Below are 115,343 nucleotides of genomic sequence, written 5' to 3'. Positions count from 1 at the left end.
ACGCGTTAACTTTCGGGGCTCAGAAGGCTTTGGGAAGGCATTTCAGAATAAAGGCGTTGGGGAATTTGGAAAACAAATAGAAGCCGATATTTCAGCAGCTGTTGCTCAAGTACTAAAAACGAATCAATTCGATAATGTGTGTGCAATAGGCAGTAGTTATGGCGCCTATTCATCTGTCTCACTTGCACTACGTCATCCGGAACTATACAAATGTGTCGTTGCGTCGTATGGGATTTATGATCTTCCGTTATTATTCAATTATAGTAATTTCCGATCTGGTGAAGCTTTCTCCAAAGAAGTTGCAAAAGTCGTAGGTGAAAACAGCGATGAAAAGAAGCTGGTTTCCCCCGTTTATTTAGCAAAATCCTTAAATACTCCAACACTCATTATTGCAGGTAAAAATGATGAAATTGCTGGATTTGAGCAATCCAATAGAATGCGTTTTGTACTGGAAAAGCTCAAAAAGCCGGTCGACTCTTTGTTTTACAACACTGCTGGACATGGACATAGCAATTGGTATGGAGATAGACACGAATATGCTTACATTGTTAGTTTTTTAAGGCAAACACTCGGCTTATCACTTCCTAATCCGGCAACTTTATCTGATAGCAGTAAGCAAGCTTTAGCATACGATTATAAAGTGCTAGGTGATGTGTTTGATTCTGGCTCCTTAACTTCAATAGACAACAAAAAGGCATTTAACTTTTATGAAACGTCGAGCATGTACGGAAGTCCTGAAGCGACATTCAATTTAGCGACCTATTATCAGCGCGGCGATCAAGTTGAAAAAGACATGCAAAAAGCGCTAGAGCTTTACGAGAAATCAGCAGAAATGGGCAATAAATCTGCTTTCTCACGATTAGCATCTATTTATACAGACGACTTCTACATTAAAAGGAATGACGAAAAGGCATTGAAGTACCGATTGAAATCTCTGGAAGATGATGAAGAAAATTTCAATGTGAACAAACACGAACTCGCTTTTTTTTACTGTTCAGCATCCGAAGAGTATCGCTCTGCACAAAAGTGCGAAGATGAATTTAGGACTCAATGGGAAATCATTGAAACTAAATCCGATAAAGATAGTTTTTATTCAACCCTGCGTGAAGCTATTTTTAAAGGAAAATTCACACCTGAAGAGCGAGAAAGTTTTACTCAATTTGCTGTTAAAGCAATTGGTCTGCACCACGCCGAATATGAGTTCGAATTGCTTGAAGAAGGCATCTACGAATTTGAAGAAAGTGATCGTTTTAGTCGGTCTGGCGAATATGTGCTGACAACTGAAAAAAGTCTTTCTAAAGCCGCGGCCAAAGCTGGTAAAAATAAGCTTTATTTTGGCGTAAGATTTACGCCTGACCATCCTGGATTTGCTAGTTTTGGTGAATATACATATGCAATCTTTCATTGGGAAAAATTCGATGCCAGCGGGAAATTAGTTGATTACTCAATTAGAGGCTCTGTTGACACGGCCAAAGGTGATTGGTATTCCCGATTTGTTGAAGATGATTATGTTGACGGCAACGAATACAAACTCACGATTTATGATGTAACTGGCAAAGTGAAATACCAGAATACATTTAAATAAACCGATAGTTTTGACGAGCTCTTAATACTAAATGATTTAGCGCACTAATGTTCTATTTGTTAAGTCATTTAGTAAAGGGTTTGCAAATAAGAATCTGCAATAAACAATTTGTTAAGAGCTCACATTAGAATAAGTTTAACTGGGAAGAATTTACTTTGGTAACTTTCTGAGTAGCTTTGCGTCGCGAGGAAAAACTACGACGCCTTGAACCATGTTTTATAAAGACTTTCTTAGATTCCTCAATGCAGTGCGACGATTTAGAAACTTTGTATAGTGCATCTTTCATGATCCGCGATTCATGCTTGAAGTCTATTATCTGTTTTGTATATTTTGAAGTAGAAAACTCATTTGAAAGGGAAAATATCTCCACTGGTTTTAATGATCTCAACTCAGGGATCATTTTGTAGACAAAACTGCATTTTGGGTCGTGATCCTGCAGTTGCTTTTGAGGTGAATAGACCCTAATCGTGTTTATACCTGTTACGCCAGCCTGCATTTGTACTTGAGATACATGTATTCCAGGCACGTAGTCAATCATCAGTTTTGAAAGTTCATATAAAACTGTTTGCCAAGGTAATCGAAGTGCATTGCATGCAAAACTAGTTATCATTGCTCGAGAGCGAAAATTTAGCCAACCAAACTTTTGATAATAACGCATGGCTGCATCTATAGCAGGAAATCCTGTCTCCCCATAAACCCAAGCTTCTAGCCGTTTCTTGTGCTCTTGAGGATCGATTTCAGAATGAATGTAAGGTAGCCCGCTCCTATAGGCTTTGTTTACCGAGTAAAACTCCATATCCACTTGGTTTTCAAGCTTCTGGACAAAGTGCGAGTGCCAAAAAAGTCGAGATCTGAAATTCCCTATACTTGACCTCCATTGCTTTGACGTCATAGCGCTTTCAGCCTCAATTTCTTGCAATCGAATATCACATTCCTGCAACACAGTTCTTAACGACAAAGAGCCCCAAGCAATTTGGGCTGACAACCTAGAGCAAGCTTCAACTGCCCTATTCATACTGCTAATTCCACCTCGGTATTTTTGGCCTCTATTTTCTAAGAAATCTCTTAGTATTGTATTTCCTGACCGCTCACTCACATTCATATATTCAGAAGCGCAAACCGAAGAGTTGATAGTTGAATCACTAACATGAAAATGTCCCGACAAGATGTTTTTTAATGCTTCGGGAAAACTTACGATAAGTTTATTTTTACTGAACTTTATTCGATCTCGCATCATGTAGTTTATAAAACGGGTTTCCCAATGATTTCGGTTTATCGGCCCCCTTATTACGCCATTGCATGTAAACTCATGCCACTTAATCGCATTACTTTGACACCAACTTTTAAACTCCTTATCCCTTTGAAAAGTATGTGTGAGGCCCGTTTCCTCATGTGAATAAACCTCTTTGACTTCAAAGCCGATCGTATTTATTTTGTGATTTATCTCTTTGATAGCGTCAATTGGAGATGAGTTAAGAATTAGTAGTTTAGAGTTGAAATGATTTAGGTTTTTGCTAAGCGACTCTGCAGCCCCACTTATAGCTTTAGTATGGAAAGCGCCCCAGTCTGGTCCGTTCATTAATAATGGTTCAAATAAAAAGAGCGGCAAAACGATGTCATTCGACGCTAGTGCATTAAATAAAGCCTCATTATCATTAAGCCGAAAATCTCTTTTGACCCACCAGATGGCAACTTTTTTCATTTCCCCGACGCTATTCATAGCTGTGAATTGATACCCTGATTTAAATCCTGAATGATTAAATAGGTGTTATTGGCCAAAAAAGTTCGTTTTTATATTTAGCAACTACATATTTTTAACCGCTTTAAAAAGATTTGTTCTCTCCTGCTCGGGAGGGCATTCAATGAAGCAAGTACTATTCGATTCGATTAACTAGTAAAACCTATATTCATTAAAACCTTGCTTCCAAGGCTTAACGGTCATAATAGAAGCCTGAATTGACCGTCACAGTTGCCCTTTAACGGAATGACCTAATGAGTCAATGGCCGAGCTAGTCAATGACAAATCGTAACTTAATTAATATTTACCCAAACAAACACAAATACCAACAGGACCAACATCACTCAAATTAATAAACGTTATATTTAAGTCATTTAACAACTTAAAGGAAGCTCTTCGCTGGCTAAACCCTCAAAAACTAAAATCATACTAATCAATAACTTAGGAAAGTATATAGAGTCATTTAAAACGCACCTCAAAAACCCACATTCACACCATGAATAGCCGAAATCATTTCCATACTGTTTTTTTATTCATGTTTGCAACATAGGATAGTGTTGTCTTCACCGATGAGCGCAGAGCAAATTATCTTTCAACTTGCGGTCGGCGATATTTAAGAAACGGAACTAGAGGAAACAAAAATGTCACAGTATCAACAAGACTTAGAAAAAATAGCAAATCTAAAAGCAGCTCAAGGCACTCCTTGGAATGCTATCAGCCCTGAATATGCGGTTCGCATGAAAACTCAAAACCGATTCAAGACAGGTTTGGATATTGCAAAATATACTGCAGGCATTATGCGCAAAGATATGGCTGATTACGATGCTGATTCAAGCCAATACACACAATCACTCGGTTGCTGGCACGGTTTCATCGGTCAACAGAAAATGTTGGCTGTTAAGAAACATCAAGGAACAACAGACAAGAGTTACTTATATCTTTCTGGCTGGATGGTAGCAGCGCTTCGTTCAGAGTTTGGCCCTCTTCCAGATCAATCTATGCACGAAAAAACAAGCGTGCCTTCACTCATTGAAGAACTCTATACTTTCCTTCGCCAAGCTGATGCGCGTGAGCTGGGCAAATTGTTTGATGAACTTGATCAAGCCAAAGCGAATGGTCAGGATACAACGGCTATACAAGCACAAATTGACAACTTTGAAACACATGTCGTGCCTATTATTGCAGATATCGACGCAGGCTTTGGTAACGAAGAAGCCACTTATTTACTTGCTAAAAAAATGATTGAAGCTGGTGCATGCTGCATTCAAATCGAAAACCAAGTGTCTGACGCGAAACAATGTGGTCACCAAGATGGCAAAGTAACTGTTCCACATGAAGATTTCCTAGCGAAAATTAATGCTGTTCGATACGCTTTCTTAGAATTAGGCGTAGACGACGGTGTAATCGTTGCTCGTACCGATTCATTAGGTGCTGGTCTAACGCAGAAAATACCTGTATCAAGCAGCGAAGGCGACTTAGCAGCCCAATACAATGCCTTTTTAGAAACAACACCGGTCACTTCAGTTGACGAGCTCAGTAACGGTGACACGGTAATGAAATTAAACGGTGAGCTTGTAAAACCTGTACGTTTACCAAATGGATTATACAAATTTAAAGACAATACTGGCTTTGACCGTGTAGTACTTGATTGCATCACATCACTTCAAAATGGCGCAGATCTACTGTGGATTGAAACCGAAAAACCACACGTTGGCCAAATTGGCGACATGGTAAGAGCGATTCGTGAAGTGACACCATCTGCCAAGCTAGTTTATAACAATAGTCCTTCGTTTAACTGGACCTTAAACTTCCGCCAGCAAGTGTTTGATGCTTGGGCTGAGGCAGGCAAAGATACTAGTGCATATGACCGTGCTGCACTTATGTCGTCGAAGTATGACGATACTGAATTAGGTCAAGAAGCTGATGAAAAAGTACGCACATTCCAGGCGGATGCGGCACGTGAAGCTGGCATATTCCATCACTTGATTACTTTGCCGACTTATCATACTGCAGCGCTTTCAACTGACAATTTAGCCAAGGGCTATTTCGGTGATGAAGGTATGTTGGCTTATGTTAAGGGCGTGCAACGTCAAGAGCTTCGCCAAGGTTTAGCCTGTGTTAAGCACCAAGCAATGGCAGGTTCTGATTTAGGTGATGCACATAAAGAATACTTCTCTGGCGAGCAAGCACTAAAAGCTTCTGGTGAAGATAACACAATGAATCAGTTTGACGTGGTTGCGTGATGGTGTTGCGTGATAGTGCTGCGTGATAGTGCTGCGTGATGTTATTGCAGGTTAGTGCCTACATTTAACGACTCTTGTTCAGCGCCCTTCGGGGCGTTTTTTTTGTCTTGAGCAATTGAGAACTTATGATTTGGATCAAGAGGAACGCTCATGAGATACCAAGGTATTATCAATCTTTCATTGATTGTGCTTATATAATCATCCTAAAATCTATATAAATGATATGAATGGGTGTTATAAACTAATAGCATCCCTGAATTTTCACCCTCATTTTCACTACAAACAATGGAACTAACAACTTGAATATCGCAAAAGTCGATCTGAATCTATTAGTATACTTAGACGTTTTATTAAGAGAAGGCAGCGTAACGAAAGCTGCAAATCAACTAAGCATTACTCAGCCTGCAATGAGTAATGGTTTAAAAAGACTACGCGACCTATTCAAAGACCCACTATTAGTGAGAACTAGCGATGGTATGACACCCACCAAACGCGCCTTAGAACTTCAACCGGTCATTCGTGATGTGTTGAGTAAATTAGAGTCATCCATACAACCAGAAATTGAGTTTACCCCGCTAACCAGTGTGCGCACTTTTAGGATTATGACCAGCGACTATGCTGAATCAACTCTACTATTAGAGCTTATAGGTAGACTCGCAGTTTTAGCACCAAACATTACACTAGACCTAATCACACCAAGCGACGTTACCTTTCATGATGTTGAGCAAGGCAAGGTCGATATGGCAATTAATCGCTTTGAAGAATTACCGCTTTCATTCCATCAAAAGGTCATTTGGTATGATTCTTTTTCATGTGTGATAGGCAGCGATCACCCGATGAAAGATAATTTCGACCTAGCCGCATACTTGAAAGGCCAACATATTTGGGTGAGTAAAACAGGCTTTGGTGTTGGTGTGGGAATTGATCCTAACGAAGTTCAGAAATTAGGCTGGGTAGACGCAGAACTGACTAAAATTGGCAAACAACGAAGTATTCGAGTATTCACTAGGCACTACCACGCTGCCTTACAGTTAGCTAAAACACAAAACCTCATAGCAACATTACCTAGCAAAGCAGCTAAAATATTTAAAGACGACCCAAGTATCACGGTTGTCGAGCCTCCTTTCGACATTCCCCCCATTGCATTAAAGATGGCTTGGAGTGCATTGCTGCACCATGATGCCGGTCATATTTGGCTGCGTAGGCTTATCACAGATGTCGCCAATACGATGAATGCTGAGGCTCAAGCATAAACCTCAGGTAACATTCACGAAATCTATAGCAAACATATTATACATAAACTAAGAAACTGGCTTCATATTTCCTAAACTGTACAAAAGACAACAACGGAGTATGCCAATGTCATCACTAAACTCGAGTACAGAAAAGTATGTGGAAAAAGGCAGATTATCTGTTGCAGCTGAGCTACATGAATTCATAGAATCTAGTGCGCTACCTAATTCAGACACTTCGTCTGTCACTTTTTGGCAAGGCTTTGAACAGTTGATTGCCAATTTAATGCCATTGAATAAGGCATTGCTAAACGAACGCGAGTCATTACAACAACAAATAGATGATTTTCACACGAACGAAGCAGACGCATCTGCGCAAGAATACAAGTCGTTTTTAAAAACTATCTCTTACCTAAAAGAAGCCCCTACGCCTCAAGCCATTGCAACGAAAAATGTTGATCCTGAAATTGCGACGATGGCGGGACCACAATTAGTTGTTCCTATTAATAATGCTAGATATGCACTGAACGCTGTTAATGCGCGTTGGGGTAGCTTGTACGATGCTCTCTACGGCACCGATGTAATTTCAAACGATGACGGTGCTGAAGCCTCAGGGAAATATAATCCTGTTCGTGGCGCTAAAGTGATAGAAAAAGCACGAGAATACCTAGATCTCATTTTACCCTTAGCCGAAGGAAGTCATCTTGGTAGCCAATCTTATCAATTAGATAGCAATGGCTTAACAGTCACACTTGCTGATGGCAGCGAAACAAACCTTGAAGACCCTTCACAACTCATCGGCTTTCAAGGTGCAATTACAAACCCGATTTCTATTTTGGTTTGCCACAATGGCTTGCACGCTGAAATACAGTTTGATAGCTCTCATCCAATTGGCAAAACAGACTCCGCCAAGATAAAAGATATTTATATCGAATCGGCACTCACTACCATCATGGATTGTGAAGATAGCGTTGCCGCCGTTGATGCCGAAGACAAAACTGTCGTTTATCGTAATTGGTTGGGCTTAATGCAAGGCAACTTAAGCGTTCAGTTGAGCAAGGGCGCAGAACTTATTACCCGAAGCATGAATCCCGATCGCAAATACGTGTCAATTAAAAACGAGAACATTACACTTTCAGGCAGAAGCTTAATGTTCATTCGAAATGTTGGCCACTTAATGACAAACAACGCTATTTTGTTTGAAGGTGAAGAAGTGCCCGAAGGCATTATGGACGCAATGATTACGTCACTAATAGCCAAGCATGATCTGCTGAATAACAGTCCATTCAAGAACGCAAAAGAAAATAGTATCTACATTGTGAAACCAAAAATGCATGGTCCTGATGAAGTTGCTTTTACTAACCGACTATTTGGCGATGTGGAGCAGATTCTAAATCTCCCCAAGAATACGATCAAAGTTGGCATCATGGATGAAGAGCGTAGAACGAGCCTAAATTTAGCAGCCTGCATTCACGCTGCGAATGAGCGTGTTGCATTCATAAACACGGGGTTTCTAGACCGCACTGGTGATGAAATTCATACCTCAATGCTAAAAGGTGTTTTTGCTCCTAAGGGCGAATTAAAAGCTCGCCCGTGGCTCAATGCATATGAATTGGCAAACGTAGCGACCGGACTGAACTTTGGCTTATCCGGTAAGGCTCAGATTGGCAAAGGCATGTGGCCGATCCCCGATCAGATGGCCAACATGATGGCTACGAAAACAGGCCACCCAGAATCTGGAGCAAACACAGCATGGGTGCCCTCACCTACCGCTGCAACTTTGCACGCGCTGCATTACCATCAAATTGACGTATTTGAACGTCAAAAACGCATTCAAAGCAAAAACCAAAACTCACATTTAGCTTACATCGATAGCATTTTAGATATTCCTGTCTTGGCTCAAGGCGCACAACTAAGTTCACAAGAAATCACACGGGAGCTTGATAATAATGTTCAAGGGATTTTAGGCTACGTTGTGCGTTGGGTTCACCAGGGCATTGGTTGCTCTAAGGTGCCGGATATCAATGGTGTAGGCCTTATGGAGGATCGTGCCACTTTGCGAATTAGTAGCCAGCATATCGCGAACTGGCTGGAGCATAATATTGTTACTAAAGAGCAAGTAAATGAGTCAATGCAGCGAATGGCCGTATTGGTAGATAGCCAGAACAAAAATGATCCGGAATATATACCGATGATGCCTGATCTTGAGAATTCAATTGGATTTCAAGCAGCACAGGATCTTATCTTTTTAGGCAAGCAACAACCATCGGGATATACCGAACCATTGTTGCATGCGAGACGACGTGAAATGAAGGCAAGACTGAAAAACGCCTAGCATATAAATAGGCTTTTAAAATAACTTAGAAAAAAGTGTAGTTTTTATGCAACTGGACTGTTGACCCAAGTGGTTTAGCGAAGTAAAGTGAAGATATCGAAATGAAATTCACTAAAAAGGGGCAGATATGAAAATTTTATCATCAAAAAATCCAATTTCTTTGATTTCTATTCTGCTGCTATTACTCATGGCTAATTCATTGCACGGGTAAGTTTTATTAAAAACAAACAAAAAAACCCGTGCCACGCACGGGTTTTTTGTTTGTGGCTTTAATTAAATAGAAAGTAAATTCGAGTAAACACGGTGCTTAAACCGCATTAAGAAACAGCAGTCAAATGATTAAAAGGCAAATAACATGACTACAGTTAAGCAAAGCAATCAGCAGGTCATCATTTTTGATACTACTTTGCGCGATGGTGAGCAAGCACTTCCCGCTAGCCTGAACGTTAAAGATAAGCTGCAAATTGCATTGATGCTCGAAAAACTAGGTGTCGATATTATTGAAGCCGGATTCCCAGTGTCATCGCCCGGTGACTTTAAATCGGTGCAGCTAATCGCAAAAGAAATTAAGAATGCAACTGTCTGTGGCCTTTCAAGAGCGCTGGAGAAAGACATTGATGCTTGTGGTCAAGCACTGAGCGTTGCCGATCATTTTCGTATACACACTTTTATCGCAACTTCTGACATTCATGTTGATACGAAGCTGCGTAAGTCTCAAGATGAAGTTGTTGAAATGGCGGTCAAAGCTATAAAGCATGCTCGCAAGTATACAAATGACGTTGAATTTAGTTGCGAAGATGCTGGCCGAACTCATATCGATTATTTATGTAGGATGGTTGAGTCAGCAATTAACGCAGGCGCAACAACAGTAAACATACCCGATACGGTAGGTTACACAACACCGACTGAATTTGGCGGTATTATTCAGAATCTGTATAAGCGCGTGCCAAACATCGACAAGGCTATTATTTCAGTACATTGTCACAATGATTTAGGCCTTGCTGTTGCGAATTCATTAGCCGCCGTTGAGCAAGGCGCACGTCAGATAGAATGCACAATCAATGGCATTGGAGAGAGAGCGGGAAATTGCTCGCTTGAAGAAATCGCGATGATTCTGAAAACGCGCTATGCCATGCTCGGTTTATCTACCAACATCAATTCGCAAGAAATACATAAAGCTTCGAAGCTAGTCAGTAATCTATGCAATATGCCGGTTCAAGCTAACAAGGCAATTGTTGGAGCGAATGCATTTAGCCACTCTTCCGGTATTCACCAAGACGGTGTATTGAAGGGGCAAAATACTTACGAAATTATGACACCTGAAAGTGTCGGTATTAATAAAAACAAACTTAATTTAACCTCTCGTTCGGGTCGACATGTCATTAAGCATCGTTTAGCAGAGCTAGGCTATCAAGCAGACGAGTACGATTTGGATGCTATCTATGATGCATTTTTAAGACTTGCTGACAAGAAAGGACAAGTGTTTGATTATGATTTAGAAGCCTTGCTTTTCTTTGACCAACAAAAACATGATCATGCCCACTATCAACTGGATTACTTACAAGCAAACTCGGGACGAAACATCATCCCAAGTGCGACAGTTCGTTTGATAGTAGGCGACGAAAGTATTACCGAATCATCCACCGGCAATGGTCCTGTTGATGCCGCTTATAATGCTATTATGAAGGTGATCGGCGGACGCAAAATAGACATTGTCGATTTCAAATTGGACTCGAAAGGCGAAGGTGCCGATGCACTAGCACAAGTGAGCGTCGTAGCCGAATATAATGGCAGACGTTTTAACGGTATCGGACTTGCTACTGACATCGTTGAGTCTGGAGTTAAAGCGTTAATATTTGTGCTTAACAACACTCATCTTGCCGATCAAATTGACGAACAAAAACAACAATCCGAAAGAATCACAGGAGTTTAGAATGACCACATACCAAATTGCAGTTTTACCCGGGGATGGTATTGGTCCTGAAGTGATGGAGCAAGCGAATCGCGTTTTAGACGCGGTCTGTAATAAATTTGATATTACCCTTGAACGCACAACGTACCCTGTGGGTGGTTTTGCAATTGATCATCATGGTGAAGCCCTGCCCAAATCAACACTGGAGGGATGCGAACAAGCCGATGCAATTTTGTTTGGATCCATCGGCGGTCCCAAATGGGATAGCCTGCCCTTAGAGCAACGTCCAGAGCGCGCCGCTTTACTTACCTTACGAAGCCATTTTGATTTATTTAGTAATTTGAGACCCGCCAAAATTTATCCGGGACTCGCTCATTTATCACCACTACGCAATGATATTGCTAATTCAGGCGTAGATGTACTTGTTATTCGTGAACTGACTTCAGGCATTTACTTCGGGCAACCGAAAGGTATCGAAGGCGAAGGTGAAGAACAATACGCCTTCGACACAATGCGCTATTCAAAGCGTGAAATCCGACGCATAGCGATCAGTGCATTTGAAGCTGCAATGAAACGCAATAAGAAAGTGACTTCTGTCGATAAAGCGAATGTGCTTGTATGTAGCCGCCTTTGGCGTGAAGTAGTTGAAGAAGTTGCTGAAGACTATCCCGAAGTAACACTTGAGCATATCTACATTGATAACGCTACGATGCAACTTCTTTGCAACCCAGCGCAGTTCGATGTAATGCTTTGTTCAAACTTATTTGGCGACATTATTAGTGACGAATGCGCGATGCTAACGGGCTCGATGGGCCTGCTTCCATCTGCGAGCATAAATGGTGAAAGCTTCGGAATGTTCGAACCTGCTGGCGGCTCAGCCCCAGATATTGCTGGTAAAGGCATTGCTAACCCAATTGCACAAATCTTGTCGGCTTCGATGATGCTTCGATATAGCTTGGGCGAACTTGAAGCTGCAGATGCTATTGACGCTGCCGTTGTCAAAACCTTAGAAAATGGTGTGTTAACAGCAGAGTTATTGCCAAAAGAAAAGCGCGATAACGCAAGCTCAACTGCCGACGTTGGCACTTATATTTTACAACAAATCTCTTAACTTAAAGGGAAGGAATAATCATGGCTCAAACCCTTTATGACAAAGTGTGGAATGCACATATCGTCGAACAATTAGGCGAAGATACTTTATTGTATATTGACCGTCATTTAATCCACGAAGTGACCTCACCTCAGGCTTTTGCTGGTCTGAATGAAAAAAATCGAAAAGTGCGTCGCCCCGATCTTACATTTGGCACGATGGATCACAGCATTTCGACTCGCTCTCTAGCACTCGATGCTTGTGGACCACTTAACAAATTACAATTGCAAACATTGGCAGTCAATTGCGAACAACACGATATACAGCTCTACCCTGTTGGCCATAAAAATCAGGGAATTGTGCATGTTATTGGTCCGCAACTTGGATTAATTCATCCCGGAATGACAGTGGTTTGTGGCGATAGTCACACTGCAACTCATGGTGCTTTTGGCGCCTTAGCATTCGGCATTGGGACATCACAAGTTGAACATGTCCTCGCGACTCAAACACTAAAACAATCCAAAGCAAAAAGTATGAAAGTTGAGGTTGTAGGCAAGCTAGCTTTGGGCGTTACCGCGAAAGATATTATCCTAGCGATTATTGGCGAAATTGGCCATGCAGGTGCCACTGGCTATGTGATTGAATACTGTGGTGAGGCCATCAGTGATTTGTCGATGGAACAACGCATGACCATCTGCAACATGAGCATCGAAGCTGGCGCAAAAGCAGGATTAATAGCTCCTGATGAGAAAACTATCGACTATTTGGAAGGTAGAGAATTTGCTCCTTCTCAAGCACACTGGGATGACGCAGTTGAATACTGGCTCTCTTTAACCAGCGACTCAGGTGCAAGCTTTGATAGCGTCGTCACCTTGCAAGCAAAAGATATTCAGCCACAAATTACTTGGGGAACAAACCCAGGGCAAGTTATCGGCGTGAACCAAACCATACCCTCACCGAATGACTTTTCAGACCCAATTGAAAAAGAATCCGCTATCAAGGCGCTCAAGTACATGGGCTTAGAAGCAGGCCAATCATGGGATCAAGTTAAAATATCTCACGTTTTCATTGGCTCCTGCACCAACAGCCGAATTGAAGATCTGCGCGCTGCAGCCAAAATCGCCGCATCGGGCAAAGTAAAAAGTGATGTAACAGCCATTGTCGTGCCAGGTTCGGTTGCCGTAAAAGAGCAAGCTGAAGCAGAGAAACTAGATCTTATTTTCAAAGAAGCTGGCTTTGAATGGAGACTACCTGGTTGTTCAATGTGTTTAGGAATGAATGATGACATATTGCAAGCCGGTGACCGCTGCGCCTCTACCAGCAATCGCAACTTTGAGGGTAGACAAGGTCGTGGGGCTAGAACACATTTGGTCAGCCCTGAGATGGCGGTTGCAGCTGCGTTAACGGGCAGTTTTGCCGATTCAAGACAGTTTGGAGAATAAGATGACAGGATTTACAACATTATCAGGTAAAGCCGCCCCTTTGGATCAGGCAAACATCGACACCGATCAGATTATTCCAAAACAGTTTTTAACGGGAGTAACTCGCGCTGGATACGGTAAACACTTATTCCATGATTGGCGTTACTTGGACTTGCATGAGCAGGACTTAAACCCAGAGTTCGCACTGAATAAAGCTGAGCACCAAGGTGCTAAAGTGCTCTTATGCCGTGAAAACTTTGGTTGTGGTTCAAGTAGGGAACATGCACCTTGGGCACTCGCTGACTTTGGTTTTGAGTGTATTATTGCGACAAGTTTTGCCGATATTTTTTATGGCAACTGCGTGAACAACCAACTTCTACCCATCGCATTAGCTAGTGATAAAATGGATGAGCTTTTTAAGCAAGTAGCCGCCAATCCAGATACAGTCTTCCATATAGACCTGCCAAAGCAAACCGTGACTGCAGGTGACAAGAGTTTCACATTTGAAGTAGCGGAACATCATAAGCAAAACATGATTAAAGGCCTCGACGCCGTTGGCCAAACTTTGGAGTTCGACAAGCGTATTAGCGAGTTTGAAGAAAAAAGATTGGCTTGGTTGTAGAAGCGACTTCCAAGTCGGCAAGAAACTTTTGGTAGGATTGAAAAAAGCGGTAACGCAAACAACTACTGTGTTTGCCGCTTTGTGTTTTGGGCTTAAAATATTTAGTTAAGCTAGTGCTCACTAACTGGCAAATTCTTTAATTCAATTACTCACGCAATAAGCCAATGAACCGCTACCAGTCTGACAAGGCATTCATGGTGAACACTTCATCTTTAAAAGAGAGTATGACTTTTTGTGGCTCGATATTAACCAGTTGAAGATTCTCGGCAATGTAATCACCTTCAACTAAACGCCGACCATTTACCCTAACCCATCGTCCATCTCTGTTCGAAGAATACATGTGGGCGCTAAAGGTCATTGATGGGATTTGTGTTTGAATAGCAATTGAAAGCTGGTCGACTCTGGGTAAATCATCATAGTTATTTGCTAATGGATCGCTTTGCTCCTCACCAGAATCATTGTCTAAGTTAGCTATGGCCTTATTAATTTTTTCTAACAAAGCAGCCGATACTGCAGGATCTGTCGAACTATTGTTTGAGGCGTTCACTATCTCTTCGGTTTTACTTTGGGCACTTCCGGCAGCAAGCGTATTCTTAAGATTTTGCACACTTTCTGGCTGATAACCTAAAATGAGCGGCTCGGCCTCTGGCTCACTAGCGACGGGCTGAGTGGCTTCAGGAACAGCGGCTTCAGGCTTATTATCAAGCTCAGCATCTTGTTTCGCGATGGTAGCGTTATTGTTCTGGTCACTAGTTGAAGACTCACTCTCAAGTTCAGCGCTACCCGCACTGCGATTAACTGCAATGCTTCTAGGCTGATAATCTACTTGCACATATTCTTTATCCTTGGAAAGCTGCAACCAAGTAGGAATTGAAGCAATGTTCCAACCTACACATATGCCACCAACAACTAAAAGAAACATCAGAATACTGTTCTTTCCATATAGCGTCCACATTGAAGGCAAGCTATCCATTGACGGCATAAATAAGGAACGATTGTAGTGTTGGCCACCATCATTATTTGCCTTCGCAGTTTGTCGTTCGTTCTGCAGAAGTTGTTGAGTAGGTGTAAGTTTAGTAGCCTCTTCCGGCGCTTGATAAGCGGGTTCTAGCTGCTCGTCGTCATCATCCTGCAAACCCAAACTTTGACTTAAATCGACTTCAACTTCAGTCACACCCATTTCAGTTAGACCCTTGATCATTTCAGGGCCACGGATCATACCAACCTTACGAATCTTAACCGGCCCATGCTGACTGACTACCTTACTCACTAGCATCCCAGGGGCGAGTTCATTAACCTTCAGAGTCTTAAGCATATAAGCCTCCAAGCACTAAACCGATAATTATGGAGGTAAGGAAACCACCCACAAAAAATCGTTGCCATAAGTCTTTCTGACGTTGCTGAACAATGTCTTCACCAAGCACTTGATAACTAGCCGCAACGACTAGTTGATGAGTGATGCGAGGCTTTTGCAAGGTATAAGCAAGTGTCATCGCTCGGTCACATAAGAGGTTAATAACGCGAGGAATACCACCGCTAATTTGAAACAAACTGCTTAATGACGTGCCTGTAAATATATTTGGATTGCCGTGGGCAACCTGCAGACGGTGAGCAACATATAGTGCTACCTCGGCTTTGGTAAGTGGAAGCAAATGATATCGTGCCGTCACTCGTTGTGCTAATTGCCTTAACTCATTGCGACGCAAAAGTTGCTGCAATTCAGGTTGGCCAATTAACACTACTTTTAACAGCTTTTCTCGTGTTGTTTCTAAATTAGTCAGTAAACGCAGTTGTTCCAACACTTCTGGCATTAGGTGCTGCGCTTCATCGATGATCAGAACCGTATTGATACCGTTCGCATGATTATCCGCTAATTTATTTAAAATTTTATCAGTGAAGACTTTTAGCGAATTTGTATTTGCTTTGTATTTCACACCAAGTTCATCACAAACAGTGGCGAGCAATTCGATAGCAGAAAGCGTTGGATTTAGAATGACTGCTGTTTGCGTGTCGTCAGATAAATCTTGCAAAAGTTTACGAGAAACGGTGGTTTTTCCTGTCCCCACTTCGCCAGTAAGCATCACAAAGCCCCCTGATTCTTTCAAACCAAAGGTAAGATGAGCCAATGCTTCGCGATGTCGCGGGCTCATGAATAAGTAATCAGGGTTAGGAGCAATTGAAAATGGGTTGTCCGTTAACCCAAAATAGCTTAAATACACGTTATCTGCGCTGTCATAATTATTATGTGCTTAAACTATCGAGTATCGCTATTTAAGTCAATGCCAAAGGGCTGACAATGCATATTGAAAGGCTGTATTTTTGAGAACCCAAAAAATTACCCTGCCTATGAAAAACAAGCATACTCGTTAACGCCATTTTAAGGTAGAATGCGCGAAACGAAAAACGAAACTAAGCTATTCATGTTTGCACAATTAGATTTAGACGACGAACTCTGTAGAGCCGTTGCCGATATGGGTTATGAACGCCCTACCAGTATTCAGTCTTTAGTTATTCCACATGCGATGGAAGGCAAAGACATTCTTGCTGACGCACCAACAGGCACAGGTAAAACCGCAGCGTTTTTACTTCCTGTCTGCCAGTTTCTACTTGATTACCCGCGCAAGGACGATAGTTCAACGCGTGTGCTCATTTTGGTTCCCACCAGAGAGCTAGCAAATCAAGTGTTTGAGCAAGCCCTTGCGATTACGAAATACACTCATTTAACCTGCGGTGTAATTACAGGTGGCATAAACTATGGTACTGACCGCGAGACACTGTCTGGTCGTGTCGATATTTTAGTAGCAACCCCAGGTCGCTTGTTTGAACATATTGAACAAGAAAGCTTCGATTGTCGTGATATAGAATCGCTTATCTTAGATGAAGCTGACCGCATGCTCGACATGGGGTTTTCTTCGATCGTTCACCAAATTGCCGGTGAAGCTAGATGGCGCAGGCAGAGCATGTTGTTTTCAGCGACACTTGAAGGCAAAGGTGTGCGCGATTTCGCTGAAGAGTTACTGAAAGACCCAGTCACGCTTTCTGCTGACCCTTCACGAAAAGAGAAAAATAAGATCCTGCAGTGGTATCACCTCGCTGATAATTTAGAGCACAAAAATGCGATCTTAGTTCATCACTTGCGCAATACCATCGAGTCTTGCATTGTTTTCGTGAAAACTCGTGAACGTTTGCACAAACTCAAAGACTACTTATTTAGTCAGGACTTCAGTGTCACCTATTTGCAAGGTGAGATGCCGCAAGACAAGCGTAACTCTGCTTTGGCAAGTTTCAAATCCGGTGACGTGAAAATTCTAATTGCTACCGATGTAGCAGCTCGAGGAATAGACGTTCAAGATATCAGTCACGTTATAAACTACGATATGCCGAGAGGCGCTGATGTATATGTTCATCGTATTGGTCGCACGGGACGAGCTGGCGCAAAAGGTACGGCAATATCGATTATTGAAGCCCACGATTTTGAAAAAGTTGGCAAAGTAGAACGCTATACTAAAGAAGCATTCAAGGCACGTGTAATTGAAGGTTTGCGCCCAACAAGCAAGCCCCCTAAAGTAGTAAAGAAGAAAAAAGTGAAGTTGTCTGCTAAAGCTAAAAAGAGCAAATTAAAAGCCAAGACTAAGTTTAAGAAAAAGACAACTAGACCATCTTCACCAAAATCGAAAGAGTCTTAACATGAGCTTGAAGCATATTGTTCTCGCTACCGGAAATAAAGGCAAAGTCGCTGAGTTTTCAACGTTGTTTGAAGGCTTCTCAATCAAAGTCTCTCCGCAATCGGAATTCAATGTAGATGAAGTACCTGAAACCGGCACGACTTTTGTTGAAAATGCGATCATTAAAGCTCGACATGCCGCTAAAGTAACAGGGCTACCTGCAATAGCAGACGACAGTGGCTTAGCGGTAGATGCTCTTGGTGGTCAGCCTGGTATTTATTCAGCTCGCTACGCTGGCGCAGATGCCAGCGACAGTGACAATATTGATAAACTTTTAGCTGCTTTAACTGAAGAAGATAACAATCGCAAAGCGAGATTTCTGTGTGTCCTTGTCTTTATGCAGCATGAGCTTGATCCAACACCAATTATTTGCCAAGGCGAATGGCATGGTGAAATTAGCAAAACTCGCCATGGCGACGGTGGCTTTGGCTACGACCCTGTATTTTGGGTACCAGAGCAAAATTGTAGCGCTGCGGAATTGAGTAAAGACGTCAAAAATAGTATCAGTCACCGTGGTAAAGCTTTAGCAGAATTGATGGAGCGTATGAAGGACCTAATAGTCCTTTGAGTCGTTCAGCCAATATCACTGCCAGCCTACCACCATTAAGTTTATACGTGCACATTCCTTGGTGTGTACAGAAATGCCCATATTGCGACTTCAACTCACACAATTTAAAAGGTGGTTTGCCTGAGTCGGAATATATCAGTCATTTGTTAGATGACTTAACTGAAGACCTCCCCTTAGTAACAATTGATGGCAAACTGCGTGAAGTCTCCACTATTTTCATTGGCGGCGGCACGCCAAGCTTGTTGTCAGTTGCAGGCATGAAAAAGCTAATAGACGGTATCGCGGCAAGAATTCCTTTGTCCCCTAATGTTGAAATTACAATGGAGGCTAATCCAGGAACAGTTGAAGCCGAGAAGTTTATTGGTTTTGAAAAAGCGGGAATTAATCGAATCTCAGTAGGCGTTCAGAGCTTTGACGAACAGCACTTGCAAGCGTTGGGACGAATTCACGATTCAGCACAAGCTAGTGCGGCGATCCAATTAGCGAAGCAATTACCCTTACGAAGTTTTAACTTAGACTTGATGCATGGCTTGCCTAATCAAAGTGTTGAAGACGCCATGCTCGATCTGGAAAAAGCGATAGCGTTAGCACCACCACATTTATCTTGGTATCAACTCACCATTGAGCCAAACACTTCGTTTTACTCGAAACCGCCAACGCTACCTGATGACGATATTCTTTGGGATATCCAAGAACAAGGTCATCAATTACTTACTGAAGCAGGTTATGAACAGTATGAGATTTCTGCCTATGCAAAGCCAGGACAGCAATGTCAGCATAATTTAAATTATTGGCGTTTTGGTGATTATCTTGGCATCGGCTGTGGCGCACATGGCAAATTATCTGTTCTACAAAACAATTCGCAAAAAGCCATGAGCAACGCTAGTGAGCTTTCATCAGATGGGTCAGCGAACGGGCTCAAAATATTACGTACGGTGAAAGTAAAACATCCAAAAGGGTATATGGATTTAACCAGAAAATACATGGACAAAGTAAGCGAAGTTGAAAGCGATGACCTAGCCTTCGAATTTTTTATGAATCGTTTTAGGGTTATGGAAATATGCCCAAAAGCAGAATTTGAAAAAACGACCGGTAGGCCACTAACAAATGCAGAGTTACTGAGCTTAGATAAAGCTGAAAAGATGCAACTGATAACGAGCAACGAATACGAATGGCAACTTACCGATACCGGAAAGCGTTATTTAAATAGTCTGTTGGATCTTTTCCTATAACTATTCTCCATCGCGCTCTGCAGGCAAAGCAGTGCGCACAAGCCGTACAAATACCGTTCTATTTTTCTCTTTTATGGAGTTACTGCTATTAAAGAATGCAACGACCCAAGCACGCTCAGGATCACTCATTGATGGCGTTGAGGTCCAAAAGTCGTCAGGGGGAGTTTCAGGAAATAAATCAACATCAACACTCGGTCGAGTGCATGATCGCTCGGTAATTGAGCTCAGTTCTTTGATATTAGGTAAACGCCAGTTGGTAGAGCCATTAAACTCATAACCAACACTTAAATTCAGGGCTTGTTTCCAGGTGTAGGGTTCTGCTTCGCCCGTGCAGGTTTCACCAGTCCACGTTTGCCCAATAGCGCATCGCATCCACATTAGGTTGGTGCTTTTGTGCAGGGCTTGACCACTATCATATCGAATGAAATTTTCCTCTGGCGCACTAACCGGTGCCGTCGCCAAGCAAAACTGTTCGGCACTTACAGAAGCGGCATATCCAAGCAATAATAAAGCTAATAATCCACTTTTCATCTTCCTGCCCTCACTAACTTTACTCGTGCTTCAGTCGACTTATTTATAAAGTTATCGACGCCGGAATTGAAATCAATTGCCCATGCGTTTTGAGCTCCAGTATCACTGACACCATCAACATTCGGCATATAGGTCCAATACCATAAATACGGATCTGCTGTACTGATACCAATATTCGGAAAGTACTCACTTTCAATTAATGGCCCTTGCAGCTTGCCAAAATGCACTAAAGATAATAGTTCGTCATGACTCGGGAGCCGCCAATCAAAGAAGCCACATAAACCTTGCGCGTTGACTGCATCAACGAATGCTTGAGTATTACAATTTCCAGAAGCAAGATCACATGAGGTACTACCGGCATTCAAGTCTCCAGCAAAGCCGCCATTATCGCCCTCGGCATACCAAGTAAAAAGCTGCTCAACATCATGCAGAGTGCCCGGGCTATCAGTCTTATTCTCCCAAATTAGTCCCGTAATATTATCTCGCACGCAGCGCCAATCAGTAGTGTCTTGGTCAATCTCGTCACCATTTTGATTTAAACGAGTAAAGTCAAAACCTTGGTCACCCCTTCCAGCTTTGTCAGATAAGCCACTAGTCGCCATCCTGTCATAGCCATATTGTGCATCTTGACCTGCAAATTCGCCTTGATACCCAGAGAAGTTATCCGTGTTACTCGCATTCAGACTCACACCCGTGTCGTTTAAAGTCGTTTGGGTTTGCGCTTGAACAATCATCGTTTGCGTTTTATTTCGTTGATTCCCGTAACTATCGGTAATCAAAATTTGATAAACAATTTCCGTTTGCTCAGCTACCAAAGGAGCGATGCTATAGGTCTTCATGGAGTTTACATCATCGATAATGGGCGCTAGTAATGAGTCGGAAGACCATACGACTGAAAACGGTTCAGCCCCACGTGCAGCACTGGAGGCTTCGCCACTGAGTGAAAACAACTCCCCAGAGAACACCGTTTGCGCCGGACCTATTGTTAATTCAGGTATAGTTTCAGCTTCACTCAATAGACGTAGGGTTTTATCCACGCTTGCAGTCGCGCCTTCTTGATCGGTCACAGTTAAGCGAATAACGATATCTTCCGCCTGCTGCAATACAGGCGTTCGAAATATCAAACTAGAAGCAGTTAGAATCTGCCCCGAAAGTACGTCTGTTCCGGCAATTTGTTGCCAAAGATAGGCAGAAATTGGAGCCTCAGAGTTTTGAGGATCGGCATCAGAACTGCTGGAGCCGTCTAGTGTAATATCACTTAAAATTGGATACTGATCTGCCTCATATAATTCTAGGTCTGGCGCTACTATAGCGGCGACGGGATTAATATTTACAGGGTTGACGCGCAAAGTAATACTGTCGGAACCTTGAGTCCCATTGCTATCTGTAGCAATCAATGTGAGGGTATATTCAGTGCTTTGACTAAGTTGTGGGGTTGTTACTGACGATGCGGCGGCTGAGAAGTCGTCTTGCGTAAAGCTTAATGCAGGACTTGAGATCCAAGCATACGTAATCCCACCTGCAGTGCTCGTGGCAACACCATCAACAACGATTGTAACTTGTTCATTCACTTCGAGGTTTTGCCCTGCGTTTACCAACACCTGAGGTGTCTTTGGCCTTGGGGCATCGCCACCGCCACAAGCAACCAGTACAAAAGTCGCTATTAGAACAAGCAAATATTTTAAAACTCGATTCATTACTTACTACCAAAAGTCGTTTGTTTGGCAAGCGTCAAATAACGCTTACTCAATAATTTATGATAGGAGAACAGCAAGGATCAGACCAAGATCAACAAACCAGTGCGATAAATAAAGTTACTTACTGCTATGTTCGGTTTCATGCTGTTTAACCTGCAAGGAAAGCAACTGTTTTTTAGCCGCGGCTGCGTCAGTCATGTCATAAACCATCATACAAATGTGGTCAATGGCGCCGGTTGCCGAAGCAAGTGCCGAAAGAGAGATATTTTGATACATGAAAGGTTCAGTGCCTGTAATAGGTCGGAAATTACGAAACTTAAAAAGATACGGACGTTGTTCCCATGTGACAAACGCGCGAGTACGCAGCTCAAACACTGCCTTAGTTTTACGCCTAAACCAGGACTCTGAAATATCTGGATAGAGTGAAAACAAAGTTTTATCTCTCACATCATTAGGCAGCATACCGCTGTGGGCTTCCATAAAGCCATTCCACACTTTTATCTCAAAATTACGGTTGAGTACAACTATGCCAACATCTACAGTTTGTAGCATATCCATCATCCAATGGAACTCTAGTATCTCGTCCAGCGCATTGTTACTCATTGTCTAGTCCTCAAGCAAATGGGCTAATTTTGAATTTAAAGTTTCAAGTGACTCTTCTGTAAATAATAATATTAAATCACACTGCACGTTGTATCCCTCAAGCCCATAGCTTAACTCAATCGCGAGTGTTTTCCGCCAGCTACTTTTGTTTGATTTAATAAGTTCTTCAACGCTTTGGTGCTGACCTAAAACAATCGGATGACCTTGTCTAAACTCCATATCAAGTTGTTTTGCAAAACCTGATAAGCACGTACCGATGAGAATACTGGCAACGTCCATCAGCATTTCTAACTGCATTTCGTCATCAACAGCTTCTTCAATGTTTAATATTTTTGCTACATCACCAAAACTTGAATCACTAAGAATACAGAGTGCTTCGCCGCTGATACCATCGCCTAAGAAGCCTTGGCAAACACCAGAGGTCTGCTCATGCAGCTCAATATCGGAAAGCATCATATGTAATTCAGACACCTCGATTAAATTTACATTTGGAATTGGGAGTTGTACAAATACACCCATTATTTGCGCAAGGTTGTTGCCAGCCTGCCCCATTGCCACATTAGCGACTTCTTGATAGCAATCACGCAATGCCTCATCTAAGCCAGCGGATTCTGAATTTTCTTCCTCTAAAGCCAATACATTGTGCTTTCGAAGTGTTTCGATAAGCACTTCTTGGTTGACTGGCTTTTGAATAAAGTCGATTGCTCCGAGTGTGAGCACTCGCTGTTTAGCCTCTGGTTGAATATCGCCGGAGACAACAATTGTTTTCGTCAATAATTGCTGTTTTTGAATTTCTTTTAAGGTTTCATAACCATCCAAGACCGGCATATTCAGATCGAGTAACAGAACCTGCCCTTTACCTTCTTTCAGAGCAGTTAAAGCCTCTTCACCGTGCTTTGCGAAATGCACGGCAACATCCCAATCTTGGGGTAAGCATTTCGCAACTTGCTTTCGTGCAACAAGTGAATCATCACATATGAGGACTGATATCATGTATTAACCTAGCAAAAATGAAAGTTAAAAGGGTTATTTAGAGCCGACCTAGACGTAGTTTAGCGCTATGTAGTTGTAACGGCTCAACGCTTTATTTCTTTAGAGGAATTCAGACTGACCATAATGCCTTAAGAATACGGGATGTGCATTAAGCAAATAATAGAGGAAGAAGCAGCGCCGTAATGACGCCATTCAAGCACAAACCAAGAGTTGCGAAAGCCCCACATGTTTCACTGATGTTTAACGCTCGAGATGTACCGATTACATGGGCGACCGACCCAAGCGCTAAGCCCTGAGCGTATTCTGAGTCGGCTTTGGTAAGAAGAATCAACCAAGGTGCAAATGTCGCCCCTACAATTCCTGTGATGATAACAATGATTGCCGCTAGTTCTGCTGAGCCACCAATTAGCTCAGCGGTACCCATTGCCAGCGGCGTTGTTATTGATTTAACCAACATCGTCATTTGTAGTTGCAAAGGCGTATCGAGCAGATAAACAGACAACCAAGCTAAAATAGGGGCAACCGTTCCGCCAATAATAATAGGTAAAAGTACTCTAAGTCCGAGTTGTCGCAGCACGCGAAGCTGATTATATAGCGGTACTGCCAACGCGACCGTTGCTGGCCCGAGTAGCAATTCGAACAATGTTATACCTTGTTTGTATTCAGCAACATCTACGTGGAAAAAGTACAACACCATTCCAATGACAAAAGTACTCGTCGTCAATGGATGTAACAAAGTAGATTGATTAAACTTTAAATGCAGCGCTCTACACAGTAAATATATGATGAGCGTAGTGAGTAAACACCCAATCATAAATATTGTGTTTTGCGTCCAAAGAGGCGAGAAAAGTGCAGTTATTTGCTGAAATACTGAAGTCATAAATACGCCCTATTCATCCTTTTCAGAATGTGGTGTCTGCACTTCATTTACTACAGAAATGTTCGCTTTTACACGGGACAAAATCTTTTGGCTAAACCACAGGGTTATTCCTAAGCTCACAACTGTGCTAAAACCAACTGCAACAATTAACGCTAGGTAATGCTTGGTAAATAAATCTACATACAATAAAACAGAGATAAGAGCGGGCAATAAAAACAAGCCCATATAGGCGAGCATTGGACGAGCTGATATATTAATAGAAACTGGTACACTTCGACGCATTATTAGGACAAGCAAAAGCAAAAATATGCCAATCAATGCAGGAGGTAAGGGAATTGCTAAGTAATAAAATAAGAATAAAGAGACTAGATATATTAACGCTAAGCTTGCGAACCCAAGAAATCCGCAAACTAGTTTACTATTCACAATAAAACAATGTAATTGAGTCTAAAAAGTACTGTCTTGATGGACAGTCACAAAAAGGTCAGTTCCCGCTTTACTATAATCAATTTTATATTCTTTATTATTCAAGGTTTGAATAAAGAGCATCGGACGATAGTCACTAAAGTTTTCAGATGATGCGATGTCAATCTTCACCATGTCCATTCTTTTTGCTTCGAGTTTATTCTCAGGAATGGGTCCATCATATATTTCAATATCATTTGGCGTTATGAGTAATACAGGATCACGTCGTCCGTTAATGACTAGCAAATCAAACTTTCTCAATTTATGAATAATCGTGTTGCGCCCACTGATTAAGTACGGAACATCCGCCATTTATAGCTCCTTGCAGATTAAATTTGGCATCTTGAGCAGAAATATACCAAAACATGTATATTTTTGCACGTCAAGATACGCAAGATAGTACATATAACAAGCATTTATGATTAATATCGGCTTTTTATTAAATAATCTTACCTGTTTGATGACAACACCCAAAAAAAAATTTATACTTCACGCCGTTTTTAGGTAGGCAGTCTCGAAATTCAATACAGTTTAGAGTCTACCGAATAAGGACGTTGTAGCAAGAACTAGTTCTAGAATAATAACTAGTATCACAATATGGCCCAATAGCTCAGTTGGTTAGAGCATCCGACTCATAATCGGCAGGTCCCCTGTTCAAGTCAGGGTTGGGCCACCATTTCTTTATACATATCATCAAGTTATCTCACATCAGACCCGCCGATTTATGGATTTGGGTCTTTTCAAATCATCTGAACTACACTTTTTTGTAGATATTCACACGCGCAGGCACAGTGGGCTTTTGTAGGACTGCTCATTGCTGGCTTATTATGACGGTGAGAGTTTGACACAGCGTGGGACTGTGGTGCTAGTGAGGAGTTTTGCTCGGTGTTTGGCGAAACGTTCCGATTTTCGGTGCTTGGGGTGGTGCTGTGGTAATGCTTGCACGTTACAACTTTACTCATGTTGGCTCCGGTAACTTTCCCGTTTATAGCCGAAAATGGGAGCATTTTGGAGGTGAGGTTGAAACTCACCAACGACACCTAACACTAAAGCTCGCTATTGTAATTGCGCACAACCTTCATTACTTGGGCGATTTCACAAATTAAATCACCCCTGCAAACACCATCAAAATCCAAGCTGCGAACTATACCAACGTGCTCTACCTCCCTCTTTTGCTCAATGATTTTGCGAATATCTTTAAAGTAATTGCTCACTCTTTCTTGTATTTCAGGGGTCCACCCGTCACTTAAGTCTTCAGGTAGCCCCCCTGAACCCAACCTTAAAATAATCCCGTCAATCATGCGCAACAATAGTTCATTTTCCATTAGTACTTCACACCTTGTCCAAAATGAAATGAATCCCAATCAGCCAGAAATGATTGTCGAGCACCCGAACTTCCCTTGTGCACGCCCCCTCCGGAACAACGGTTGCTCTTTGTGCGGTGACCGTCTGCATGTATGTTGCTGTCTCCGGGTAGTAAATCCGACCGTTCATGTGATTAATGTTGACATGATCAACATCCTCGTGTTCAGTGAACCCGCGTTCGGTGACTTATCGCGCGGAGGTCTGAAACTAACGTTCATTTTTTAATGCATCTGTTCGTGTCTAATTTTATATTACTATTTCTCTATTTTACATGAGTCGTAATACACTTTGTTGCTATCGTAGTATCTTGAATGTCTTTTCCAAACTTCAGCAAATAGAGAGTGATTCAAATCAGACTTATTTAGTAAATTCAACTCTTCTAGTTTTTTTTCAAAAGAAGCTTTGTCATTGAAGTCAAATACTTGTTCTGAGCTTGAGTTCAAAATAAAATATCCTTTATTATTTTTAATCATAATAGATGCACTTTCACCTTCTTGGCAAACTACGTTGTTAGCCTCCAAACGAAGACCAATAATATTTTCTCCATGTGTTTCTAAATCAATAATTGTCGGAAAAACTACTGTCGAATTACCTTTTTAATAAAAACATCATCTTCTCTTCCCGATATTTACTCATAGTCTTCGCAAGCTCCTTTGTTACCGCAAGATATCAAAGCTAAAAATGCTGTAGAAAACAATAGGTATCGAAATGACTTTTTTAAAAGCATATTATTCAAAGTCCCTATCCTCATACTTATAGTTAATCATAAATGGCGTCCCCTCTCCATGCTCTTTTATTGCTCGAAGGTTGAGTAAATTTCTCATCGCTGTTATCGGGCTGTTTGTAGGATTTTTCATGATTCTTGGGTGAAAATCATACGGACCATCTTTGATTCTTACTTCACCGCTTTCAGTGACATATGTGCTAACATGACCATGTACTTTTAAGTCATCGATATATGGGAATGGGGTAGCTATTTTGCTTCCTCCCACTTCAAGTATATCAAGTACGTTACCGTCAACTGAAATAGCAGTGCCGTTACCATTTTGATAAAGCCACATAGCTTCCTCGTAAGTGAGATGATGATTTTTCCCTGCATGTCCAACTCTGAGCACTTCCTGCATACGGATTTCGAACTCTTCGTCACTTTCGATTTTGTAACTATCTTTGGAGGCCACTTTGGAGGCTTCAGAACCTATCCCAATAACAACCATTAAATCAATTGAGTGACCGCCCGGAAGTATTATTGGCATAGGAGGTGTATCGTAAGAATTATTTTGACTGACACTAGGTGTCTTAGCTTTCTCAGCTGCTTCACCCTCTTCTTGGGCTGCGCCAGAGCTTTCATTACCATCACTGCTTGGCCGTTGGCTCTCCTGCCACTCCCGTATTACTTTTCCGCGCTGCTTAAAAAAGTTTACCCCACCACCCTGCTCTGTAGCCGCCGTATAACCAGTCGGATCTGTGTAGCTTAAGGGATTATTGAAAACATAAGAGTATCTGTTCAGGCTCTGTCCATTTTCAGGTGCCTGCACAATCGGATCTGCTTGCGCAAACCTTGCCGTTTCCGGATCATAAATCCGCCCATTCATATGGATAATGTTGGCATGATCAACATGCTCGTGTCCAGTGAAACCGCGTTCAGTGACTTTTGATATTAATTTCACTGAAGGAGAAGCAAATACGTTTTGTATTGGGCTCCACGTTGCCCCGTCACGCCGTTTACCAAAGGCGTCGAAACTTAATTTATGTTTCAACCTTCCTTCGTCATCTGAAATAAAGTTGATTGAACCTAAATGGTCTTTATGCAGGTAATCAACTGAGTGAGCATTGTTTGAACGCACGGTATGGATAACGTTTTTGCCTACATAGCGCTTATATTCTTTTAGCCCAAGTGAGTGCGTAGCCTCTGTATTTATATTCTGTCATTATTAAAATTCCATATGTAAAAAACCTGGAAATTAGTAATTCAGTTGATTTAATTTTTTATGCGCACTATATTATACGTATAAAACTATACACATGGTGCATTATGGGTTCTGTAAAAGATAAAGTTCGGGTTAACGTATATTTAGATAAAACTCTTACCAACGATGCTAAGCGATTAGGTATTAATCTCAGTAACAGACTTGAGTGCGCGCTAAAATCTGAATTGGCAGAAAAGTGGAGAGAAAAGAATAAAGAAAAAATCTCAACATACAATCAACACATTGCTTCTGAAGGGCTGCCGTTTAATGATGATGATTTATGTATCTAGTTTTGCAGGGGATTAAGTGAATCAGTTCGACATATATGCAAATCCGATAGCGAAAGGCAAAAAGCTATATCCATATGTTTGCCTTTTGCAGAACAAATTATTTGACGATTTATCATCTCAGGTAGTTGCGTTTGTATCCTGCGATGATTCAGTCGCGTTTGATAAAGTAAGTGTTCCAATACAGCTCGGTTCACAAGACTATTTTATATGCATGAACGTATTAGCGACACTCGAAAGCAGCAGACTGAATGAATTTGTTGAAAATGTGTCAGATAGCAGAGAGGATATATTATCGGCATACGATATATTATTTACCGGCATATAATGGCTACAAATTGAGAGCATAGCGGGCATATTGATTGTGACAATGGCTGTCGCCTAGCTACCCTAAGGCGTCATGTACTCACAGCCAATTCTTGCAGCTTTTCAGGTTGTCAGATTTATGCTTCCACACCTACCCCTTGCTAAACTGCTATCGCCAGCTCAATAAAGGTTCAGTGTTCGGTTGAAAAATATAGTTAATTTTCTTTGACTTAGTCTTGTCAGAACCAGAGAAGTTCGGAATAGTTTCGGTCCGCTTTTAGAGCGCATTTTGCCAAGTCTTTTTTGCTTATCTTTCTTCAACTTATAGCCAATCCCCTATCGATTCCCTTGGCCTCATAATCGGCAGGTCCCCTGTTCAAGTCAGGGTTGGGCCACCATTTCTTCATAAATATCATCGAGTTATCTTAACTCAAACCCGCCGATTTATGGATTTGGGTCTATTCAAATCATCTGAGCTACACTTTTTTGTAGATATTCACACGCGCAGGCACTGTGGGCTTTTGTAGGACTGCTCATTGCTGGCTTATTCTGGCGGTGAAAGTTTGGCTGAGGGTGGGTCTGTAGTTCGCTAGCGGGGAGTTTTGGTGACAATTATCAGGAGAACTGACCTATAACTTCTAACTCTACATACCTGAACCCTACCTCTTGACCATCCACTCGGACGACCATTTATTGGGCCCTTCCTTTCTTTCTTTCAATCAGACGCTTTTGCAAAACTCCGCTAGAAAAATAAAAGGTGACTTCGGGCGGTTCATACCAAGAGGGTAGTTCTTCAGGTTCGTCCATTGTATAGAAGCTAAACGAAATCATTGTGCTGCACACTGGACTACTTAGCTTTCCTTCCACATTCATTTTAAGAGGAGCACACCCTTTATCGGCGCTCAAAGATTGCAGGATGGGTTGATACAAATCAGCAAACCAATCATCCGCTACCGTTATCTTCTTATTGTCAATTTGAACATTGAATTCTGAAATCTGTAGGCTCAATGGTGACCGCTTAATATTGACATAAAAGCCGCCCTCGCCAACAAATTCTATAGAATTTATTAGATAAGGCTGCTCTACCGAAGCCTTGAGATTAAAAGCAAAAAGTAGTAATAAAATTGAAATAATTTTGTTGGTCATTTTTTGATTCACCCAGCCCCTCCCCTATTTTCGATGGTCTTGGTTATCGCTCCGATGAGAATCAAACTAAAGATTACAACAGACGTAATTTTCTCGAAGACCATTAAAAGCTTTTTTTCGAACCCGCCTCCAAGTGTCATTCTTTGTTTAACACTTTTTCAATATTCATAGAATCTGTTTTTATATATTGGCAAAAAGTGTAACTCAACGCCGTAGTTATATCTTCATTAGTTACAAAACCGAATTCAATGAATTGCTGTTTTAATGGGTTACCCGATAGCTTGTTTACCCAATTAATCCATATCCATTGTTGGATATTTTGAGTTACCCGAGTCTGATTAACGAAAACAGAGCACTCTTGCTCCCCTCTACTTTTTTTTAACCCAACTTGATACCAATGTGGAAGCATTTTTTTCATTTGTCGCAAAGCATCCTCAATGCTCTGTGGAACCAAAATTTCTTCATTTTCATAGGTTGGTTGAATGGCAATGTAGTACTCTTCATTCAATGGCATATCAGAATCTAACCCGACAAAAATACTTTGAGCAAAAATCTCGGGCGAGTTCCCCATCAATATCTTTTTGATCACTTCTTTGTCAGAAGCGCAAAATCCGGAAGTTACAGTAGCTAATAGCGTAATAGCTAAAAACAATCTTTGCATAACATCTCTCCTTTTATGTATTCTTTTCTGCTAACCCCACGCCCCCTAAACTTAGTTTTCATGCTACTAGTGTCAAATCGTCGAATACTCTTCTCGTCATGAACTACAATATATGAGACAAAGCTAATATCTCTGGCGACATCCAATGTCGACGTTTAGTCGGTGTTTTGTGGAACTTTCCGGCTTGGGGTGTTGCTGTGATGATGTTTTAACTGGTATTCATTAATTACAAATAGTAACTTTAACTACATCATTAGCACCTTTTTGCTCATAAGTCTTACAGACTCCATTCCCCACTTTTATTGTAGGTAAAGAAACTAGCATTAGTATCTCGATGTAATTATTGGTGCTAGCAACCCTTAAAGGTAGGGGGTTTTCTATTAGCATTTTATGAAAATTTTCATTAAACAAATTAAAAACTTTATTTTTGGACATTGCTTCGATTATAGACGCAACTTCCATTTCACAGTCATTTTCACCACTCCCGCTTTCATTCGCCCTTTTTATTAATCTTGCCTGAAGGTTTTTTATAAAAAAATCACGAGCAAACAGAAAAGAATCATGATCAGTTTCTCCTTTGAAGAACCGGTCAGCAGTAATTTTTGATGACTCACGAATAGCCACTCGCGCCCAATGAGGCAGTTTATCGTTAATAAACATCACTACCCCCTCCATAGAGTCAAATATAGTTAAGTTTGACTCTAGTTTCAGTCCTAGCTCAATGCTATCGCAACTCCCCATAAGGTTTACTTGATTTACATCACCATCAGCCATTGACCATGGTGAAACCGACATCAAAAATAGCATGAGCATTGGGATTATTAATTTATCCATCAATTCTTACTCCTTTGCTCAAGAGCCCCTCGGGTCTTGCATTACCTCCGTTACACATCCCGTGGCTACAAATTAGTCTGCTAGAGCAAGCTCAAAGTTATCACCTAATGAAATTTATTCGGAAATGGTATCAATCGATACAATTTCTTAAAATTATTCAGGGCTAACCCAGCTAGACTTTAATATAGACTCAGATGTTGCCTGCGGGCCTTTAGTTGACCTAAAACGAACTTTGTAATCTTGCAAACGAGAGATATCTAGTTTGTAATTCATGCTCAAATTAAAAACACACTCTATTTCCGACTTACTTTCCAATATAACGAATTCGTCCGGCGAATTAACTAATGCCCCCAGATACGGAACTTCCGAACCGTTATCTAAAACATCAAATAAGCTTCGGTGGAGAAACGGGGATTCTCTACATATGTTTTTTCTATTCAAACTTATAGGATTACGTGTGTCATTTTTAAAACTAACAACAGCAAAAACTTCTTGATTGTGAATTTCAATTTTATTAATACTAACATTTATCGCGTGACTGCAGGCGCTACTCAATAAAAAGCAGGATGAAATAAAAAGATTCCGTATATTCATCATATAACTTCTCACTATTGATTATTTCCAATTTGGTAACTTTTTATCTTCTATCGCAATTATTCAAAGGTGATGATTTATGTATCTAGCATTTCAAATTCGGTAACCGAAATCGCCCCCAATATTGTCGGTACTCCCCGTTATTATCGCAGAGGGCGACTCCTTTCGCCCACTTACTATTTAAAGCGTTAGTTTTTAACCAAAGCGACGAAACCCGACTATAACTGCAAGCGAAAGAAGCACGATCACAAAAGGGCTAGGCTCTGTCACATTAGGTGTCGCAGGTGTTGGAGGTGTTGGGGGTGGAGGCAGAGTATAATTATAAGTAAGTGTTAGAGACCCAAATGAACGAGCAAAACCATTTCGGATGTCGATGTAATCATTGTCAGAACTGCCCTCAGTCTCTTGTGCGTATAATTGAGCAAAGTGACGTAAAGTAAAAAGTTTACTACCCGGTGAAATGTACTGACTAAAAAAACTGCTGCTTATCCCTTGGGTAAACGACATCACACCAGTTCTGCTGATTGAAGTATTGCAAGTTGATGCCGAGAAAGTATTTGATCCAGAGTTGCATGAATTTTGCGCACTACTTAATGCTTGCTCTCTTAAAAAGCCAACTCCATTAGCCGCAAGCTTCATGTTTTGGAGCCTAACCAAGCCCTGTGTATTACTAAAAATATTATCATCTTTAAACCATGCCTTGGCGTAAGCATTAAAATTCATACTTACTCTCACTGCAATTGAGTCGAGGGTGCCGAGCGCACTATTAAAACCATTAAACGATAATGTTGTGAAATCATTCATATTTTGTGTAACGGAATTTGGAATATTGGCCGTGTTATTGAATGTATAATTGTTATTGAAAGAAAGCGATTGCGTTATCACTGCTGATTTGGCCGAGAGACTAAACAACAAGCCCGCAACGAGTATAAAAGTAGAGAATGTGACGCGTTTATTAACAGAGTTTTTTATACACCACTTCTTGGAATTTTTCATAATACAATCCTTGCATTGTTATTTATTATTATCTGGTTAAACGTTTTAACTACGATTAAACAGCAGTGCAAAAAAAGTACTAAAGCAAGTTGCTCTCCTTTGCCCCACCTCGATAAATTAAAACCATTGATTTAGAAAAACATTCAGCATCCAGTTGCGAATTCCCCCTAATATTCTGAAACTTGTATGTGAGTCACTTAAAAGCCAAAACAGATGGCAACTCTTTGGCCTCATAAATCGACAGCCCCACGATTCAAGGCAGGATTGACTAACGTTTTCAATTTCATTTAACCCCATAAGAATCCAAAGCCATTCTAAAGATGTATAAAGCCAAACGAAACAATTAGTCGCGCTTCTGATTTATCACTAAATCAATACTCGAATACTGAGAAAATATTTACCACGTTTATACTTTGGTATAATTACTATGAAGCCTCAGCGCTCTCTGCTTTGTAAAGTAAAAAGTCAGCGATAATTCTCATCCATTAACATTCGTTGCCGATTTAGTATATTGAAGTAACGTATTCTTTTGTTTAAAGTGAGGTGTAGGCAATTAGCTAATTAGCAAGTGTTTCTACCTGAAATTGGATTCCTAACCTTAAGGTTCAAGATGTCACAGAGTCTAAATAGAAAAGAGGCAAATAAACGGAACCGTAGCCAAATAAACAGAATCGTTGTAGTACTTGCAATGCTCGCTTTACTCACTGCCGCCTTTACATTTTCTGTCGTTCGCATTCAATCTGGTGTCAGTGTTTATTTGGGTGGTCTCAGTGTCTGGTCACGTGCTCAAGTCGAAGCAGTTAGATACAGTGAATTATATTTGCAGACTGGTGATATTGCGCATTTGAAGCTGGCACAAAAATGGCTCGAAATTCCTATTGGAGATATGAATGGAAGGCTAGCACTCGAAAGCGACCCTATTTCGCTAGAACGCTCTCGAGAAGGGTTTTTGCAAGGACTTAATCACCCTGACGACATATCAACCATGATCCTCATGTTCAGAACAATGAAAAACGCACCATATATGAAAGAAGCTATTGTCGCGTGGCGCAGTAGTGATGACTCTTTGATTGCGTTAATGGAGCTACTTCCAAAAATTGAAAAAGAATGGAGTAAATCGCCTGTTGATATGGGAGTGCTTCAATCATTAGGCACTCAGTTAGTGCGCCTAGATGAACAATTAACTCGAGACGCTGAAGCATTCAGAGACAGGATGAGTACTGCAAGTAGAACCCTTGTCCTCATATTATCTGTTCTTACCGTCGTCATATTCATAGTCCTGTTTTTCATTTCTACCTACCTCATTTTGCGTCTAACGAAGTCACTGCGACACTCAGAACTGAAGTTTAGAAAGACTTTCGAAAACGCAGGCATGGGCATTGCTCAGTTGGATATGGATGGCCAGATCCTCGAAGCTAATGAAGCATTTTGTAAAATACTAAAATTTGATAAAAAAGACATCTACAACAAAAGTTATGAACAATTAATCAAACCAGAGGACAGTCAGCAAAACAGTCCTCATTACAAATTTGTCAAAGATACCAGAGATAGCGTAAACATCGAGAGCCAAATCATTTGCGGCGATGGTAGTGTTGCGAGAGCAAAAATAAACCTATCGATGTTTGAACAGCCAGCGCTAAATAGTACCCAGTATATTTGTATTGTAGAGGATGTATCAGAGCAGCATAGATTATCAGTAGAACTCAATCGGCATGCCCGTCAGGACGATTTAACTGGTTTAATTAATCGAAGAGCATTTAAAAACTATTTACAGGAATCGCTTAACAGTGCCAAAAACGATGGTTTTGTCCATTGCTTGTGCTTTGTAGATCTAGACCGGTTTAAAATAGTTAATGATACATCTGGTCACATTGCGGGTGATCAAATTTTGCGACAAGTTGCGAAAAGGTTGGCTGGTAAAGTTCGCAAAAACGACATACTTTCGCGATTAGGTGGTGATGAATTTGCTTTGATTTTAGACAACTGTGAACCAGAGCGTGCGGTAAAAATCGCAGAGTCTTTGCGCCTGGCATTAACCGAAATTCCTTTTATCTGGCAAAACAAACAATTTAACATTGGTTGCAGTATTGGACTGGCTCCGATTACCTCTAAAACTCAGAATTTAGAAGAACTATTGAAAGCAGCCGACCTTGCTTGTCACCTAGCTAAGGAAAAAGGAAGAGATCGAGTCGTCTTAACCTATGAGGGAGACCAAAACGTTCAAGCAAGGCGAGTGCAATACGAGTGGATTTCAAGAATTCGAACAGCACTTGAAAATAAACAGTTTTACTTAGACGTACAGAAAATCGTTTCAACGTCTGCTCGGGATAAAGTTCGTCTTGAAGTACTGATTCGAATGCTTGGTGATAACGGCGAAGCAATTCTTCCGGGCGACTTTCTCCCTGCTGCCGAAAGATACGGATTAGCGCATTTGATCGACCGTTGGGTAATTAGTGAAGTGTGTCATATTCTTTCAGAGCACAAAGAGCAATGGGATACGTTCCACACATGCAACATAAATATATCTGGTCGCTCATTTGACCACCATGACTTTACTGAGTTTACTTTAAAAACGCTCGAGTCTCACAATATTCCAGGGGAAAAGCTTTGCTTTGAAATTACTGAAACTGCCGCAGTTTCGAATTTATCTGACATTTACGATTTTATGGAAGAGCTTCGCAAAGTAGGTTGTTCCTTCGCGTTAGATGATTTTGGTACAGGCTTAGCATCATTTTCGTATTTGAAACAAATCCCAGTAGAGTGCTTAAAAATAGATGGCACTTTTGTAAAGAATATGGCTCAAGATGAAGTGGACTGTGCAATGGTTAAGGCCATATGCGATATCGGTCATGCTTTAAACAAAACTCTTGTTGCGGAGTTTGTGCAAGACCAACGCTCTCGAGTCCTGTTGGATGCGATGGGAGTGGAATTCGTTCAAGGCTATTTCCTTCATCGCCCTGAACGGTTTGAGTCAGTGTTAGACAGTCTATAAAGCTACATCCAAGAGCGCTTATCGGTAACAAGTCTATCCAAAGTCATATTGATAATTTCCTGCACTTCTTTAGCTGGCATGTAAGGGATGTGCTTTACACCCGAAGCTAAGACTACTTTTAGTGTTGCCAAGCGATAGGGCCTCATAAAACTACTTTGTTTGAACTGCACTTGCTGAACTTTATGTATAGGAAAGCAATAATAATCAACACCCAAAAAACCCTTTCGCACGTAAATATAGTCAGTGTCGTAACTAAACCCCCATCGCTTCCAACTGATACTATAAATAAGCGTTATCAACGCAAAAACGATACTCGCAGCTATCAGCGCTACAATCGGTTTATTTTGATAAATAATTGCAAAGATGATACCGCTTAGTGGCAATCCCAAAAAGAGTATACCGCGCAATATATACCGTTTAGAGATTGCGCTAAACACTTGCTCACTGAGTCTTTGCGTGGGCATAGCATCTTTCATCAATGCTTGTGATTCCGATAGTGTTACTGATGGTACGAGTAATTTATTTGCCATTTGCTCGCTACCTTGATTGTTCCTTACCGCCCCAGATGTGTTTTGTTCAAATAATAAGTTTACTCTTCCTAAAAGCACATCTAGCCAGTCTTGAGCTTGAACCATTATTTGTATCCGGCTTAGTTTCATACTCACTTCGTGCTTGGTAAGTAAGCCAGAGCGACGAATATAGCGGTCATTAGTTTTACTCAAAGTGAAGTTATAGAACATCAAAATGGCACCGGCAACGGATAACGACACCACTACAAGCATCACCACCATTACAACTGACAAAACGTGTAAACCAAATTCCCACCACGCCTGTGTTTCCAAACTAAAATAAGCTTGCGCATCAAAGCCTATAGTTACAAAAAATTCAGAGAGGCCCTCTGATATTGCATTGTAAAAGGGCGCAAGCGCACCAAGAAAAATCCAAATTCTGTTATTAGTTAAACCGTGAATAATAAGATCACGAATGCTCCGACGGTTCAAAACTACTTCATCTGAGCCACTTCCATCGACATGATTCGCATCGGCAGGATCGCCGTCACGACTGCCATTCGCTAAATTCTCTAATATCTTTAGTCGGAATTTCTGAGCAAGTGGCGTCTTCAACGCGATAATCTTCGCTTCTTGTTTCGCACTTCCCGCAGTATCCAATTCAATGCACGAATAATCATTTATTCGATAGTAAATGGGTTGGGATAACTTTACATTTTGAATGCGCTCAAATGGAAGATCGATATGAGACTTCTTGAAAACCCCCTGCTTAATTTCAATTCTCGATTGACCTACCTTAAATCGATAGAACCAGTAATTTAGTGCACCCATAATGACAAATATCAGTAATATGCCTAATACGACAATTAGAGCTATCTGTGGGTTTTCTTTTATTTTAGAAATATTTAATGCAATTGCGGGTATCAGATAAAATAAAGCATTAGCGAAATTAAAAATAGCATGCACTGTAAAATAAACGATGCTGATTGGTGATAAGCGCTGCCATTCATCATTTTGTAATTCTGTAACCCTCATTGGACTTCCGTGAGTATTCAAATCCTTTGGACTATCCATCTTGGCTAACATCCTTGTGATTTAAAATGAACTGACGCAACTCAATCGCTTTTTCATATTCTAATCCTGGAATTTCAAATGTATGACCTGAACCACCTGCGCTATATACTTGTAAGGTAGATAAGCCGGCACTGCGCTCAATAGGCCCCCGCTCAATTTCAATATGTTGAATTCGCATAATTGGTTGACTGACCGTACGAAAGAAGATCAAACCTGATTGATAGTGAACGTCAAACTCTCGCAACGCATATTTCATCTTAGGAAAGGCTAAGACGGTGTATAAAACTGACCAAAGAGTTAAAAGTCCTATGATTAACAGTCCGATATAGTAATTATCAAGAAATCCTTGTGGCATTGAAAAGAAAGGCTGTATTACAAATAACAATAGAATAGTAATAAAGATGGTGCCTATCACAAGGGACATTATGATACTGACACTGCGGTACTTAGGGGAAAGAGAATGCAGTGACATATCCTCTACCTTGAAGTTCCCGTCTAGATTAACCTGCTGGTTTGACACAATATCTGAGCTCATTCTTTTTCCTTTAAAAACGTCTTTTATTAGCGCTATTCATTGGCTTTATTGTTTACCACTTTTCATCACCGCTATATCTCAGCACCATTTATTATCACTCTTCAACAGCACTATTACTCGGCGGCATTAATCACACTGTAAAACGCATCAAAAATTGAGTGCTCCAGAATCATCAGTGTGATGGAATTAAATCACTTTCACAATTGTCGTTCCATTAATTATCCAAAATATGTGTAATTTCGAGACTTTAAAGACAACTAAGTGAAACTAACGCTCAATAGTCGCCAATATTTATACCCTTCTATATGAAGACATACGCTCTAAGTTAATGTAAGTCTTTTAATTTAAAAGTGCATCTCTATAATGATTGCATGATATTCAAAACGATCCGATCGACCCTTACCGCCATCAATAGTTTAGCTATTGCGGTTTTGTGTACGGCCGTTTTAAGTTTTTCTATCTTCGTTCATGAAGACCTTTACAGAGAGGCTGTAACAGGCGATCTTGATGGCCTATCTAACAACATGGCCTATGATTTATTTGGCATTTTGAATGACTCTGAGATCGACAATATATCAATCTCCACTATGCTTCTTCGTTTAGAAGAGTATGAAAACGTAAAGTACGCTGTTGTTTTCGACAAAGACTATAACCAGCTTGAAACATATGTGGGTGAAACACTTCAAGTCGATGACAAACTTCAAATCCAAGTAGATTTGGACCAACTCAGCAATTTCAAACTCGGTATGTCGACCAAAGATGGCGAGCTTATTTCTTATAAGTTAGTTGGCGAAAAAGATATGCCAAGTGGCTACTTACTTATCGTAAATGACCTAGATAAGCCCCTTAATCGAAGCAAGCTTTCATTACTATACACCGTGCTGCCTCTAACCTTTGTGGTTATCGGCATGGGTATTGCTCTGTCATTGTGGTTTAACAGTAGAATGCTATTACCTTTCCAAAAGCTAGCCCGATTAGCGCACAAGATTAAAGAAACCAACGATTACAGTATCGATATCAATGTTGACGGTAAGCAGGAAGTTATCGATTTAAGCAATGAAATCAGTAGTATGATGGATACAATCCACACAGAAGAAATAAAGAACAAACAGTACACTGAACAGTTAATGCAACAGCGCAAGGACATGGAAAGACTGGCTAATTTTGACAGTTTAACAGGCCTACCAAACCGCCAATTCTTTATGGAAACTCTGCGTAAATCATTAAGTGCGGCTCAGAACGATCATGATGATATGGTCTTACTTTACTTTGACTTAGATGGTTTTAAAGGCGTAAACGACACTCACGGTCATGAAGTAGGTGATAAATTACTAATTGAAGCGAGTAAACGTACCCAACGATTCCTGCGCCATGGCGATGTAATAGCGCGCTTAGGTGGTGATGAATTCCTAATTCTACTATACAACGATCCAAACGACTTTGTTGTCACCGATATTGCTGAACGCATTATCAAAGAAATTAGTAAACCTTTCTATATTAATGATTGGGAAATACAGATTAGTGTGAGCTTGGGTATCGCACGAGCTACAGATGCAAACTATAACTTAAGCGATTTTGTTAGTAATGCTGATGTTGCGATGTACAAGTCCAAAGTTCAAGGTAAGAATACTCATACGATATTCGTTGCTGAGATGATGGAAGATAATAAGCGTCGACTCGTAATTGCGAATAGCATTGCCGCAGGCCTACGAAACGATGAATTCCAAGTTTACTATCAGCCAAAAGTAAATTCCAATGAAGACATCGTTGGTTTTGAAGCGCTATTAAGATGGAATAGCCCAGAGCTTGGCTTTGTATCACCCACTGAGTTTATTATTATTGCTGAACAAAGCGGCAAAATAAATCAAATTACTGAATGGTTATTGAAAGAAGTATTGTTCGACTACTCTAAAATATTGAATCATTTTGGCGAAAACACTGTTATTTCCGTGAACTTATCTGCACATGATTTAATGAATAATAAAATTTTGGATCTAATAACTGCTCTTTATGAGCGTTATTTGATTAACCCACAATGTATAGAATTTGAAGTCACTGAATCTACCTACCTTGAAAACTTTGATATGGCGAATAAGTTCTTTGAGAATGTCAGAGGTCTTGGCTCATCAATTGCCCTGGACGATTTTGGTACGGGCTACTCATCACTAAGCTATCTGACACAAATCCAGCTCAACACACTGAAAATTGATAAGCAGTTTGTCGATAACTTAGGAATTTCTAAACGCAGTACACTTGTGACTAAAACTGTTATTGAAATGGCTAAGCAGCTTAACCTGAATATTTGTGCTGAAGGCGTTGAAACTCGTCAACAGATGGAGTTTTTGGTTGCCCATGGATGTCATCAATTACAGGGATATTTATTCGGTAAACCAACAGATTTAGAGTCTCTGCTGGCTAAACCTTATAAGAAAGAAAGTAAAAAGAAACTGCCTTTTAATCTTTAGTAGATTAGAAAATAAGTTAACAATTCCTGTGAGTTCTATTAATAATTAATGATCACAGGAAAAGATGATTAAGTAAGAGTGTTCAGACAAGAACGTTTTATTTAATTTCCAACTTGATACAAAACCACTAAACGCTCATCCAGTTCTACTTCGCTGCTCACATAAGCAACTGTACCCGGATTTTCAAGTAAGTAATCAAGAAGCTGTTGCTCGTTAGCAAACTCTCTTGGCGGTTTTTGACGGCCTGAAAATCTCATTTGTGCCCAATAAGATTGAATTCGAGACTCTGTCATGCCAACCACTTTTGCATTAAATTGCTTACGCGTTTTATTTTCAGGTGGAAGTGCCACGGCTTTTAATTGGTGAGAATTAGCCCCACCCATAAATATTGCTTTCACTTCTGACTTACTTAATGTAATTGGCGGATCGACATTACCAACGACAAGCAGTGATGCGCTTACCACCCCTGGTGCACACATGATGCACAGCAATCCGAGTTTCGTAATTGAGAGAGGAACGCGGAGCTTCATTAAAACACCCATTCCGCAGCGAGTTGAAACAGCGTAGCCTCACGCCCTGGCAGCGAAGTATCGGTGACAATAAAAAATGAACGTTCATTGTCATCCCCTTTTAATACTGTCACTTCAGCTTTGAAGGCAATATTATGCTTCCAATCATAACGAGCACCTAAAGTGAGTGACTTTAAATTATCGATAGGTAGAGATGCGAAAATTTGATTAAACCCATAGTGTAGACCGTCTAATTGAGGATTTACCCCTAGCGGGATTTCATTGACTGGTGCCTGATAGTGTACTTTGCTTTGCGCAATTGTTGCATGCACACTAAATGGCGAGAAATTATAACCCGCCATAAGATACGAAGCATCAACGGCTGGAACGAACGACGAGTTTGCTTTTATCTTAGTAAACTCAGACTCAACAAAAAAATCAAGACTATTATAAGTAAGCCCGACTTTAAAAAAGCTAGCTTTAGCATCAATTCTCAAATCATCTGCACTTTGATTAAAATTGAACAAACGAAGAATGTTTTGAAACTCGTTTAATTCGGGAATATCAGCTTCCGCCTTACCTCTATGGTAAGCCGCGCTAAAAGTAAAGTTATTTAAATTTATTGAGCTAAAAACGCCACCTACGTAGTCCACTTTTGTATCTTTTTCTTCGCCAACAATTTGAATTTCTCCATCAAACTGCCCCAAATAAGCACCTACAGAACCTGACATAGATTTTGTAGTAAAATCGTAACGACTCAGAATGCCGTCAAACTCAGAGAATATATAGGTGGTATAAACTTGTATGGGAGGAGTGATCCAAGAATAAGCAAAGCCAACATCAATCACATCACTGTAGTTAAACAATGGAATACGTTGGCGACCTAATTTTAAAGATAAATTCTGCGTAGGAGCATAATCTAAATATAACCACTGAATACCACTATCTCTTGCATCAGATGTGTGACCAATTGCCTGCGCGACAATTGAAAATGACTCTGACAACGCAAAATCTGCGCGCAAAGCTAATAAGCTTTGCTCACTAAATGAATAGTCATTATCGTAGCCAAGAAAATCGAGGTTTTTTTCATCAAGACTTCCCACCACAGCCCTAGCAAAGCCGGAAAACTCAACTCGAGACTCTTCTGCTTGACCAACACCGTGTAAAAACAACGACGTTGCTAATAAAAAGCTAAATATGTAGTTACGGTATAAGTTTGGGAATATTGTCTTTTTCATTAAGCTTTCATAATTAGAAAATGGATAAAATTGGATTAGTCACGATAGCTCATCTTTGTTGAATTAGTATTCAATGTTAAGCCACGACCACGGATATTAATATTCAAATTCTTTCGCTTCTTTGTTATCGACATTTACATTCATTTCTTTAAAACTAAATATAAGTATTTATACCTAATTATTAGCCCTTATGCTAAACAATAACAATAGTTTGATATTGTACAGTCCCAGATAAACCTTTGAAGAGAATTTGAATTGTTAATATTAAGACAGATTAGATGGCATTTGTTTATCGCATTTGTCGCAACGCTTTATACGCAAACCGTCGAAGCAGATACAATGAAATTTAAGATCGTTGATGTGAATGGTCGCGCAGTTCCAGATGCTGTCATTTCTTTCCCTGAAATACCTGTGGAGAAGCAAACACAGACAGAAATAATGGATCAGGTGAACAAACAGTTTTCGCCCAAGGTTTTAGTAGTACAAAAAGATCAAGCAGTAGACTTTCCAAATAGTGATGATATAAGGCATCATGTTTATAGTTTTTCGAATCCTAACCAATTTGAAATAAAATTATTTAGCGGCAGTGAAGCGCAGCCTTTGGCCTTTAAAAGTGCAGGTGTTGTTGTGCTTGGCTGCAATATCCATGACAACATGATTGGCTATATTTATGTCAATGATAACGAATTAACTGTTATGACCGATAACGAAGGGATAGCGTCTGTAGATTTTGGTGATACTGTAAAGCCAGCTGAGTTTATTGAACTGAACGTTTGGCATCCAGAATTATCGTTAATGCAAACTGAGCGGGTAAAACTAAACTTAAAAAGAAATAAAACGAGTCACGATATAGTATTGCCGCTCACAATTCAGATTGAGGCACCTAAAGATGACAAGGGATTTAAGAAAAAATTTGGTAGCTAATTGAAAATGCAACAGTCTTTAAACCTGCGAATTAATAAACTGATAATAGGTATCGTCGTTGTCACGAGCCTCGTTATTGTTTTGTTTGTGTGGAAATCGACAAGTGAGCAAGCCGCATCTCGATTGAAAAGTGATTTAGAGATCGCCCGCAACGTACTGACACAAGTTTTAGATAATCGAGAGAAGCAGCTGAGTAACTCTGCCACTGTCTTAACGAATGATTTTGGTTTTAAACAAGTTGTTGCAAGCAGAGATAAACTCACGATTGATAGCGCCCTTGCGAACCATGGAAGCCGCATAGAAGCAGACCTAATGGCTCTTTTCTCCCTTGATGCAAAGACTATTACTAGCGTACCTAACCTGATCAGTGAACAATTACCTTTTGCCTATCCAAATCTAATTGAGACCGCTAAACAACAAGGGAACTCAAGTTCTATACTCTCTTTAAACAATAAGCTTTACCAAGTCTTATTTTCAAATGTGAAAGCGCCTCGTTCAATCGCGGTTGCCTTAATCGGTTTTGAAATTGACCAATCTGTTGCCCAGCAACTCAAACAAATTACTCAGCTTGATACGACCATAATCGTAAAAGTCGACGGAGATGAAAGCTATCGAATTAGCACATTAAAGCCAGAACAATATGTGCAAAACGTGCAAATTGAAGGTGTAGATTCCTTGCTGTTGCCGCTGCAAGCATACTCATCTGATAATAAGCTAATCTCCACGTCATTTACTTTGCTAGAAAAAGACGGCCTTAGTATAGATATAATGCTGTCTAATAATGTTAAAAGCGTGTTTTCAGATTTTATCTCCCTGCAAGTAAGTATTGGTTTAATTGCGCTATTCTCAGTCATTATAGCTATATTCTTAGGGCTTTTATTTTCAAGACGATTAGTTAAACCGATTTTATCCCTCACTTCCCATGCAAAAAATATCTCTGCTGGCGAGTATGATGTAAAAATTGATATCGACGGGCATTCCTCGGAATTAAGTACACTATCAAATGCCTTTAATACCATGCAGGACAATATTAAAGACCGCGAAGAGAAGGTGATTTATCAAGCGCAACACGATGTGCTGACAACTCTTTATAACCGCAACCATGCTGAAGTCTTATTGGGTCGCAAATTTGAGGATAATGTAGATTTTCAAGCTATCGGAATTAACATATTCGGCTTTAGAGGGGTCAATGACACCTTCGGATACAACAATGGTGACTTATGTCTGCGAGAGCTAGCTGAACGAGTACGCAACTTAGGTGGTTTGTCAGCGCGTTTAACCGGCGGCGAATTACTTTGGGTTCCTGACAAGATTTTAAGTGAAGATGAGCTTAGAAATATCAAAAGCCAATTGGACGGAAACGTTCAAACTGGTGACATCAGTGTGCCAATGACGGTGGTTATTGGAGTAATAAATTGCCCTTCTGACTCACAAACGCCAAGCGACTTATTTCGAAGAATGAATATCGTCATTGACCAAGCGCAAATAACAAGAGAATTCATACTTCACTTCAGGCCCGATTTAGAAGAAAAATATACAAGACGCTTATCAATTATTAAAAACTTGAAAAAAGAACTATCTAACACTCAAGGCGAGCTTGCACTTTTCTATCAGCCTAAACTTAACCTCGTACATAAAAAAGTCACTGCCGTTGAAGCACTTATTCGATGGAACAATGAAGAGCTCGGTTTTGTTTCTCCTGAAGATTTCATCGCCGTCGCCGAGCATGCAGGCTTTATAGGTGAAGTAACAGCATGGGTTTATCAGCAAGCAATTCAAGACATTCAAAGTTTTAGAGCTGAAGGTATTGATGTGACGGTTGCCATTAACATCTCAGCGCAAGACGTATTGAATATGGACTTGCTAGCGACAATAAATACTATGCTATCGGCATATAACCTGCCACCCGACGTTCTTTCATTTGAAATGACCGAGGGGCATTTGGTTAAAGATTTGAATCAAGCCGTTCAACAACTATCCACTATGCGTGAAGCCGGATTCAAAATTGCGATTGATGACTTCGGAACGGGCTACTCGTCGCTATCCTATCTAAGTAGGTTGCCTGCAGATATTTTGAAAATCGACAAAAGCTTTGTGTTAAAGCTTGATCAACAAGAGTCTGATCAAACGATCGTAAAAAGTGTCGTAGAATTAGGCCATCAATTTGGTATGGAGATAGTCGCAGAAGGCGTTGAGAACCAAGAAACCTTGCTGCTACTTGATAAGTACGGTTGCGAATGGGCACAGGGTTATCACATCTGTCGTCCAATAAACGCGCCAAGTTTTATACAATGGTTTCATGAGTACGAATATTAATTAACATTTCCTAAGATTCTAAAGCAGAGATCCCTATGTCTTTTAAAAAACTGTTTATTTCTTTTAGCCTTTTATCTGCATTGAGCATTAGTGCTGCTGTTGTTGCCGATGAAAGCAAATTGATTGCAACCGCTGGGCTCAGCCAAATTGAAGGTGCGGGCGGCGGAGGTATAGTGCCGTGGGCAACACTATCTGGATACGACACTCAAGATCAAATATCAGTTTCTGCCGCCTTATCTCAAGTAGATTTAGCCGACTACCGACTGAACGTCCAAGCCGTAAGTGCCTCTTTTTACGATCAAATTGAAGTTAGTCTCGCTCACCAACGTCTTGATCTAAAAACGCTTGGCGGCGATATTAGGATGAATATTATAGGTGCTAAATACAAGCTTTATGGTGATGCCGTCTATTCATCCCTACCTCAAGTGAGTGTTGCTATTCAGCATAAATCACTTGAAGATAAAGCGATCGCTAATGCTCTGGGTGCGAATGACACTTCAGGAACTGACTTCTACTTAGCAGCAACGAAAGTGCATCTGGGTGCCATCGCTGGCTATAATGCGGTTTGGAATATTACAGCCAGAGCGAGTAAAGCAAATGAATTAGGTTTACTCGGCTTTGGTGGGCAAAACAACGATAGCTACGAACTCATGTTAGAAGCATCTGCCGGAGTTTTGTTTTCACGACATTTAGCAGTTGGCGTAGAGTATCGTCAAAAACCTAATAACCTAGGCTTAGGTGAAGATGATTGGATGGATTTTTTCGTCACTTATATTCCAAGTAACTCACTGTCATTAACCGCTGCTTACACGAAACTAGGAACGATCGCTGGAGCAAAGGACCAAAACGGTTTATATATTTCAATTAACGGACATTTATAATGCTGACGAATCAAATTAAACTGACAACCAAATTTATTGCAATTGCTATACTCAGTATCGGTTTTTTAAGCGCCTGCAAGAGCACATCTTCATCAACGCTCTACCAAGATCTTGGTGGCGAAGCAAAAATAGAAGAAATAGTGGATAACTTTATCAATGAAATCGCGTTTGATGAAAGTACTTATGCCTTTTTCAAAGACAGCAATATGCAGCGCTTTAAAGAGAAGTTAAGCCAACAGTTGTGTGTAATGGCTGAAGGTCCATGCACCTACACTGGTGACTCGATGGAACAAGTCCATTCAGGTATGGATATCACAGAAGCCGATTTTAATCATGGTGTCGATTTGTTTATTAGCGCGATGGATAAAGCGAACATTCCACATAATCTACAAAACAGACTCTTAAAAGAAATGGCCAAAACAAGAGGTGAAATCATTTATCGCTAGTAATATCCACTTCCAATTAACAGTATTTTGCTTGTATAGTTGAGGTAATATCCAGCGAAGTCTGAAGGTAGACTTCGCCATCATTACTTGTAGAAAAGGTGAGTTAAACGTGTCAGTACCGCAGTTAGTTTTTCACCCTATTTATAGTCAACTCGATTTGCCCGTAAGACACCGTTTTCCCATCCAAAAATATCAAGGCATTCATGATGCTTTGCTAAGCGAAGGTATTTCAGCCAATCGTTTTCATCTTCCTGCCGCTCTCAACATGAATGCCATTTCTCGAGTGTACGATCCAGTGTATGTAGACCAACTCTGCAATGGGCAGCTAGATCAAAAGGCGATGCGCCGAATTGGCTTTCCTTGGTCTAAACAATTGGTGGAACGCACACTAACCGCTGCAGCCGGTACCGTGCTCACTTCAACATTGGCACTTGAACATGGTAAGGCCTTGAATCTAACGGGCGGTTATCATCACGCTTTTGCGAATTTTGGTTCGGGCTTTTGCATGATAAACGACTTATATCTGGCTGCATTGAATATGTTGCAGACAAGAGGAATTGACAGAGTTTTAGTGTTTGATTGTGATGTTCATCAAGGCGACGGCACTGCAAAGCTAGCGGCAAATAACAATGCTGTTTATACAGTTTCCATACATGGCGAGAAAAACTTTCCATATCGCAAGCAGGTATCGGACTTAGATTTTGGTTTAGCGAAAGGTACGGGGGATGATGAGTTTCTTTCCACCGTTGAACAAGCGTGGCAAATGGCGATAAATTACGCCCAGCCTGACGCTGTGATATATGATGCAGGTGTTGATGTGCATATTGATGACGATCTTGGTCATTTGAATATAAGCACTGAAGGAGTACTTGCCCGCGACAATTTTGTATTTGCGCAATGTGAAAAGCTAGGCCTCCCAATTGCAGCAGTAATTGGAGGTGGATATCAACGTGATATCGATGCACTGGTCAATGTTCATATGCAATTATTCAAAGCTGCAGGCGTGTATTGATTCAGAGGTGATTAAAAGAGCAGCCTTTACGTACACCATGTCCAAAAAAGTGTATTAAATCCACCTCTTTCGCCTAAAGAAATATAGCATACCACTGACCATAACGGCTATTACGCACCACACTGCAATGTAACCGTATTCCCAGTTTAATTCAGGCATATTCGCTACACTTGCGTCGGAGTTAAAATTCATTCCATACACGCCAACTAAAAATGTCGGCGGGATAAAAATGGTCGTAAATATCGTTAAAAACTTCATAACGTCATTGAGTTTTAAACTCACACTTGTTAAGTAAAGCTCCATTAAACCAGAAGTCATTTCATGGTAAGTCTCGAGCATTTCCATAATTGAGATTACATGATCATGACAGTCGCGATAATGCATCAATGTCACCTCATTCAATAGTGGATTACCATCCGAACGCAATAATTCGTTAATCACTTCTCTTTGCGGCCAGAGTCGTCTGCGAATTAACAACAGCTCCCTGCGAAGTTCATGGATTGAACCAAGTATTCGTTCGTTCTTAGTTTCCATTAACTCATCTTCTAGCTTCTGAATTTGCTCTGAATAAGTTTCAAGCATAGGAAAACCGAAATCGATAATTGTATCGACCAGTGCGTACATTAAATAATCGGTATGTTGCTTTCGTAACTTTCCTATTTTATTTTCTAATCTTTCAATCACACCTTCGAATGGATTAACCTTGCCTGTTGCGAAAGTTATGAGCGTATTCTTAGTTAAGAACAGGCTAACTTGGTCCACTTGTGCACGACCATTTTCTTTAAACGGTAGGTTTAAAATAAGAAAAATTTGCTCGTCGTTGACTTCTACTTTTGGACGTTGGCCCACATTGATTATATCTTCAACGTAAAGCTCATGAATGCCTAGATCTTTGCCAAGAAGCTTTATCGCTTCAGCGGACGGATCGCCTTGCACATGTATCCAGGTGCAATTATCACTTTGTATGAATGCCTTACATGTTGCAACGTCAGCGTTATGCTCTATTTTTAAATCGTTAGCATTGTAGTCGTAAAGGTCTATGTGAAAAACGGTATTTTCACCCACTTTAACGGTGCCTGGTTTAGTGCCTGGCTTGTGGTATTTCTTATTAAATAACTTCACTTTAATCCCTTTAATTTATTTTAAGACTTTATGAACGTTCATTTTAAAAGCTAATAAAATTTTCTACTCACTACCTAGCCAAATGGATGCCAACGATTACGGCGCTATTAATTCACAGAAACTTACTGAACAATATACACAATTTTTGTGCATGTATTCAAAATTCGCTAATAAGACCATAGTTTATTTTCACCCTAAGCGAAGCAATCATTTTGATTGCACACTGGTCATTTATACACTATTCTATTGACCATCATTTTTCTAGCAAAAATGACTTTACGAATGCGTAGTTAAGGGAGATAGAAAAGAGTGAACACCACCGAAATCATAAACGAAATGCCGCATGCACAAAGAGAACGTTTAGCATTTATCGACTTCTGTTTGCAGTTTTTTGGACACATAACTCGCAATGATTTAGTGAGTCGTTTTCAGACCGGTTTAGCAGCATGTACGCGCGACTTTGCTGCTTACCGAGAGCTAGCGAGTACCAACTTAGTTCTCGACCACTCAACGAAACAGTATTATCGAACGGCTGAGTTTATTCCCTTATTTAAATACCAACCAGACGTTATTCTGCAATCACTGAGTCGTGGGTTCGGTAATGGTATATCACATGCTACTCAACCTTCCGATCAGTGTTTTGACGCAGTCCAACTCATTCACCCAGACAGCAGTATTATAGCCGCCTTAATGCGCGGCATTCACAATCAAAGACTGTGTGAAGTTGGCTATGTTTCGGTAAGTTCAGGGGAGTCTGTTAGAAAATTTATTCCACATACCATGATCAATAATGGTCACCGCTGGCACGTAAGAGGCTACGATTGTAAAAACCAGGGTTTCAGGGACTTTGTTTGTACTCGTTTTACACATATCACTACAACAGATGAAGAAATTCTGCCACATCAAATGGCCAACGCAGATGTTCAATTCAATCAGTTGGTAAATTTGACAATCATTCCTCACCCTAGCATTGAAAACCCTAGAGCAATTGAGATGGACTTTGCGATGCAAGACGGCAAAAAAGTAATGCCGACAAGAGCAGCATTAGCGGCGTATATTTTACGACAGTGGCAGGTTGATTGCTCGCAAGGCCACCGTATTAGAGGGCAAGGTTGTCAGCTCGCATTGGAAAATATTGATGTATTACAAAGGATTGAAAACCCTAGTTTAGCGCCAGGCTACGCCATGCCATCGTTTTAATAAAAGTAGCGCCTTCAAAAACTTAACGAGTTTATTTTAATAACAGCGTACTTTTTTGGAACTTTACTTAGACATCGAAGGTCTTTATAACTTAATGATTGGGTTTTATTGTTGAAAAAGGAAGTAATTATGTCTGAGCTCCATCGATTAGATACAAGGCAACACCAACTCCATAACCAAGCGCTGATAAAGTTAAGTGTTCTGCTTTATCAAATTGACGGTTTGGTGTCGCTAACGGAGCAGGATTACTTCGATGAATTAGTTCAAGGCATGCCATGGCATAGTGGTATTTGTCAGGACGCCTTTGTTAGTGAGGCAATTCATTCAGCCCGAGAAGCCATTGATAGTAGTTCGGCAGCAGACTATATTCGCTCTCTCTCAGAAGAGCTCAATATAGATGCAGCGCGCTCTTTAGAAGTCGCGATGGCCATCACCAAAGTTGACGGCGAACGCAGCGAAAAAGAAGTAGAGTTACTTGCTTTACTTGCCAATCGCGTACTTGCAAAGGGTCTTGTTGCTTAAGCGCTAGCTTGAGCTCTTACATTAAACACACCTTTATATTTTTTGCACAATATTGCCGATGCAATACTTCCAATCACGCCTGGAGCAATCCAAAACAGTAACTGCCAATCACCTAAGTCACTTAGAAGAGTTCTTCCTCCGAACGCTACGAAGGCCGTATATGCGCCAATGCCAGAACCGATTGTTGCAGCGATGTGTTCAACAATCCATTGGCGCGACTTAACTTGCTTCTTAAGGCAATACTTCAACATACTCACACCCACGAACAAGCCCAAAACACTAAATACCATATGCAGCGTGATATTATTAACAAAGCCAATATAAAACAAAATAGGTGCACCTATGATCAAGAGCACTATGGGTGTTAAGTAACTGAACGTGCGCAATTCTGCGCGTTTGTCTTTCACTTTCAACACAGCCACTGCATGTCTTGTGCCGGTAAAACTGAGTATGCTTAAGTAGAACAGAAAGCTCCAAAAAACACGCAAGCGATAAGCTAAATTATCTAAGTCAGTGTTCTCTGATATCATTCCAGCTCTAATGACCAGTGGGGCAGCTAAGACCATAAGAGCCATCAAAGCACCGGAACCTGCTACGGTGTACATCGTATTTTTGTAGTATCTGCCAAACTTAACGTGGTTCAACTTACCCTTCTCAGTAAACAATGGTACCCAAAATAAAATTAATGCCGCAGTACCAAATAAAATGTGTAGGATAAACAATGTAGAATGAAAGAAAGTCATTAGAAAACTCCAGTATGTGCAGGCTGTATGCACCAGCTATTTGTTCAATGGCCTTATCATATAATTTGGACTTGAATAAAAAGAGTGCCACAAGTCACAACATAAAAAGTGACTTTTGACCTATCGCCTTAGAACGCGCTTGCCTGATAAGGTGGACTCACTTAAATAGCTCATTTTCGTTCTGCAAAAATTCAGTTTCTATTTCGATGACCGATCAACGCAGAATGCAAACCTTAAAGATATGGAAGTAACAAAAATGGAAAACAAAGAAAGTCGTCATATTGAGAGGTCGTCCAATAAATGGTCGAAGATAAGTATAGAAAGTGCATCGGCAATTTTGACTTGGTTTTTAGTGAGCGGCAGTGCGCTTTACTTTATGCTCAAGTCAACGCAGATATCCAACACTCAATCGGCTATTGCAGCATGTCTGTTTATTAGTTACTTAGTATTTTGGTTATTGTTATCCAGACAAGCGGAATATAAGAACGAAAGTACGGTCCGCTCGCTGTTGCTGCTAGCCACATTCGTTAATGTCATCGCAATATACTTCACTGTGCCCTTTGTTTATACGGCCATATTTATGATCATATGGAGCGCCGCGCTCCCCTACTTCATCAAAGCGAAAACGGCCTTCTTAATCTCGCCATTGTGGTCATGCGCACTTTATTTTGTATATGCTTACTATTGGGGTTTCAGCGGCATGGCTGTTTCCGCTATGCTCTTCTGGACTTTTAACCTTTTTGCGCTAGTTATGGTGAATACAGCTATAAAAGAGAAGGAAAGCCGCGAAAAAGTGGAAATGATAAATTTAGAGCTTCTTTCTACTCAACAGCTTTTGGAGCAAGCAGCCGAGCAAGCGGAGCGAGTCAGAATTGCCAGGAACATTCACGACCTACTTGGTCACCACCTTACCGCCTTAACTATTAACTTACAGGTTGCAGGCCGTCAAATAGAACAATTAGAAGTACCGTCTTCATCTGAGTCTAGTAAAGAAGCAATTAAAGGCTCGATAGAGCAATGCCATAGTTTATCAAAGTTATTACTTAGCGATGTGAGAGAGGCGGTTTCAGATATCAGAACAAAATCTAGCTTAAACCTAGAGAAAACAATATTGGCTATCACAAGCCGCTTACCTAACATCAAAGTAAGTCTCGATTATCCCGACAATATTGTGATCAATGATGTCAATACAGCCGATGTCCTAACACGATGTATTCAAGAAAGTATCACTAACGCGATAAAACATAGTCAGTCGAAAAGCATACACATTGCATTTGCGCAAACTTCTGAGCAAGTTACACTGTCGATAAAAGCTGATTTATCGAGACCCGTAAAATCCATGAAAACAACAAGTAATCCATCTTTCCAATTAGGTAATGGTCTTTTAGGCATGCAGGAACGTTTGAAACAAATGAACGGAACCGTCACATTCGACCTAAGCAATGAGGCTTTCACTACCGATATTAGCATTCCGGTACTTGATCATGATTAACATCCTATTAGTAGATGATCAAACACTCGTGCGACAAGGTATAAATAGCTTACTTGGTCTTTCAGATAGTGTAGAAGTGGTGGCGCAAGCTAATGACGGTTTGCATGCTATAGAAATACTAATTAAAAAAGAAATCAAAATCGATATTATTTTGATGGATATTAGGATGCCAAACCTTGATGGCATTCAAACACTCATAAAACTCAATGAATTAGGAATTGAAATCCCAGTCATTATGCTAACAACCTTTGACGATCATCAATCAGTTATCAACGCAATTAAAGCTGGGGCAAAAGGCTATTTGCTGAAAGATGTCTCCTTGGAAACCCTCGTTGAGGCTGTTGAAACAGTCCATGCAGGTAAAACCTTAATCCAACCCGCAATTACAGAGCGCCTTATTCAAGGACTACAGGGAATAAAAGGTGAATTTGAAGCAAGCGAAATGCCTGAGCCTTTATCGAATCGTGAAATTGAAATATTACGCTTAATGGCAGCTGGTTGTAGCAATAGAGAGATGGCTCAAAGCCTGTTCAAATCAGAAGGCACGATCAAGAATCAAGTTTCTAGTATACTAGCCAAGTTGGGTGTACGCGATCGCACACGTGCGGTTTTGAAGTCAATCGAGTTAGGCCTTATTTGAGTATTATTAGTTGAACGACACAGTTAAAACCATCTTCTTTTTTGCAGTTTTATTAGCGGCACTTACTTGGCTATTTTCAACGATGTTAGGCCCAGACACAGGTGGCGTCAGGCGGCTCGATAGTGGTGTCATCCAATACTTCGGTCCAATCGACTCAGCACGAGTCGATAAATTCAAAGGATTATATCGTCCTGGAGACCGACTATTGATAAACAGTAATGGCGGTAGTATTTATGCTGGTATCGATATGGGCACCTTTATTCATCAGAAAAAGATGACCGTTGAAGTTGCCGACTTTTGTATTTCAAGTTGTGCTAACTATGTCTTTTTAGCCGGTGAAACCAAGGTACTGAACCGTAACTCACTTGTGATATTTCATGGTGGCCCAAAACAAACAAACTTTTTATCGCTATTAGAGCAAGCCGACCAATCTGATGCAGAGCCTGGCACTACATTTGGACGCGCAGACTATGAAGGCGTAGTCACCATTGAATCAGCGGCAGCCCAACGCATGGCCAGAGCGCAAAATTATGGTAGCCGCTGTGAGGTGGGCGAATACATTGATCAAAGTGGTATCTGCAGAACCATTTCTCCAAAGGAAAGTCTGGCTTATATTGTTGAAATGGAGGAGCGCTTTTACAACACTGTGAATCCAAGTATGAGCAAAGAGATTCCCTACATCGGTCAACGGGGTGAATACGAACCCGTTTATCTTGCATACGAATATTATGGCTTCTTCTACAGTATTGAGAGTTTAAAAAAATTAAATGTCACCAATGTTTATACAAAAGATGGGGATTGGTCGCCCAAGTCTAATTCTATGTATGAGAAAGTTTATGAAGTAGAGATAAATTGAGTGTCATCTTCAAAGTGATCATTTACGTCTAACTCAACATATAAGTACGTATTATCAATTCAATAGACTAGGCAAATAAATGCATCGCGTGGCGTACATTTTAATCATAGTGAGCATAACATTTGTTCCATTCTACTCAGTGGCACTTCAGAATACGACAATGACTAAATTTATCGATTTTACTAATCCAAAAGAAGCCCAAAACTGGGTCATTGTTAACGATACTGTGATGGGCGGGCGCTCTCAAGCGACGGTTGAAGCTCAAGCTGATATGTTGATATTTAGCGGTGACCTATCTTTACAGAACAACGGTGGTTTTGCTTCAACTCGCAGAGTGTACAATGGTGTAACTTGGGACAGTCATAAGCCCTTTGAAATAAAGTTATTAGGTGATGGTAGAAACTATCAGTTTAGATTTCGTACTAATCGAAATGTAGATGGCGTTGCTTATGTTGCCAATTTCAAAACGGAAAAAAATCAAACTCAAACAATGCGATTTAAACTGAGTGAGTTTACACCGCAATTTAGAGGACGGTTGGTTCGAAGCGCTGAGAAACTAGACTTTGCCAACATTGCTCAAATGGGTTTTATGTTAGCTGACAAGCGTGAGGGTGGTTTTATGCTTAAAGTTCTTAGTATATCCCAAGTAGTTGATTCTCAATAAGTTTACAGATTCCGGCTATTTCGTTCCCTTGAAAATTGCTTTGGTGTAACATTAACAGACATTTGAGATTCTTATCAATCTATTAACTTAGAAAAAGTTGAGTTGGCCGGTAAGCCGGGTTCTGTCTTGGACAATCATTCCTCTAGGCCAATAATCGCTTATTGGCTCAAGCAACCTACCCGTTCCCAACGCGGGCCGCGCCGTAAGGGAACCTATTTGGTCTTGCTCCGGGTGGAGTTTACCTTGCCGTCAACTGTTGCCAGCGACGCGGTGCGCTCTTACCGCACCCTTTCACCCTTACCAAGTGTAAACACCTGGCGGTCTCCTCTCTGCTGCACTTGTCGTCGGCTTGCGCCGCCCAGACGTTATCTGGCACCCTGCCCTATGGAGCCCGGACTTTCCTCCCCTTTAAAACATACAAGTATGAATAAAGCGGCGATTGCCTGGCCAACTCAGGGCGGGATTATAAACTAAACGTTAGCGTTGTGATATACGTTTTGCACGTCATCACAATCATTTAGCATGTCCATGAACTTTTCATAGGTTGGCATATCTTCTTCGCTGATATCTTTGGTGTCTTGTGGCACCCAAGTGATTTCTTCAACATCAATTTCTAAATCAGGGAATGCCTCATTCAAAGCTGTTTTACACTTAAAAAACTCAGTGTGAGGAACGAATACAGTTACAACGCCATCATCAACTTCAACATCAGATACGTCAACATCTGCTTCCATGAGTGGCTCTAGCACAACTTCATCGTCATCGCCTTTGAATGAGAAGATCGCTAAGTGATCAAACATAAATGCGACCGAGCCTTGAGGACCAATCTTACAATCTGTTTTTGTGAAACAGTTACGCACATCAGTAATTGTTCTATTGGCATTGTCTGAAAGGCAATCGACAATAACCATGCAACCACCTGGTCCAAACCCTTCATAGCGCATGGGTACGAAATCTTCACCTGCACCACCTGCTGCCTTATCAATTGCTTTTTCAATTACGTGACTTGGCACCTGGTCCTTCTTCGCTTTTTCAATTAAGCGACGCAACTGAAGGTTGGCTTCAGGATCTAAACCACCGTTTTTGGCAACAACGTAAATTTCTTTACCGTAGCGCGAATAAACTTTCGTTTTTGCGCCAGCCGTTTTTGCCATAGACATTTTTCTTACTTCAAACTTTCTACCCATTTTTTCTTCTCTTTTTTATGGATTTTTTAAATACGCCAAAGTTTTGAACTCTAGCGTTTTGAATCTGTGCGCAAGATTGTACTGTTTTTCGCTCGCGCTGTCAGCGCTCAATCTTGTAATGATTTATCACTATTTGCATACGACTGTTATGCGATGTGCTGCATACTCAAGTATTCACGTGATTGCATTTCCTGCAATCGGCTCAGACAACGTTGAAATTCAAAATTTAGTCGCCCTTCAGTGTATAGATTCTCCAACGCCACTTCTGCCGACATAATCAACTTCACCTTTCGCTCATAAAACTCATCCACCATAGCGATAAAACGTCGAGCGACATCATCTATGCTAGCACCCATTTGCTCTACGTTTGCGACCAGAACGGAATGGTAAATCCGGCTTATCTCAATGTAGTCTGATTGGCTTCGAGGGCCGTCGCAGATAGCACGAAACGTAAACATTACAACACCATCAGCCTCTCTTATCGCTGGAATTTCTCGCCCACTTACTTTGATATTGACATCATCTCGTCCTTCCTCAGGTGCCAGTTGTGTAAAGTAAGTCAATAAATTGGTAGTTGCCTCATCATCTAATGGATGATGATACAATTCTGCTTGCTCTAAGGTCCTTAATCGATAATCCACACCACTATCTACATTAACGACACGCGTATTCTGATTGATCAAATCGATAGCTGGTAAGAAGCGACTTCGCTGTAAGCCATTATGATAAAGCTTATCAGGAATGATATTAGAAGTTGCCACTAAAACAATGCCGTGACTGAACAACTCCTCCATTAGGGTCCCTAAAATCATGGCATCCGTAATATCTGAAACAAAAAACTCATCAAAGCAAATGACTTTAGCTTCCTCAGATAATTTCTTTGCAATAATTTTTAAAGGGTCTTCTTTGCCGCCCAGAAGCTTTAGCTCTTCATGAACGCGGTGCATAAATCGATGAAAATGCACGCGTATTTTATTTTCGAAAGGTAAGCACTCATAAAACGTATCAACTAAATAGGTTTTTCCCCTGCCAACGCCGCCCCAAAAATAGATACCCTGAATACTCGGTTTTGCCATTCCTTTACCGAATGCTTGTTTTATTTTAACTCGCCAAGAGGGCTTTCTTTCTGGGTGCGTTAACTCGTCATATAAACGTTGCAATTCCATAACTGCATTTTCTTGTGCCGCATCATATTGAAAATCGATCAGCGACAAATCGTCTTGATATTTTTCCCAAGGGGTCATTAATATTCCAAAAAAATTGTGTCAAATGGGTTGAAAATATAACCAATAGACTACACTAATTGCTTTGTAAGGAAGTAGCTCTTCTTTGTTAAATAAGTTAAGTGCTTTCTTCGCGATTATTCGGCAAGTATACAGCCCTGCGCTCGAGTTGAAAATCGCGACTACAGTCTTAACTCAATTTATTAGTAATAAGCGCTTGCAAGGAATCGATGAATAGCTGATCATTTGTCCTAAGCACTACTCAGTTTGGAGACATAATGGAAACTAGCACATTAATTATTGGCATCGTTATAGGCTTAATAATAGGCGGTATAATTGGTTTTGTTGTATTGAAAACAATGCAATCAAAATCAGACGACAAAGCGAGTCACTCTGAGGGTGAGCTCAAAGCTTTATTAGCTATTCAAGCAAGGCAGCACTTGGATGTTTCAAGAAAAGCATTGGCGGATATTCAGAGTAGAACGGCTGACTTGGTCTCACAATTGAATGATTATGAAGAGTCACTTACTCAGGTTGCGTCAAGCAGCAATGAAACGAAAGATAGCTTTTATGGTGAACATGCTAGCGTGTTTTTACGTAACAGTTTAAAAGCAAGCAAGCATGATATCGCTTTAGCTCAACCTGATGCGCAACCACGTGACTTTGCAAATACGGGTTCTGGCGTATTTGTTGGCGTTGATGTTAAAGCACCAAAAGCGAATAAATCAAAGGACTAGTGAACTAAATTTGTTTTTCACTAGTCTTTGTTAGGTATTCAATTTTAAAGTTTTATTTGGAGTATCAAGATTAATGAAAGCATTTCTTCATAAAGTAGCGGTCTGCTTAGCTGCAGGCTCTATTGTTTTTACTACATTACCAAGTGCAAATGCCGCACTTCCCTTCTTTTCAACCGAAAAAGAAGCCGTTCCCTCTTTAGCACCAATGATAGAAAAAACCTCACCAGCTGTCGTTAGTATTGCAGTGGAAGGGACACAGGTTACTCGTCAACAAATTCCTGAGGCGTTCAAACGATTTTTCGGCACGCCTGATCAACAAGTAAATGAACGTCCATTCCGAGGCATGGGCTCTGGTGTTATTATCGACGCAAAGAAAGGGTATGTTGTTACCAATAACCATGTCGTAGAAAATGCTGATGAAATTACTGTTAAGTTAATTGACGGAAGAGAGTTTGCCGCTAAAAAACTGGGAGCAGATGAGCAAAGTGATGTAGCGCTATTGCAAATTGATGCGAAAGAGCTGACTGAAATCCCTTTAGCGGATTCTGACAAGCTGCGCGTTGGTGACTTTGCTGTTGCTATTGGGAACCCGTTCGGCCTAGGTCAGACTGTCACTTCTGGCATTGTCAGTGCCTTAGGTCGCTCAGGCATAAACAGAAGCGGACTTGAAGACTTTATACAAACTGATGCAGCAATTAACCGTGGTAATTCTGGTGGCGCCTTAGTGAATTTAAACGGCGAACTCATTGGTATTAACACAGCTATATTTGGCCCTAATGGTGGCAATGTCGGTATCGGCTTCGCTATCCCAAGCAACATGATGAAGGGTTTGATTGACCAGATAGTCGAGTTTGGCGAGGTGCGTAGAGGTTTACTTGGTATTCAGGGTGGTAACGTTGATGCTAAATTAGCCGAAGCGATGCGTTCTCCAAGTAACAAAGGTGCGTTTATTAATGAAGTCGTTCCTGATTCAGCTGCCGATAAAGCAGGTCTAAAATCTGGCGACATTATTACTAGTATTAATGGGAACGACCTACACAGTTTTGATGAGCTTCGTGCCAAAGTAGCGACTATGGGTGCTGGTGCCGAGGTTAAACTAACAATAGTGCGAGAAGGTAAACGTCAAGATGTAGACGTGGTGTTAGGTGATGCAGGAATGCCTGTTGCTGAAGCGAAAGACCTACACCCGGCGTTTGAAGGTAGCGAATTGAACAATGGCCAAGACCTTGCCGGTAACGAAGGAGTGGTAGTGACAGCTGTTCAAGCACGCTCGCCAGCAGCTAGAATAGGCCTTAAATCAGATGATGTGATTGTTGGTTTAAATAGACAGCGAGTTAGCAATATCGCTGACCTACGCCGCCTAGTTGAAGAGAGCAAAGACAACGTGATGGCTTTAAATATTAAGCGCGGCAGCTCGACAATCTATGTTGTTATCCGACAGTAGAACGAGAGAATAAATAATGTATCCATGGTGTGGTGAAAACCATGCCATGGATTGTTTATTCAGGATGCTGTAACACTTTGGATTAATTTGTTATTCTTATCAAATAATTACTCGCATCGAACTTACTCAACATGGCTGCACTGCAAAGATTCTTAATCGCTCTACTAAAACCAATTATTCTTGGTTTGACCGTTGCAGCCATTTTACTTATTTTCATCCCCGAATTTCGTCAAGGTAGCGGTCTAAACGTTGACTGGCTACAAAAGCGAGACAAACCACCAGAAAGACTCAGCTATTATGATGCTCTTAGTAGAAGTGCTCCTGCAGTTGTATATATCTATGGTGTAAGTATCGATAACCCCAACCCAAACAGCATATTTAGAGGCCGAACGACTGAACGCACTAATTTAGGCTCTGGTGTTATCATGAATGAAAACGGTTACCTATTGACTTGTTACCACGTAATTAAAGATGCAGACACCATATATATTCGCCTTCAAGACAGTCGCACCTTAGAAGCCCAAATAGTAGGGTTTGATACAGAAACCGATTTAGCTGTTTTGAAAGTTGACGCAGATGATCTTCATGTAATTCCACAAGTGCCCAAAACTGGCCTGCGTGTTGGTGATGTAGTAATGGCTATTGGTAACCCTCTCGATTTAGGTCAAACCATCACTCAAGGCATTGTTAGTCGAATTAGCCGTAATAACTTAGCCAATTATTTCGACTTCATCCAAACAGACGCTGTTTTGCACCCGGGTAATTCAGGTGGTGCTTTAGTAGACAGTAACGGTTATTTAGTAGGGATCACCAACGCTAATTTTACGACTCGAGGCCCCACAGGAAGAGCGTCAACAACAGTCGATGGTATTAACTTTGCGGTTCCTTATGATCTGGCTATAAAAGTGATGGAAGAAATTATCGTATCGGGAACAGTTGTACGCGGGCAATTAGGCTTTGAAGGGAATCCATACCTTGAGCGTAAAGGGCTATTAGTAAGTTCTGTGACTCGTGGCGGCCCTGCTGATATTGGTGGTTTGAGGACGGGCGATATATTAGTTGCAATCAATGGCGTTGAAATTGAACAAAATGACAATGGCCAAGCTTTGAATATGGTAAGTCAGACAACACCTGGTACTAAACTTACTTTAAGTGTTGAACGTAACACGCAGCTCATAACACTAACGGTGGTTGTTGGTTCATCAGCATCGTCTTAACTAGTTGAGACTATGCTAACTAGCTAAGGCGATGAGTTCTTTAAGCGAAAGTCTTATTCCTTAACACGCTTAATATTCGCGCCTAGACCACCCAATTTATGTTCAATGGCTTCGTAGCCTCGGTCTAAGTGATAGATCCTATTAACGATGGTTTCGCCTTCAGCCACTAATCCAGCAATCACTAAACTTGCAGAGGCTCTAAGATCAGTTGCCATCACCTGAGCTCCCTTTAATTTAGAGTTCCCTTTCGACAGCGCACTATTACCTTCTAGTTCAATTTCCGCACCCATTCGTTTTAACTCAGGCACGTGCATGAAACGGTTTTCAAAAATTGTTTCAGTGATGACACCAGCGCCCTCAGCAACCGCATTTAAGGTCATGAATTGCGCTTGCATATCAGTTGGGAATCCAGGGTGAGGAACCGTTCTCAAATTCACTGCTTTCGGCGCTCTGCCTTGCATATCGAGCTCAATCCAATCCTTACCCGTTGTAATTGTCGCTCCCGCTTGCTCAAGCTTACTTAACACAGCATCTAAACTAGAAGGATCTGCTTTCTCACAACGCACGCTGCCGCCAGAGACAGCGGCTGCAACTAAAAATGTACCGGTTTCAATACGATCAGGAAGCACACTATAGTTGCACCCTTTAAGGCTTGTAACGCCTGTTATTTTAATATGATCGCTGCCAGCACCGCTTACTTTTGCACCCATGCTATTTAAGCAATTTGCTAGGTCAACGATTTCAGGCTCTCGTGCGGCATTTTCAAGAATAGTCTCACCGTCAGCTAAGGCCGCCGCCATCATCAAGTTTTCAGTTGCCCCTACGCTTACTACGTCCATAAAGATGCGAGCACCTTTTAAACGTCCATCAACTTCAGCTCGAATATACCCCTCATCCACTTCTATTTTTGCGCCCATTTTCTCAAGGCCCGACAAATGCAGATTAACTGGACGAGCACCAATGGCACAACCTCCTGGTAAAGAAACATTCGCTTTACCATGTTTTGCTAACAATGGGCCGAGTACTAGAATAGAAGCTCGCATTGTACTGACTAAATCGTAAGATGCAGTGACACTGCTTAGATTGCTGGCATCAATTTCAACATGGTTTTTATCAATCTGATTAATTGTTGCACCAAAGTCTTTAAGCAACAGCAATGTTGTGCTGATATCTCTAAGTGCAGGAACGTTTTCAAATGAACAAGTTGAATCAGCTAACAAACTTGAAATAAGGAGTGGGAGGGCGGCATTTTTGGCCCCAGAAATTGTAACTGAGCCAGCTAATGGCTGGCTTTTTGTGATGACCAACTTGTCCACGGATACTCTCTTTTAAATATAATTATTATTATGCTTCGTGCGAATTACGAATGAAACAGCTTCTCACGTTGCCATTGATCAACAGAGAATGTTTTGATAGTGATAGCATGCATAGTGCCATCTGCTATTTTATCTGACAAGGGTCCGTAAATTAGTTGCTGTTTTTTTACGCGAGACATTTCTTCGAAGCAATTATCGACAGCAATTATTTGAAAATGTGAACCTTCACTCTTTACTTTCACATCGCTCAAGTTGAGTTCCGTTTTCAATAAACTCGCTATTTCTTCATTTGTCATTCTTTTCTCTATTCCAGAAAGCTGTCAGCGTTACTTAGCTTAGCTAACTCTATTAATTTTTTAGGTGAATTGTGAATACTAACACTAACATTGTGTTGATTTAAATCACGTTTGAGATTAATTAGCCAAGCTAAGCCTGCACTGTCTGCTCTTTCAACATTATCAAGGCACACTATCAAACTACCAGCAGCCTGAACTTCCTCTTTCTCACTACTATCAATTGAAGTCCAATAATCTTTTTTCAATGATAAAAGATCGAGGTCGCCGTTCACCTTTAACGTGAGTGCGTTGTCTTGTTTGTTGAGCTCAGCTTGCATTTATCTTGAAACCTTAGTTATCCAATTTTTCATTAAGCTTGATTGGCTCAGAGATACTTTTTCTCATAAGCTCAATCACTTTATCGATGCCATCTTGACGTAAAATGGATTCAAATTCAGTACGCTTGTTCGTCAATAGACTAATGCCTTCAGCAACCATATCGTAAACTTGCCATTGATCTGACTGGCGGTCTTTGCGCACTTTAAACGCAACTTTGATGTCAGGACGATCTCCATCCTTAATGACAGCACGAACAGTGACATCAGAACGACCATCAAACTCCATAGCAGGGGCAAATTCAACAAGCTGGTCATCGTAATAACCTAAAGCAACAGCATAACTTGTGATTAGATACTCTCTAAACACAGAAACAAACTCCAACAACTTTTCTCTTGGAACTTTGTTCGCATACTTTCCTAATACCTTAAATGCTGAAAAGCGGTAGTCTATATAAGGCAAAAGCTCTTCTTCCATAACAACACGTAACAGTTCTGGGTTTTCCCTAATTAAGTCTTTCTCTTTTTTCATTCTTTCAAATGTTAAGGACGCAACCTTGTTGATCATTACATAAGGATCATCCTGTTCCTCAGCCGCAAAAGTTGCTGCAGGTACCATCAAAACTACTGCTGTCATTATTGATAAAAACCAACTACGCACGTTCTCAAAATGCTTCTTCAAATTATTCCCCTTCACTAATACTGTCATGGCTATTATTCCGAGCCTTTACCAAATAAGAACTGACCAATAAGGTCTTCTAAAACTAACGCTGATTTAGTATCAACGATATACTTAGTTTCACCCTCTTTATCACCTAAATAAATAGGATCTTCACCTGGGAATACAAAGCCTGGCGTTAAGCCAATATATTGTTCCCCCAACAAGCCCGCAGTTAGTATTGACACTGAACTGGTTTCAGGGAAAGTTTTTGCATAATTCTCCGATATTTCCATTTCGACAACAGGAATTAACTCTTGTTCATCTAAATAAATACGAGATACTCTTCCAATGACGACACCACCTACTTTTACGGATGATCTTGCTTTTAATCCACCGATATTGTCGAATTTAGCACTCACCTTATAAACATCGCCACTGCCACTCATGCCTTGATTGGCAACTTGCAAAGCCAGTAGTAGGGTTGCTGCAATTGCCAACGCAACAAATATACCGACCATTAATTCTGTTTTTTTGCTTGTCATCTTTTTTCCTAATTAATTCCAAACATCAATGCTGTTAGCACGAAATCCACACCTAAAATTGCCAACGATGAAAACACAACGGTTTCAGTTGTTGCCTTACTAATACCTTCTGATGTTGGTAATGCATCGTATCCTTTGTAAAGTGCTATCCAAACCACAATTAACGCGAATACAATACTTTTAATAACACCATTGATGACATCTTTATCCCACTCAACAGTTGCCTGCATAATTGACCAGTAGCTGCCAGAATCGACACCCAACCAGTCAACGCCTACTAAATGCCCGCCTAGTATGCCAACAGCGCTAAATATAACGGCCAGCATCGGCATTGAAATGACACCAGCCCAAAAGCGCGGTGATATCACACGTCTTAGCGGGTCAACTGCCATCATTTCCAAACTACTTAGTTGCTCGGTCGCCTTCATCAAGCCAATTTCGGCTGTTAGAGCGGACCCTGCTCTTCCTGCAAACAGCAACGCAGTAACGACTGGACCAAGCTCACGTAATAAAGACAAGGCAACCATTGGTCCTAAGCTTCCTTCCGCTCCATAGTTCACAAGTATCGTATAACCCTGAAGGGCCATTACCATTCCAATGAACAAACCGGAAACGACAATGATCAGCAGACTCTGCACACCCACGATATAAATTTGATGGATGATCAATGGGATATTCTTAAGTCTTGGGACAGCAAACAGGCTCCCCCACAACATCAATGAAGCGTTGCCTACTGCGCTGAGCTTAGCAAGCGTTCCAGCCCCTAAATTAATAAGCCAATTCACTATTTAGACCCCGCAGTACTTTTTTGCATAAAAGTTTCTTGCATAGTAGGCGCCGGAAAGTGAAATGGAACAGGTCCATCGGCATTACCTTTCAAAAACTGTTGCACGCGCTCTGACGTGGAGTTTCTAATTTCATCTGGCGTGCCTTCACCGATAATCTTTTTGTCCGCAAGTATATAGGCATAATCCGCAATGGTGAGTACTTCTGTTACATCATGCGTTACAACGATACTGGTAAGTCCTAAAGCTGCGTTTAGCTCTTTAATCAGTTTAACTAACACTCCCATAGAAATAGGATCTTGCCCGGCAAAAGGCTCGTCGTACATGATTAAATCAGGATCTAGCGCAATTGCTCTAGCAAGAGCCGCTCGTCTTGCCATACCACCAGATAGTTCGCTTGGCATTAAGTTTGCCGCACCACGCAGGCCGACAGCTTCTAGTTTCAACAAAACGATTGTTTCAATGATCTCTTCTGACAAACTAGTATGTTCTCTGATAGGAAATGCCACATTGTCGAACACTGAAATATTGGTAAACAATGCACCACTTTGAAACAACATACTCATTTTACGACGAACATCGTAAAGCCGCTTTCGAGTCATCTGATGAATATTCTCACCTTGAAATAGTACTTCGCCAGCATCTGGGTATAGCTGCCCGCCGATCAGCTTCAACAGAGTCGTTTTGCCAATGCCACTTGGTCCCATGACTGCAGTGATACCGCCTTTTTTCACCTGCATCGAAATACTGTCATAAATGACACGTCCACCTCGAGCGAAGTGCATTTTGTTGATATCAACTAAAATGTCTGACATTTGGTTTTTTACATTCCTATAAAATGGGTATTCGCGTTAACAACGCTTCCCTGAAAAATTTTCTGAAAGTGCCCCGAGTAATAAAGACGGTTCAGCGCCAATAAAAGTTCACTACATTACCAACTTTTAATGACTGTAAGCTGAACAAGACCCGAATAAATGAGATTTAATTTTGTTTTTTCTGTACTTTCTATACAGACTCAAACAAAACAAGCGCACTTTCTTGCGTATTATAACGTATATTAGCAGGTATGTTGTTATTCATTGAGCTTTTTCAAGCACTAAAAAGGCATAAATCTGTAACAAAAATTATAAATTAAGAATTGACTAGTGGCTGAATTCAATAAAAAAGTGGTTTTGACTAACATTTCATACTTTTTTAGTGTCAAAGCGCTTAGCTTTTTGCGACAATAACGAAACGATTCAGAAGAGATTTAATACTACGTGATTACACAAATCATTATATTTTTAATAGGTTTAGGCGTACTGAGTTGGAGTGCGGACAAATTTGTTTATGGTGCTTCTGCACTAGCCAAAAATTTTGGTGTCTCCCCTATGATGATAGGATTAACCATTGTTGCCATGGGCTCAAGTGCGCCAGAAATTGTTGTTTCAGCAACAGCATCATTTAATGGAAATCCGGATACGGCAGTTGGAAATGCCATTGGATCAAACATTACAAATATTGCATTGGTGCTAGGTCTTACCGCGCTTTTCAAACCTTTATTAGTCTCCTCAACAACGCTAAAACGCGAATTGCCTGTATTACTTATCGTCACGCTTATTGCCGTGTACTTCCTTTCTGATAATGTACTCAGTCAAATTGAAGGTGTCACGTTGATCACACTTTTTGTTCTGGTACTTGCTGTTATGGCATGGTTATCTTTTAGAGTAGATAAGAACGATCCTCTCATTGCCGAAACAGCAGACGAAATACCCAATAACGTACCAACTAAGAATGCAATTTTGTGGGTGATTGTCGGCCTTGTTATGCTGCCCCTAAGTGCCCATTTCTTAGTTGAAAGCGCCGTTTACATAGCAAGATTCTTTGGTGTCAGTGACCTTGTCATTGGATTGACCATTATTGCACTTGGCACAAGCCTACCTGAATTAGCAGCTAGCATTGCCGGAGTTCGCAAAGGTGAAGATGATCTCGCTTTAGGGAATATCATTGGCTCAAACATATTTAACATCTTGGCAGTTTTAGCTATGCCTGGACTCATTATTCCTGGCTTACTCGATGCTAATGCTTCAACTCGTGATTCATATGTAATGCTTGGACTTACTATCCTACTGTTTATCTTTTGCTTCAACTTGCGTGGAACGAGACAAATAAATAGATATGAAGGCGGTATTTTGGTGCTTGCGTTTTTAACGTATCAATACTGGTTATTTAAATAGTAATTGAACAATAAGTTCAGGGGCTATTCAGATAAGATAGTCTACTCTTGATATTACAAGAAACTCAATTAACAAAGGTGACGACTTTTAACATGGTAAAACGCATTAGCTTTTTAGGCACGGCAAAAAACGTCTTTCAAAATGAGATTGAAGCGCTACAAAAGCTTCAAGAAAGCTTGGATGATAGTTTCAATCGTGCTTGTGAATTAATGATGAATTGCACCGGTAAAGTTGTCGTTTGTGGTATGGGTAAATCTGGCCATATCGGAAATAAAATAGCAGCAACTCTTGCAAGTACAGGTACTCCTGCGTTTTTCATGCATCCTGGGGAGGCCAATCATGGTGACTTAGGCATGCTAACAAAAGGTGATGTGCTGATTGGAATTTCGAATTCTGGTGAAACACATGAGCTCACCGGGCTATTGCCGGTTGTGAAAAGACTTGGTGTACCGGTTATTTCCATAAGTAACAACGCTCAAAGTACTCTAGCGAAATTTTCCGATGTCGCGTTAAACATAAGCGTTGAAAAAGAAGCTTGCTCACTCGGTCTTGCCCCAACCACCAGCACAACAGCGACACTCGTGCTTGGAGATGCTCTTGCTGTTGCCCTGCTTGAAGCAAAGGGCTTTACAGCAGATGATTTCGCACTTTCTCATCCTGGCGGTTCATTGGGCAGAAAGTTATTACTGACCGTTGATGAAATAATGGCGGTGGATCATGAACTCCCATTAGTGCCAAGTTCAGCAACTGTCATGCAAGCATTATTAGAGATATCTGAAAAAGGGCTAGGTATGACTGGCGTTGTCGATAAGGTCGGTAATTTACTTGGCGTTTTTACCGATGGCGACTTGCGTAGAGCGCTAGATAAAAGAATAGACATCCATAAGGCATCAGTCGAAGATGTGATGACACCTAAAAGTGTTACTATGATCCAAGGAAAGTTAGCCGTAGACGCCTTGAATCTGATGCAAAAATACAAAATAAGTGCAATGTTCATCGTTGATGAAGAACAAAAACCCGTCGGTGCAATTAAAATGCATACTTTACTAAAAGCAGGAGTCGTCTAATGTCTAAAATAGAGACTCTGTATGAGCCAATTGACGCAGAACTATTTGAGCGTTTTAAGTACATAACAGTGTTAGTATGCGATGTTGACGGCGTATTCTCTGACGGCACGATATTACTCGGTAATCAAGGCGAAGAACTTAAAGCTTTTAATACTAAAGATGGTTATGGCATTAAGGCATTATCGAAAATAGGCGTGAAAGTAGCTGTCATTACTGGACGTCAATCGCAGATTGTCGAAGATCGTATGCAGGCTCTAAACGTCGAACATATTATGCAGAATAGAGAGGACAAACTTGTCGCGATTAACGAGTTAATTGCCCAACATGGATATTCCAAAGAAACAATAGCCAGTGTCGGTGATGACATGCCGGATATCGGGATGTTTAGTGCTAGCAGTGTCGGCATCGCTGTTGCGGATGCTCACCCGTTTGTGAAACAACAAGCCACATTTGTTACTTCTCTTCCTGGTGGTCGAGGCGCTGTGAGAGAAATATGCGATATAATTTTGCAAGCTAAAGGTAAATTGACAGATATACATGGTGCCAGTGTATGAATCGTCTCGCGATTAGTATCATTCTCATTTTCAGCGCAGCTTTCGCGCTTTATTTACCCACGTGGCTGGAAGATGAAAAGCAAGTTATCACTAGTGATAAAGATGCTGCATTGCTGCCTAATTACGAAGCGAAGAATTTACGCAGTAAGTTATACGACAAAGATGGCAATTTAACCCATCAAGTCAGCGCGGAAAAAATGGAGCATTACGATTTGCTTGGATTTGTGAACTTCACACAACCCGAGTACACCATTTACATGCAGAAAGATGGTTCCCGTTGGCAACTAAATGCTGATGAGGGCACCCTTTACGACAATAATCGCATTGAACTTGCTAGTGGCGTTTTAATACGGAACTTACAAGTTGAAGACTATATCCAAACAATATCTACTGAATTTATTGAGATAGATTTATTAAGCAAATTAATTGCTTCGGATCAGCCATTAGTTATCTCGGGTACAAATGTCACTATTAATGGCATTGGCTTCGAGGCTAACTTAGAAACACAAAAATATGAGTTAAAGAACCATGTTCAAACTGAATACTTACCTTCTCGCTAGTCTGCTAATAGTGACTAGTGCGACTACAATAAACGCACAAGAGATTGTCAAAAAAGATGATTTTGAGAAACCGACTATGCTCTCATCCGACACCAGTTATGGAGACGGAAAAGAAAAGGTAGCGGTACATGAAGGCAATGTCAAAATTACGCAAGGCACCTTAGAAATTAAGGCGGAGAAGTTGAAAGTATCCGCAGCACTTGGTAAAGATAAAGAAGTGTTTGAGGCTTTTGGCAATCCGGCAAGCTACACACAACAACTATCCGACGGCACTATGGTTGTGGCTAGAGCAAACCACATTAGATATGAAAAAGCGAATAAGATCATATCACTGAAAGGCAACGCCGAGCTTTATCAAAATGCCTTCAGCATAAAAACAGATTCAATCATTTATGATATTGAGAAAGAACAATGGCAAGCACAAAAGAATACCGACAGCCAACAACAAGTTGTGACGGTGTTTGATGGTGCTACCTTGAAGAAAACGAAAGAAGCGCTTGAAAAGAATAAAAAGGAAACCGATAAGTGAGTGCACTGGTTGCCAAAAACTTAGCTAAATCATACAAATCAAGACAAGTTGTAAGAGACGTAAGCTTAGAAGTTTCTAGAGGTCAGATCGTTGGTCTATTAGGTCCTAACGGTGCCGGTAAAACAACCACGTTTTATATGATCGTGGGTTTAGTGCCACTCGATAAAGGCGAGATTTGTATCGACCAACTCGATATGTCGATACAGCCCATGCATGAGCGCGCTCGTCACGGCATCGGGTATTTACCTCAAGAGGCATCTATTTTTCGTAAATTAACAGTTTATGAAAACTTAATGGCTATTCTACAAACTCGCAAAGAGCTCACAAAAGATCAACGTGAACAACAAGCTGACGATTTAATGGATGAGTTTAATGTCAACCATATTAGAAATAATTTAGGGATGAGTTTATCCGGTGGAGAGCGCCGCCGTGTTGAAATTGCGAGGGCTTTGGCAGCCAATCCAAAATTTATTTTGCTCGATGAACCCTTCGCCGGTGTTGACCCAATTTCTGTTAATGATATAAAGAAGATAATTCAGCAATTAAAAGAACGAAACATAGGTGTATTGATTACAGACCATAATGTAAGAGAAACTTTAGATGTGTGTGAAAAAGCTTATATTGTGAGTCACGGTGAACTGATTGCATCAGGAACTGCTGATGAGGTACTCAGTAACCAAAAAGTAAGAGACGTATATCTCGGCGACCAATTTGTACTATAGGTGTATCATGTTTAGTAATAGGGAAAATTTACCTCTAAAAAGCACTGAAGGAAATCGATGAAACCTTCATTGCAGTTAAAGTTTAGTCAACAACTAACAATGACGCCGCAACTTCAGCAGGCGATTAAATTACTACAACTATCTACTCTTGATTTACAACAAGAAATTCAAGAAGCGCTTGATTCTAATCCTTTATTAGAAATAGATGAATCAGATCGCAACGGTGAAAACTCTAATAATGACTCAGATACTCAAGGTGATCTTGATACGAATAATTTGAGCGCTGATAATTCAGATAATGTTGATAGCCACGATGCTCTCGAAAACAATCAAATACCCGACGACTTACCCATAGATAGCTCATGGGAAGACTACATGAGCTCATCTTCTGCACCAGCGAACATATCTAATGGTCCCGCTGACGATGATTATGTGTTTCAGGGCGAAACGACTGAGAACATTCAAGACCATCTTATTTGGCAAATGGAATTAACCCCCTTCTCAGAAATTGATCGTTCGATCGCAATAGCTATTATCGACTCTATTGATGAATCTGGTTACTTAACTGTTAGCTGCGAAGAAATATTAGATAGTTTACAAAACGAAGAGATCGAACTGGACGAAGTTGAATGTGTATTAAAGCGTATTCAAATGTTTGATCCAATTGGCGCTGGTTCTCGCAGCCCGCAAGAATGTTTAATGGTGCAATTGGCGCAATTCGATTCGAACACACCGTGGTTAGCTGAAGCAAGATTGTTACTTACAGAGCACTGTGATCTTCTGAGCAGCAAAGATTATCGAACATTAATGCGTAAAACGCGTTTGAAAGAAGATCAACTGCGTGAAGCAATGCGTTTGTTGCAAACTCTCAACCCTCGCCCAGGCAGCGCGATCCCCGTTAAAGATTCTGAATACGTCATTCCTGATGTAACGGTTGTGAAAAAAAATGGCCGTTGGACTGTGGAGTTAAACGACGACTCTTTACCGCCCTTAATTGTCAATAAAGAATACGAAGCGCTTAGTAAAAGCACAAAAAATTCGAACGATTCTCAATATATAAAGTCACATCTACAAGAAGCAAAATGGTTTATTAAAAGCTTAGAAAGCCGCAATGAAACTTTACTAAAAGTATCTCATTGTATTGTTCAGCAACAAATGGGATTTTTTGAGCATGGGCCTGAAATGATGCGTCCAATGGTCTTGAATGATGTTGCTGAAATGGTGGACATGCACGAATCAACTATTTCTCGAGTGACCACTCAGAAATATATGCATACACCTAGAGGGATTTTTGAGCTTAAGTACTTCTTCTCTAGTCATGTTTCAACCGAATCAGGCGGAGAGTGTTCATCGACAGCCATTCGAGCATTAATCAAAAAGCTTGTAGCTGCAGAAGTAGCGAGTAAACCACTTAGTGATAGCAAGATTGCGCAGTTGTTGGCCGATCAAGGTATTCAAGTTGCACGGCGAACCATTGCGAAATATCGAGAGTCTCTCTCGATTCCCCCGTCGAACCAACGAAAAAGTCTATTGTAGACTACATAAGAGGACGTAACATTATGCAAATAAATCTAACTGGTCACCACGTTGATATTACCGATTCACTCAGAGCATACGTCGACACCAAATTCGAAAAGTTAGAGCGACATTTCGACCATATAAGCAATGTCCATGTCGTATTGAATGTAGAAAAAATCAAGCAAAAAGCTGAGGCGACACTACACTTAAAAGGTGATGTGGTGCACGCTAATGCTGAACATAATGATATGTATGCCGCCATAGACGGATTAATTGACAAGTTAGATCGCCAAGTGATCAAACATAAGGAAAAATCAAAGCGACATTAGTCGTCAACGTATTATGATTATATCTGATATTATTTCACTGGATCGCACTGAATGTGCGGTTCAGTGCCAAAGCAAAAAAAGAATTTTTGAAGTCATTAGCGAAATTGCGGTCAAAGAAAATCCACAATTAGATATCGGCGACGTCTTGTCTAGCATGTTAGCTCGAGAAAAAATGGGAAGCACTGGTATCGGTAATGGTATAGCTATTCCACATGGTCGCATTGAGGGTATAAGTGATATTGTCGCCATTGTTGTAACGAGTGAAGAAGGGATTGAGTTTGATGCTATAGATGACAAACCCGTGGACATTTTTTTTGCTTTATTAGTCCCTAGCGAACAAACGCAAGAACATCTTCAAACGCTATCGTCCATTGCCCAAAAACTCAGTGAAAATAGTATTGTTAAAGCCATAAGAAGCGCAAAAAGCCGAGATGAAATCATATCCGCTTTAGCCTAAGAAAGCCGACAGCGCGGTTAAATGAAATACCGTTCAGTAACAGTCAACAGATTATAAGGTCCTATATACGTGAAGCTTTTGATTATCAGTGGTCGCTCAGGTTCAGGCAAGTCAATTGCACTCAGAGCTTTAGAAGATTTAGGCTACTATTGCGTTGATAATATTCCAGTCAATCTCCTCCCGACTCTTATCCACACATTAGCTGATGAAAGCGAAAACGTCGCTGTCAGTGTTGATGTGCGAAACATGCCAAAAATGGCACACGAACTCAGTGAGATAGTCGATTTCTTACCTAAAGTGTGGGACGTCACCATTCTTTATCTTGATGCAAGCGACGATGTCTTGATCAAACGTTACAGCGAAACAAGACGCTTACATCCGCTGTTTAAACTAAACAAATCACTCGCCGAATCGATTGAAGCAGAAAGAGAAATACTCGTTCCTGTATCTGAAAAAGCTGATTTGCATATCAACACCGATAATCTTTCACTTCACGAATTATCTGAGTTAATCCGCGAGCGCGTTCTAGGCAAGAAAAGTACAAACTTAGTAATTGTCTTTGAATCGTTTGGCTTTAAATATGGTATTCCAAAAGACGCAGACTACGTCTTCGATGCTCGCTTTCTACCAAACCCGCACTGGGAACCCGACTTAAAGCCGCTCACTGGCTTAGATGGCCCTGTGCAATTGTTTCTTGGTTCTCAACCACTAGTGACAAAATTCATTTGGCAGATTCAAAACTTGATTTCAACTTGGTTACCTCACCTTGAGCGTAACAACCGCAGCTATGTGACTGTTGCAATTGGTTGCACAGGTGGTCAGCATCGCTCAGTATTTGTTGCCGAATCGCTCACTAGTAGTTTTAGAGCGAGCCATGGCGACGTACAAATACGACACCGTGAATTGAAGCATATTAAACAGGAGAGCGCTGATTCAGATAAGGAAAATGAGTCAAAAGCATGATTATCGAAAAACAACTGACCATTGTTAATAAGTTGGGCTTGCACGCACGCGCGGCAACTCAGCTAGCAAAATTAGCCAATCAGTTTGAATCAAAGATCACTATCCACCAAGGCGAAAAAGAAGCATTTGCAAATAGTGTTTTAGCGCTTATGATGCTTGAAAGCAGTCAAGGCAAGCAAGTATTACTGCGTTGCGAAGGAAATGATGCAGAGAGCGCTATAGAAGCAATTGAAAACCTCATTGTTAATAAATTCAACGAAGACGAGTAAGTTTTTACAGCAATAAAATTAGGGTCTCATGGCTGAAACAGTTGAACTAAACAATATACAAAATCAGTTAACCTCGATAAGTGAATCACTTAACGACGGTACTTTTGTGCAAGTTCGAAAACTGTTACACGATTTACCCTCCAGTGATGTTGCCTTACTTTTAGAATCCAGCCCAAGCAAAACACGTAACGAACTTTGGCAGCTTATCGATGCTGACTTCCATGGTGACGTCTTAGAAGAGTTATCTGAAGATGTTCGAAACGGTATCATTTCCAAAATGGTGCCCTCAAGTGTTGTAGATGCACTTGAAGACATGGATACCGATGACTTAGCTGAAACGCTGAGCTCTTTACCAGACGCAGTCCTGCAAAGCATTCTGAAATCGATGGATGCACAAGACCGTTTACGCGCAGAAAAAGCCTTATCTTATGGTGAAGAGACCGCCGGTTTCATAATGAATACCGACACCATCACATTGCGACCGGATGTGACTATCGATGTTGTACTCCGATATTTGCGCCTAAAAGGCGAGCTACCTGAGAACACCGATACACTATATGTGGTGAATCGCCATGATAATTTAATCGGTACTGTGCCCGTTACAAAGCTTCTGACCTCACCTCCTGAAATGAGCGTGAACGAAATTATGAATGAAGAAGCCGAGACCATTCCAGTTGACATGAGTGACAGTGAAGTCGCTAGCATGTTTGAACGTTACGATTGGCTGTCCGCTCCTGTTATTGATAAAAACAAAACATTACTTGGCCGAATTACCATCGATGACGTCGTTGATATTATTCGTGAAGACGCTGAGCATTCCATGATGAGTATGGCGGGTTTGGACGATGAAGAAGATACCTTCGCGCCCGTTGGAAAAAGTACACAACGACGCTCTATTTGGCTAGGTGTTAACTTAGTTACAGCCTTAATGGCGGCAGCGGTGAGTGATCTATTTGAGGCGACACTGAGTCAGCTTGCAGTATTAGCAATACTGAATACCATAGTGCCAAGCATGGGTGGTGTTGCCGGCAACCAAACGCTCACTCTTGTCATTCGTGGTATGGCCTTGGGTCATGTCAGCGCAAGTAACTCAGTATGGTTAGTGAAAAAAGAACTCGCTATCGGCTTCTTAAACGGTGTCATTTGGGCTTCACTTATCGCTTCAGTGATCGCACTTTGGAAGCAAGACTTTATGTTAGGTGTCGTGATTGCTTTTGCGATGATGGTCAATATGATTGCGGCAGGCTTGGCAGGTGCAACGCTCCCCATTATCATGAAAAAGCTAAAAATCGATCCGGCCTTGGCTGGCAGTGTCATACTAACCACAATCACAGACGTCGTGGGCATATTTGCGTTTTTAGGTACGGCAACGCTTTTCTTAATTTAAGATAAAGTTGCCAGAGGCATGTTCTTTACTGTTTTTTCTGATTACTTTTCTTTCTGTTTACTTTTCTGGCTCTTTGTTTTCAATATCAGGACGAGAAACCCTAATATTATTCGAACTCAGATCTATTAAGGCTTGATGTAATTCATCAGCATCACTGGTCGCCACAGCAAAGCGTTGTATAACATTTGACTGATAAGTTGACTGAATATTTTCGACATCATGCGCTTCCAACAATCTCGATATCGCCCCTTGAAAGGTGTAATCATATTCAATCTCAAATTCGGTTCTGCTTACTTTTAATTTCAAGGGTAAATCTTGTAATACAAGCGCAACTGCATCTGAATAGGCGCGTTGTAATCCACCCGTTCCAAGTTTAGTACCGCCAAAATACCTGACCACGGCAACCGCGACATCACCTAAGCCACTATGTTGAAGAATTTTAAGCATCGGCATTCCTGCCGTACCACTGGGTTCGCCATCATCGCTCATTGAGCGCTCTGTGCTATCAGGTGAGCCTGCAATATATGCCCAGCAAACGTGATTGGCTTGCGGGTTATCCGCTTTTAACCGTTTAACAAACGTATCTGCTTGCTGCCTATCGCTCGCGTTAATAACTGTGGTAATAAATTTACTTCGCTTTATTTCGAGCTCTACGGTTTTTTCACTCGCAGGTATTGAGTAACTTTTTATCATTAATATCTAACTACCAAATTATCAGGATAAGCATTCACTTTTTGGGTATTACTTGTCAAAGTTCGGATTACTTTATCTATCTGTGTTGTGAGAGTTTTCGTGCGTGTTCTCATGTTTTTAATTATACCCCATAAAGACAATTGAAAAGCCGCTAGCACTTCATTAACTCTTATTTTAGCCATCTGTTTTCGAACTAAACGCGTATAGGCTTTAAGTAGATATTTATCAAAAGAGCGCACTATGACGGAAAAAGCAAACAATACAGCCATTATCTATGGTATCGCGGGTCTTATCCCATTCGTGGCTTGTACGATTTTGGTTTACTTTTTACCTAAGCCTACAGCATTGCTAGTCGCTAAAGTCTTTGTCTGCTATTCGACCGTCATCTTGTCTTTTCTTAGCGGGATCCTTTGGGGTACAGCACTTCAAAAAGACACAATGACAAATGCCAAAAAACAGCTATTCGCAGTTTCAATCGGTATGAGTTTGCTCGCTTGGGTAACACTTGTCATCGTTATGTTGTCTTCGCAAATGTCGTCATTCTTTATAACCGCAGCTATCGCCATCAATGCCTTGGCCTTCTATACTTTAAGAATTTTTGAGCGCAGGTTATGCGACACAAACTACCCCGAATGGTTTACTCAGCTGCGTAACTGGCTCACCCCTATTGTCGTGATCAGTCATTTTTCTATCGCCGCCTTAGTACTAAATTTATGATGAATAGCTAGCACTAAGTGTCTCAGGTAAAAATACCTACGGATAATTTAAGCCATCAACAAGCATTAAAATACAGTAGAGGACAAGACGAAAGTAAGCGGCTCTTTTTGCGGTTCGCCTCAAAAGACGATAGTTTTGTGAATTGTTATGAATAATATTTAAGGTAATTGCCTTAAATAAGAAAAAGCCCCCTAGTTTCCTAGAGGGCTAAATAAATAGCTGAGTGGAACGTTCTTCAGCTTTCTATTAAAAAACAACGCTCACTTGCGCAGTGCAAGTGCTGGTGCCTTGTTCACATACTTGATAGACATAACTACCCCCACCTTTAGTGTTAAGAGCGTCGGTGTAGCTTCCATCATTGCTTGTTGTACTTATCAACTGTCCATCTCTAAAAATGTCCACTTGTGGAACAGAAGTACCACTCCAAGTAAGATCAACCTTTTGTGAGCCTTTAGATTTATAACCATTAGCTTCTAAAGAAAAATCGCCTGATGGTGGTGGCGGCGGCGGAGGTGGCTCAACCGAACCGTCACAACTGTTAGCATCTAAATATGCACTCGCACTTGCAGCCTGAACGATGCCGTAACCAAAGTTAACATCTTTACCAGAAGCACCTGAATCTAATGCAGTCGCTTTCAATGCGGCTCTAATATCTTCACCAGTACAAGTTGGGTGGTTAGACCAAACTAAGGCAGCGATACCAGAAACGGCTGGCGTCGCCATAGAAGTACCACTTAAGAAACCGTAGTCACTTGCACCAATACTCACACTCATATTCGTGGCTGCTAGCAATGCGTCTCTGTCTTCAAGAGCTGCGCCAACGGCAGGAATAGACGTCGTATTGGTATCACCTAAAGTTCCGTAGAGTACACCACTTTCATTATTAATAATGACTGCGCCAATGCCGCCTGATTGCTCACAATTGTTCACCTTATCAAAGAATGAAACAACACCACGGTCAATCACACAAATCTTACCTGAAGCGCCTCCGTTTGTTCCTTCAGCTGTACCCATGAAAAATGTTGCTGCAGATACATTACCTGTATTTTCCATCGCTGATGATACGAATGCACTACCGTCTGCTGACAAACCTGATGAGGTGGCTAGTCCAGCAGGGAAAGTAGATAGAGTGTCAACACCACCCGCTGTCACTTCAACACAAGTTGTTTCGTCTGTAACAACTCTTCTTCCTTTACCCGTTGTACAAGATGGATACTGTGAGAAGCTAGCTATATTGTTATTCGCGTCATTTGCTCCAATCATCATTACCGCAGAATAACCTGCAGGATATGAACGAACAGAGTTGCCATCGTTACCTGCTGCAGCTAGTACCAAACCACCAGCATCTCTAAAGGATTTAAATGCGTTTTCTTCTGTGCTATTTGCACCGCCACCGCCTAAACTCATATTGATTATGTTAGCGCCAGCATTACTACAAAGCTGCGCTGCTTGAGCTAGATCCGAAGAGTATCCCCAACCTGCGGCATTAAATACTTTGATAATGTGTAAATCAACACCAGGAGCCATGCCTTTAACACCGAAGCTATTGTCAGCAGCACCTATTGTGCCAGCGACATGAGTACCGTGCTCACCACCCGCTTCAAACCAATTGCCAGTTCCTGAATCATTATCGCCAGTTACTCTGTCCCACAAAAAGTCGGGGTTAGATTGATCTAATCCAGAGTCAATAACACAAACTTACATACCAGCGTTTGCATTAAATGCGACTTGGTCAGCTTGCGCTTGATAGAATGCATATGGCGTGATTTGTTGAACCATTGGGTCGCCAAGATCATCGTTGAATAAAGCGGATGCTTTACGTATTTGGTCTTTTTCGATAAGTTTAATATGCGGGTTTTTTAGAACACCTTTGATCTCAGAAAGATCCATTGAACTAAATTCTGCAGCGATAAAACCATCTGCATCAACTTTAATATCACCACCCATCTGTTTCGTGAGTGCTTTAACAATTCCCTTGCCTTTGCTGTCCACTTGAATAATAACTCGTTCTGACGCTGCTGCTGATGTGCCTAATGCCAACATCGTGGCAACAGCTAAAGACTTAACTTGAAAGTTTTTCATTGAGTACTACCTAATTATTAGTTTATTTTCGTAGAGTTTCAGCAAGCGAAGTTAGAAAAGTCATTTAGGATCAAGCAGATGTAAGAGGTAAATAAGACCTAATACTGCGATAATGACAAAATATAATCCGCAAAGCCGTGTAAACAAAGTAACTATTAATTAACAAAATATCAACACATCAATTTAATGAATGTTAAAAAACTAAGTAAAAGAGAAGATTAGGGTAATTTTTAACTATAAAAAACAGTGTGCATGTATAAAAAACCGGCATAAAAAAACCGACATTAATGTCGGTTTTTGAGTTATTGGTATTTTAGATTTCATTAACGCGTTCTGCATGACGCACCTATAACTAGAAAAGCAATCCCCATCAAACCTGCAGTTGCTGGAGTTGGTAAATAAGTAAGGTTCATTGAATAAGTTTCTCCAAGGAAACTGACAAAGTGAAAGTGCTAACTTTAATAGAAATCTCGAGGTATCAATTAGTCATCTATCTTATTAGCATTCACCCATTCTAAAAGGTGCTCAACGTCCTTCTCAATTGCCATGTCTAACTCTTCGACCCAGTCGTGCACATTTTCCCACCAAGCAGGGTGGTCGCCTTGTTGGATCTTATTCGCTGTTTGCTGAACTCGCATTAAACCAACAGATCCTGCAGCACCTTTTATTTTGTGAGCTTGTGAGCATACTTCTGCTTTTTCATCAGCGGCGAGTGATACGTTTAGCAACTCCATATACTCTGGAATTTTTTCTTGGAAGACGCCCAAACTAGTGCGTACCATGTCTTCACCGATTGTATCGATAAGCATTTGCAACATATCAACATCGAGTATTTTATCCACTTTCGGAATACTCACCACTTCGCTCGTAGCTGGTCTTTCTTGCTCATGTTGTTCGCTACCAAAGAGTTCATTAAATACTTCAATGACACGGCTCTTTTTGATTGGTTTAGCAATTATGTCATCCATGCCATTGTCTAAGTATTCTTGCCGTTTTTGAATGACGTTTGCAGTCAACGCTACTATTGGAGTTTGCAATACTAATTCTTCATCATGCAAGGTTTTAGCTACATCGAAGCCACTCATGTCCGGCAATTGAATATCGAGTAGGATGAGGTCGTATTCTGTTTTACGTGCCATTTCTATTGCTTCGGTGCCAGTCATAGCAACTTCCACACGTTGACCTAACTTTTCTAATAAAGCTTTGGCTACCATCACATTCAGTTCAATATCTTCAACTAAAAGAATGTTTAAATTACTGACTTCTAATTCAGCCATTCTCGCTTGCTGTTGACTAATCGCGACCGGTAATACAATTTCAAAACACGTGCCTTGACCAACCACACTATGAACAAGAATTTCACCATTCATCTTATCAACCATTTGCTTACAAATTGCCAAGCCTATTCCAGTTCCGGTGGCTGATTGGTGATCGGGGTGATCTACCTGGTAATACATTGCAAAAATCTTATCTAGTTCTTGCTCTGGAATTCCGACACCTGTATCCGTAATACGGAACGTCACTTTTGCGTTCCCTGCTCCCTCAATCACCGCTTCAACAGTTAACTTCACTTCACCTTTTTGTGTGAATTTAAGGGCATTGAACAAAATATTCCACAGCACTTGGCGCAGCCTCGTTCCGTCGGCTTCAATAGCTGCTGGAATTGGCTCAAGAATTTCAGACTTAAATGATAGATTTTTATCTTGGGCTAATAAGCGAATAATACTGCTTATTTCATTAGTAAAGTCGCGTAGATTGATGGTTTTGAGGTCAATCTCAATTTTGTCGCGATCCAATTTATCTAGATCGATAATATCGTTGAAAATATTTCCGAGCGTAATACCACTCGCATAAATCGTACTCACCCAATCAAATTGTTCCTTGGTTAGTTGAGTATCACGCAACATACGGCTCAAACCAACGATGCCATTTAGGGGCGTTCGAAGCTCGTGGCTAATGGTTGCGATGAATTTCGTTTTATCTTTACTTGCTTGCGCAATGGCACTTTCTGCTTGTTTACGCTCCGTCATATCTCGACCAAAGGCAAGCAAACCTAAGCGCTGACCATCTTGATCAAAAAATGGTACTTTTCGCATTTCAAAATAGCGTCGACGGCCATCAGCAAACTGAAGCCACAACTCTTCGGTCAAGCTAGCATTGGTTTCTAGAACTTCATTGTCACTGGCTGCCACTTGCTTAGCTAATTGTTCGTTGTATACCTGATGTGGCGTTAAGCCTAATAGCTCAGCTTCTGTTTTACCCGTTAACTCTTCGGCAACGCGATTACAGCCGGCAAATCGACCTTCTTCGTTTCGGTAGTAAATTAAATCTGGTGAAGCATCAATAATCGAGCGAGTAAGAGTTGATAAACGTCGCGCCTGCATCTCTTGCTCGGACTTTTCCTTTATTTCACGTTCAAGCTCTTCAAAAACGCTCTCTCTTTCTAATTGTGCATTGCGTCTTTGCTCAATTTCGTAATTCAGTTGTCGAATGTTATTTTGTAACTCACGATTCAAAATAACATCATGCTTGCGCAGTCTCTCTAACTGACTTACCGCTTCTTCCAAATTAATTCGGCTATGTTCAAGTTGTTTAATCAGTTCACTAAAAAAATATAGTACCCAAGGCGCACTCAAGAGTGTCAGTACCACAGCGCTAACAAAATCGTCTGGTTCTATTTGGCTACCTAGACTGACTCTTATAAGGTACGAGCCAGCAAGCGTGAAAAAAAGCGTAAAAACAACAAACAGAATACTGATTTTTAAAGTGCCAAAACGGTCAACAAATTTTGCAAATTTGATAGCCCATGAGTCATTTGGTGATTTTATATGCATGTAAAGAGATCGTCTAAATCTGAAGATAGGCCGCTATGCTACCAAGAATGCAAAATAAGTGACAATAAAGAAGTAAGATACAACTCAGTTATTAGTAAAAGCCCTATTTATTATGCAGTTCAAATTGCATGAAAATGCAAAGCACATCATAATTTAAAACCAAAATAATCTAAGATTAAGCTTCACATTCCGCTAGCCAAGTTTAGTCTGAAAATAGCTAAACACTTGCTTACAGTGACTTTAGCAACCCTTTATATGCAAATTAATAGGTATCTTCAAGCAGTATTCATAAAATAAATGTTCATATTATGACTGTTTATAATTGATTTTATTTGCTGGAGTATGTATTTTATCCACCCGCCTTTTTTGAATAAAAATTCGCGTTTAGTGAATACCAAGGCAGAACAGATTTACAGTCAATTGATATTAGGACATTCAGTCATTAACAATTGAAAGAAATACAGTGGCTTGCCGCTTTTTTAACAAGTATCACGCTTTGTTCAAGGACAACGTGCCTCAATAGTCAATACTGACTGCTGAGGAAGGAGAATTTATGAGTTTGTATCATCAGAAAGATTCAAAAGACAATTGTGGTTTTGGACTAATTGCACATACGACGGGTGAAGCAAGTCACCAATTAGTCAAAACGGCAATTGAAGGTCTAGATCGTATGCAGCACCGAGGTGGTGTCGCTGCAGATGGAAAAACTGGTGATGGCTGTGGGCTCCTTCTACAAAAGCCCGATGCGTTTTACAGGAAAATTGCCGAGAGTAAAGGCTGGAAGCTGAGCAAAGACTACGGCGTAGGAATGGTGTTCTTGAGCCAAAATCCAACCTTAGCCGAACAATCACGCCAAATACTAAATGAAGAAATTGAACGTGAAATGCTCCCTATCTTGGGTTGGAGAGTTGTTCCGGTCGATCGCAAGGTATTGGGTGATTTAGCACTAACTGGTGTTCCACAAATTGAACAGGTTTTTGTTAACTGTCCTTCAGGTTGGAGATCTGAAGATTTAGAGCGCCGCCTATATATGGCAAGACGACGCGCTGAAAAAAGACTAATAGATGATCCAGACTTTTATGTTGCTTGCTTATCGGGCCTCGTTACTGTTTATAAAGGTTTGGTCATGCCAAAGGATTTGCCAGCCTTTTACCATGATCTTGCTGATGAAAACCTTCAATCCAGTATTTGTGTATTCCACCAGCGTTTTTCAACCAACACGCTTCCAATGTGGCCACTTGCTCAGCCTTTTAGATTTTTAGCACATAACGGTGAAATCAACACAATTAAAGGTAACCGCGATTGGGCCGCAGCTCGAATGGGCAAGTTTGCAACACCTTTAATACCGGATCTAATGCAAGCAGCGCCATTCGTAAATACTGAAGGTTCTGACTCTAGCTCTCTCGATAACATGCTTGAACTATTTCTAGCTGGCGGTATGGACTTGTTCCGTGCCATGCGACTACTGGTTCCACCTGCTTATCAAAATAACAAAACCATGGGTGAAAAACTGCGTTCATTTTACGAGTTTAATTCCATGCATATGGAGCCGTGGGATGGCCCTGCAGGTATCGTTCTAACCAATGGACGTCATGTTGCATGTAACTTAGATAGAAATGGCTTACGCCCTGCCCGTTACGTTATTACCAAAGATGGCTTGATCACCTTAGCTTCAGAAATTGGAATTTGGGATTACAAACAAGAGGATGTCATTGAAAAAGGCCGTGTTGGTCCAGGTGAAATGTTAGCTGTCGATACCTACACTGGTAAAATTTGGCGTAGTAACGAAATTGACGAAGATCTGCAATCTCGCCATCCGTATAAAGAATGGTTAGATAGCCACATCAAACACCTTGTTCCTGTTGAATTAGCGGATCATAGTAAAATTGGTCAGCGCGCCTTTGATGACAACAAAATGGCCACTTATCACAAATTGCATGGCTATAGTTATGAAGAGATGCAGCAAATAATCAAAGTCCTTGCAAAGGACGGTCAAGAAGCGGTTGGTTCGATGGGTGATGACACCCCAATGGCTGTTATGTCATCAAACAGTCGCACTTTGTATGATTATTTTAGACAACAGTTTGCACAGGTAACAAACCCTCCTATTGATTCATTGCGTGAAAATCATGTTATGTCATTGGCCACATGTATTGGCCGTGAGCAAAACGTTTTTAACGAAACAAGTGGTTATGCAAACCGTGTGCTTTTTGAATCCCCTATTCTGATGTACACCGACTTAAAGCAACTACGAGAGTTGGATGACGAGCATTATCACAATGAAAAAATTCAATTAAATTATAAGCCTGAAGAAGGTCTTGCCGCTGCAATTACTCGTATTTGTAATGAAGTAGAAGAAGCCGTGAGAGAAAGAAATGCTGTTTTTGTGGTATTAACTGACCGAGACATTAGCCCAGATAAGCTTCCTATCCCTGCAGCGATGGCAGTGGGAGCTGTGCAAAGACGTTTAGTCGATAACGCATTGCGCTGCGATGCAAATATTGTAGTAGAAACCGCATCAGCAAGAGATCCACATCATTTTGCCGTTTTGATTGGCTTGGGCGCTACCGCAATTTATCCCTTCCTTGCTTATGAAACTATTGAGCAGATGGTCGAAAATAAAGAGATAGATCTAACGGCGATGCAAGCGGTGATGAATTATCGCAAAGGCATTAATAAAGGCTTGTACAAAATTATGTCGAAAATGGGCATTAGTACAATTGCTAGCTACCGTAGCTCAAAGTTATTTGAAGCCGTAGGTATTAACAGTGAAGTAATTGCACTTTGTTTTAGAGGAGTCCCCAGCCGTATTCAGGGTGCGTCGTTTAACGATTTCGAACAAGACATAATAAACTTATCAAGGGTCGCTTGGTTAAAACGTAAAACCATTTCTCATGGCGGATTGCTTAAGTATGTGCATGGCGGTGAATACCATGCCTACAACCCTGATGTTGTTACTTCCTTACAGAAAGCCGTTGTTAGTGGCAAATACGAAGACTATAAAGTTTATAGCAGTTTGGTGAACGATAGAGCACCTGCTCACATGCGTGATCTGATGGAAATAAAGAGTTTTAAAGAAGCAATTCATATTGATCAAGTTGAGCCTGCCGAGAGCCTTTTCCCACGTTTCGATACAGCAGCGATGTCTATAGGAGCGCTTAGCCCCGAAGCTCACGAAGCTTTAGCGATTGCCATGAACCGCTTGGGCGGTCAATCGAACTCTGGTGAAGGCGGCGAAGATCCGGCTCGATTCAACACTGAAAAGAACAGTAAAATAAAACAGGTCGCTTCTGGTCGCTTTGGTGTGACTCCTCATTACTTGATGAATGCGAGCGTAATACAAATCAAGGTAGCTCAGGGTGCGAAGCCCGGTGAAGGTGGGCAGTTACCTGGAGACAAAGTGAATAAGTATATCGCCGACTTAAGATTCTCAGTACCCGGCGTAACACTTATTTCTCCTCCTCCTCATCATGATATTTATTCAATTGAAGATTTAGCTCAACTCATTTTTGACTTGAAACAAGTCAACCCTAAAGCGCTGATCTCTGTGAAATTAGTTTCAGAACCCGGCGTTGGTACAATTGCCTCTGGCGTAGCGAAAGCTTATGCCGATCTCATCACGATTTCTGGTTACGATGGTGGTACTGGTGCGAGTCCATTAACTTCAGTTAAGTACGCAGGTAGTCCATTTGAGCTAGGCTTAGCGGAAACCCAACAAGCTTTAGTCGAAAACGGTTTGCGTCACAAAGTACGTGTACAAACAGATGGTGGCTTAAAAACCGGTTTAGACGTTGTGAAAGCAGGTATTCTGGGTGCCGAAAGCTTTGGTTTTGGCACAGGCCCAATGGTTGCACTTGGCTGTAAGTATTTACGTATTTGCCATTTGAACAACTGCGCCACAGGTGTTGCTACTCAGGATAAATCTTTACGAGACAATTATTTTATAGGCCTTCCTGATATGGTCATGAACTACTTCAAGTTTGTTGCTCAGGAAGTACGTGAGATCATGGCCAGTATTGGGGTCACTTCATTTGAGGATCTAGTAGGCCGTACAGAATTATTGAGCTTAATTGAAGGTAAAACTGCAAAGCAACAAGGTCTTGATTTATCGCCTTTATTGGTGAAACCAGAAGCAGGTAAACATACTCGACTATTTTGCTCTGAAACCACCAATGAACCTATCGATAAGGGTGATTTGAACAAACGTATTTTAGCCGATAACCAGCATGCCGTAGATAGCTTAAAAGGGGCTCGTGCGACTTACAATGTTCGTAATACTGACCGCAGTATTGGTGCGACTTTATCTGGTTATATCGCGAGTATTCATGGTAACAAAGGCATGACAGATCATCCTATTAAACTGACACTCACAGGTACAGTTGGTCAGAGCTTCGGCGTTTGGAATGCTGGCGGACTGCACATGCGTTTGATTGGCGACGCGAATGATTACGTAGGTAAAGGTATGACAGGTGGAAGACTCATTATTCACCCACCAAGAAAGATTTCATTTGACGCACACAATAGCGCAATAATGGGCAACACCTGCTTATACGGGGCCACTGGCGGAAAACTATTTGCTGCTGGTCGCGCAGGTGAACGATTTGCCGTAAGAAACTCTGGTGCTGTTGCAGTGATAGAAGGCATGGGCGACAACGGCTGCGAATACATGACCGGTGGAATTGTCGCTTGTCTTGGTAGCATTGGCGTCAACTTTGGTGCAGGAATGACAGGTGGCTTCGCCTACCTTTATGACGAGTTCAACGATATTGAGAAAAGAGTTAATCAAGATTTAGTAGATATCATGAGCGTCGATGACAAAGTGATTCTGTCTGAACATTTACGTGGTCTTATCAATCGCCATTATGAAGAAACCGGCAGTGAGCATTCATTGGCACTGCTAACTAATTTCGCTGAAGAAAGTAAAGTCTTTAGGTTAATAAAGCCTAAGACCAGTGACGTCAAAAACTTGCTTGGCCACATCAGCCGTTCTAGCGCAGAATTGCGCATTCAAGCGCAATAGGAAGGGAGAAAAACAATGGCTAAAAATGTATATCAATTTGTTGACGTTGAACGTATTGACCCTCCAAAGAAACCTATCGTCGTAAGAAGAGAGGATTTTGGTGAAATTTATCAACCTTTATCTCAGTCACAAACTGAAGGTCAAGCCGACCGCTGTTTAGATTGCGGTAACCCCTATTGCGAATGGAAATGCCCAGTGCATAACTTCATTCCACAATGGTTATCACTTGCCAACGAAGGCAAGATAATTGAAGCGGCGGAGCTGTCTCATAAAACTAATAGTTTGCCAGAAGTGTGTGGTCGTGTTTGTCCACAGGATCGGCTTTGTGAAGGAGCCTGCACGCTCAATGATGATTTTGGTGCGGTAACCATTGGTAGTATCGAGAAATATATCACTGATACCGCGTTTAAAATGGGCTGGCGACCAGACATGTCCGATGTTGTTTGGACTGATAAAAAGGTTGCCATCGTTGGGGCAGGACCAGCAGGTTTGGCTTGTGCTGACGTTCTAGTTAGAAATGGCGTGAAGCCTGTTGTATTCGACAAATATGAAGAGATTGGTGGTTTACTTACCTTTGGTATTCCTTCATTTAAGTTAGAAAAAGACGTGATCACACTTCGTCGTCAAATCTTCTCCGACATGGGAATTGAGTTTGTTTTAAACACGGAAATCGGCAAGGATATACAGTTCCAAAACCTCATTGATGACTATGATGCTGTCTTCTTGGGAATGGGTACGTACACATCAATGAAAGGCGGCTTTGAAAATGAAGATTCTCCTGGTGTTTACGAAGCACTTCCTTTTCTTATTGCTAATATAAACAGAGTGATGGGCATCGAAAAATCGAGTGATGATTTCATCGATATGAAGGGTAAAAAAGTCGTGGTTCTTGGCGGTGGCGATACAACAATGGACTGCGTAAGAACGTCTATTCGACAGGATGCTGCATCAGTCACTTGTGCTTATCGCCGTGACGAAGAAAGTATGCCCGGCTCTCGCAGAGAAGTTGTCAATGCCAAAGAGGAAGGCGTCGATTTTCTGTTCAATCTTCAGCCGCTTGATATTGCGCTTGATGAAAATGGTAAAACCATTGGCGTTCGTTTTGTGAAAACGCAAATGGGCGAGCCTGATTCAGCAGGCCGCAGACGACCAGTAGAAATTCCAGATTCTGAACATGTTCTTGAAGCTGATGCCGTGATTATTGCGTTTGGCTTTCAACCTAGTCCAGCGCCGTGGTTTGGCGAATTTGGTATTATGCTGGATGAGAAAGGTAGAGTGAGAGCGCCAGCTAAGGGGCGATTTGCTTTTCAAACCTCCAATCCAAAGATATTCTCTGGCGGCGACATGGTAAGAGGTTCCGATCTAGTCGTAACCGCAATAGATGAAGGTCGCAAAGCAGCCGAAGGTATGCTCGATTATATGGAGGTTTAAGCCACAAACTTCACAATTATAATAATACTATAAGGCGAGTATACACATCGGAGACGCATCTAGTCCTTTGCTTATACTCGCCTTTTTCGTTAGCCACTAATTTATTATTGTAGATTTCAAACATACTAACTGTGCCTCTAGTTTTACTCTAAACCGCTTTCAAAGCCTTCAATAGGTTATTATTAACTATACCTAGCTATTATCTGACAGACTACAATCCTCCAGTACAGCTAGTATCCTGCCGATGATACTTCTATAGTCCGAATAGAAACGACGGCACTTTCGAATGCATATAGGCAGCAGCAAGAACCCTTCTGAAGTCGAAAGTCAGCATTTAAGGCAGGTGAGTAAAATGAAAAATTCAATAAACATGAGCAATTGTCAAATGAAGCCTTTAGCTAAACTGATACCAAGTTTACTGGCGGGTGTTGTTATTGCGACTTTATCTGCTTCTGTAACAGCCAAACCGATGGCGTTGCAGACGAAAACACCGGCTCAAGTTGAGCAAGCCTTAACTGCCTTATTAAATTCACGCGATGCAAATATTCAGTTGGCCTCATACACCTCAACTCAAGCTTCAAATCAGGTTGGAGGATCACTGTCCACGCAGGCGCCAGTTATCAAAGTAGACCACTCCGGCAAATCTGTCTCCGAACTGATTTTAGCTGGCTTAGCAATTACTGGCGAAGCCAAGAAAGAACTAGCATCAACAACTAGTTCGACGCCAAAGCCTGCTCCAAAAGCGCAAGATTATGCCGTTGCAGATATCGTAAATGTTGAAGAGTTGGAAAAAGCGAGCTCAGAAAAGACAGCCTCGTTAGAAGCTACTCTTGCCTCAGCCACCGTTGCAGCAGCGCCCGTTGTCGCAGTTCCAGTTGCCGTAGCAACGACTGAAGAACCAACATCGAGTGCAGAGCCAATTAAAACTGCAGAAGAAGAGCTTCCCGCACTTCCTGCGCACCTTATTGCTAAAGACCAAGAAATCGCTGAAACAGAATCACTAGAATATGAAGTCGACGAAACGAATGTAGATAGTCAAGAGTTTGCCGAGTCAGACGACGACATGGTTGATCCGGTAGAAGAACTCGTTGAGCAACTTGCTACTGCGAGCAACGTTGAAGCAGTCGCTGTCGAAGCGGAAGCAGAAGAATTTGCTGAAACTTACACTGAAGAATCTGTGGTTGATGAAGTTGAAGTAGAAGAAATCGCTGAAACTTACACTGAAGAATCCGTAGTTGATGAAGTTGAAGTAGAAGAAATCGCTGAAACATATACTGAAGAAGCAACTATCAATGAAGTTGAACTAGTCGCTGAAACTTACACTGAAGAAGCAGCTGTCGACGAAGTTGAAATGGAAGAAGTCGCAGCAACTTATACTGAAGAAACAGTTGTCGATGAAGTTGAAGTGGAAGAAGTCGCTGAAACATACACTGAAGAAACAGTTATCGATGAAGTTGAAGAACAAGCCCTTGAAGTTGCAGAGAATCAGTCGTCTAACGAGGAGATGCCAGATTACGCTCAAAGTGAGCCTGTTAGCACCCCTGTCGTCGATGATATCGGCGCTGAAGTTAGCGTAGCGGTTCGAAGTGCGGGCTGCCCTGAGAATTTTAATAAGGTCAGTATTCCGCTTAACGGCAAAATGTGCCAAATTTTTGCCGCCGACTTTCCGGCATCTATGATTTTATTCGTTCCTCAAACTCCGGAAGAAGTTATAAAATACTATTTAGCATCGTCTGATAGCTTTATTGAACCGAAATTAATCAAGCAAAGAACGATGTTAAAAAGTGCAGACAACAATACAACATTGATCATTTCGAAAGATGGTGGCGGTACGCAAGTTGATATTTTAGTGAAGTCACCCGTCACATAAAAATCGATTAACTTCATATAGTTAAGCACCTAAAAAAGCAGAAGGCCAGTTCATATTTTAGTAATGACTGGCCTTTTTTGTATCCAATTTATTCCTAAAACACTTCGCACAAATATCATTAATTGCGAACTTTCAATTCCAACAAGCTCATTTATTTTATAAGTCTACTATCTATTGGCACATCATTTGCTAAATCACGGTATGTAATGGGAATGTTCCCATTCACTTTTTGATTTGGTCTTGATGAGTTTCTTCCTCACTACAAAATTGAAGAAACTAACTTATGTACTAGGAGCTATTATGGAATTCGCAATCGTACTTATTATGGTTTTAATCGTTGTCGCCATTGTTGCAATAAAATTCAGTGTTGATGAGGTTAGTTTTCCCTTTATGAGTAAAACTCAACTTTTCTCCCCCGTTGAACATCAATTCTTAGATATGATCGAAAAGGCCGTTGGCAACGAGTTTCGCGTAATGTGCCGTGTTAAATTAACCGATATTCTTGCCTTACGCAGAAATACCAATAAAAAGATGGCTAAGAGCGCATTGCTGAGAGCGGGCGGAAAACAACTTGATTTCGTTTTAGTCAGCAAAGCAGATATGACACCTGTATTGGCTTTGGACTTAGTCCACTCTTTAGGTAAAGACGGTCATAAAAAAACGAGAGACTTCTTTGTTACCGGTGCATTGGATTCTGCAGGTATTCCACACGCTAGAATTAAAGCCCGCCATGGTTACAAAATTGAAGATATCAGAGCATGCATAGAAGCGAAGCTTGTTCCACTTAGACGCAGACAAGGTAAATTGCCTATGCCGCAGGCTCAAGAAGCTCCAAGCTTGTTCACTCCAACGAAACGCCCTACTCGTCCAATTCGTTCTTCTAGACCGGTCGCTGCGTAATTGAAGTAAATACTTGGTGCTTAACGAAAATTTAAACGCAAGAATTCGCAAGATTTCTTGCGTTTCTGTATATGCTTAGTAAACTTCTGAGCAACTAATAAAAGAGATAACACATGAAAATAGCAATTTTAGGCGCCATGGACGAAGAAGTGAAACTGATCAAAGAGTCACTGAGCGAATTAAGACAAGTCGCTTACTCACATTTAGATTTTTATACTGGTGAGTTGCATGGGCATGAAGTTGTGTTAGTTAAATGCGGCATTGGTAAAGTCGCCTCAGCCGTTGCCACTACGATGATCATTGATAAATTCAATCCTGATTATGTGGTTAATACTGGTTCTGCAGGCGGCTTCGATAAAGACCTCAGTATTGGTGATATCGTGATTAGCGATGTCGTCACTCACCATGATGTAGATTTAACGGTCTTTGGCTACGTGCCAGGTCAATGCGCTGGCATGCCAGAAAATTATGTATGTAATGAGCAGTTAATTGAAGCCGCAGAACAATCTGCAAAACAAATTGATGGTGTAAAAGTTAAGAAAGGCTTAGTTTGCTCTGGTGATAGCTTTGTCGGTAGTGATGAACTCGCTTTGGCGACGCAAAAGAAATTCCCGGCTATGGTCGCGGTTGAAATGGAAGGCGCAGCCATTGCACAAACATCCTATATGATGGGAATCCCCTTCTTAGTGATTAGAAGCTTATCTGACATTGCGGGTAAAACTTCCACAGTTTCATTTCAAACTTATTTAGAAAAAGCCGCCAAAAATAGCGCTCAATTAGTGATGGGTATGGTAAAAGCACTTAATTAAGCATGGATAGCTTGATTAGCTTTGTCACAAGCCCCGCTATACTGCCGTGGTTCATTCTTTGTGCTGTCGTAATTTTTGAACGCTTTTGGTTCTTGCCTACCCGCTTAGACCCAATGACATTCGTGCGCTTACTCGCCCTTAGAATGGCTGAAAGAGTTTGCCCAAAGCCATTCGTAAAAACAAAGTCAGCGTCGCAAAAAACGCCTAAGTCGCAGTTTTGGATTTCAGGTGCGCTAGCAGCGTTTATGATTATTGTTCCAAACCTCATTATTTTGCTTATCTTTCGTGAGTTTGTGTATTACCCAGAGTTGTTTGATGCTGTCATTCTCTATTTGTGCATCCAATTTTCATCGAATATTCAGCGCTTTCAGCATATTAGGCGTGCGCTTATTGCTGGAAAGAAGAAACTTGCGCGGAATCTTTTAGCACCGATGGTCTTGCGAGAAACAGCCATATTATCTGACGTTGGCGTAAGCAAAGCGGCAATTGAATCCGTGATTTTACGTTTTCACTATCAAGCTCTTATTTGCTTTTTCCTATTTATAGTTTTTGGACCCATAACAACATTAGCTTATCGCCTGTGCTACGAACTACATATTGTTTGGAACACAAAAATTGAGACGTATAGCGAGTTTGGTAAGCCGATGGCGAAACTTGTGATGTTGTTTCAATGGTTACCTATACGGCTGAATGCCCTGCTTACAGTTGTTATCAGCAGAGGACTTAAGATCTTTGCTTATGTCCGGCGATATCGGCCAGCGACGAGTTGGAATGAAGGACATGGAGCTATCATTCTGAGAGCAAGTCACTTCGCCCTAGATACAAATTTAAGTGGCGCTGTGTTTTACAACAAGATAAAAGTTCGCCGAACTAAATACATTGGGCAAGGCGAACCCACCGCACTATTTATGCCCAACGCCTTGGCTGTAATTAACCGACTGCTTTTCGTTAATCTATTGCTCTTATTGCTAACTTGCCTAATAATTAATAGCCTCACGATATATTTATAAGTTCGCTCTGTAAAACAGTACCGTAAATAGAAAAATTGCTTAGACGAATAGATTAAGCATTCATCATCCAATTAACGATTGCTTCATTGAGTTTATCAACACAAATGACCATAAAAACAATACTTGCTCGTCTAAACTCCCCTATCGCTATCCTACTTATTGTGATGTTTTATGGTGCTGGCCAAAGCCACGCGCAAGCTCAAGTGGCGAATTCAGAAACGATAAGCAAAGCCACTAGTTATCGTCAAATGCGCATCGTCAGCTTGTCTCCTCATCTCACAGAAATCGTTTTCGCACTCGAAAAGCAGCAGAACTTAGTAGCAGTCAGCGATTATAGTGATTACCCATATCCACAGGGTTGTATCGATCAAACATGCTCAAGAGAACTACCATCAGTTGCGAGCTATCAAGGTGCAGATATTGCCGCAATTGTTAGGCTGAAACCCACAATAATTCTAGCTTGGGAAAGTGGCAACAAAGCGCAGGACATCGCTCGATTAGAACAGTTAGGTTTCACCGTATTTCGCTCTTCACCTAATAATATTCAAGAATTGATGAATGAAATAATAGCTGTTGGTGAACACCTGAATGCTGAAAAGCAAAGCCTAGCCCTGTACAAGGATATGAAAAAGCGAATTCAAGTTATTAGCGAGAATTATAGAGCTTCGAACATCAGTGCTATCTACTATATGAATCAGCACCCCTTGAGCGGCATGGGGAACGATGCTTGGCTTAATTCCTTGCTATCGCTTTGTAATATAAGCAATGTTTACGCACAACTTCCAAGCGCTTATGCCCAATTTTCTGTGGCTGATATTATTAGGAAGCAGCCTCAGCTCGTAATTGCTGCAACGCATCAAACAATCGAGCAAGTTTATAATTTCTGGGCTCCTCATAAACATGTCTTTTCCCCTAGAATAGAGATTGTTAACCCGGATGCTTTACACCGGTTTACACCACGTGTGTTGCCAGAACTTGAAAAATTATGTCAGAACGTGCATCGTTGAAAATAATAGCCGAGATAATAAACATCACTAGGAGCTTATATAAAATGAACAAGATCAAACAGAGCTTATGGTCATCAAGCATCACGCTTGGACTTAAGTCATTAACAAAGCCGATAGCATACGTTTGCTTAGTCTTAATATCATCATTGAGTTTTGCATCTGAGGATATAACTCAAGACGCATTGTTGAAGATGGAAGAGTCGTCTCGCTTACTTTTAGATGTTCGTACCGTTGAGGAATACGCCAGCGGCCACATCCCGACATCAATCAATGTGCCGCTTGACGAAGTAGACACAAGCTTAAAAAGTTTAATGGAGTTTAAAGATGCACCTATTGTCGTATATTGCCGCTCAGGCAGACGAGCGGGTAAAGCAATCAGCATTTTAGAAGAAAATGGCTTTACTAATGTAATGCATCTTGAGGGCGATATGAGCGCTTGGGAAGCTGCGAATAGACCGACTAATCAGGCACCCACTAAGAACTGAGTGCCTGTTCTCAAAGCTGTTAACTAGACGAGTGAAATTCGCGCAAATTTACGTTTGCCTACCTGGTAAACGTTTTCGCCTTTAGCTTGGACAATAAATCGAGTGTCCGTTACTTTTTCACCGTCTATTTTTACCGCACCTTGTTTTATCATGCGCATCGCGTCTGAGGTTGAAGCAACTAAATCGGCTTGCTTCAACAAATTACCAATAGCGATACCTTCGTCACCTAAAGCAATTTCAAGTTCAGGCATTTCATCCGGTATCGCATTCTTTTGAAAGCGTTGAATGAAGTCTTGTAACGCAGCTTCAGCATCAGCTTCAGAGTGAAAACGTGCAATCAGCTCCTGCGCTAAAGCAATTTTAATATCACGCGGATTCTTACCGTTTTGCACGTCTTGATTTAACTGTTCTATTTCTTCAATTGGTTTAAAGCTAAGCAGTTCATAGTAACGCCACATAAGCTCGTCAGAAATTGACATCACTTTACCAAACATCTCTGTAGGTGAGTCCGTAATACCGATGTAATTGTTTAATGACTTAGACATTTTTTGAACGCCGTCTAAGCCTTCTAACAATGGCATCATTAGAACCGTTTGCTGCTTCTGACCTTGGCCTTTCTGTAACTCGCGCCCCATCAATAAGTTAAAGCGTTGGTCCGTACCACCTAGTTCAACATCAGACTCTAAAGCTACTGAGTCCCAACCTTGCACTAATGGGTAAAGGAATTCATGAATAGCGATTGCTTGGCCGTTAGCATAACGCTTTTTAAAATCATCTCGTTCTAACATTCTGGCCACAGTTTGACTTGCAGCAAGTTTGATCATGCCGTCAGCACCCATTTTGTCGAACCATTCAGAATTGAATCGTATGGTAGTCTTGGCTGGGTCTAGGATTTTAAACACTTGTTCTTGATAAGTTTTAGCATTTTCAAGAACTTGCTCTTTAGTAAGCGGCTTACGTGTTACATTTTTGCCGGTTGGATCACCAATTAAGCCAGTGAAGTCTCCAATCAAGAAAATAACTTCGTGGCCGAGTTGTTGAAAAGTACGAAGCTTATTTATTAAAACGGTATGACCCAAGTGCAGGTCGGGCGCAGTTGGATCGAAGCCAGCTTTAATTTTTAGCGGCTTACCGGTTTTTAACCTTTCAATAAGCTCTTCTTCAATTAAAATCTCATCCGATCCGCGTTTTATCTCTGCGAATGCTGTTTGCCAATCTGCCATTACTTATTCCTGTAGTATATTTGGTATAAAGCAAGTCGCGTTTTAACTTACTCAATTTATTAGATTTTAGATGAAGTATTGAATTAGCGTGAGAAATATTCAAAGGATTTCGGCTTTTACAAAGGTTATTTTGAACCTTTACGCTGGATTCGAGACTAAAATCATTATATTCTGATGTTTTGATTTAAGAGCATTTTACGGTCGTATGATTACGAATACAATAAAACAACTACCAAAACCACATCGTTGGACCCTTGCGGGTGTCGCGTTTGTTTTGGTGTCTTTGGTTTTATTCCCTTTTGACTCGGTAAAAGCTTCAAAGAATCTTGAAGTCAAACAACTACTTCCGGGCGTTAAGTACGAATTGCAACTTCCTTCGTTGTCCTATGAACAAGTCGATGCAGAGCTAGAAGATGATATCGATAACTGGCAAACCTATGAAGTGAAAAGTGGCGATACATTGGCCAAAATATTCTCTCAAGCAGGCTTGTCTGCGCGAGATACATACAATGTTAGCAGTGCCGGTGAGCTGGCAAAAAATTTAATCAATATAAAACCTGGCGATATTTTGTATTTGCATGTCGATGATGCAAATCGATTTGTTTCACTTCGTTATCCACTTTCAAAAACTGAAACGCTCTCAATTGCCCAAAACTCGGATGGTAAACTTCATAGTGATGTATCGGTCAAACAAGTAGAAAGCGTCCAAAGCTTTGCACAAGGTGAAATTAGAAGCAGCTTCTGGAATGCGGGTACAGAAGCCGGTTTAACCGACAACCAAATTATGCGTCTAGCGGGTATTTTTGGTTGGGACATCGATTTCGCTCAAGAAATACGCCAAGGTGATACCTTCAACGTTATCTTTGAAAAACAATACATCGACGGTGAGTTTATCGGTTTCGGGGACATCGTAGCAGCAGAATTCAAGAACCAAGGTGAAGTTTTTCAAGCGGTAAAGTATGACGATGGAAACTTTTACACGCCAGACGGTAAAAGCATGCGTAAGAGCTTTTTGCGAGCGCCAGTGTCATTCAAATACATTAGCTCTAGCTTTAAGAAAAGACGCTTCCATCCTGTTCAAAAACGTTGGAAAGCTCATAGAGGTGTCGATTATGCAGGTAAGACTGGCACCCCAGTGATGGCAGCTGGTGACGGTAAAGTCATTAGGTCGTCCTATGACAAGTACAATGGCCACCACGTTTTCATTCAACATGGCGAAAAATATACGACTAAGTACCTACATTTTACAAAGCGAGCAGTGAAAAATGGACAGACGGTAAAACAAGGCCAAACCATTGGGTACTTGGGCTCAACTGGTTTAGCTTCAGGTCCTCACTTGCATTATGAGTTCTTAGTCAATGGCGTTCACCGTAACCCCAGAACCGTAAAGCTACCGCAAGCCGATCCTATCGCCAAAGAGCATGCTGAGAAGTTTAAGTTGATTGCTCAGCAGCGCGTTGAGCAGTTGAATAACAACAAACGAATCATGTTGGCAATGAATTAATAGTGATGCGTCGAGGGGAATAAATAGTATGCTGAGCTATCGGTAGCTCAGCGAGTTTATTGCTAGGCAACCATGGCCTGAGCACGCGTCACTAAGCTTAACTTTTCTAGCGATGCAATCCATCCATATTGCTGATGCAACATGTCTTCTTCTCGTTTAAATCCACTTTGAGTTAATTTTATAGATGTTGTGGTGTCATTATCACAGGTGAACTCGATATCTACTTCAGTAATATCATTTGTATCTTCCCAACGCCATGTAAAACAAAGAGTTTCATTAAGGTTAATGGATTGGTAACTACCAACAATGGTTTGTTGAAAACCATCTGGAGATTGGAGAATAAGGCGATAATTACCACCTTCAATAAAGTTAGACATAAACTGTGACACCATCATGTTGCCTGGTGCAAACCAGCGCACTAGCACACTTGGGTCATGAAACGCAGTGTATACCTCATCAAGTCCCGCGTTGAGTGTACCGTCAATGGTGAAATCATACATATAATCTACTTCGCTTATTGTTATGAACTGTGATAAAAACAGTATCGGCATTAACGCCAATTTCTTCACCCCCAATTTCACTAAATTTGGATTTTTTGCATGCCGAACCTAGCTATCGTCTCTCGAAATTATCGTGCTTACGAAAAAGCGTTTAATGAATTACAGTCACGTAATGAGATTAATGACATAGAATTAGTTTGGGCAAATGAGCATGCAGATGGGGCCCCGCTTGATGATTTTGAATTCGTCCTCGCTAACCCAAACATTATGTCTAGATACATTAATAAATGCTCTCGTCTGCAATGGCTGCAGTCGACATGGGCTGGCATAAACACTTTAGTCACCCAAGATAAACGCGATTACGAGCTGACAGGTTTAAAACACATTTTTGGCGCTCAGATGCGCGAGTACGTATTGGCTTATGTCTTGTATTTTCAACGCAAGATTCCAGAGTTATTAGTCAATCAGCAACAACACATATGGCAGCAGCACCATATTCCTACGCTACAAGAACAAACAATGGGGATCATGGGTTTGGGCAGTATTGGGAAGGAAGTTGCGAATGCAGCAAAAGCATTTGGAATGAATGTGGCTAGCTTAACTTCATCGAGCCTGCCGAGCGAAGCTGATACACACTTCCATTTAGATAAACTACATGACTTTGCGAATAGCGCTGATGTCATTGTTAATTTGTTACCTCACACAGAACGCACTACTGGTATTTGTGATACTGCATTTTTTAAGAGTATGAAAAACAGTGCTATTTTTATAAATGCTGGGCGCGGAAATGTGATTAAAGATGATATCGATTTGGTCAACGCTTTGAACCAGCACCAACTGCGAGCCGCTGTTATCGATGTATTTAAACAAGAGCCATTACCTAAAGAACACCCTTTTTGGGGCACGCCTAATTTAATAATGAGCAATCACACTGCTGCAACTAGTCAGCATGAATTAGTGTTCAGTGTATTTAAAAGTAATTTGTTCAAAAAGCTAAAAGGGGATCCATTAGATTCACGCATTGATTTTAATTTGGGCTATTAAGAGTAATTTTAATAGCCTGACTGATTGCCCAGTAAGTAAAGCGTTCACCTATTTGGCTTGCCATTTATAGCGAATCTCCCTCGATGAGAGAATACTATAAGCATCCTTATAAATTGAGACTTAAGCAGCTTTAACGCTCATATATGAGGATCACTAATCCTTTAAAATCCTAGTCATCCCAAGGTTAAACAAACGCAACCAATAACCACTCAATTTACCTTTGTACACTTTATTAATCTCTATCACAGCGTCTTTTTTAGATTTCTTTTTATCATTTTTTGGATGAATTAAGCCATCATATTTATCTAGTATCGCCAGCAACTTAGCACCATCACAAATATCTTCATTCTTAATTCCCAGAGGATAACCACTGCCATCAATAAATTCTTGATGCTGCATGACTATTTTCCTAGCTTCATCCCAAAGGCTCAAATTTTCGAGTAAGCGGGCACTTTTGTATACGTGGGAACGTATTAGGTTTTGTTCCAATGTGGTGAGCGGAGAGTTTTTATTCACTACATCCACCGGCATAAAGGAGAGCCCAAAGTCATGCACATAACAAGCAACGGCTAACTGTGCTTGATCAATGGGAGTATCGCTTAGTTCATTAATATAGAATGCTAGTTTCGCTAATCTATCTCCTCGCCCTTCCGTGTAACCCACTCTCTTTTCAATGGGCTTCATCAGCTCCCTAAAAAATAGTAAATCTACTTGTTGCTCAGGGCTAAGATCTTTAGGGATACCACTGCGGGTTAACTTAACGGGATGTTGCGACGGTGTCTCATCGTCTTGATGTAATTTTCGTGAAGGCTCAATTAAATTGACCGCTTTTGCCAGTAAACTCTCATGTCGAGTTTGGTTCGACGCATCAATTTCAGCGATGATCTTAATAACGGCTTCATTTAATTCAGCATCGTATTCTGCATATCCATTCTTCATGCAGCTTTCAACGAACACTTTAACCTTATCCATAAGTAAAAGAACCAGATCGCTCATATTACTTGTGTATTCAATTTCGCCTTTACGAAGAAGGTCTAATAAGTCTTCAAGATGCTGAAGCAAACTGATCATTGGGACAAAGGCAACGAGGCCTAAGTCACCTTTTATGGTATGCACTGAGCGGAATAGAGCACGTTGTAAATCATTATCATTCGGCGTCAGTTCTAGCTCAATCAGCGTTTGTTCACTGGCCTCGTATAATTCATTAATTTCTTCCATTAAGTCTTGAAGAATATCGTCTTCTAATTCTTCATGCTTAAAAACCGACATATGAACCCACTTACCTAAGTCAAATAGTTGAGTATAGTATATCGGGACTGAGACAAAATTGATGCACTAATTCGACTGATTAACTATCTTCGAACTAAAATCTCCGTATAATTGTGGTCAATTCAAGCTTTTTGGAATTTTTGTGTTAGCCATAATTCGATTTATCACGTTATTAGTTTATTTTATTGGAATCAATTTCGTACTTTTTTTGATTTATCTAACTCGTCCTTTTCATAGGAACAACGTGTATCTAGCCGGTCAATTTTACTCAACTATGACACGTATCGTTGGCTTAAAAATCAAATTGCGCGTTTCTGATAAAGTCGATCCTCAAAAAAAGTATGTCTTTATCGCAAATCACCAGAACAGCTATGACATTTTGACGATATGCAAAGCTGCCTTACCAGGCGTCGTCACGGTGGGTAAGAAAAGTATCAAGTGGATCCCAATTTTTGGTGTCATTTATTGGTTATCTGCGAACATCATGATTGATCGAAAAGACACCGGGAAGGCCAGAAATACGCTCGATGACACTTTAGATAAAATGAAAGAGAAAAACCTGAGTATTTGGTTTTTCCCTGAAGGAACACGCAGTTATGGTCGTGGCTTACTAAAATTCAAAACAGGTGCATTTCGATTGGCAAAAGCAGCCCAGTCAGAGATTGTGCCAGTTTGTGCAAGTGAAATGCATAACAAAGTTAAGTTAAACCGTTGGAATAACGGTACGGTTATAATTGAAGTGATGGACCCTGTCGAACTGCCAGAGGACTTAAGTGCGCAACAGCAAGCCGCGCATTTCCACGCAATTATGGCTGGTAAGATCTATCAGTTAAATGAAGAAGCTGAAGCACTAGACAAAGCATAAGGTCGCTTGACCAATACAACATCAAAGAGGTTAATATGAGTCAGCATGATGCGGCAGAATGGTACGAATTTAACGAAGAAACAATAGAAGCGCTTACCGAGGATGGCAGTGACGTTAGCTTACCACATACCATCGAACATCACTTCGCAAGCAGCGATTTTGATGCCTTGGAGAAGGCAGCAGTTGATGTTTTTAAAGCTGGCTTTGAAGTTAGTGATGCCGAAGAGATGGTACTTGACGATGGCGGAACCGTTTTTTGTTTTGATGCATCTGTAGAGAAAAAATTAGATGTTAAAGCATTCAATGCAGATACAGATAAGCTTTTAGCTATCGCTGACAAACACAAAGTCTACTATGATGGTTGGGGCACATACTTTATTGGTGAAGGCGCTATTGAAAGAGAAGAAATAGGCGAAGATGGTTTTGAATTCGACGATGAGGATTATTGATTAAGACCTCAAGTGAAAGAATGCAATCAATGCGGAAAGTGCTGCATAAAGTACGGCGATGGAGCACTTAGCGCAACAAAAGAAGAAATTGATTTATGGGAATTATTTAACCCTGAAATATTCAAGTATGTAAAAGATAATGAAATTTGGTTTGACCCTGATACAGGTATTCAACTCACTCGCTGTCCCTTTCTGGACGTTGAGACTCCCAAACATGCTGCTGCCAAAACAAAATATACCTGCAGTATCTATTTAGACCGCCCCGAAGATTGCCGTCATTATCCGAGTCTCATTTCAGAAATGATTCGAGATGAGTGTGAAATGATTGAAATAAGTGATTTAAACAACGTCGATAAAGCACAAACGACGCTCAATATATTGATGAAAGATAGCCGTTCTTAGTTTTATAAATTATCCAATTTAGTCAGCTAACGTTCAGTTTCATTTCAGATACGGTTCAGGTTTCAAATCGCATAATGTGTCTTAAGAATTAAACTTAAGGTGACATATTATGAAAACATCTAACAACAAATTACATTCGGCCAATTTCATCGCTACTAGCACACTTGCCACTATTGTTGCATTGGGCCTGTTTTCGACATCGACATTTGCCCAAGATGAACTACCTCAAAACAACAAAGCAATTGAAGAGCGCGTTGTTAAAGGCACTGAATACCAGCCGAACGTTGTGAAAGAAGATGGTTCTCACTTTAAAGTAAAAAAACAATTGAAAGATGGCAAACCATTAGAGGAAAAGAGTAAGCAAGTTGCACCGTTGAAAACTTCCGAAAAAGGGCCACTATCGAGAGAGTCAGCTCGCTATCATGATGATCCTGACTTTTGGATTTATGATAGCTACGTAAGCCTAAGCTCTGACCTAGATTATGACGGCTACTATTCTTCGTTCAAGCTTGAATTTGACGTAGATACCATTTACCAAACAGCACCTATATATGCGGTCATTTACACTTCAACTACCGACGTCTTTACGCCATTTTATACAACCAATATTTATAATATTCATGGCGATAACACAAACGATTCAATCATTGTTGAAAATGACTTGGTAACTGGCTTCCCGAGTAACGACTATGAAATTATGATCGTGATTTATGATGCTGATACTGATGAAATTGTGGCAGTTGCAGACGGCACAGATGATGCAGATTTAGCCTATCTCAGTCTTGAAAGCGAAAACTACGAATATATTGAGCCTGCTGAAGTTGTGGTAGTTGAACACGGCGGTGCCTTAGGTGGATTATTAATATTAGGATTAGGGTTTGTTATGTTTCGACGCTTTGACTCGTAAGCATTAAAGAGTATGACGAGTCCAGAAAAAGGACCCGATTCCTCAGCATACTGGAAACGAGGCCTTTCAAGTTATATCTTAGAGCGCCCTACATTGGGCGCACTTTGTTTTAAGCCACTTTTTCTTAAAACCACGTGATTATTAAGTCATTAATTTATAGATACTTTATTTATAAAAAAGATTACTTTTTAGCGACGAAATATTAATGAAGAAGCAGTTTATGCTATCTATTTTTTTGCTAAGAACTACTGTGAAATATGATGAGACGCCAACATAAAAGCATACTCTTCAGCATAATCTCGCAGGCGGCCATATCTCCCGCTATTCGAAAAGTGACCAGCACTCATATTAATGCGCATCACTAATAAATTATCATCGCTTTTCAAATCACGCATTTTTGCAGTCCACTTCGCTGGCTCCCAATAGGTCACACGAGGATCATTTAAACCACCCGTAACAAGCATTGGCGGATATTCACGCTGCGTAATGTTGTCATAAGGGGAGTAAGCTTGAATATAATCAAACACAGTTGATTCAGCTATTGGATTGCCCCACTCACTCCACTCTGGCGGTGTAAGCGGTAAGCTCGCATCTAACATAGTATTTAATACATCTACAAAGGGGACGCCTAGTGTGACTGAACACCATAATTCAGGTGCTTGAATAGTTGCTGCACCCATAAGCTCCCCTCCAGCGCTGCGACCTGAAATGCTGATATTACCTGGTGCGACATAGGCTTGAGAAACTAAATGACGTGCCACATCAACAAAGTCGTTAAAGGTATTCATGCGTTTATCAAGCTTGCCGTCCAAATACCACTGGTGGCCCAACATGTCGCTACCTCTAACATGGGCAATCGCATAACAAAAGCCACGGTCCAGAAGGCTTAGCCGCATTGTCGAGAAACTTGGCCTGACTGTGCTCCCATATGCGCCATAAGCGTAAAGGTGCATTGGGTGACTAGCGTTTTTCTTAAAGCCTTTCTTGCACACAAGCGTAACTGGCACAGACACACCATCTCTTGTTGGCGCCATGATACGCTCGCTGATATATTCTGACTTATCGTAGCCCGATGGTATTTCTTGGACCTTTCTGGTGTTCAACTCTTTACTAACAACATTGTAGTCAAATACCGTGCTAGGCGTGATCATCGAATTATAGTTGATGCGGACACAGTCTTGTTTGAATTCAGGATTGTTTCCGATTGATAAGGAGCAAACCGTTTCTGGAAACTCAACATCATGTTGATTGCCGTTATAATCAAAGATTGAAAATCGTTCCAATCCATTCTCTCTTGATACAAGGACCATAAACTCACTGAAGGTCTGCATCTCCATGAGGTAATTTCTATCGGAGCCTTCTAGCACCGTTTCCCATAAATCATAACTTGGATGTTTATCTTGCACTTTTGCTAAACGAAAATTGGAGTGTGAATCATTCGCTAAGATATAAAAATAGCCATTAGCATGGTCGACACTGTTGATAAATTTCTGTTCTCTAGAGACTAGTTTTTTAGGTGCAACACTTAGGTCTGAGACCGGAACAACATAAGTTTCCGTTATTTCACTTTGTCCGCTACTAATCACCAAGTATTCTTTGCTGCTACTCACGCCAAAACCGAGGAAGTAGCCTTCATCATTCTCGGTATAGATAACTTTATCAGTGCTTTGCTTCGTTCCTAGTCGGTGAACGTTAATACTTTCGGTATACCAACGATCGCTTGCTAATGCGCCATAAACCAGTGATTGGCTGTCCGCACTAAACACTAACTCACCATTAGTGTCGCTTAGTTCTTCTGTCAGTAACTCGCCGCTCTTGATGTCTTTTACTACAATCTTGTATCTCTCATCACCATTGGTATTGTATGAATAAGCAATATATTGATTGTTTGGGCTTACTTGCCAATCATCTAAAAGAAAATAATCAAAAGACTCGGCTAAGTCCGTTTCACTTAGAAGTACCTCATGCGCTTGCGTACTATCTAGCTTACGACGGCTATGAGTTTGATATTCTTCACCGGGCTTGTAAAACGATTTATATTCATAGCCATTTTCAACCCAGGGCACAGAAGTATCAGTGTCATTTGTACGCCCTTTAAACTCTTCAAACAAAGTGTCGACTAGCGTTTTTTGTGGTGATAAAAAAGCGTCAAAGTAAGCATTCTCTTCGTTCAAATAATCAATGATTGCTTTCTCTTTTACTTCAGGAAAACTCGGATCACGTAGCCAATGAAAGTGATCACTAATAGTTTTGCCGTGGTGTTGAGCGCTGAAAGGAATTTTATTTGCTTTAGGGGCGGGAATACTGAGTTGTTTCAATCTTTTATTTTCTGGCATTAGAGACTCTTATAGGAGCTGAGTCAGCTAAGATAGCCATGGTCTTTCATGGCTATCTTAGATTTGTCAGGCGGATAACAAAAACTGAAGCCTATATCGCTTCAATTTCTGCTTTTTGGGCTTGGATTTTGCTCAATTGCATTTCCATATCCGCAAGTTTTGCACGCTCTTTATCGATGACCGCTGCCGGTGCTTTACTCACAAAACTCTCATTGCTGAGTTTACCTTTTGTGCGTTGGGCATCTTTCTCGATTTTATCTGCTGCTTTATTCAATCGTGCAAGCTCTGCTTCTTTGTCGATCAAACCTGCCATTGGAATGAGAATTTCCATCTCACCTACCATTGCAGTTGCAGATGCCGGTGCCTTCTCTCCCTGCGCCAGATGCGTAACAGACTCAAGTTTAGCTAACTTAGCAAGATAGCTGCCGCTGTTGTCTAACCTGGTTTGATCGCTGTTGCTGACGTTTTTAAGCAACACTGGTAGAGGCTTCGATGGTGGTATATCCATTTCGCCACGGATATTCCTAATACCAACGATGAATGACTTCACCCACTCAATATCATCAATAGCAGCTTGATCGTGCTTGCTTTCGTCAAACTCAGGGAAGGCATCAACCATGATACTTTCCGCTGTTGTCTTGTTGCTCGACAATGGCTGGATTTTCAGCCAAATCTCTTCCGTTATATATGGCATGAAAGGATGCAACAAACGCATCATATGCTCTAGGACATTGATCAAGGTGTTGCGAGTACCACGTTTTTCAGCTTCAGTACTATGTTCAGAGTTTAAAACAGGTTTAGATAACTCTAAGTACCAGTCGCAGAATTGATTCCACGTAAACTCATACAAGTGCTGAGCTGCAATATCAAAACGATATTGCTCAATGGCCGTTTCGTAAGCTTTCAATGTTTCTTGGAATTGTGACCAAATCCAACGATCAAATACACTTAATGACATCTCGCCGCCATCGCGGCCAGTATCGAACTCTTCGGTATTCATTAAGACGAATCGTGTCGCATTCCAAATTTTGTTGCAGAAGTTGCGGTAGCCTTCAACTCGGCCCATATCAAAATTGATATCACGGCTGGTCGACGCCATTGCAGCAAACGTAAAGCGAAGAGCATCGGTTCCATAAGCATTTATGCCATCAGGGAATTGCTTCTGAGTCGCCTTGCCTATTTTGGCTGCCATTTTCGGCTGCATCATGCCCGACGTACGTTTTTCCATTAATGTATCTAAATCGATTCCGTCAATAAGGTCGATTGGATCCAATACATTACCTTTAGATTTAGACATCTTATCGCCGTTTTCATCACGAATAAGGCCGGTGATATAAATATCTTTGAACGGGACTTTGCCAGTGAACTTTTTCGTCATCATAATCATTCTGGCTACCCAGAAGAAAATAATGTCAAAACCAGTGACTAGTACTGAACTAGGCACGAAGGTTTCTAGTTCTGGCGTCTCTTTTGGCCAGCCCATCGTTGCGAACGGCCATAGTGCAGAAGAGAACCACGTGTCGAGTACGTCATCGTCCTGCTTTAATTTTACTGAATCAGGGATATTGTTCTTTTCTCTAATTTCAGCTTCATTGCGACCAACAAAAATATTGCCTTCTTCGTCAAACCAAGCTGGAATACGATGTCCCCACCATAACTGGCGAGAGATGCACCAATCTTGAATGTTGTGCATCCATTGATAGTAGGTCTTGTTCCAGTTCTCAGGTACGAAACGGATCTCACCACTTTCAACAGCTTCAATGGCTGGTTTTGCAAGTGATTCAACGGCTACATACCATTGATTCGTTAGGTATGGTTCAATCACCACGCCTGTTCTATCGCCTCTTGGTACTTTCAGTTTGTGTTCTTCAACCTTAATCAAAACACCCGTCTCTTGCAGATCGGCGACAATAGACGTGCGCGCATCGAATCGATCCATGCCTTGATACTTAGCAGGAGCTTCGTCGTTAATTTTTGCTTCGTCTGTTAAGATATTGATGATTTCAAGATTATGACGTTTTCCCATGTCGTAATCGTTAAAGTCATGCCCTGGCGTGATTTTCACACAGCCGGTACCGAACTCTTGATCAACATAGTCGTCAGCAATGATTGGGATTTCTCTTCCCGTTAATGGAAGCGTAATCGTTTTCCCCACAAAACCAGCATATCGCTCGTCATCAGGGTGAACCGCAACAGCCGTATCACCTAACATGGTTTCAGGACGTGTTGTTGCGACAACTAAATGACCAGAACCATCTGTTAATGGATACTTCATATGCCACATATGGCCGTTTTCTTCTTCACTCACTACTTCTAAATCGGACACCGCGGTTAATAGAACGGGATCCCAGTTTACGAGGCGTTTACCTCGGTAAATCAAACCTTCTTCATGCAGCTTAATGAAAACTTCTTGAACGGCGTCGGATAGATTATCGTCCATCGTGAAAACTTCACGTTCCCAATCGGGTGATGTACCTAAACGGCGCATTTGCTGAGTAATCGTACCGCCGGATTCTTCTTTCCATTCCCAGATTTTTTTAACAAAATCCTCGCGCCCAAGATCGTGACGAGTTTGGCCTTCAGCGTTTAGTTTACGTTCGACTACCATCTGCGTCGCAATACCTGCGTGATCGGTACCACATTGCCATAGTGTATTGTTGCCTTTCATTCGCTTGTAACGGATCAAAGAATCCATGATCGTATGCTGAAAAGCGTGACCCATGTGCAAGCTGCCGGTTACATTGGGTGGCGGTAACAAAATACAATAAGGCTCGCCTTCACCAGATGCTTTAAAATAACCTTGCTGCTCCCACTTTGCGTAACAGTCTTTTTCAATATTGTGGGGGTCGAATGTCTTATCCATTAATTACTCTCATTTATTTGATTAACGGGTGTAAACTGCGCTTTTTCAAACTGCATGGTACATCCAGCTAACTTATACTGCTTGTATCGATCTCGTGCTTGTTGTTTTTCTGTTTCTTCAACTGGCACAAAGTCAATTATATGTTGATATTGGCGATGATTATCTATCATGCTTTGCGATAGATTAATCATAGTATGGCGGCTGTTTAAAGTCTGACCTAGCCACGTAATCTCTGCTGGCGTGCCTTGCTTCGGACCTTCGCCAATAAGGTTATGTGGAATAAAACTGTCTACCGGATGTTGCCATACGAATTCATCGACCGCTTCTGCTTGTTGTTTGTCAGTGCAAAGTACCGCTGCCCACTTTCGCTTTTTGACAGTTTGTAATAGCAAATGCGAGCAGGCATTTAACATGTCCTGCTCGGCATCTTGACTGCTTTCGTCGAGTTGATAAAAAGTTACAATTGGCATTACTTCTCACATCCAACTTTAAAAAATTGATTTAGACTCAAATCAAGCAATAGCGGCTTATCGTTTAATAAGTGATTCATTAATCTTCGCTTACCAAACCTGCTTTGTTGAATAAGTACTGCGACAACATTGGTACAGGTCTTCCCGTCGCACCTTTGCGAGCACCACCAACCCAGGCCGTGCCAGCAATATCTAAGTGGGCCCAGTTATACTTTTTAGTGAACCGAGACAAGAAACAACCCGCCGTAATTGTGCCAGCAGCTCTGCCACCGACATTGGCCATATCTGCAAATGGGCTTTCAATTAGTTCTTGATACTCATCCCAAAGCGGCAAACGCCAAGCTTTATCAGAAGATTGCTCTGATGCATTGATTAACTCGTGAGATAGAGGGTTATGACTACTTAATACTGCCGTTGCATGCGGACCTAAAGCAACAACACAGGCTCCCGTTAAGGTAGCTATATCGATTACCGCTTCAGGCTCATAACGCTCGACATAAGTAAGAGCATCACATAATACCAAGCGACCTTCCGCATCTGTATTAAGTACTTCAACCGTTTGGCCTGACATAGTTGTAAGTATGTCGCCTGGACGATAAGCATTGGCATCCGGCATATTCTCACAACCGGCAATCACGCCAATGACATTAATCGGTAGATTCAATTTAGCGACGGTATGCATCACACCTAACACTGAGCTTGCACCGCACATGTCATATTTCATTTCGTCCATGTTAGCGCTTGGCTTAATTGAAATACCGCCAGAGTCAAAGGTTAAGCCTTTACCGACTAAAACCACCGGTGCTTGTGAATCATCTGCTCCCTTATGATGAATAATGCTCATAATGGATTCATTCACTGAGCCTCGACCCACCGCTAAATAACTGTCCATCTTCAGTTCAGTCATTTCTTTTTCACCAACGGTTTCAAGCGTTAATGATTCATATTCTTCAACCAACAATACTGCTTGTTCATTCAAATACTTAGGGTTACAAATATTTGGTGGCATATTACTTACGTCTTTCGCTACTAACACACCCTTGCTGACGGCTGAACCATGCTCTATTGCACGCTCACCTGAAGTGAGTTCTTTGCGTGTTGGTACGTTGAAAACCATTTTACGCAATGGGCGACGTGGCTCGCCTTTTTTAGTTTTTAACTGCAAAAACGTATATAGCGAGTCATTCGCCGCTTCAACTGCTTGGCGAACCTTCCAATAAGTATCGCGCCCTTTCACATGTAATTCAGTTAAAAAGCAGACGGCTTCCATTGAACCCGTTTCGTTTAGGGTTTGAATGGTTTTAGCTATAATCTGTTTATATTGTCTTTCATTCAGCTCACGCTCTTTGCCGCAGCCGACTAAAAGAATGCGCTCGCTTAGCACGTTTGGTACATGATGCAGTAGCAACATTTGTCCGGCTTTACCTTCAAGATCACCGCGACGAAGCAAATTACTAATATAACCTTCGCTAATTTGGTCAAGCTGTTCAGCAACATGAGTTAGGCGACGAGGTTCAAATACGCCAACCACAATGCAAGCACTGCGTTGCTTTTCTGGACTACCGCTTTTGACGCTAAATTCCATGATATATCCTCAATGATTATGCTTAGTTTCTCTGCTTAAAACCGAGATTGTGTTGTTTTTCAGGTTCATGCGAATAAAAATCTATTAATCTGTGTTAGCAAAAGAACTCTTTATGCTAAACTTACAGCCGATTTATATATGTTGTGTGCATGAAAACAGTAAGAAACACTAAGTTTACTGAAATATCTGCACCTTTCCACTAAAACCTATGTTTTCATCAGTAACTAAATGCTAATTTTTCGATATTTATTGCGCGAAACATTCAAATCACAAATTGCTGTATTTTTAATACTCATGGCAATTTTCATTACACTTAAATTCGCAAGAGTTTTGGGTGATGCTTCTGATGGTGACGTTCCTGCAGATTTAGTCCTTGGTTTTCTTACACTTTATAGCCCAATTCTGGCGTCACTGGTACTGCCCATAAGCCTATTTTTAGGTGTCATGCTTGCTCACGGCCGGCTTTATGTCGACAGTGAAATGACCGTACTCAAAGCCTGCGGAGTAAGTGAATGGTATGTCACTCGTGTAACACTTCTTTTTGCGGTTTTAGTTGCAATTGTAACCGCCGTCGTCACCCTTTACTTAGCCCCTGCTGCTGCCGAGAAGGAATATCAATTACAAGAACAAGCCGCGGCAAAATCTGGACTTGCTTCTGTTATGCCGGGTCGCTTCCAACAAACGGGAGATAACAATGCCGTTATCTTCATTCACGACGTCGATACAGACAACAATCGCTTCCAGAAAGTGTTCTTATCTCAGCGCAGCCAATTTGATGAAAAAATGCACCTTATTTATTCTAAAACTGGCACCATCGAGAGAAGTGAATTAGGTGATCAGCAACTGGTTTTGTTTGATGGTAATCAGTACGAAGGGTCAAGCACCGAGCAAGCTTTTCAGATAATCAATTTTGATGAATATCGAGTGACTATTGCGCCGAAAGACCAAGAGGAAAGACGTCGCAAGCTCATAGCACTGCCTACTTCAGAATTAATGAAGCTCGACAATATTGAAGCGATAGCTGAATTACAATGGCGTATCGCTATCCCATTGTCATTACCATTCTTAGTATTAATTGCCGTGCCATTAAGTGCAGTCGATCCTAGACAAGGTCGATTTGGCAAAATGTTTCCAGCACTGCTTCTTTACCTCGGCTATTTCCTTTTACTTTTGGCAAGTCGCCGAGTACTTGAAGATGGCAAGCTGCCCCCTGCTTTGGGTTTATGGTGGGTGCATATTGTAATGTTATTGGTCGGCTTCGGCTTAATCGTCAGAGACCGAAAAACCGGCGTTGTTTTACGTCAAATATTTTTAAGGAGAAAAGATGCTCCGTCTCCTTGATCTTTATATCGCTAGAACCCTTTTAGGTACCGTTACTGTTACACTTTCTGTACTAGTGGGCTTGAGTGCACTAATCAAATTCGTAGAGCAATTGCGTCGCGTAGGACAAGGTGACTACGACATGACCCTAGCTGCACTCTACGTCTTATTAAGTTTGCCACGAGATATTGAGCAGTTTTTACCAATGGCTACCTTACTTGGTGGACTGATTGGCATGGGCTTGTTAGCACAAAACAGTGAATTAGTTGTGATGCAAGCGTCTGGCTTGAGTCGCTGGAATATCATCAATTCAGCCATGAAATCGCTCGTCATTCTCATTATCGCCGTCATGATGTTAGGCGAGTGGGTAACGCCTCAGAGTGAAGCCAAAGCAAAAGAAATAAGAACACAAGCATTGTCGGGAGGTAGTCTGATTTTATCAGACGAATTGTTTTGGGCCAAAGACGGCAATGATTTCGTTAGTATTGGGGAAGTTTTAACAAAAGACACTCTAAGAGATATTACCGTATACCAATTCGGGCCCGATCTTGAATTAACCAATGTACTGTCTGCTGATGCCGCACTTTTCAAAAACGAAACGTGGGAACTGAAAAACGTCAATCTGCTTTCGTTTTCCCCCACAAAGATAGACAAATCACAAGCACCAAGCTTGTCGTGGAATAGCACTTTAACACCGGATAAATTAGGGATCGTTGCAATAAAGCCGGAGGCGCTTTCCATTCAAGGCTTGATTGGCTACGTAAAATATCTCAACAATAGTGACCAAGATTCTGCACGCTATGAACTTGCATTCTGGCGTAAAATAACACAGCCGATATCAGTAGCAGTCATGTTATTGATGGCCTTGTCGTTTATATTTGGGCCTTTACGCAGCGTGACAATGGGTGCAAGGACGATAATGGGCGTTATGGTTGGTTTTGCCTTCTTCATAGCGAACCAAGTATTTGGGCAAGTCAGTTTAGTATTCCAACTGCCCGCATATATTGGCGCATTGCTTCCAAGTGTCGTTTTTGCAGGTGTAGCAATGTTGTTACTAAAACGTCAGTAGGCGCTCGTTTAGCTTAAGTTATGCTTACTACCAACTCTTGTGATCGTTCGCTTCTTTCGATAGATATAAGACTTCAGTTTGTGCAATTCTATCTTGTAGTGACTGTTTGTTCTTAAAATCGAGCAATACGAGCAACGTCCCTAAGCCTCCCAGTGCCGTTACTAATCTTAAAACCAGCCTTCCATAACTGATATTTTTTTCATCTTTTAAGTTATAAATCTTTAGGCGCCAAGCTCGCATACCCAGAGTTTGCCCACCGTGTTTCCAAAACCACAAGAAAAAGCCAGCAACCCAAAAGATAACCCAAGCATTAGCGATCATTTTGAGCGATTCGGAGGATTGAAAATAATCCATATAATTCTCGAACCCACGATTATCAATCGTTTGCGTTTGAAACAAAATAAGTGCGAAGACTTGAAATATGAGCCCTGTTAACATACCGACGGCAGTGGCAACCAAAGCATCGTAAACCATAGAAGCCAATCGCCTAAGGAAACCCGCGCGCTGGAACTCTTTGTTTTTTGCTGTTTGTTCAGAATAACTTTCTGAAGTAGTTTTATTTTTTGCCAACGTTTACAGCCTCTGCATCCGTACTAGGAAAATTTAATTACGCATGTTATCACTGATTAGACTACCAGCAACATCGACAAACAAACATTTATTCTTAAATTAGACTATCTTTTGTTCATAAGCGTAAAATAACACTTGATACATGATCTTAGATAGATATAATGCTCATCCATTCGACGGAAGTCGTTTGGCACTCTGTGCCAGAGTGGCGAAATTGGTAGACGCAGCGGATTCAAAATCCGCCGGTAGTAATACTGTGCCGGTTCAAGTCCGGCCTCTGGTACCATCTCTTTTTAGAGACTAAAAGCCTATTGAATTTCAATAGGTTTTTTTGTTTCTAGTCACTACAAACTGTACCTAACAGTATATGCAAACACACAGAGTACTAACACTCCAATGCCAAGCTGTGTATATTAGATCTATATTTTCCAGTTAGTTAAAATCATTGAAGCATGACCCCCTATATACTTATTCTAATCATTTTTGCATTCTTCGCTTTGAAAGAGGCGCGCTATAGCGGGCTATTCAAGAAAGAAACTGAAGTTAAAGCTGACGCATGGGTTGAGCTAGCAAGTACTCTAGTTTTGTTTGCTTTCACGCAACCACTAATCTTATTTAGTGCTGGTTATCTTATGCTCCTTGGGTTTCCAGAATATGAGGGGATTTTAGCCGATAGCTCCATTTTCTTACATATCGCTTTGTTACTTGTCTTTGACGACATGACTCAGTATTGGTGGCACAGAGCTTCACACTCAAGGATTTGGTTGTACAAACTTCATCGAGCTCATCATAATGGCAAGTATATGAGCGTTCGAATTATCTATCGTAATAATTTTTTCTACTACTTAATGATGCCCTCTCTATGGCTCTCAGGTGTACTAATTTATCTAGGACTAGGCTGGACTTACGCAGCTTATCTAGTAGTAAAACTGGCTGTGATTACGGGTGCACATTCCGACTGGAAGTGGGATCAGGCACTATATGTAAATAGGTATACACGCAAACTCATGTGGCTTGTAGAGCGAGTAATATCGACCCCCTCTACGCACAGTTGTCATCATGGCTATGACCCTGAGGATGGCATTACTAGCTATAAAGGAAATTATGGCAACTTATTGTTCTTTTGGGATGTATTGTTTGGGACAGCTAAGATAAATCGTAAGTATCCGTCTCGCTATGGTGTAAAAGGAATGAGAAAAGCTGGGTGGGGCGAACAGTTTTTGTGGCCTCTTATCCCGACGCCTAAAAAAGTAAGTATTGTTGAGGAATCACCCAATGAACATGCTACTAATGATAACTCAAAGACTAATGTAAAATAACATACTGCCGCTTTACTTATTTTTAAAAGCTTTTGTAAATAGAACAGAGAGTTAATCTTTTTATGAATAAACTCTCTTTATGACTTGTCTACTGAATCTCAATATCTAAATGATAGCCCGAATATTTTCGCAAATTAATGACCCTATCACCATCTAATAAAAGGTATTGCCCTTTAATGCCTTGAAGTTTCCCTTCAAATCCTAATTCTTTGTCGAGGTTAATCGATTTAATTTTCGTCGGATAACTTTCTACTGGATAAGCAATATCTATTATGTCTGACTCAATTGATGACATCGACTGTAGGCCATATTCATTCTGAAGAGCATTAAGCTCGGTAGCAGCATTTTTTAATAGTGTTTCTTTTAACGCGATTAAATCGATAGGTTCAGCCTCACCTTGTAACATCTTCCGCCAATTCGTTTTGTCTGCGATTTGAGCTTTCAAAGCTGTTTCAACTAGACCGCTCATAAGCCTATTGTGGACTCTTAGTATGGGGATTGCTTGGGAAGCGCCTTGATCGATCCAACGAGAGGATACTCCGTCAGTTACGAAGCGAGTAATGCCTACCTTTGCATTACCTGTATTAGATAGATACACAAAATGAGATTGTAGGCAGTTTGCTTCACCCCATTCAGGCTCACGACATGTGCCTTGATCATAGTGACATTTTTCTGGTTTTATGATGCATGAATCACACTGTGCCAATTTTGTTAAACACGGATAACAGTAGCCCTGGCTAAAGCTCTTTTTAGTTTTTCTGCCACAATGCACACAATTAATCGTAGATTCATAATTAACAGATATATGCTTACCAATAACATCATTCATGTTTAGCTTATTATCACCAACCTTAAGTTGGTACTGAGCTAAGTTGTCGGCGTTAACATCAACAGCCATTTTTTTTATATTGCCAGAAAATATCGTCATAACACTCTTTTTAGAAACTTCAATTAGGGAATGATAATGTTTAGTTGCATCGCTTACAAATAAGAGTTTGTAAAACTGAAATAAAAGTAGATACACACCGTCATCCTCGCGAAGGCGGGGACCTCCTTGCATATCTAGTAAGCGCACAGGTGCTATGTTTACGTTTACTATGTAATGTGGGGGGTCCTCGCCTGCGCGAGGATGACGGGTGTTTTTACGAGGATGACGTTTTGTAATATTATGCCAAGTGTTCACTGTGAGAGGATGCCGGTTAGTGCACGTCCACTTTCTTACAGGCATAAAAAAACCCGTCGCTAGGACGGGTTCTTCTAATGGGAGCCTGACGGTGTGCTACTCTCACATGGGGAAACCCCACACTACCATTGCCGCTAATACGTTTC

General features: G+C 41.0%; 102 protein-coding genes, 2 tRNA genes, 1 other RNA gene and 1 pseudogene (1 of these 106 running past the window's edge). 61 read left to right on the top strand and 45 right to left on the bottom strand.

Annotated features, from left to right (window positions below; translation table 11 throughout):
* Window positions 1-1,585 carry the 3' portion of a prolyl oligopeptidase family serine peptidase gene (locus ACKLNX_RS11500; RefSeq protein ID WP_412972465.1) on the top strand. It extends 1,316 nt beyond the left edge of the window, so the window shows 1,585 of its 2,901 coding nt (coding positions 1,317-2,901); its start codon lies beyond the left edge, outside the window; the stop codon is at window positions 1,583-1,585.
* 124 nt (window positions 1,586-1,709) lie between these two features.
* Here the strand turns inward: ACKLNX_RS11500 and ACKLNX_RS11495 are convergent, their stop codons facing one another.
* Window positions 1,710-3,287 carry an FAD-binding domain-containing protein gene (locus ACKLNX_RS11495; RefSeq protein WP_412972464.1) on the bottom strand — a complete coding sequence of 526 codons (1,578 nt, stop codon included), beginning with the start codon at window positions 3,285-3,287 and terminating at the stop codon, window positions 1,710-1,712.
* A 677-nt stretch (window positions 3,288-3,964) separates the two neighbouring features.
* Between ACKLNX_RS11495 and ACKLNX_RS11490 the strand changes: the two genes are divergently transcribed.
* The 7 genes from ACKLNX_RS11490 to leuD all read left to right on the top strand — a co-directional run bounded on the left by ACKLNX_RS11490 (window position 3,965) and on the right by leuD (window position 14,178).
* Window positions 3,965-5,566 (top strand): isocitrate lyase, encoded by a 1,602-nt coding sequence (locus ACKLNX_RS11490; protein ID WP_411694988.1) that lies wholly within the window; start codon window positions 3,965-3,967, stop codon window positions 5,564-5,566.
* 299 nt (window positions 5,567-5,865) lie between these two features.
* The gene (locus ACKLNX_RS11485; protein ID WP_411694989.1) at window positions 5,866-6,819 is read left to right on the top strand and encodes a LysR family transcriptional regulator; all 954 of its coding nucleotides are present in this window, start codon (window positions 5,866-5,868) and stop codon (window positions 6,817-6,819) included.
* A 106-nt stretch (window positions 6,820-6,925) separates the two neighbouring features.
* Window positions 6,926-9,133, top strand: coding sequence for a malate synthase G (locus ACKLNX_RS11480; RefSeq protein ID WP_412972463.1), 2,208 nt, complete (start codon window positions 6,926-6,928; stop codon window positions 9,131-9,133).
* A 355-nt stretch (window positions 9,134-9,488) separates the two neighbouring features.
* Complete coding sequence (gene leuA, locus ACKLNX_RS11475; RefSeq protein ID WP_412972462.1) at window positions 9,489-11,066, top strand: 2-isopropylmalate synthase; 1,578 nt, start codon at window positions 9,489-9,491, stop codon at window positions 11,064-11,066.
* Window position 11,067: 1 nt separating this feature from the next.
* Window positions 11,068-12,156, top strand: coding sequence for a 3-isopropylmalate dehydrogenase (gene leuB / locus ACKLNX_RS11470; RefSeq protein WP_412972461.1), 1,089 nt, complete (start codon window positions 11,068-11,070; stop codon window positions 12,154-12,156).
* A 20-nt stretch (window positions 12,157-12,176) separates the two neighbouring features.
* Window positions 12,177-13,577: a 3-isopropylmalate dehydratase large subunit gene (gene leuC, locus ACKLNX_RS11465; RefSeq protein WP_412972460.1), complete on the top strand. Its 1,401-nt coding sequence runs from the start codon at window positions 12,177-12,179 to the stop codon at window positions 13,575-13,577.
* 1 nt (window position 13,578) lies between these two features.
* Entirely contained in the window at window positions 13,579-14,178 is a 600-nt protein-coding gene (leuD, locus tag ACKLNX_RS11460) for a 3-isopropylmalate dehydratase small subunit (RefSeq protein ID WP_412972459.1), read from the top strand.
* A 172-nt stretch (window positions 14,179-14,350) separates the two neighbouring features.
* On the opposite strand, the gene ACKLNX_RS11455 is transcribed toward leuD, so the two are convergent.
* Both ACKLNX_RS11455 and ACKLNX_RS11450 read right to left on the bottom strand, forming a co-directional pair.
* The gene (locus ACKLNX_RS11455; RefSeq protein WP_412972458.1) at window positions 14,351-15,493 is read right to left on the bottom strand and encodes a general secretion pathway protein GspB; all 1,143 of its coding nucleotides are present in this window, start codon (window positions 15,491-15,493) and stop codon (window positions 14,351-14,353) included.
* Window positions 15,486-16,397 carry an ExeA family protein gene (locus tag ACKLNX_RS11450; protein ID WP_412972457.1) on the bottom strand — a complete coding sequence of 304 codons (912 nt, stop codon included), beginning with the start codon at window positions 16,395-16,397 and terminating at the stop codon, window positions 15,486-15,488. The genes ACKLNX_RS11455 and ACKLNX_RS11450 overlap by 8 nt, the downstream gene beginning before the upstream one ends.
* Window positions 16,398-16,598: 201 nt before the next feature.
* Between ACKLNX_RS11450 and srmB the strand changes: the two genes are divergently transcribed.
* Genes srmB through hemW form a run of 3 tightly spaced genes read left to right on the top strand, consistent with a single transcriptional unit; the run spans window position 16,599 to window position 19,703 of the window.
* Complete coding sequence (srmB, locus tag ACKLNX_RS11445) at window positions 16,599-17,864, top strand: ATP-dependent RNA helicase SrmB (protein ID WP_412972520.1); 1,266 nt, start codon at window positions 16,599-16,601, stop codon at window positions 17,862-17,864.
* A gap of 1 nt (window position 17,865) precedes the next feature.
* Complete coding sequence (locus tag ACKLNX_RS11440; RefSeq protein ID WP_412972456.1) at window positions 17,866-18,471, top strand: XTP/dITP diphosphatase; 606 nt, start codon at window positions 17,866-17,868, stop codon at window positions 18,469-18,471.
* The gene (gene hemW / locus ACKLNX_RS11435; protein ID WP_412972455.1) at window positions 18,468-19,703 is read left to right on the top strand and encodes a radical SAM family heme chaperone HemW; all 1,236 of its coding nucleotides are present in this window, start codon (window positions 18,468-18,470) and stop codon (window positions 19,701-19,703) included. The genes ACKLNX_RS11440 and hemW overlap by 4 nt, the downstream gene beginning before the upstream one ends.
* On the opposite strand, the gene ACKLNX_RS11430 is transcribed toward hemW, so the two are convergent.
* The 7 genes from ACKLNX_RS11430 to ACKLNX_RS11400 all read right to left on the bottom strand — a co-directional run bounded on the left by ACKLNX_RS11430 (window position 19,704) and on the right by ACKLNX_RS11400 (window position 25,184).
* Complete coding sequence (locus tag ACKLNX_RS11430) at window positions 19,704-20,234, bottom strand: DUF1566 domain-containing protein (protein WP_412972454.1); 531 nt, start codon at window positions 20,232-20,234, stop codon at window positions 19,704-19,706. It abuts the gene before it with no gap.
* Entirely contained in the window at window positions 20,231-21,931 is a 1,701-nt protein-coding gene (locus tag ACKLNX_RS11425; RefSeq protein ID WP_412972453.1) for a DUF1566 domain-containing protein, read from the bottom strand. Before ACKLNX_RS11425 ends, ACKLNX_RS11430 begins: the two co-directional genes overlap by 4 nt.
* Before the next feature lie 117 nt (window positions 21,932-22,048).
* Window positions 22,049-22,534: a hypothetical protein gene (locus ACKLNX_RS11420; protein WP_411695001.1), complete on the bottom strand. Its 486-nt coding sequence runs from the start codon at window positions 22,532-22,534 to the stop codon at window positions 22,049-22,051.
* A gap of 3 nt (window positions 22,535-22,537) precedes the next feature.
* Complete coding sequence (locus ACKLNX_RS11415; RefSeq protein ID WP_411695002.1) at window positions 22,538-23,527, bottom strand: response regulator; 990 nt, start codon at window positions 23,525-23,527, stop codon at window positions 22,538-22,540.
* Between the two features lie 148 nt (window positions 23,528-23,675).
* Window positions 23,676-24,407, bottom strand: a complete 732-nt coding sequence (locus tag ACKLNX_RS11410) for an LrgB family protein (protein ID WP_411695003.1) — start codon at window positions 24,405-24,407, stop codon at window positions 23,676-23,678.
* A 9-nt stretch (window positions 24,408-24,416) separates the two neighbouring features.
* A complete protein-coding gene (locus tag ACKLNX_RS11405) occupies window positions 24,417-24,833 on the bottom strand; it encodes a CidA/LrgA family protein (protein ID WP_411695004.1) in 417 nt (138 codons plus the stop codon).
* Window positions 24,834-24,854: 21 nt separating this feature from the next.
* Window positions 24,855-25,184 carry a hypothetical protein gene (locus ACKLNX_RS11400; RefSeq protein ID WP_411695005.1) on the bottom strand — a complete coding sequence of 110 codons (330 nt, stop codon included), beginning with the start codon at window positions 25,182-25,184 and terminating at the stop codon, window positions 24,855-24,857.
* Window positions 25,185-25,471: 287 nt separating this feature from the next.
* Here ACKLNX_RS11400 and ACKLNX_RS11395 point away from each other — a divergent pair.
* Window positions 25,472-25,548 (top strand) — tRNA-Ile (locus ACKLNX_RS11395).
* Window positions 25,549-25,918: 370 nt separating this feature from the next.
* On the opposite strand, the gene ACKLNX_RS11390 is transcribed toward ACKLNX_RS11395, so the two are convergent.
* The 3 genes from ACKLNX_RS11390 to ACKLNX_RS11380 form a co-directional block, all read right to left on the bottom strand.
* A complete protein-coding gene (locus tag ACKLNX_RS11390) occupies window positions 25,919-26,197 on the bottom strand; it encodes a hypothetical protein (protein WP_412972452.1) in 279 nt (92 codons plus the stop codon).
* A 294-nt stretch (window positions 26,198-26,491) separates the two neighbouring features.
* Window positions 26,492-26,680 carry a hypothetical protein gene (locus ACKLNX_RS11385; RefSeq protein ID WP_412972451.1) on the bottom strand — a complete coding sequence of 63 codons (189 nt, stop codon included), beginning with the start codon at window positions 26,678-26,680 and terminating at the stop codon, window positions 26,492-26,494.
* Between the two features lie 285 nt (window positions 26,681-26,965).
* Window positions 26,966-28,081 (bottom strand): RHS repeat domain-containing protein, encoded by a 1,116-nt coding sequence (locus ACKLNX_RS11380; protein ID WP_412972450.1) that lies wholly within the window; start codon window positions 28,079-28,081, stop codon window positions 26,966-26,968.
* Window positions 28,082-28,269: 188 nt separating this feature from the next.
* Here ACKLNX_RS11380 and ACKLNX_RS11375 point away from each other — a divergent pair, with 188 nt between their 5' ends.
* Window positions 28,270-28,494 (top strand): type II toxin-antitoxin system CcdA family antitoxin, encoded by a 225-nt coding sequence (locus ACKLNX_RS11375; RefSeq protein ID WP_411695009.1) that lies wholly within the window; start codon window positions 28,270-28,272, stop codon window positions 28,492-28,494.
* 16 nt (window positions 28,495-28,510) lie between these two features.
* Window positions 28,511-28,819: a CcdB family protein gene (locus ACKLNX_RS11370; protein ID WP_411695010.1), complete on the top strand. Its 309-nt coding sequence runs from the start codon at window positions 28,511-28,513 to the stop codon at window positions 28,817-28,819.
* Window positions 28,820-29,487: 668 nt separating this feature from the next.
* Here ACKLNX_RS11370 and ACKLNX_RS11365 read toward each other — a convergent pair.
* From ACKLNX_RS11365 to ACKLNX_RS11350, 4 genes are all read right to left on the bottom strand, one after another.
* A complete protein-coding gene (locus tag ACKLNX_RS11365) occupies window positions 29,488-29,955 on the bottom strand; it encodes a hypothetical protein (RefSeq protein WP_412972449.1) in 468 nt (155 codons plus the stop codon).
* A 124-nt stretch (window positions 29,956-30,079) separates the two neighbouring features.
* Window positions 30,080-30,604, bottom strand: a complete 525-nt coding sequence (locus ACKLNX_RS11360) for a hypothetical protein (protein WP_412972448.1) — start codon at window positions 30,602-30,604, stop codon at window positions 30,080-30,082.
* A 222-nt stretch (window positions 30,605-30,826) separates the two neighbouring features.
* On the bottom strand, window positions 30,827-31,441 hold the full coding sequence (locus tag ACKLNX_RS11355) for a hypothetical protein (RefSeq protein WP_412972447.1): 615 nt from the start codon (window positions 31,439-31,441) through the stop codon (window positions 30,827-30,829).
* Window positions 31,442-32,227: 786 nt separating this feature from the next.
* The gene (locus ACKLNX_RS11350) at window positions 32,228-33,028 is read right to left on the bottom strand and encodes a choice-of-anchor E domain-containing protein (protein ID WP_412972446.1); all 801 of its coding nucleotides are present in this window, start codon (window positions 33,026-33,028) and stop codon (window positions 32,228-32,230) included.
* Between the two features lie 610 nt (window positions 33,029-33,638).
* On the opposite strand from ACKLNX_RS11350, the gene ACKLNX_RS11345 reads away from it, so the two are divergent.
* Window positions 33,639-36,020 carry an EAL domain-containing protein gene (locus ACKLNX_RS11345; protein WP_412972445.1) on the top strand — a complete coding sequence of 794 codons (2,382 nt, stop codon included), beginning with the start codon at window positions 33,639-33,641 and terminating at the stop codon, window positions 36,018-36,020.
* 2 nt (window positions 36,021-36,022) lie between these two features.
* On the opposite strand, the gene ACKLNX_RS11340 is transcribed toward ACKLNX_RS11345, so the two are convergent.
* A complete protein-coding gene (locus tag ACKLNX_RS11340) occupies window positions 36,023-37,603 on the bottom strand; it encodes a PH domain-containing protein (protein ID WP_412972444.1) in 1,581 nt (526 codons plus the stop codon).
* On the bottom strand, window positions 37,596-38,138 hold the full coding sequence (locus ACKLNX_RS11335) for a PH domain-containing protein (RefSeq protein WP_412972443.1): 543 nt from the start codon (window positions 38,136-38,138) through the stop codon (window positions 37,596-37,598). Before ACKLNX_RS11335 ends, ACKLNX_RS11340 begins: the two co-directional genes overlap by 8 nt.
* Before the next feature lie 371 nt (window positions 38,139-38,509).
* Here ACKLNX_RS11335 and ACKLNX_RS11330 point away from each other — a divergent pair, with 371 nt between their 5' ends.
* Window positions 38,510-40,603, top strand: a complete 2,094-nt coding sequence (locus ACKLNX_RS11330; protein WP_412972442.1) for a putative bifunctional diguanylate cyclase/phosphodiesterase — start codon at window positions 38,510-38,512, stop codon at window positions 40,601-40,603.
* A 101-nt stretch (window positions 40,604-40,704) separates the two neighbouring features.
* Here the strand turns inward: ACKLNX_RS11330 and ACKLNX_RS11325 are convergent, their stop codons facing one another.
* Window positions 40,705-41,133: a hypothetical protein gene (locus ACKLNX_RS11325; protein WP_412972441.1), complete on the bottom strand. Its 429-nt coding sequence runs from the start codon at window positions 41,131-41,133 to the stop codon at window positions 40,705-40,707.
* Window positions 41,133-42,350 (bottom strand): porin, encoded by a 1,218-nt coding sequence (locus ACKLNX_RS11320; protein ID WP_412972440.1) that lies wholly within the window; start codon window positions 42,348-42,350, stop codon window positions 41,133-41,135. Before ACKLNX_RS11320 ends, ACKLNX_RS11325 begins: the two co-directional genes overlap by 1 nt.
* A gap of 339 nt (window positions 42,351-42,689) precedes the next feature.
* Here ACKLNX_RS11320 and ACKLNX_RS11315 point away from each other — a divergent pair, with 339 nt between their 5' ends.
* The 5 genes from ACKLNX_RS11315 (at window position 42,690) to ACKLNX_RS11295 (ending at window position 47,929) form a co-directional block, all read left to right on the top strand.
* Window positions 42,690-43,274, top strand: a complete 585-nt coding sequence (locus tag ACKLNX_RS11315) for a hypothetical protein (RefSeq protein ID WP_412972439.1) — start codon at window positions 42,690-42,692, stop codon at window positions 43,272-43,274.
* Between the two features lie 6 nt (window positions 43,275-43,280).
* Window positions 43,281-45,590, top strand: coding sequence for an EAL domain-containing protein (locus ACKLNX_RS11310; RefSeq protein ID WP_411695018.1), 2,310 nt, complete (start codon window positions 43,281-43,283; stop codon window positions 45,588-45,590).
* Window positions 45,591-45,625: 35 nt separating this feature from the next.
* A complete protein-coding gene (locus tag ACKLNX_RS11305) occupies window positions 45,626-46,471 on the top strand; it encodes a DUF3034 family protein (RefSeq protein WP_412972438.1) in 846 nt (281 codons plus the stop codon).
* The gene (locus ACKLNX_RS11300; RefSeq protein ID WP_411695020.1) at window positions 46,471-46,917 is read left to right on the top strand and encodes a group I truncated hemoglobin; all 447 of its coding nucleotides are present in this window, start codon (window positions 46,471-46,473) and stop codon (window positions 46,915-46,917) included. Before ACKLNX_RS11305 ends, ACKLNX_RS11300 begins: the two co-directional genes overlap by 1 nt.
* A gap of 109 nt (window positions 46,918-47,026) precedes the next feature.
* A complete protein-coding gene (locus ACKLNX_RS11295; protein WP_412972437.1) occupies window positions 47,027-47,929 on the top strand; it encodes a histone deacetylase in 903 nt (300 codons plus the stop codon).
* Between the two features lie 54 nt (window positions 47,930-47,983).
* Here the strand turns inward: ACKLNX_RS11295 and corA are convergent, their stop codons facing one another.
* Window positions 47,984-49,051: a magnesium/cobalt transporter CorA gene (corA, locus tag ACKLNX_RS11290; protein ID WP_412972436.1), complete on the bottom strand. Its 1,068-nt coding sequence runs from the start codon at window positions 49,049-49,051 to the stop codon at window positions 47,984-47,986.
* Between the two features lie 309 nt (window positions 49,052-49,360).
* Between corA and ACKLNX_RS11285 the strand changes: the two genes are divergently transcribed.
* Both ACKLNX_RS11285 and ACKLNX_RS11280 read left to right on the top strand, forming a co-directional pair.
* Complete coding sequence (locus tag ACKLNX_RS11285; protein WP_412972435.1) at window positions 49,361-50,251, top strand: WYL domain-containing protein; 891 nt, start codon at window positions 49,361-49,363, stop codon at window positions 50,249-50,251.
* A 129-nt stretch (window positions 50,252-50,380) separates the two neighbouring features.
* Window positions 50,381-50,773 (top strand): TerB family tellurite resistance protein, encoded by a 393-nt coding sequence (locus tag ACKLNX_RS11280; RefSeq protein ID WP_411695024.1) that lies wholly within the window; start codon window positions 50,381-50,383, stop codon window positions 50,771-50,773.
* Here ACKLNX_RS11280 and ACKLNX_RS11275 read toward each other — a convergent pair.
* A complete protein-coding gene (locus tag ACKLNX_RS11275) occupies window positions 50,770-51,516 on the bottom strand; it encodes a hypothetical protein (protein WP_412972434.1) in 747 nt (248 codons plus the stop codon). The two genes, ACKLNX_RS11280 and ACKLNX_RS11275, sit on opposite strands and share 4 nt — an antisense overlap.
* Before the next feature lie 256 nt (window positions 51,517-51,772).
* Between ACKLNX_RS11275 and ACKLNX_RS11270 the strand changes: the two genes are divergently transcribed.
* The 4 genes from ACKLNX_RS11270 (at window position 51,773) to ACKLNX_RS11255 (ending at window position 55,168) form a co-directional block, all read left to right on the top strand.
* Window positions 51,773-53,008 carry a histidine kinase gene (locus tag ACKLNX_RS11270; RefSeq protein WP_412972433.1) on the top strand — a complete coding sequence of 412 codons (1,236 nt, stop codon included), beginning with the start codon at window positions 51,773-51,775 and terminating at the stop codon, window positions 53,006-53,008.
* Window positions 53,001-53,648 carry a response regulator gene (locus ACKLNX_RS11265; protein WP_412972432.1) on the top strand — a complete coding sequence of 216 codons (648 nt, stop codon included), beginning with the start codon at window positions 53,001-53,003 and terminating at the stop codon, window positions 53,646-53,648. The genes ACKLNX_RS11270 and ACKLNX_RS11265 overlap by 8 nt, the downstream gene beginning before the upstream one ends.
* Window positions 53,649-53,658: 10 nt before the next feature.
* A complete protein-coding gene (locus ACKLNX_RS11260; RefSeq protein ID WP_412972431.1) occupies window positions 53,659-54,504 on the top strand; it encodes a hypothetical protein in 846 nt (281 codons plus the stop codon).
* 160 nt (window positions 54,505-54,664) lie between these two features.
* Window positions 54,665-55,168, top strand: a complete 504-nt coding sequence (locus ACKLNX_RS11255) for a CIA30 family protein (RefSeq protein WP_412972430.1) — start codon at window positions 54,665-54,667, stop codon at window positions 55,166-55,168.
* Window positions 55,169-55,262: 94 nt separating this feature from the next.
* On the opposite strand, the gene rnpB is transcribed toward ACKLNX_RS11255, so the two are convergent.
* The 3 genes from rnpB to zapE form a co-directional block, all read right to left on the bottom strand.
* Window positions 55,263-55,623, bottom strand: an RNA gene (rnpB, locus tag ACKLNX_RS11250) — RNase P RNA component class A.
* Between the two features lie 15 nt (window positions 55,624-55,638).
* On the bottom strand, window positions 55,639-56,355 hold the full coding sequence (locus ACKLNX_RS11245) for a YebC/PmpR family DNA-binding transcriptional regulator (RefSeq protein ID WP_411695030.1): 717 nt from the start codon (window positions 56,353-56,355) through the stop codon (window positions 55,639-55,641).
* Between the two features lie 146 nt (window positions 56,356-56,501).
* On the bottom strand, window positions 56,502-57,599 hold the full coding sequence (gene zapE, locus ACKLNX_RS11240; protein WP_411695031.1) for a cell division protein ZapE: 1,098 nt from the start codon (window positions 57,597-57,599) through the stop codon (window positions 56,502-56,504).
* 257 nt (window positions 57,600-57,856) lie between these two features.
* On the opposite strand from zapE, the gene ACKLNX_RS11235 reads away from it, so the two are divergent.
* The 3 genes from ACKLNX_RS11235 (at window position 57,857) to ACKLNX_RS11225 (ending at window position 60,976) form a co-directional block, all read left to right on the top strand.
* Complete coding sequence (locus ACKLNX_RS11235; protein WP_411695032.1) at window positions 57,857-58,315, top strand: ZapG family protein; 459 nt, start codon at window positions 57,857-57,859, stop codon at window positions 58,313-58,315.
* A gap of 73 nt (window positions 58,316-58,388) precedes the next feature.
* A complete protein-coding gene (locus ACKLNX_RS11230; protein WP_412972429.1) occupies window positions 58,389-59,759 on the top strand; it encodes a DegQ family serine endoprotease in 1,371 nt (456 codons plus the stop codon).
* Window positions 59,760-59,890: 131 nt separating this feature from the next.
* Window positions 59,891-60,976, top strand: coding sequence for a S1C family serine protease (locus ACKLNX_RS11225; RefSeq protein ID WP_412972428.1), 1,086 nt, complete (start codon window positions 59,891-59,893; stop codon window positions 60,974-60,976).
* Window positions 60,977-61,029: 53 nt separating this feature from the next.
* Here the strand turns inward: ACKLNX_RS11225 and murA are convergent, their stop codons facing one another.
* The 7 genes from murA to mlaF all read right to left on the bottom strand — a co-directional run bounded on the left by murA (window position 61,030) and on the right by mlaF (window position 65,705).
* Window positions 61,030-62,292 carry a UDP-N-acetylglucosamine 1-carboxyvinyltransferase gene (murA, locus tag ACKLNX_RS11220; RefSeq protein ID WP_411695035.1) on the bottom strand — a complete coding sequence of 421 codons (1,263 nt, stop codon included), beginning with the start codon at window positions 62,290-62,292 and terminating at the stop codon, window positions 61,030-61,032.
* A gap of 44 nt (window positions 62,293-62,336) precedes the next feature.
* Window positions 62,337-62,588: a BolA family protein gene (locus ACKLNX_RS11215; protein ID WP_411695036.1), complete on the bottom strand. Its 252-nt coding sequence runs from the start codon at window positions 62,586-62,588 to the stop codon at window positions 62,337-62,339.
* An 8-nt stretch (window positions 62,589-62,596) separates the two neighbouring features.
* On the bottom strand, window positions 62,597-62,905 hold the full coding sequence (locus ACKLNX_RS11210; protein ID WP_412972427.1) for a lipid asymmetry maintenance protein MlaB: 309 nt from the start codon (window positions 62,903-62,905) through the stop codon (window positions 62,597-62,599).
* A 13-nt stretch (window positions 62,906-62,918) separates the two neighbouring features.
* Window positions 62,919-63,539: a phospholipid-binding protein MlaC gene (locus ACKLNX_RS11205; protein WP_412972519.1), complete on the bottom strand. Its 621-nt coding sequence runs from the start codon at window positions 63,537-63,539 to the stop codon at window positions 62,919-62,921.
* Window positions 63,540-63,616: 77 nt separating this feature from the next.
* Window positions 63,617-64,105 carry an outer membrane lipid asymmetry maintenance protein MlaD gene (gene mlaD / locus ACKLNX_RS11200; RefSeq protein ID WP_412972426.1) on the bottom strand — a complete coding sequence of 163 codons (489 nt, stop codon included), beginning with the start codon at window positions 64,103-64,105 and terminating at the stop codon, window positions 63,617-63,619.
* An 8-nt stretch (window positions 64,106-64,113) separates the two neighbouring features.
* Complete coding sequence (gene mlaE / locus ACKLNX_RS11195; protein WP_411695039.1) at window positions 64,114-64,890, bottom strand: lipid asymmetry maintenance ABC transporter permease subunit MlaE; 777 nt, start codon at window positions 64,888-64,890, stop codon at window positions 64,114-64,116.
* Window positions 64,890-65,705: a phospholipid ABC transporter ATP-binding protein MlaF gene (gene mlaF / locus ACKLNX_RS11190; protein ID WP_412972425.1), complete on the bottom strand. Its 816-nt coding sequence runs from the start codon at window positions 65,703-65,705 to the stop codon at window positions 64,890-64,892. The genes mlaE and mlaF overlap by 1 nt, the downstream gene beginning before the upstream one ends.
* A gap of 444 nt (window positions 65,706-66,149) precedes the next feature.
* On the opposite strand from mlaF, the gene ACKLNX_RS11185 reads away from it, so the two are divergent.
* The 12 genes from ACKLNX_RS11185 to mgtE all read left to right on the top strand — a co-directional run bounded on the left by ACKLNX_RS11185 (window position 66,150) and on the right by mgtE (window position 75,461).
* Window positions 66,150-67,106 (top strand): calcium/sodium antiporter, encoded by a 957-nt coding sequence (locus ACKLNX_RS11185; RefSeq protein WP_411695041.1) that lies wholly within the window; start codon window positions 66,150-66,152, stop codon window positions 67,104-67,106.
* Between the two features lie 92 nt (window positions 67,107-67,198).
* Window positions 67,199-68,173, top strand: a complete 975-nt coding sequence (locus ACKLNX_RS11180) for a KpsF/GutQ family sugar-phosphate isomerase (protein WP_412972424.1) — start codon at window positions 67,199-67,201, stop codon at window positions 68,171-68,173.
* Window positions 68,173-68,727 (top strand): 3-deoxy-manno-octulosonate-8-phosphatase KdsC, encoded by a 555-nt coding sequence (kdsC, locus tag ACKLNX_RS11175; protein ID WP_412972423.1) that lies wholly within the window; start codon window positions 68,173-68,175, stop codon window positions 68,725-68,727. Before ACKLNX_RS11180 ends, kdsC begins: the two co-directional genes overlap by 1 nt.
* Complete coding sequence (gene lptC / locus ACKLNX_RS11170; protein WP_411695044.1) at window positions 68,724-69,287, top strand: LPS export ABC transporter periplasmic protein LptC; 564 nt, start codon at window positions 68,724-68,726, stop codon at window positions 69,285-69,287. The genes kdsC and lptC overlap by 4 nt, the downstream gene beginning before the upstream one ends.
* Window positions 69,256-69,816: a lipopolysaccharide transport periplasmic protein LptA gene (lptA, locus tag ACKLNX_RS11165; RefSeq protein WP_412972422.1), complete on the top strand. Its 561-nt coding sequence runs from the start codon at window positions 69,256-69,258 to the stop codon at window positions 69,814-69,816. The genes lptC and lptA overlap by 32 nt, the downstream gene beginning before the upstream one ends.
* The gene (gene lptB, locus ACKLNX_RS11160; protein WP_412972421.1) at window positions 69,813-70,538 is read left to right on the top strand and encodes an LPS export ABC transporter ATP-binding protein; all 726 of its coding nucleotides are present in this window, start codon (window positions 69,813-69,815) and stop codon (window positions 70,536-70,538) included. Before lptA ends, lptB begins: the two co-directional genes overlap by 4 nt.
* Before the next feature lie 57 nt (window positions 70,539-70,595).
* Window positions 70,596-72,074 carry an RNA polymerase factor sigma-54 gene (locus ACKLNX_RS11155; protein ID WP_411695047.1) on the top strand — a complete coding sequence of 493 codons (1,479 nt, stop codon included), beginning with the start codon at window positions 70,596-70,598 and terminating at the stop codon, window positions 72,072-72,074.
* A gap of 23 nt (window positions 72,075-72,097) precedes the next feature.
* Window positions 72,098-72,385 carry a ribosome hibernation promoting factor gene (gene hpf, locus ACKLNX_RS11150; protein ID WP_411695048.1) on the top strand — a complete coding sequence of 96 codons (288 nt, stop codon included), beginning with the start codon at window positions 72,098-72,100 and terminating at the stop codon, window positions 72,383-72,385.
* 13 nt (window positions 72,386-72,398) lie between these two features.
* Window positions 72,399-72,842 (top strand): PTS IIA-like nitrogen regulatory protein PtsN, encoded by a 444-nt coding sequence (gene ptsN, locus ACKLNX_RS11145; RefSeq protein ID WP_412972420.1) that lies wholly within the window; start codon window positions 72,399-72,401, stop codon window positions 72,840-72,842.
* Between the two features lie 69 nt (window positions 72,843-72,911).
* Complete coding sequence (rapZ, locus tag ACKLNX_RS11140) at window positions 72,912-73,805, top strand: RNase adapter RapZ (RefSeq protein WP_412972419.1); 894 nt, start codon at window positions 72,912-72,914, stop codon at window positions 73,803-73,805.
* Window positions 73,802-74,074 (top strand): HPr family phosphocarrier protein, encoded by a 273-nt coding sequence (locus ACKLNX_RS11135; protein ID WP_411695051.1) that lies wholly within the window; start codon window positions 73,802-73,804, stop codon window positions 74,072-74,074. Before rapZ ends, ACKLNX_RS11135 begins: the two co-directional genes overlap by 4 nt.
* 28 nt (window positions 74,075-74,102) lie before the next feature.
* Window positions 74,103-75,461: a magnesium transporter gene (gene mgtE, locus ACKLNX_RS11130; RefSeq protein WP_412972418.1), complete on the top strand. Its 1,359-nt coding sequence runs from the start codon at window positions 74,103-74,105 to the stop codon at window positions 75,459-75,461.
* A gap of 57 nt (window positions 75,462-75,518) precedes the next feature.
* Here mgtE and ACKLNX_RS11125 read toward each other — a convergent pair whose 3' ends face one another.
* The gene (locus ACKLNX_RS11125) at window positions 75,519-76,154 is read right to left on the bottom strand and encodes a YigZ family protein (protein ID WP_412972417.1); all 636 of its coding nucleotides are present in this window, start codon (window positions 76,152-76,154) and stop codon (window positions 75,519-75,521) included.
* A 240-nt stretch (window positions 76,155-76,394) separates the two neighbouring features.
* Between ACKLNX_RS11125 and ACKLNX_RS11120 the strand changes: the two genes are divergently transcribed.
* Complete coding sequence (locus tag ACKLNX_RS11120; RefSeq protein WP_412972416.1) at window positions 76,395-76,871, top strand: DUF3429 domain-containing protein; 477 nt, start codon at window positions 76,395-76,397, stop codon at window positions 76,869-76,871.
* A 246-nt stretch (window positions 76,872-77,117) separates the two neighbouring features.
* On the opposite strand, the pseudogene ACKLNX_RS11115 reads toward ACKLNX_RS11120, so the two are convergent.
* A pseudogene (locus tag ACKLNX_RS11115) lies at window positions 77,118-78,953 on the bottom strand (S8 family serine peptidase).
* Between the two features lie 482 nt (window positions 78,954-79,435).
* On the bottom strand, window positions 79,436-81,787 hold the full coding sequence (arcB, locus tag ACKLNX_RS11110) for an aerobic respiration two-component sensor histidine kinase ArcB (protein WP_412972415.1): 2,352 nt from the start codon (window positions 81,785-81,787) through the stop codon (window positions 79,436-79,438).
* 553 nt (window positions 81,788-82,340) lie between these two features.
* Between arcB and gltB the strand changes: the two genes are divergently transcribed.
* From gltB to ACKLNX_RS11070, 8 genes are all read left to right on the top strand, one after another.
* Window positions 82,341-86,807: a glutamate synthase large subunit gene (gene gltB / locus ACKLNX_RS11105; protein WP_412972414.1), complete on the top strand. Its 4,467-nt coding sequence runs from the start codon at window positions 82,341-82,343 to the stop codon at window positions 86,805-86,807.
* A 15-nt stretch (window positions 86,808-86,822) separates the two neighbouring features.
* Window positions 86,823-88,238, top strand: a complete 1,416-nt coding sequence (locus tag ACKLNX_RS11100; RefSeq protein ID WP_412972413.1) for an FAD-dependent oxidoreductase — start codon at window positions 86,823-86,825, stop codon at window positions 88,236-88,238.
* Between the two features lie 352 nt (window positions 88,239-88,590).
* Window positions 88,591-90,108 carry a hypothetical protein gene (locus ACKLNX_RS11095; protein WP_412972412.1) on the top strand — a complete coding sequence of 506 codons (1,518 nt, stop codon included), beginning with the start codon at window positions 88,591-88,593 and terminating at the stop codon, window positions 90,106-90,108.
* A gap of 300 nt (window positions 90,109-90,408) precedes the next feature.
* Complete coding sequence (locus tag ACKLNX_RS11090; RefSeq protein WP_411695061.1) at window positions 90,409-91,008, top strand: DUF2726 domain-containing protein; 600 nt, start codon at window positions 90,409-90,411, stop codon at window positions 91,006-91,008.
* 113 nt (window positions 91,009-91,121) lie between these two features.
* Window positions 91,122-91,817 (top strand): 5'-methylthioadenosine/adenosylhomocysteine nucleosidase, encoded by a 696-nt coding sequence (locus ACKLNX_RS11085; protein ID WP_411695062.1) that lies wholly within the window; start codon window positions 91,122-91,124, stop codon window positions 91,815-91,817.
* Between the two features lie 2 nt (window positions 91,818-91,819).
* Window positions 91,820-92,827 carry a cobalamin biosynthesis protein gene (locus tag ACKLNX_RS11080; protein WP_412972411.1) on the top strand — a complete coding sequence of 336 codons (1,008 nt, stop codon included), beginning with the start codon at window positions 91,820-91,822 and terminating at the stop codon, window positions 92,825-92,827.
* A gap of 86 nt (window positions 92,828-92,913) precedes the next feature.
* The gene (locus ACKLNX_RS11075) at window positions 92,914-93,834 is read left to right on the top strand and encodes a helical backbone metal receptor (protein WP_412972410.1); all 921 of its coding nucleotides are present in this window, start codon (window positions 92,914-92,916) and stop codon (window positions 93,832-93,834) included.
* Between the two features lie 44 nt (window positions 93,835-93,878).
* Window positions 93,879-94,319, top strand: a complete 441-nt coding sequence (locus ACKLNX_RS11070; protein WP_411695065.1) for a rhodanese-like domain-containing protein — start codon at window positions 93,879-93,881, stop codon at window positions 94,317-94,319.
* A 23-nt stretch (window positions 94,320-94,342) separates the two neighbouring features.
* Here ACKLNX_RS11070 and tyrS read toward each other — a convergent pair whose 3' ends face one another.
* Window positions 94,343-95,542, bottom strand: coding sequence for a tyrosine--tRNA ligase (tyrS, locus tag ACKLNX_RS11065; protein ID WP_412972409.1), 1,200 nt, complete (start codon window positions 95,540-95,542; stop codon window positions 94,343-94,345).
* 205 nt (window positions 95,543-95,747) lie between these two features.
* Between tyrS and ACKLNX_RS11060 the strand changes: the two genes are divergently transcribed.
* Window positions 95,748-97,046, top strand: coding sequence for a peptidoglycan DD-metalloendopeptidase family protein (locus ACKLNX_RS11060; protein ID WP_412972408.1), 1,299 nt, complete (start codon window positions 95,748-95,750; stop codon window positions 97,044-97,046).
* Window positions 97,047-97,108: 62 nt separating this feature from the next.
* Here the strand turns inward: ACKLNX_RS11060 and ACKLNX_RS11055 are convergent, their stop codons facing one another.
* A complete protein-coding gene (locus ACKLNX_RS11055; protein WP_412972407.1) occupies window positions 97,109-97,597 on the bottom strand; it encodes an SRPBCC family protein in 489 nt (162 codons plus the stop codon).
* A 48-nt stretch (window positions 97,598-97,645) separates the two neighbouring features.
* On the opposite strand from ACKLNX_RS11055, the gene ACKLNX_RS11050 reads away from it, so the two are divergent.
* The gene (locus ACKLNX_RS11050; protein ID WP_412972406.1) at window positions 97,646-98,590 is read left to right on the top strand and encodes a D-2-hydroxyacid dehydrogenase; all 945 of its coding nucleotides are present in this window, start codon (window positions 97,646-97,648) and stop codon (window positions 98,588-98,590) included.
* Between the two features lie 153 nt (window positions 98,591-98,743).
* Here the strand turns inward: ACKLNX_RS11050 and ACKLNX_RS11045 are convergent, their stop codons facing one another.
* Window positions 98,744-99,859 (bottom strand): HD domain-containing phosphohydrolase, encoded by a 1,116-nt coding sequence (locus tag ACKLNX_RS11045; protein WP_412972405.1) that lies wholly within the window; start codon window positions 99,857-99,859, stop codon window positions 98,744-98,746.
* A 142-nt stretch (window positions 99,860-100,001) separates the two neighbouring features.
* Between ACKLNX_RS11045 and ACKLNX_RS11040 the strand changes: the two genes are divergently transcribed.
* The 4 genes from ACKLNX_RS11040 to ACKLNX_RS11025 all read left to right on the top strand — a co-directional run bounded on the left by ACKLNX_RS11040 (window position 100,002) and on the right by ACKLNX_RS11025 (window position 102,482).
* Complete coding sequence (locus ACKLNX_RS11040) at window positions 100,002-100,724, top strand: 1-acylglycerol-3-phosphate O-acyltransferase (protein WP_412972404.1); 723 nt, start codon at window positions 100,002-100,004, stop codon at window positions 100,722-100,724.
* 35 nt (window positions 100,725-100,759) lie between these two features.
* Window positions 100,760-101,173 (top strand): ribonuclease E inhibitor RraB, encoded by a 414-nt coding sequence (gene rraB / locus ACKLNX_RS11035; protein ID WP_411695075.1) that lies wholly within the window; start codon window positions 100,760-100,762, stop codon window positions 101,171-101,173.
* Window positions 101,174-101,185: 12 nt separating this feature from the next.
* A complete protein-coding gene (locus ACKLNX_RS11030; protein ID WP_411695076.1) occupies window positions 101,186-101,575 on the top strand; it encodes a YkgJ family cysteine cluster protein in 390 nt (129 codons plus the stop codon).
* 109 nt (window positions 101,576-101,684) lie between these two features.
* On the top strand, window positions 101,685-102,482 hold the full coding sequence (locus ACKLNX_RS11025; protein WP_412972403.1) for a choice-of-anchor H family protein: 798 nt from the start codon (window positions 101,685-101,687) through the stop codon (window positions 102,480-102,482).
* A gap of 245 nt (window positions 102,483-102,727) precedes the next feature.
* Here ACKLNX_RS11025 and ACKLNX_RS11020 read toward each other — a convergent pair whose 3' ends face one another.
* The 4 genes from ACKLNX_RS11020 to pepA form a co-directional block, all read right to left on the bottom strand.
* The gene (locus ACKLNX_RS11020) at window positions 102,728-104,818 is read right to left on the bottom strand and encodes a S9 family peptidase (RefSeq protein WP_412972402.1); all 2,091 of its coding nucleotides are present in this window, start codon (window positions 104,816-104,818) and stop codon (window positions 102,728-102,730) included.
* A gap of 91 nt (window positions 104,819-104,909) precedes the next feature.
* Window positions 104,910-107,681, bottom strand: coding sequence for a valine--tRNA ligase (locus ACKLNX_RS11015; RefSeq protein WP_412972401.1), 2,772 nt, complete (start codon window positions 107,679-107,681; stop codon window positions 104,910-104,912).
* On the bottom strand, window positions 107,681-108,151 hold the full coding sequence (locus ACKLNX_RS11010; RefSeq protein ID WP_412972400.1) for a DNA polymerase III subunit chi: 471 nt from the start codon (window positions 108,149-108,151) through the stop codon (window positions 107,681-107,683). The genes ACKLNX_RS11015 and ACKLNX_RS11010 overlap by 1 nt, the downstream gene beginning before the upstream one ends.
* 79 nt (window positions 108,152-108,230) lie before the next feature.
* Window positions 108,231-109,736 (bottom strand): leucyl aminopeptidase, encoded by a 1,506-nt coding sequence (gene pepA / locus ACKLNX_RS11005; protein WP_412972399.1) that lies wholly within the window; start codon window positions 109,734-109,736, stop codon window positions 108,231-108,233.
* A gap of 228 nt (window positions 109,737-109,964) precedes the next feature.
* Here pepA and lptF point away from each other — a divergent pair, with 228 nt between their 5' ends.
* Together lptF and lptG are read left to right on the top strand one after the other, a co-directional pair.
* The gene (lptF, locus tag ACKLNX_RS11000; protein ID WP_411695082.1) at window positions 109,965-111,077 is read left to right on the top strand and encodes an LPS export ABC transporter permease LptF; all 1,113 of its coding nucleotides are present in this window, start codon (window positions 109,965-109,967) and stop codon (window positions 111,075-111,077) included.
* Window positions 111,061-112,125, top strand: coding sequence for an LPS export ABC transporter permease LptG (gene lptG, locus ACKLNX_RS10995; protein WP_411695083.1), 1,065 nt, complete (start codon window positions 111,061-111,063; stop codon window positions 112,123-112,125). The genes lptF and lptG overlap by 17 nt, the downstream gene beginning before the upstream one ends.
* A 27-nt stretch (window positions 112,126-112,152) precedes the next feature.
* On the opposite strand, the gene ACKLNX_RS10990 is transcribed toward lptG, so the two are convergent.
* A complete protein-coding gene (locus ACKLNX_RS10990) occupies window positions 112,153-112,695 on the bottom strand; it encodes an RDD family protein (RefSeq protein WP_412972398.1) in 543 nt (180 codons plus the stop codon).
* Between the two features lie 199 nt (window positions 112,696-112,894).
* Between ACKLNX_RS10990 and ACKLNX_RS10985 the strand changes: the two genes are divergently transcribed.
* Both ACKLNX_RS10985 and ACKLNX_RS10980 read left to right on the top strand, forming a co-directional pair.
* A tRNA-Leu gene (locus ACKLNX_RS10985) sits at window positions 112,895-112,981 on the top strand.
* Window positions 112,982-113,147: 166 nt separating this feature from the next.
* The gene (locus ACKLNX_RS10980; protein ID WP_412972397.1) at window positions 113,148-114,014 is read left to right on the top strand and encodes a sterol desaturase family protein; all 867 of its coding nucleotides are present in this window, start codon (window positions 113,148-113,150) and stop codon (window positions 114,012-114,014) included.
* Window positions 114,015-114,102: 88 nt separating this feature from the next.
* On the opposite strand, the gene ACKLNX_RS10975 is transcribed toward ACKLNX_RS10980, so the two are convergent.
* Window positions 114,103-114,942 (bottom strand): DUF2797 domain-containing protein, encoded by an 840-nt coding sequence (locus ACKLNX_RS10975; RefSeq protein ID WP_412972518.1) that lies wholly within the window; start codon window positions 114,940-114,942, stop codon window positions 114,103-114,105.
* Window positions 114,943-115,343 lie beyond the last annotated feature (401 nt).

Origin of the sequence: Glaciecola sp. MF2-115, from assembly GCF_047250385.1 — a bacterium.
In the GTDB taxonomy this organism is placed as follows: Bacteria; Pseudomonadota; Gammaproteobacteria; order Enterobacterales; family Alteromonadaceae; genus Glaciecola.
This window is presented reverse-complemented; position numbering and strand designations above follow the sequence as displayed.

What these genes read in the sequence shown, in the direction of transcription:
- ACKLNX_RS11415 (WP_411695002.1), bottom strand. Translation starts at nt 23,527, where the DNA reads ATGATATCAGTCCTCATATGTGATGATTCACTTGTTGCACGAAAGCAA.
- ACKLNX_RS11100 (WP_412972413.1), top strand. Translation starts at nt 86,823, where the DNA reads ATGGCTAAAAATGTATATCAATTTGTTGACGTTGAACGTATTGACCCT.
- ACKLNX_RS11440 (WP_412972456.1), top strand. Translation starts at nt 17,866, where the DNA reads ATGAGCTTGAAGCATATTGTTCTCGCTACCGGAAATAAAGGCAAAGTC.
- ACKLNX_RS11325 (WP_412972441.1), bottom strand. Translation starts at nt 41,133, where the DNA reads ATGAAGCTCCGCGTTCCTCTCTCAATTACGAAACTCGGATTGCTGTGC.
- ACKLNX_RS11275 (WP_412972434.1), bottom strand. Translation starts at nt 51,516, where the DNA reads ATGACTTTCTTTCATTCTACATTGTTTATCCTACACATTTTATTTGGT.
- ACKLNX_RS11430 (WP_412972454.1), bottom strand. Translation starts at nt 20,234, where the DNA reads ATGAAAAGTGGATTATTAGCTTTATTATTGCTTGGATATGCCGCTTCT.
- ACKLNX_RS11235 (WP_411695032.1), top strand. Translation starts at nt 57,857, where the DNA reads ATGGAAACTAGCACATTAATTATTGGCATCGTTATAGGCTTAATAATA.
- tyrS (WP_412972409.1), bottom strand. Translation starts at nt 95,542, where the DNA reads ATGGCAGATTGGCAAACAGCATTCGCAGAGATAAAACGCGGATCGGAT.
- ACKLNX_RS11375 (WP_411695009.1), top strand. Translation starts at nt 28,270, where the DNA reads ATGGGTTCTGTAAAAGATAAAGTTCGGGTTAACGTATATTTAGATAAA.
- ACKLNX_RS11070 (WP_411695065.1), top strand. Translation starts at nt 93,879, where the DNA reads ATGAACAAGATCAAACAGAGCTTATGGTCATCAAGCATCACGCTTGGA.
- ACKLNX_RS11265 (WP_412972432.1), top strand. Translation starts at nt 53,001, where the DNA reads ATGATTAACATCCTATTAGTAGATGATCAAACACTCGTGCGACAAGGT.
- ptsN (WP_412972420.1), top strand. Translation starts at nt 72,399, where the DNA reads ATGATTATATCTGATATTATTTCACTGGATCGCACTGAATGTGCGGTT.
- ACKLNX_RS11455 (WP_412972458.1), bottom strand. Translation starts at nt 15,493, where the DNA reads ATGCTTAAGACTCTGAAGGTTAATGAACTCGCCCCTGGGATGCTAGTG.
- ACKLNX_RS11180 (WP_412972424.1), top strand. Translation starts at nt 67,199, where the DNA reads ATGGTAAAACGCATTAGCTTTTTAGGCACGGCAAAAAACGTCTTTCAA.
- ACKLNX_RS11080 (WP_412972411.1), top strand. Translation starts at nt 91,820, where the DNA reads ATGGATAGCTTGATTAGCTTTGTCACAAGCCCCGCTATACTGCCGTGG.
- ACKLNX_RS11215 (WP_411695036.1), bottom strand. Translation starts at nt 62,588, where the DNA reads ATGACAAATGAAGAAATAGCGAGTTTATTGAAAACGGAACTCAACTTG.
- ACKLNX_RS11345 (WP_412972445.1), top strand. Translation starts at nt 33,639, where the DNA reads ATGTCACAGAGTCTAAATAGAAAAGAGGCAAATAAACGGAACCGTAGC.
- leuC (WP_412972460.1), top strand. Translation starts at nt 12,177, where the DNA reads ATGGCTCAAACCCTTTATGACAAAGTGTGGAATGCACATATCGTCGAA.
- arcB (WP_412972415.1), bottom strand. Translation starts at nt 81,787, where the DNA reads ATGCATATAAAATCACCAAATGACTCATGGGCTATCAAATTTGCAAAA.
- ACKLNX_RS11480 (WP_412972463.1), top strand. Translation starts at nt 6,926, where the DNA reads ATGTCATCACTAAACTCGAGTACAGAAAAGTATGTGGAAAAAGGCAGA.
- leuB (WP_412972461.1), top strand. Translation starts at nt 11,068, where the DNA reads ATGACCACATACCAAATTGCAGTTTTACCCGGGGATGGTATTGGTCCT.
- mgtE (WP_412972418.1), top strand. Translation starts at nt 74,103, where the DNA reads ATGGCTGAAACAGTTGAACTAAACAATATACAAAATCAGTTAACCTCG.
- ACKLNX_RS10975 (WP_412972518.1), bottom strand. Translation starts at nt 114,942, where the DNA reads ATGACGATATTTTCTGGCAATATAAAAAAAATGGCTGTTGATGTTAAC.
- ACKLNX_RS11125 (WP_412972417.1), bottom strand. Translation starts at nt 76,154, where the DNA reads ATGATAAAAAGTTACTCAATACCTGCGAGTGAAAAAACCGTAGAGCTC.
- ACKLNX_RS11050 (WP_412972406.1), top strand. Translation starts at nt 97,646, where the DNA reads ATGCCGAACCTAGCTATCGTCTCTCGAAATTATCGTGCTTACGAAAAA.
- ACKLNX_RS10980 (WP_412972397.1), top strand. Translation starts at nt 113,148, where the DNA reads ATGACCCCCTATATACTTATTCTAATCATTTTTGCATTCTTCGCTTTG.
- ACKLNX_RS11350 (WP_412972446.1), bottom strand. Translation starts at nt 33,028, where the DNA reads ATGAAAAATTCCAAGAAGTGGTGTATAAAAAACTCTGTTAATAAACGC.
- ACKLNX_RS11135 (WP_411695051.1), top strand. Translation starts at nt 73,802, where the DNA reads ATGATTATCGAAAAACAACTGACCATTGTTAATAAGTTGGGCTTGCAC.
- ACKLNX_RS11360 (WP_412972448.1), bottom strand. Translation starts at nt 30,604, where the DNA reads ATGCAAAGATTGTTTTTAGCTATTACGCTATTAGCTACTGTAACTTCC.
- ACKLNX_RS11155 (WP_411695047.1), top strand. Translation starts at nt 70,596, where the DNA reads ATGAAACCTTCATTGCAGTTAAAGTTTAGTCAACAACTAACAATGACG.
- ACKLNX_RS11425 (WP_412972453.1), bottom strand. Translation starts at nt 21,931, where the DNA reads ATGAATCGAGTTTTAAAATATTTGCTTGTTCTAATAGCGACTTTTGTA.
- ACKLNX_RS11020 (WP_412972402.1), bottom strand. Translation starts at nt 104,818, where the DNA reads ATGCCAGAAAATAAAAGATTGAAACAACTCAGTATTCCCGCCCCTAAA.
- ACKLNX_RS11120 (WP_412972416.1), top strand. Translation starts at nt 76,395, where the DNA reads ATGACGGAAAAAGCAAACAATACAGCCATTATCTATGGTATCGCGGGT.
- hpf (WP_411695048.1), top strand. Translation starts at nt 72,098, where the DNA reads ATGCAAATAAATCTAACTGGTCACCACGTTGATATTACCGATTCACTC.
- ACKLNX_RS11300 (WP_411695020.1), top strand. Translation starts at nt 46,471, where the DNA reads ATGCTGACGAATCAAATTAAACTGACAACCAAATTTATTGCAATTGCT.
- zapE (WP_411695031.1), bottom strand. Translation starts at nt 57,599, where the DNA reads ATGACCCCTTGGGAAAAATATCAAGACGATTTGTCGCTGATCGATTTT.
- ACKLNX_RS11060 (WP_412972408.1), top strand. Translation starts at nt 95,748, where the DNA reads ATGATTACGAATACAATAAAACAACTACCAAAACCACATCGTTGGACC.
- ACKLNX_RS11420 (WP_411695001.1), bottom strand. Translation starts at nt 22,534, where the DNA reads ATGAGTAACAATGCGCTGGACGAGATACTAGAGTTCCATTGGATGATG.
- ACKLNX_RS11095 (WP_412972412.1), top strand. Translation starts at nt 88,591, where the DNA reads ATGAAAAATTCAATAAACATGAGCAATTGTCAAATGAAGCCTTTAGCT.
- leuD (WP_412972459.1), top strand. Translation starts at nt 13,579, where the DNA reads ATGACAGGATTTACAACATTATCAGGTAAAGCCGCCCCTTTGGATCAG.
- ACKLNX_RS11255 (WP_412972430.1), top strand. Translation starts at nt 54,665, where the DNA reads ATGACTAAATTTATCGATTTTACTAATCCAAAAGAAGCCCAAAACTGG.
- ACKLNX_RS11490 (WP_411694988.1), top strand. Translation starts at nt 3,965, where the DNA reads ATGTCACAGTATCAACAAGACTTAGAAAAAATAGCAAATCTAAAAGCA.
- ACKLNX_RS11270 (WP_412972433.1), top strand. Translation starts at nt 51,773, where the DNA reads ATGGAAAACAAAGAAAGTCGTCATATTGAGAGGTCGTCCAATAAATGG.
- ACKLNX_RS11390 (WP_412972452.1), bottom strand. Translation starts at nt 26,197, where the DNA reads ATGGAAAATGAACTATTGTTGCGCATGATTGACGGGATTATTTTAAGG.
- kdsC (WP_412972423.1), top strand. Translation starts at nt 68,173, where the DNA reads ATGTCTAAAATAGAGACTCTGTATGAGCCAATTGACGCAGAACTATTT.
- gltB (WP_412972414.1), top strand. Translation starts at nt 82,341, where the DNA reads ATGAGTTTGTATCATCAGAAAGATTCAAAAGACAATTGTGGTTTTGGA.
- ACKLNX_RS11310 (WP_411695018.1), top strand. Translation starts at nt 43,281, where the DNA reads ATGCAACAGTCTTTAAACCTGCGAATTAATAAACTGATAATAGGTATC.
- pepA (WP_412972399.1), bottom strand. Translation starts at nt 109,736, where the DNA reads ATGGAATTTAGCGTCAAAAGCGGTAGTCCAGAAAAGCAACGCAGTGCT.
- ACKLNX_RS11340 (WP_412972444.1), bottom strand. Translation starts at nt 37,603, where the DNA reads ATGGATAGTCCAAAGGATTTGAATACTCACGGAAGTCCAATGAGGGTT.
- ACKLNX_RS11090 (WP_411695061.1), top strand. Translation starts at nt 90,409, where the DNA reads ATGGAATTCGCAATCGTACTTATTATGGTTTTAATCGTTGTCGCCATT.
- ACKLNX_RS11225 (WP_412972428.1), top strand. Translation starts at nt 59,891, where the DNA reads ATGGCTGCACTGCAAAGATTCTTAATCGCTCTACTAAAACCAATTATT.
- mlaF (WP_412972425.1), bottom strand. Translation starts at nt 65,705, where the DNA reads ATGTCAGACATTTTAGTTGATATCAACAAAATGCACTTCGCTCGAGGT.
- ACKLNX_RS11230 (WP_412972429.1), top strand. Translation starts at nt 58,389, where the DNA reads ATGAAAGCATTTCTTCATAAAGTAGCGGTCTGCTTAGCTGCAGGCTCT.
- ACKLNX_RS11210 (WP_412972427.1), bottom strand. Translation starts at nt 62,905, where the DNA reads ATGCAAGCTGAGCTCAACAAACAAGACAACGCACTCACGTTAAAGGTG.
- ACKLNX_RS11495 (WP_412972464.1), bottom strand. Translation starts at nt 3,287, where the DNA reads ATGAAAAAAGTTGCCATCTGGTGGGTCAAAAGAGATTTTCGGCTTAAT.
- ACKLNX_RS11320 (WP_412972440.1), bottom strand. Translation starts at nt 42,350, where the DNA reads ATGAAAAAGACAATATTCCCAAACTTATACCGTAACTACATATTTAGC.
- ACKLNX_RS11045 (WP_412972405.1), bottom strand. Translation starts at nt 99,859, where the DNA reads ATGTCGGTTTTTAAGCATGAAGAATTAGAAGACGATATTCTTCAAGAC.
- ACKLNX_RS11330 (WP_412972442.1), top strand. Translation starts at nt 38,510, where the DNA reads ATGATATTCAAAACGATCCGATCGACCCTTACCGCCATCAATAGTTTA.
- leuA (WP_412972462.1), top strand. Translation starts at nt 9,489, where the DNA reads ATGACTACAGTTAAGCAAAGCAATCAGCAGGTCATCATTTTTGATACT.
- lptC (WP_411695044.1), top strand. Translation starts at nt 68,724, where the DNA reads ATGAATCGTCTCGCGATTAGTATCATTCTCATTTTCAGCGCAGCTTTC.
- mlaD (WP_412972426.1), bottom strand. Translation starts at nt 64,105, where the DNA reads ATGACAAGCAAAAAAACAGAATTAATGGTCGGTATATTTGTTGCGTTG.
- ACKLNX_RS11025 (WP_412972403.1), top strand. Translation starts at nt 101,685, where the DNA reads ATGAAAACATCTAACAACAAATTACATTCGGCCAATTTCATCGCTACT.
- ACKLNX_RS11305 (WP_412972438.1), top strand. Translation starts at nt 45,626, where the DNA reads ATGTCTTTTAAAAAACTGTTTATTTCTTTTAGCCTTTTATCTGCATTG.
- ACKLNX_RS11315 (WP_412972439.1), top strand. Translation starts at nt 42,690, where the DNA reads ATGAAATTTAAGATCGTTGATGTGAATGGTCGCGCAGTTCCAGATGCT.
- srmB (WP_412972520.1), top strand. Translation starts at nt 16,599, where the DNA reads ATGTTTGCACAATTAGATTTAGACGACGAACTCTGTAGAGCCGTTGCC.
- lptG (WP_411695083.1), top strand. Translation starts at nt 111,061, where the DNA reads ATGCTCCGTCTCCTTGATCTTTATATCGCTAGAACCCTTTTAGGTACC.
- ACKLNX_RS11280 (WP_411695024.1), top strand. Translation starts at nt 50,381, where the DNA reads ATGTCTGAGCTCCATCGATTAGATACAAGGCAACACCAACTCCATAAC.
- ACKLNX_RS11055 (WP_412972407.1), bottom strand. Translation starts at nt 97,597, where the DNA reads ATGCCGATACTGTTTTTATCACAGTTCATAACAATAAGCGAAGTAGAT.
- rraB (WP_411695075.1), top strand. Translation starts at nt 100,760, where the DNA reads ATGAGTCAGCATGATGCGGCAGAATGGTACGAATTTAACGAAGAAACA.
- ACKLNX_RS11335 (WP_412972443.1), bottom strand. Translation starts at nt 38,138, where the DNA reads ATGAGCTCAGATATTGTGTCAAACCAGCAGGTTAATCTAGACGGGAAC.
- ACKLNX_RS11085 (WP_411695062.1), top strand. Translation starts at nt 91,122, where the DNA reads ATGAAAATAGCAATTTTAGGCGCCATGGACGAAGAAGTGAAACTGATC.
- lptF (WP_411695082.1), top strand. Translation starts at nt 109,965, where the DNA reads ATGCTAATTTTTCGATATTTATTGCGCGAAACATTCAAATCACAAATT.
- ACKLNX_RS11015 (WP_412972401.1), bottom strand. Translation starts at nt 107,681, where the DNA reads ATGGATAAGACATTCGACCCCCACAATATTGAAAAAGACTGTTACGCA.
- lptA (WP_412972422.1), top strand. Translation starts at nt 69,256, where the DNA reads ATGTTCAAACTGAATACTTACCTTCTCGCTAGTCTGCTAATAGTGACT.
- ACKLNX_RS11245 (WP_411695030.1), bottom strand. Translation starts at nt 56,355, where the DNA reads ATGGGTAGAAAGTTTGAAGTAAGAAAAATGTCTATGGCAAAAACGGCT.
- ACKLNX_RS11010 (WP_412972400.1), bottom strand. Translation starts at nt 108,151, where the DNA reads ATGCCAATTGTAACTTTTTATCAACTCGACGAAAGCAGTCAAGATGCC.
- ACKLNX_RS11410 (WP_411695003.1), bottom strand. Translation starts at nt 24,407, where the DNA reads ATGACTTCAGTATTTCAGCAAATAACTGCACTTTTCTCGCCTCTTTGG.
- ACKLNX_RS11205 (WP_412972519.1), bottom strand. Translation starts at nt 63,539, where the DNA reads ATGACAGCAGTAGTTTTGATGGTACCTGCAGCAACTTTTGCGGCTGAG.
- ACKLNX_RS11400 (WP_411695005.1), bottom strand. Translation starts at nt 25,184, where the DNA reads ATGGCGGATGTTCCGTACTTAATCAGTGGGCGCAACACGATTATTCAT.